Raw genomic sequence first — 115343 nt, 5'->3', positions numbered from 1 at the left:
TACGCGTAGTGGAAAACCGGGGATGGAGTGGCAACAGCGAACTTCTCAAGACCATGCTTACGCCTTGGTGGGCTTGGCGATGTACTACTACTTGACGCAAGATCCAAAGGTTGAACAAGCACTTATCGACCAGCAAGCGTTTATATTTAAACAATACCGACGAAGCGATGATCGCGGTCTGGCGTGGGTTTTGAAAGATGGTGATGGAGAAAGTGAGAAGCAGCAAGAGTTAGTCGCTCAACTTGACCAAATCAATGGCTACCTGTTGTTAACGGCGCCACTTTTACCAGAACCAGCGCAAGCCAAGTGGAAACAAGATCTGGAGTGGCTGACGCAAGTGATGCTGGATAACTACCACTCCGACAAAGAGCAGCGCTTTTATGGCGCGATACACCACAAAGCGGTAATGATGCCAGATGCGAAGCACAATGATTTTGGACACACCATCAAAGCGTATTGGATGACGTATCTCACTGGTCAGTTGTTGGAGAATTCCAATTGGACAGAGTTTGGTTTCAAAGGAATGAAACATACGCTTAAACAAGCGCAATACCAGCAAAACTTTGAGCAAGTCAAAGCGTTCTTCTCGCCAGAATGGCAGAGTAAATGGACGCAAGAGAGCATTCCTGCTTGGCAATCAAGACCGCACAAACACTATAGCTCGTCTTGGGAATGGGCAGAACTCGATCAAGCGGCGATGACGGTTTCTCTTGTCGATGGTTCGATGAAAGAAACGCTTCAATACACGTTACCCACCTTTATGGACGCGTGGGTGGATCATCAGTACGGAGGTGTTGGTCTGAATCCTAAATCAACCAAAACGTTCCATTGGGGAAATGGTTACCACCAGTTTGAACATGCGTTGGTCGGATATTTGTACTCGCAACAAATGGCAAAACAGCCCGCCAAGCTTTACTACGCGCGACCAGCCGATAGTAAAATGCCACTTAATCCATATTACTTTAACGCGGATATAAAAGCGCTTTCATCGCAAAGTGATGGAGTCACTACCGCAACGTTCACCAATATTCGACCATAACTTGGTCGATGGTGGTGTGGTGGTTAAAGTCTGCGTGCAAACTAACAAAACCCAATGGTAAACTGCGGGTCTGTTTTACATAGTATTTAAAGGTAATTTGATGAACCCGATTCTTGCGATGTTGAAAGAAAACAATATTAGCGACGAGCAAATCAACGAGCTATTTCAGGCGTTAACTCAAAACCCTCTGGCTGCAATGGCAACTATCAGCCAACTAGGTCTGCCACAAGATCAGCTTCAAGCGTTAATGGCGCAGGTAATGCAAAACCCTGTACTGATTAAAGAAGCAGTGGAAGAGCTGCGCCTAGACTTCTCCAAAGTAGTAGAAGCCAAAGCGAAGCTACAGCAGTAATCGAGTTTTCGATAAAAACAAAAGCCGCCAGAGCCAAATGGTTCTGGCGGCTTTTTTACATCAGATGAAAGGTACGCGACTCCAACGGGAAAGCGAATAGGTTGAGCTTAACTTGGTGCTTGCATAAAAAATTAAGTGCGATTCTAGTCACGTCGCATGAACTCACGGGTGCTATTGGAAATAAATGAATTGTTTCTAATACATAGAACGTATTAACATGGTTGCACTAGGCCCATATGAGTAAATTCATTGAATATACAATTTGAGAGAGGGTTTAGTTTTAAAAAATAATAGTTAGTTGGAATCTAGGTTAAATGAAAATAAATATATTTAAAAAGCTACAAGTTGTATTTCTTGTGGTGTCAGCATCTTTAATGGTGGGGTGTTCGTCTATAGATGCGCATGCTGGTGGCGGATACGGAAAGCCGTTTTCAGGCACAGCGTTATCAGTCGCACGACAACCTTGCTATTTAAGATCTGATATTACTTCCATCGCGTTATACCCACTTTCATTGATTGACATCCCTTTGTCGTTAGCAACGGACGTTGTGTTTCTTCCTGTTGATTTAGTCATGGTAGCTACACCCACAACGAGTTATGGCGGTGTTGTTTCTCTAGGTTGTCCAAGCGGCAGCATGATCTAACACGCTTATTTTATTCAAATAAATGGAAGGAAATGAAAGTGGAATCGAAAAATAATTACTCAACAGAAAACAACGCTCCCTCGGTGCTCTTTGTAACGTCGCTTTTGTGTTTAGCATCAGTTTGTTTGGCCATACTGCTATTTATTATTGAGTACATTTCTGGAATGGAAATGAACGGTGTCGGCTTTCTTGGGACGTTAATACCAGCGATGAGTGTAGGATATTATTTTGGCTATAAAACAGGGAATATAATGTCTTCGACAACGAGATGGTATTCAGTGCTGCTTTGGAATTTATCGAGCTTAGTGGTGTTTTCTCTCATCTTAATGTTTTTGGGCATCTCTATATTTGAACTGATAGCGGAACTAGGCTGGTTCAGTATTATTATCGTTGTATTAACGTTAATAACCGTTTGTCTCGGGTACTTTATTTTCAAGAGTGGTGAAAAAATGGCGATTAAGGTTTTGCTAAAAGCGCAAAAGAGTGCGTAACTCACAAATAACGAACGCTTAAAGATAGATACGTAAAAAAGACGCCAGCCATATCGTGCTGGCGTTATTGTTTTCTCTTTCTTTTTGCCTCTTTGGTCTCAAGCAAAATCGAATGTTTTAGACGAAACGGTCTTTCCACGAAAACTCAACATGTTTATGTCTGCCGAAACGTGTGTATAATTCGCCGGAAATTACGATTTACAGATAACGAAAGGTAAGTATGGCAGTCCTCGAAATTCTCTCCATTCCAGACCCAAGACTTAAAGTAAAAGCAGAAAAAGTCACTGATGTATCGACAGTACAAACGTTGATCGACGATATGCTAGAAACACTTTACGCAACGGGCAATGGCATCGGTTTAGCTTCAACCCAAGTTGGTAGAAAAGAGGCGGTTGTTGTCATCGATATCTCTGACGAACGCAATGATCCTTTAATCTTAGTCAACCCAGAAGTTGTGAGCGGAGAAAACAAAGCGCTTGGTCAAGAAGGGTGCCTATCTGTTCCCGAATACTACGCCGATGTAGAGCGTTACACATCAGTTGTTGTGTCTGCACTAGACCGTGATGGTAACCCGATGACAATCGAGAGCGATGAGTTCTTGGCGATTGTGATGCAGCACGAAATCGACCACTTATCTGGTAACTTGTTCATTGATTATCTTTCACCGTTAAAGCAAAAAATGGCGATGAAAAAAGTGAAGAAGTACGTAAAGGCGCAAGCTAAGTAATATGAGAGGAAGTAACTCACAACCGCGAGTTGCTTCCTTTTAAATCAAGAATAAGTAGAGTGTTTTATCTCGCTTTGTGGGGGACATAACGCTTTACGACCTTCATAAGCCTCTGAAATGAAGAACAGTCCATATGTGACTCATGAGGGCAGGAAGCAACATGGTTTAGGCTGTCTCGAACCGCTTTCAAACGTTTTATTTGCTCATCAATTTCAAGCGCCTTTTTCGCCAGTAAGTCACGATCAATGTATGGTTTTGAACCTTCTGAGTGATTCAACATTTCTGCCATTTCGTTAAGTGATATTCCAGCGATACGCCCTAAACTAATTAAGTTGAGTTTATTGAGTACCTCTGGCAAATATTGACGTCTCAATCCATTCCTTCCTATCGAGCGAATTAACCCCAATTGTTCGTAGTATCTGAGCGTTGAGGTCGGCAATCCTGATTTTTTAACCACTTCTGCAATATCCATATTATTCCTCATTGACTTCAAGTTGGCTTTAAGTTGTAGCATGCAACTAAGACCTTAACAAATCAAAAACTTGAGGAGCGAAAAATGCTGTTTTTAATAGGATTACAAGCGGCGCTAATAGGGATTGGTGCGACTTTGGTAATGGATTTATGGGCTTGGCTACAAAGGAGAGTGTTTGGTATTCCCTCACTAAACTATGCATTGGTTGCGCGCTGGGTTTTATATATGCCCAAAGGAAAGCTTATGCATGCGCCAATTATGGCAACAGACCCGATGTCGGGAGAAAAAGCACTCGGTTGGCTTTTGCACTATGCCATTGGCGTCGCTTTCGCTTTGGCTCACATTGCTGCTTTTGGGCATCATTGGTTGGTAGAGCCTAGTCTAGTGCCCGGCTTAGTCACTGGTGTGGTAACGTTGGTCTTCCCATTTTTTGTCATTCAACCTTGTTTAGGATTTGGTTTTGCTGCCAGTAAAACTCCAACACCTTGGAAAGCCCGGTTTCTTAGCACATTGGCGCATTTAGCTTATGGCTTGGGTTTATTCATAGCCGGGTTTGCAATCAAAGTGGCGAGCCAGTATTTTGCATAGGGAATATGAGCATCATGAAAACGAGTAGTTTTTGTTTTTATTTATGATGCTCAACTCTTGGTCGTTTTTGGCGCGTTGCTCATAGTGGGCCGATATGTTTGAGGTCTGTCGTATTTATCCAAGACGTAAAGTCGGCGAACATTTAACATTGCCTTAACGCCAGAATGGCAAGCGGTTTACCAAGAAAAATTAAAATTATCTGGTTTGACATAAAGAATATTAAGGGTTTCAGATGGCTTCAAAAGTGGCAGGGATATCAATACTGAGCTTATTGGCAGCGCCAGTTGCGATGGGAGAAACAGCCAGTGCTTATGATTTATGTTTGCTAGACAAAATTAAGCAAAGCAAAGGTGAGGAAACCATAAAGAGCATTCGCGCGCAGTGTGAGCTCGATGCAGTAACAAGTACAGTGCCCGCTGATCCAGAAATTGAAGAACCTGAGGAGCTTCAGGAAAGCTTGGTCGACAAGCGTTTGGAATCAGAACGAGAAAACGCCTTTGAACCATTTAGTTTGGTGGCGCATCGTGTTAACTACATCTTGCCGTTCACTTACAGTGATCGCGTAAATAAGCGTGCTTATGCGGACACTAAGTACGGGGATGAGTTGCGTAAGGAAGAAGCGGAGTTCCAAATTAGTTTTAAAGTGCCAATGAACTACGACGATTTGTTGTTTGATGGGGATGGTTTGTTCTTTGGTATGACGCTAAAGTCATTTTGGCAGGTGTACACAGGAGCAGCATCGCGTCCATTTCGTGAAACCAATTATCGTCCTGAGCTTTTTTATTATACCCCGACAGACTGGAAGCCACTTGATGGTTCGACTTGGTTAGGTTTTGGTATTGAACATGAGTCGAATGGGCAGAGACAAGAGTTATCGCGCAGTTGGAATCGTGTTTACGCCAACTTAACCTTTGCGAAAGACAATTTTGCGGTTTCTCTTCAACCGTGGTGGCGTATACCTGAGGATGAAAAAACATCTCCGAATGATCCTAAAGGTGATGATAACCCGGATATCGAAGATTACATGGGGCACTTTGAGCTATCGAGTGCGTACAAATGGAATGGTTATGAGTTTACCTTCTTAGGCCGCCAGAACTTCCAAACGCATAAAGGCTTTGCCGAATTAGGGGTGTCATTTCCGATCTGGGGCAAACTTCAGGGATACGCACAGTACTCGACGGGGTATGGTAAGAGCTTGATTGACTATGATCATAATCAGCAGCGTATTGGTGTTGGTATTGCGATCAACGGTGTTCTGTAGTTTTTCGGTAGCCCAATAGAAATAAACGCTGGCAATTGAGATTTCAGTATTTAGAATGCGTGGCTGAAATTGATTTCCAACCTAGAGTGATTTTATGCTTCGTGATTACACCTTCGATTGTCTTGTAACCATGCCTCGTCATGAACTGGAAGAGTTTAGTGCTCGCATGATCAGTAAAATGGTGCCTGAAGACGTGATGAATGAGCTATTTACTTTCGATCAAGAAGAAGTGGATAGCGAAGACCGTATGTTGTCTGCACGTCTTGATGCCATGTTACGCATGACAGCAATCGCACTGAGTGAAATTCAACAAGCGTTTGATGACTCAGACAATGCGAAGCAAAATAGCGAGCGAATGACGCGACTGGTTCTTTGGCATTTCTATGCGATTTCATTCCATTTGGAAGAGGCGATCACGTTAGAAACACACTGTGCACTAGTGGAAAAGCTACTCGAAAATACACCTTCGGATGTTTTTGATTGGGTAAAAACATTGACGGAACTTCTGCACACTTACGCTGAAATCAACGCGAAAGAAAACCCTCAAGACTAAGGTTTTTGTCGTTAATCCTTCAGTAAACAAGGCGAGCCATCCGGTTCGCCTTGTTTTATTTTTGCATCTGTAAAATCCGCAGTTTTGTACTTTTGACGTACACCACAAGCCTCGCTTTAGGTTCGCTTCTCACTAGCGAATAGGGCGATTCCTTCTTACACTAAAATCAAAGTGTTTGTTTTCGAACACTTTAATGCGTCATTAAGGTGTGTCTTCCAATCCACTTAAATACGGATAATTTATGTCGGAGAACGTTCTGGTTTTTAAATTTGAGCCTATTTTGAAGCGTATATGCCTTCTATCTCGGCTACACTTTCGTTGCGGGCGTAAATAATGGACCCGTTAACGCAAGGTTTACTTGGCGCTGCTTTGCCACAGTCTGCAAGTAACAAGCGGCACATTGTGGCTGCTGGCGTGTTAGGCGTGGTTTCAGGGATGGCACCGGATTTGGATGTACTTATCCGTTCATCAACTGACCCATTGCTGTTTTTGGAATATCACCGACACTTTACCCATTCATTGTTGTTTATCCCTTTTGGCAGCTTTCTCTGTGCTTTAGTGTTGTATCCGTTGTTAGCAAAAAAGCGAGGACTAAGCTTCCGGCAGAGTTGGTTTTATTGTGCCCTTGGTTATAGCACCCATGCGCTGTTAGATGCTTGCACCAGCTATGGGACTCAGCTTTTTTGGCCGATAAGCAACACACGCTATGCCTGGAATACGATCTCTGTTATCGATCCCGCTTTCTCACTTCCGATTTTGATCCTGCTTTTCTTTGCCGCACTGAAGCGAAATCGAAGCTACGCGCGTGTCGCATTTCTATGGTCTCTGGCTTATCTGACTCTTGGGGTTATTCAACGAGATAGAGCAGAAGGGGCCGGATGGAAAATTGTCCAAGAGCGACAGCACAGCGCTGTGCAGCTAAAAGCAAAACCAACCTTCGGCAATCTTTTGGTCTGGAAAGTGATTTATGAAACGGAAGATAACTACTATGTGGATGCGGTAAGAGTGGGGCGCTCAATAAAAATCTATCCTGGCGAATCCACACCAAAGCTCAATGTGAAAACACAATTTCCATGGCTCGACCCGCAATCGCAGCAAGCGAAAGATATTGAACGTTTCCGTTGGTTTTCAAATGGTTTTGTAGTGCAAGACCCGGATGACGAAATGCGAATTGTTGATGTGCGTTACTCCATCGTGCCAAACCAAATTAATGCGCTGTGGGGCATCAATCTATCACCCAACGCTAGCCCGAATGTGCACGTCGAATACACTGCTCATCGAGGTAGTACAACGGAAGACCGCCAAACTTTTCTCAATATGCTTACGGATTTTGAGTGATGGTTTTTACTTTGGGTACCGATACGGTGCCGTAATAACTATTACGCAGACTGAAAGTCCTTCACTAGGGTCGGCTTGCTAGCGAAGAAAATTTTGCCAAACAGAGACTTATACTTCCATCCAAGAGACAACAGTCGTTTTGCTAAGCTTTTGTTTTCAATGATAGCGACTTCAACGCCTTGGTAATGGTATGGATTGCTTTTAATGTAGTCGATAAATGCAGTAAGCACGCCTTGCCCGCGAACGGAGGGCGCAAAGTTGACTGCAACAATGGAAAAGCGCTGACTGCCAACAGGGCAACGGACAAAGCAGTGTCCAAGCGGATGAGTGATGGTCTCGGAAAACTCAGGAAACGCGCGAGACTCTAGTTCTTGAGAAAGCGAATCGTATTGCTGACATAAATGATAAAAAAGTTGTTTCGCTTCACTGTTCATCTCGGTGTTGCTTACTTATAACTTGGTTTAAAGGCTTTGATTTCAAAAACATTGTAACCATAGGCAGCAAGATAAAATGCGGTGAACTTTTACAGTGGTGATTTCCTATTTTTGAAAGCTAATTTGTTACAAATGAAGTTGATTGGTTTTATATGGTACGTGGGGATGAGTGTTTCTAGTTGAAGGGAGAGTACGCTGGTTACTGGATTCTTACCTGAGTTCCTGTATTAAAAGGAGAACCACTTGGTTTAATGCCGCTCGTTTAACTACGAGTGGCATCTTTTTATATTTCGTCATCTTGTACAGCGACGAAGGTGCGTGATATAGGATCTTCTATCCTAGCTCTTTATGGTCAAAATTGTCTCTTTAACCATTCAGCACGTTGCTATTAGATTCCTAGTCTCGCCAAGGCTCGCTTGAATGACACAAAAACATCGTTAAGCTGTTGGCATTAAGTCACTTGGTCCGTTTTTGCTTGTTCTTGAGGGCTTAACTAGGCATTACTCTAAGTGCTTAAATTGCAATGCCACAAGTCGCTGATACAACTCACAGCTTTGCATTAATGATTGGTGGTTACCAACATCGACTAACTCGCCATTGTCGAGCACCGCAATTTTATCCGCATGCTGGATAGTTGAAAGACGATGAGCAATGATCAGCGTTGTGCGTCCTTTCATCAGTGCTTCAAGTGCTTGCTGAACGTGATGTTCACTTTCGCTATCAAGGGCGCTGGTAGCTTCGTCTAGCAGTAAGATTTTTGGATCTTTTAGAATTGCACGAGCAATCGCAATACGCTGCTTTTGTCCGCCCGATAGCCTAACGCCGCGCTCGCCTAAAAAGCTGTGATAGCCTTCGGGAAGCTTCTCAATAAACTCATGGGCATGGGCTTTTTTCGCAGCCTCGACGACTTGTTCATCCGTGGCTTCTGGATTACCGTAGCGAATATTATGGAAAACATCATGGCTAAACAGCGCTGGCTGTTGTGGTACGAGTGCCATTTGGCGTCGAAGCTCGTTTGGATCGAACTGTCGAATATCTTCACCACCAAACAACACTTGCCCTTTTTGCGGATCATAAAAGCGTTGCAGCAGTTCGAATAGTGTTGTTTTACCTGCACCAGAAGGGCCGACCAACGCCAACACTTTTCCTTGTTCAGCGGTTAGATTTAACTCTTTGATAGCTGGTTGATTTGGGCGAGAAGGGTAGTTGAAACTCACCGATTTAAAGTTAACCTCAGCAGGCATGTCGGGACGGATAGGCAAATGGTTGCTTGGCGCTTTGATATCGCTGTCTACTTGAAGGATCTCAATCAGCCGTTCGGTAGCGCCTGCGGCTCTTTGCAGTTCACCCATCACTTCAGAAATGGTTGCAGTTGATGAGGCAACCATAATGGCATAAAACACAAACGCTGCTAGGTCTCCCGCAGACATCTTTCCGTGAATCACATCGCTGCCGCCAACCCAAAGCATGCCTGCAATCGCGCTGAACACAATCACAATAACGCCAGAGATTAGGATCGCGCGCTGTTTTACTCTCTGTCTGCCCACTTCATACGCTTTTTCCACCTCGACAGCGAAAGCCGCTCGTTCGTATGGTTCTGAGCTAAAACTTTGCACGGTTTTAATATGTTCTATCGCTTCACCTGCGTAGCTGCCGACATCGGCCATTGAGTCCTGACTTTGGCGAGAGAGCGCACGCACGCGTCGTCCATAAAACAAAATTGGAACCAGAACCAAAGGCACAGAAGCAAGTACGATCAACGTGAGCTTAACGTTGGTAGCGAATAACATAATGATGGCACCAAAGCACATCAAAGCGCTACGCATCGCCATCGAGAACGATGAACCAATAATGCTTTGCAGCAACGTGGTATCGGTAGTCAGGCGCGACATAATATCGCCGCTACTGTTGGTCTCAAAATAGCTCGGATGCAGCGTAATCACATGGTTAAACACCGCAAGGCGAATATCCGCACTGACGCGCTCACCTACGGAAGAGACAAGGTAGAAGCGAAAGAACGTCCCAATGGCAATACACAGTGTGACACCGACAATAAACTGAATCGCATTGGTAAGCTCTTGCAATGATTGTTGAGTAAAGCCTTGATCGATAAGAATACGTACTCCATAGCCAACGGATAACGTCAAACTTGCCGTTGCGACAAGGGCAACCAAAGCCGCCGCAACCCGCCATTTATAAGGTGCAATAAAGGTGTTGAGTTTAAGAAGAATACTGAGTTTTTTGTTATTTTTTCTGCTCATGAGTGACTCACAAAGCGTTTTAGGTAACTGGCATAGTAAGCCAGTTTTGTAGGGGAGACCAGCGAACTGCCGCTTTCGGAGTAGGAAGTTCACTGGGATGCACAATATCTTATGTATATCGAAACTTGCTTAAATGTCTAAGAGTCAAAAATGAACTTTGAGTGAGGAGGGAGTTAAGCACGGCTTTTGGCGAGTAGCAGGTCGACCTTTCCTTTTGCTGTTTTACTAACCGTTTGCATCAACTGAAAACTTGGCTTAACGATACCTGAGTTTTCTAATCCTTCGACCATTAAGAGCCAAAGCTTGGCCGTCATTTGCGCATCGGCTAGTGCGCGGTGAAAAACACCGTCGTTGTCGATATTTTTATAGCGAACAAGTTCTCCTAGTTTGTGCGATGGGGCATCTTGAATGAGCCGTCTTGCCACCAGTAAGGAGCAAGCAAACTCACCTGAATAAGCACAGTTGATTCGCTCAAGTTCTGCATCTAAAAATCGTTTATCGAATGAAGCGTTATGAGCGATAAGGTTCTCGCCAGCAATGAACTCACTAAATGACGCCATTACCTCTTCGCAGCTTGGTGCCGTTCGCAACATGTTATTGGTAATGCCGGTGTAGTTCTCAATGAAAGAACTCACTCTGAAACCGGGATTCATGAGTCGCTGAAAACTATCGACAACCTCGCCATCGACTAACTTTACTGCACCAATTTCTATTGCGCGATCACCTAAAGTAGGAGAGAGACCTGTGGTTTCAAAGTCGAGTACGACCACAGAGTTTGCTTGAGGCATAAAATTTTCCAGCTGAGTAATATTGCGCAAGAGTATTATCGAAAGCGACAGAAAAAGAAAGGCGAACGCAATGGTGAATATCTGTTTATCTTTACTCCACAAAGTCAGTGTTCGTCGTCCACTGTTTATGGACAGGTACGTTCTGGCTTACCCATCGTGGCTTGCGCGGTAGCCTTATATCTCAAATGTTTTTCGACCTTTTGATTCATTTCAATTAAGCATTAAATTTCGATATAAAATACTGATTATAAATTGATTTTATAAATCAACTTCGGCATCATTCACTGCTTGATTTTGAGGATGAACATCTTCACGGCGAAAAATTATAACAACTATAATACGAGGCTAGGGTACCAATGAAAAATCACTATTTAGATATACCTGAAGAAAGAAAATTGCGTATTTTTCGTGAAGAAGATGAAAATTTTTACAGCTTCTGGGAAAGAATGCTTGATGAAAATCAATCTTTTTATCAGCAACCTCTTAAAAGAATGAAAGGCGATGCTTGGGATTCGCTTGATGCATTCTTCACTGCTTCAAAATACGGACAACATCAGGCCTCGCCAGCTTATATAAAAAGAGCGCTTGAGTTACTGAATAACGTATACTTACTGGCCAATCATTCAGACCAAGTTGTTGAATTCTCCGTTGGGCACCGACACTTTTCGGAAGTAGGTAACCGTTCTGTTGCAGGAGGAACAATGGATGGATGGTTGGATGAAATCTGTTTAGCGATGGCCGCGAGAGATTGGCGCTGCGTAGAGCTGATGACCATCATGGATGAGTCGTTAGTGCGTTTAAAAGATCCTTTCGATGTTGCGCTGGTCGAGTTCGTTAGCGGTGTATTTAGCAATTCATCAGCGTTACCAGAGTTATTGCAAACTGTGATGGAGAAATCCTCCCCGCAATATTTAGAATCAACCAGGGTGCCATATGTACACTCTTTGTTTATTCCATTTGTGAATGTGTTTGTTGCCATTATAGATGGCGATGAGGCACATTATCAAGAAGCACTGAGAGATGCGTTAGAGGCGCATTACCAGTTCTACATGAATGAAGATGTTCGTTATTCGCCAAAAGGGAATGTTTCTCTAAAACTGACTGGTCTTGCTGCATTGGCATACGATAAGTATGGCTGGACAATTCCAGAAGCCGCATATTTGCCGAAGTGGCTCGTTTACGGTGAACATGATCTTTGTCCTAAATAAATCATTCGGAGTCTGCGCCCAAGCCCATTCGGATGTTCTGCACGGAAGCATACACAGAAAACATGCCGCGAAAAGGTTGTTTTTTAATCGACCACTCGGTAGTAAGGCATAAACTTATCAATATGCGAGCTTACTAACACGCCATACGTGACACTTCATGTATTCTTAGCCGAAGCGAAGAAGAGGATTTATCAATGTCAAAAAGCTCCAAGCTTCACAATGAAGACAAACTGGTCAAGAAGGCACTAGAGATTGGTGGGAAGATGGCGAAACTACAAGGTTTTGACCTTCCACAGTCACCACAACCTCTGAGAGTAAAAGCGATTTACCTATTCTTGGTCGATGCAAAACAGATAACGCCACTACCGGAAAGTAAGCTAGACGGCGCAAGCATCAAACACCGACTGGCAGTATGGATACACAGTGCATTGCCAGACAACGACCCTCTAAAGTAGAAAACTCAAGAAGTCACATAGGTTATTACTTAACACAGGCCATTAATTAACAAGGCGAGCCAAGTGGTTCGCCTTGTTTGATCTTGGCGAGTGCACCGAGGTCTTTTTGCGTGGCGGTATCATTGATTTACAAAACAGAATCAAAAGGACTAAAGATAAATCCCGAGAAGCGCTACAATGCAGGCGTTGCGAGAGTGCAACCAAGATTACTCATTTACAGAAGCCTTGAAGTAACCATACATGTCTAAAGATTTCGAATTCACTACAGAATACATACTCGACAAACCTTTCTTTGCTGAGTGTTATGACCAAACTAGCCAGCCAACGAAGTTCCCACAAGCGTACCTAAAAGGGATGCTGTTTCTTATCTTTGGTGTGGTTTTATTGGAGTTTGAACTGCTACCTAACGGTTATGTCGGTTGGTTCTTTATCGTATTGAGTGTGATTGAAGCGTGCAGCGTTTACTTCAAAAGAACTTGGTGGCTGTGGCGTCAAACCATCAGCTCAAGTCGCGGCAGTAAAGTGGCTTTTGAAGTGAATGCAGATGGCGTGCGCTACAAAAGTGGTAAAGTTGACCGCAGCCTCGCTTGGAATGATATCGACCAACTGGAACAAACTGATTTGGGCTTTATCCTTCACCTTGGTAAACAACGCCAATACATCAGCAAATCTTGCTTAAACGAAGAAGTGATCGCGTTTATGGTAGAGCAGCACGCGGCATCAAAAGCGAGCTAACAAATTCACATCAAGCTGGAGTGAGCGATCTAAAAAGTAGGTGATATATGATCGAACATCATAACAAGTGCTTGGTTGATTCTGAATCAACTGGGTTTGATGTACAAAACTAATAGGGTTTAGAGATTTCTCTTTCGGACAAACTGCTTCGGTGTCATGCGCGCAATCTGCTTACACTCTCTAGTCATGTGTGCTTGATCGGAAAAACCTTGCTCCAGCGCCAACTCCGATAAAGTAAGATCGGGTTGCGCTCGGAGTTGCTCTAAAGTGTGCTTCACTCGTTTAATGCGTTGGTAATGTTTAGGAGTAATCCCCAACCATTTCTGAAAATTGCGCTCTCTCTGGCGCTGACTGATGGTCCCTGTAGGTTGGTCAATAATGTGGCCGACGTACTGCGGTTCATATTCCTCAATCAGTGTTTGAACCCAGCGATATAACGTAGAAATCCTTGCAGATGACGAACGCGCTGTTTGCAGAGACTCAAATGTTGCTAGCGCAGAAGAAGCCAAAGGGTGGTCGTCTTGAATCCGCAATAGCTGTTCTAGACGTTTACCAAATAGTTGATAACCAACAGCAGGATGAAAGCGTACGCCAGTCATCACCGCGCCTGGCGGTAGGCAGACTTGATGTGCCAGAATGCTCACAGGTAGTAGGACAACCCCTGGCGTTTGCCACTCACCATCCATTTGTACTTCATTCTGTAAAATGAATACCACACCTGTACCAGCATCACTGAGTAATTGTTTACGTACGGTTTGCGTCGTATCAGGTTTGACGGATGCTGACCAAATGGCTTGAACATAGCCAGCTAAAGCCTTTTGAGGTTTTAAAATATCAAATTCTAAGTTCAAATGAATCATCCTATTTAACCTCAACTTAAATGAGAAAGTGATACACATGTACTTTTCATCATATTAAGTTGAGGAATAAGCAGTGACTTATAAGTAAAAACTGTCAGATAGAATTATCTAGGTTTATAGTCTCCAACCTTTGGCTTAAATGCCTTAATTATTCGGTTCCAACTATTGATCGCGTTGATCGCAATTGTTAGGTTGACCATAGCTTCTTCTCCGAAGGTATTCAAGGTCAGCTGATAGGTATCATCATCTACTGGTAGGCCAGCAGTTAGTAATTCAGCCCAGCCTAGCGCAACGTGTTCTGCATCGCTGTAGAATGGCATATCTTTCCACGCACTAAGCCCCCATATGCGCTCTGGCTTTTCACCTAACTTAAGCGCATCTTTACTATGCATGTCGATACAAAATGCACATTGGTTGATTTGCGATATGCGTAACTTTACCAGTTCCCATATGATCATGTTCATGGTTTCTGATTGGCTAAATTGTTCATGGAAGTAAGCTTCCTGAGCGTATAGGATTTCTATTGCCTTTGGCGCTACTTCAATATAGTTGAGTCGTTTTTTCATGGTCATTCTCCTCTGTTTTTCACATAATAAAAAACGCTCTTAGCAAAAGATTGAAGATTTTCGACATGCACTCAATAAAGTTAGATAAAGGAGTGAACGAAGAAAGCGAAAAAGGATGTCTATTTGATGCTATGCGTAAACATTCGTATTGTGTGCCTTACACTTTTGCAAGGCGTTATGTGCTTTCTAGAAAAGCCTCAAAATAGCGTACAATTAGCGTTTTGACACAGCGGAAATCATCATGTCGGTGGCTATTCAGGTGTTGGTGCGGCAGCCAAATCTCTTGCTGTGAGCTGAGTCCTAACAGCCGCTACTGGAGGACTCGGAATTCAGTCTATAAAGCATACAAGGAGGCTAAGGTTTCCAGTGGAGCTTAATCTGCTATTCAAGGTGTCAAACTAGAAAAACAATTAGTGTCTGAATCTCAGTTAACAGAGCTTACTGAGGGTGGATGCACAGTGATTAGTCAACCTGTTAAGCAAGCAAATCGTATTGCTGCACAACATAGCAAAGGTATTGCTAGGGCTGGAGTTACGATAGCTTTTGACTCAAAGGTTGAAATAGATCAACTTTTCTTCAAATGACATGTTTTGTATTTTATGTATAAATATTAATGTGTTAGTGTTAGTGTTAGTGTTAGTGTTAGTGTTAGTGTTAGTGTTAGTGTTAGTGTTAGTGTTAGTGTTAGTGTTAGTGTTAGTGTTAGATGATGAGGAATGTAGCGCGGTTGCTTTACATATCGAATACAAAAGGATTAACTTGCGAGAATCACTAAAAGGTTTAATTGAAAATACACTTATATACCGATATACGTTACCTAATAAAAAGTTAGATATCGATGGTATGGCGCTGAGTAATATTGAAGATGATTGCTTTAGCTGCGAATGTGAAACCGCATTAGCTGAAATAATTTATAACAGTGTAATTGAATATTCATTTAATCAATTTGATCTAACAGGCAAAGATTATCAAACTATGTATTCTAGAGCATTGCGCTCCAAAATACGTTTCAATCCTGAAGCATCAGACAAGACAAAAATTTCTTATGGTTTTTTTGGTGAAGTCTTACTCTATTGCTTTCTAGCACATTACTACTATGCCGACCCTATTATCGCTAGAGGATATTTCTACAGCCCTGTTGATAAAAAAGAAACTGCTGGATATGACTCTTACCATTTAGTTGATAGTGGTAATAGTATTCACCTTTTTTTTGGTGAAGTTAAATTCAGAGATTCTCTTTCTAGCTGTGTACATAGCGCTATAAAGGGGCTGGATAAAGTAATTTCTGATGATTATTTGTCATCTAATGTTATTAATCTAGAAGATCGTTTAGATCAGTTTAACCTTAAAGGTTCTAAACTTGAGGAAGTCATATTAGCTTGGCAAGATGACCCTGAAATTAATATTCTTAAAGAGCTTGCAAAATATAATATTTCATTGACATATCCAATATTGCTCGTGTATCCAGATAAAAAACCAAATTATGATGATGAAATTAAAAGAGCGGTAAAGTTTATCAACGACAGGTATTCTGCTCAAAAATTCAAGTTATCAATAAATTATGAATTATTTTTTATTTTGCTCCCATTAAGTGAAGTGAAAAAAGTAAAGCAGGATGTAATTTCATGGATAGAATCAAAGAAACCGCTAATTTAATTAAATCGCTCAATCATGTTCGCAGCGGTGACTTACCTGATTATGAGTTTATAAAGCTGGTATGTACTTACTTTGACTCAATCAAATCAGATGAGCTACAGTCAGCAGATTTTCAGTTTCTAAAATTTATTTCTAATGCTTCAGGCATTCCTCACTACTATGATCTACTTGTCGATAAATTTGCAAAAGAAGAAAAGCTTGAAGAAGTCGATTTAAAAACAATGGCATCAATGCTTTATGAAACATCACTTCATATTGATGATAAAACAAAAATTCACAAGTTTCAAAAGCAGATATTGGAACGTTTTCAAAAGTTTGAGCAAAACAGGTATTTCCTTTCGGCAACAACATCCTTTGGTAAAACGTTTTTAATTTACGAAATAATCAAAAAATTAGAGTACCAAAATGTTGCATTAATTTTCCCTACAATAGCTCTTCTATCAGAAAATTATGAGAGGCTATTCACCAATGATAGTTATCGTTTTTTTTATGATGAGTTTAACATCCACACGTTAAGTGATGTTGATGATCTTGATAATGATAGTAAAAATATCTTTATCTATACTCCTGAACGATACTTATCCTTTGTTGATAAATACCCCGACATAAAGATAGATTTTGTTTTTGTTGATGAGATATACAAAATTGATAATGAATATCTAATTGATACATCAAATAAGGAAAATGAGAGAGATACTGCTTACCGGGTTGCGTTACAAAATATTTTGTCAAAAACATCTGATATTTTACTTGTTGGGCCGTATATAGAGTTCCCTGATAAAAATAATAATACGGTTAATCAATCTTTTAATACTTTTCTTAATAGTAATGCTTTTAAGATAATTGACTACAACAATTATGAAATAGTGAATAAAAGCATTGATGTTCTTCATGGTCGAAACAATGAAATTGATAGTCAGTTATCAATCAATCTCTATGGATGGAGTAAAAACATTGGCTTAAAAATTAGCAAGGTTTACCAAGATATTCTTAGCATTAATGAGAATGCCATTGTTTATACCAGAGGTGCAGGTACTGCTGAAGGTTACGTTAAGAAATCTATCCTTGCACATGTTAATAATGATAATAGCAAATCAGATTTACTCGTAAACTTTATTAATCATTTAAAAACGGCATTTTCATTTAATGATTCATGGGTAATTATTGAAGCATTGGAAAACCGAGTTGGCATTCATCATGGCTTAGTTCCTAAATATATCCAAAAAGAAATAATTAATTTTTTTAATAAAGGTGATTTAGATTTATTAGTTTCTACAACAACAATTACTGAAGGTGTAAATACTTCAGCTAAAAACTTAATTGTGACTAACTCCCGTAAGGGGAACAAGCCACTTAAAACATTTGATGCTAAGAATATTGCCGGTAGAGCTGGTCGTTTTTTACATCATTTTAGTGGGAGAGTGATTGTTTTAGATAAAGAATTTAAGGATATTATAGACGGGAATGATGATGAGATTAAACATAAGAATTATGACGCTGAGGTTGAAAAAGACGAAATAGATTATTTTATTACTGATGAAGCGTTCCTAAGTAGAGAAGATATTGAGCGGAAACGAAATATTTTAATGGAGCAACATAAAAGAGCTATTCCAGATGAAATTATGGCTATGTACAAGGTTATTCCCCACAGCCATAAAATAGCGGTTTATGACAATATTATTAGTTCATCGGCGATGCATCACCAGAGAATACGTAAACTTATCAAGGCAATAAACAGTCAAATGTTTCTAGATTTTGAAGGCTTTCAGGTTGTACTTAATTTATTCAGACCTGTTGTGACAAGCGAGAAATTACAGCGATTGATTGATTATAAAGCTACAGTAACCAAAGGTAAAAATGCTGGTAGTCAGTATTCAGTTATAGTGTTTATGCTTAGTTCTTATCTAAAAAGTGGGTTTCATGGCTCTGTTCAATATATTGTGGAAAACAAGACTAAGCAGACTAAAAAAGGTGATCGCCCTTATACTATAGATGAAGCTATTAGAGAATCATCTGATTTCATTTTTAGTACTCTGAAATACCAGCTAGTTAAGTATCTTGGTGTATTCAACCTTATGTATAAATATGCCATTTCATCAAGTAATAATGTTGATATGGAAGAAGTGTCGGGGATAGATCGTCTATTACTCAAGCTTGAATACAATGCAACAACTGAAAAAGGACGACTAGCGAGTGATTATGGAGTTCCTTCTAAGTTACTGGACTATTACGAAGACGGTGAGAATGAGACTGATCTTAAAAATTTTGATCAATTTGAATTGAAAAAATTTAATCAAATCGAAGCAATATTTAACAAGTAGTTTACCGTTTAGTGAAATAGTCGTTTGCTGTCAAATTCAATTGGATGAACTGCTCAGGACTGAAGTCGGAGCGGTTCAGATTGATATTTCGGTGGGTAAATCGTTAGCGGAAGAATGGTAACGTTTCATCTGACATGTGGTAAGGGGTCGTAGGAATATACACCAACGATTAAAAGCCCCTGAATGGGCATATCCCATAGAAATATTTACCCGAAATTCACCTGACAGAGCAGGCGACGTAACGCATTTTTGTCCAAAGATGAGTTTTAATTATGACGCATTAGAGTTTGCTCTGTTTCATCGATGTCTTTCATTTTCAATTCGAGCTAAGAGAAAAAGCGAACCATCCGGTTCGCTTTTCTTTTGTAAAGTTTAAGTCACAAACTTAATTTCAGTCACAGACTTAATTAATCTAGTCACAAACTTTATTGTGATGTGACACTACCAAAAATTAATCTTCGTAGTTATCGATGCTTGGGCACGAGCAGATTAGGTTACGGTCGCCGTATACGTTATCTACGCGGTTTACTGTTGGCCAGTACTTCCAAGACTTGGTCGCTTTAGAAGGGAAGCAGCCAAGCTCTCGAGAGTAAGGACGGTCCCACTCTTCAGCAGAAAGGTCAACTTGCGTGTGTGGCGCATTAACGAGAGGGTTGTTCTCTAGTGGCCATTCACCGTTTTTCACTTTTTCCATTTCTTCGCGGATAGCGATCATCGCATCACAGAAGCGGTCTAGCTCTTCTAGATCCTCCGATTCCGTTGGCTCAACCATTAGCGTGCCCGCCACAGGGAACGACATAGTTGGTGCGTGGAAACCGTAGTCCATTAGACGCTTCGCAATGTCTTCTTCGCTTATGCCTGTTTCTTCTTTCAGTGGACGAATGTCGATAATACATTCGTGCGCTACACGACCATTTTTGCCACGGTAAAGAACAGGGTAGTGTTGGCGAAGTGTTTCCATCACGTAGTTTGCGTTCAGAATTGCTACTTTTGTTGCATCTGTTAGGCCTGCTTCGCCCATCATTGCGATGTAAGCCCAAGAGATAGGTAGGATAGAAGCGCTACCCATATCTGCTGCTGATACTGCAAAATCTTCGCCTTCTACGCCGTCTTCAATATGGCCAGGTAGGAAAGGCGCTAGGTGAGATTTCACACCGATAGGACCCATACCCGGACCGCCACCACCATGTGGGATACAGAAGGTTTTGTGTAGGTTTAGGTGAGAAACATCTGAACCAATAAAGCCTGGTGATGTTAGACCAACCTGCGCGTTCATATTAGCGCCGTCTAGGTAAACCTGACCGCCAGCGGCATGAACCATTTCACACACTTCTTTCACTTTCTCTTCGTAAACGCCGTGCGTAGAAGGGTAAGTGATCATAATGCTTGATAGGTTGTCTTTGTGCTTCTCGATTTTCGCTGCTAGGTCGTCGATGTCGATGTTGCCTTCTTCATCACACTTAACCACGACAACTTTCATTGACACCATAGATGCTGTCGCAGGGTTAGTACCGTGCGCAGAGCTCGGGATCAAACATACATTGCGATGACCTTCGCCACGGCTTTCGTGGTAGCGTTGAATCGCGATAAGACCTGCGTACTCACCCGATGCGCCAGAGTTTGGCTGAAGTGAGAATGCGTCGTAGCCTGTGATCTCACAAAGCTTTTCTTTAAGATCTTTTGCGAGTGCTGCGTAACCAGTTGCTTGTTCTGCTGGCGCGAATGGGTGGATAGAACCAAACTCAGGCCAAGTGATTGGGATCATCTCTGCTGCTGCGTTCAGCTTCATCGTACAGCTGCCTAGTGGGATCATGCCGTGCGTTAGCGAGAAGTCTTTGTTCTCTAGCTGTTTCAGGTAACGCATCATTTGCGTTTCGCTATGGTGCGTATTGAATACAGGGTGAGTCAGGTATTCTGTTGTGCGGCGTAGCGCTTCTGGAATTGCCGCAAACTCGTTGCCTGCGATTTCCGTCGATAGTGCTGCTACGTCTTCTTTTACACCAAAGACTGCAAATAGTGCTTCTACATCAGCGACCGTGGTTGTTTCGTCACAGCTAATACCTAGCTTGCCAGGTAGTAGACGTAGGTTGATGTCTGCTGAAAGTGCTTTTACGTAAAGCTCTTCTGTTTTTGAACCTGTGTTGATGGTGATGGTATCGAAGAAGCTGTTATGAGCAAGTTCAAAGCCGCCTTTGGTTAGGCCTGCGGCGATAATCGCAGTCATATGGTGTGTACGGCGAGCAATAGTGCGTAGACCTTCTGCGCCGTGGTAAACCGCGTAAAAAGACGCCATGTTCGCTAGCAATGCTTGAGCGGTACAGATGTTCGATGTCGCTTTTTCGCGGCGGATATGCTGCTCACGAGTTTGCATTGCCATGCGCAGTGCTTGGTTACCGTTAGTATCGATAGAAACACCGATCACACGTCCTGGCATGGTACGCTTGTGTTTGTCACGCGTTGCCATGAATGCCGCATGTGGACCGCCGTAACCCATAGGAACGCCAAAACGTTGTGCAGAACCGATTGCTACGTCTGCGCCCATTTCACCAGCAGGTTTCAATAGGGTAGAAGCAAGCAGGTCAGTCGCAACAGTGACAAGCGTTTTGTTTGCTTGCGCTTTTGCGATGATGTCCGTTAGGTCACGAACTTCACCTGTTGTGCTTGGGTATTGAACTAGTGCGCCGAACACGTCTTGCTCTGGTAGGGATTCTAGCGAACCAACCAGAACTTCAAAGCCGATGAATTTTGCACGAGTTTTTACTACTTCTAGCGTTTGTGGGTGAACATCGTCAGCCACAAAGAATACGTTGCTCTTGCTCTTACCTGCGCGCTTACACAGAGTCATTGCTTCTGCTGCCGCTGTTGCTTCGTCTAGCAATGAGGCGTTCGCGATTTCCATACCAGTTAGGTCGATGATCATTTGTTGGAAGTTTAAAAGGGCTTCCAAGCGACCTTGAGAAATTTCAGGTTGGTAAGGTGTGTAAGCGGTATACCAGCCAGGGTTTTCTAGCACGTTACGTAGAATGACGTTTGGAGTAAACGTGTTGTAGTAGCCCTGGCCAATGAATGTACGTTTAATTTGGTTTTGTTTAGCAAACTGCTTCATCGTCACTAGCATGTCTGCTTCGCTTTTCGCTTCTGCCAACGTCATTGGTTGCTCTAGGCGAATTTGTGCAGGCACGGTTTCTTCGATGAGGGCGTCAAGGCTTACCGCGTTGATGGCATCCAACATTTTTTGTTGGTCTGATTTGCTTGGTCCGTTGTGGCGTCCAACGAACTCATTTTGTGTGCTGAGGCTTTGAAGTAATTCAGTCATTGTCCTTTACCTACTCCTTGGCTCGGGTAACGGAAATGGTCGTTAGTGACACATTTAATTATACGCCCGAACCTAGAAAAAAAGCTGCTCTCTAAACAGGCTAGGGAACAGCTTTCGTCACATCCTAATTACTCTTCTTCGATAGAGTTTAGGTATTCTTCCGCGTCTTTTAAGTCATCCAACTCAGATGGGTTTGAAAGCTTCACTTTCACAATCCAACCACCTTCGTACGGTTCTTCGTTGATTAGCTCTGGGCTGTCTTCTAGTTCTTCGTTGATTTCTACGATTTCACCGGTAACAGGAGAGTAGATATCTGACGCTGCTTTTACAGACTCAACCAAAGAGAAGCTTTCACCTGCTTCTACTTCGTCTTCTACGTCTGGTAGGTCAACGAATACTACGTCACCCAACATTTCTTGCGCATGCTCAGAAATACCAAGTGTTACTGTGCCGTCACCGTTGTCACGTACCCACTCGTGGCTATCTGTAAACTTCAGTGTTTTGTCCATTGCTTAATCTCCAAATAACTTGTCAGGAATTATTGTGATTTTTAAAAAATCGTTTATTGGTAAAGAGGGAAGCGACTGCAAAGCTCTTTGACTTCTTTGCGAACGCGTTTTTCAACGTCTGCGTCACCTTCTGGGTTGTTCACCAAACCATCCAGTACGTCACCAATCCAATTACCGATGAGTTTGAATTCTTCAGCGCCAAAGCCGCGGCTTGTACCCGCAGGCGTTCCTAAACGGATGCCCGATGTAATCATAGGCTTCTCTGTATCGAATGGGATGCCATTTTTGTTACATGTGATCCCAGCACGTTCTAGAGCTTCTTCTGCTTTGTTGCCTTTCAAGCCCTTAGGGCGAAGGTCAACCAGCATTAGGTGCGTGTCTGTGCCACCAGTTACGATGTCGCAACCGCGAGTTTGCAATACTTCCGCTAGTACTTTTGCGTTATTGATCACCGAATCAATATAAGTTTTAAATTCAGGGCCAAGCGCTTCTCCAAATGCAACCGCTTTTGCTGCGATAACGTGCATCAGTGGGCCGCCTTGTAGGCCAGGGAATACGGCCGAGTTGATTTTCTTAATGATGTCTTCGTGGTTAGTCAGGATCATACCGCCGCGAGGGCCACGCAATGTTTTGTGTGTTGTGGTTGTCACAACATGCGCATGTGGCAATGGGCTAGGGTGTGCACCTGTTGCGATAAGGCCAGCAATGTGCGCCATATCGACCATAAGAATTGCGCCAACTTCGTCAGCGATTTCACGGAACTTAGCAAAATCGATAACGCGTGGAATAGCACTGCCACCCGCGATGATCATCTTTGGTTTGTGCTCTACTGCAAGTGCACGAACGTCGTCGTAGTTGATTTCTAGTGTTTCGCGATCAACGCCGTATTGAACTGCGTTAAACCATTTACCAGAAAGTGCTGGGCGTGCACCGTGTGTTAGGTGGCCACCAGCGTCCAAAGACATGCCAAGAATGGTGTCACCTGGTTGAAGAAGAGCCAGTTTCACCGCACCATTTGCTTGAGCGCCTGAGTGAGGTTGAACGTTTGCGTATTCGCAATTAAAAAGTTTTTTCGCGCGTTCGATAGCAATGGCTTCCACTGTATCTACGTGCTCACAACCACCGTAGTAACGACGACCTGGATAACCTTCAGCGTATTTGTTTGTTAGGCATGTGCCTTGAGCTTGCATTACCGCTTTAGAAACAATGTTCTCAGAAGCGATAAGTTCGATTTGTTCGTTTTGGCGAGCGGATTCCGCCTGAATTCCAGCAAAGACAGCATCATCTGTCGCAGAGAGGTTGGTAGAGAAAAAGTTTTCCAAGCTGTGGTTAGGGTAACTCTTATTCATGGTAGTTGACCTTCCAAATCTTAAAATGAACCCGCAATAGATGAATTATGATTTGCGGTTGTGGTTCATTTGTCCTCAAAACAGCTGAACTGCATAGCAGAACAGAGTGAACATCCGGCCCTAAATGTGGGCAAAAACTCCGTCGGATTGCGTGTTTCCTTTACCAATCTCTTACGGAAATATGCATCTCTACATCTAACAAGTTGGTAACATAGCGCCTGCGGCGGGAACAATCAACCAAAAATTTCCTATAGGAAACAAGATTTCAAAAATTGTTAACAAGAGCACGGTTTAATTCACTTGGTGGACTTTTATCCACTATGTGCTTCATGCACAATGCTAGTAGGATAAAATTAAGGATATCTATAGAGGGATTTATGGCAGAAAGTATTTACGATGAATACCCATCGATGACGTTAGCGAAAGAGCAAAATGAGCAAAATATCGAGCCATTAAAGCTGGGTCAGCGTATCAAGGATATCCGCTCAAAACTTGGTATTACACTAGAAGAAGCCAGTCAGCGAACAGGGCTTGCTCGTTCTACACTGAGTAAAATAGAAAATGAGCAGATTTCTCCGACATTTCAAGCAATGCAAAAATTGGCGCTTGGCTTACAAATTGATATGCCGCAACTCTTTGAGCCACCTAGAAAAAAGGTTGCGACAGGGCGTAGAGATGTTACCAAGAAGAATGAAGGCAAACCACACCCAACGCAAACCTATGAACATGAACTGCTCGCTACTCAACTTTCCAATAAGAAAATGATGCCGTTTAAGAGCCAAATTCGTGCTCGCAGTTTTGATGAATATAAAGACTGGGTTCGTCATGATGGTGAAGAATTTCTGCTTATCTTATCTGGTGAGGTCATGTTCTATTCTGAGTTCTACGAACCTGTCGTTCTAAGCGAGGGCGACAGCGTCTATTACGATGCGAACATGGGACATATGTTGACCAGTGTTAGCGAGGAAGATGCGCACATTTTGTGGGTGACAGCCAAATAGTAATAAATTATTGTAAATTTCCTATAGTGAAAGCAAACGATTGCTGTCGGTGGTCGTTATGATGAAAAGGCGCTTTTTTGATGAGAATACACTCATTAAAGCGCTTTTTTTGTACGATTTGTTGTGATTAAAATGTTAAGAGTCACACTTTTGCAAGTCGATCTACGTCTTGTTCGTGCAAAATAGAATGAGCCGTGTTTATTATTGGAAACACATCGAATGCCGATAGCATTCTCGGGTCTATCTAAATGGAGACGAAAATGACTCAAGAACTACTGAAAACACCACTACACGCACTTCACGTTGAAGTTGGTGCCAAAATGGTCCCGTTCGCGGGTTACGATATGCCTGTTCAGTATCCTCTAGGCGTAAAAAAGGAACACTTACACACTCGTGATGCCGCAGGTCTGTTTGATGTTTCTCATATGGGACAACTTCGCCTACTTGGTGACGGTGCAGCTGCGTTCCTAGAAACATTAGTGCCAGTAGATATTGTGGATCTTGAGTCTGGTAAACAGCGTTATGCGTTCTTCACTAATGAAGAGGGCGGCATCATGGATGACTTGATGGTAGCTAATCTAGGCGATCATCTTTTTGTGGTTGTGAACGCGGCATGCAAAGAACAAGACATTGCACACCTACAAGCGCATTTGCCATCTGGTGTTGAGCTAGACATTATCGAAGACCGTGCTCTGCTTGCGATCCAAGGCCCTAAAGCGGCAGCTGTATTGGCGCGCTTTGCCCCAGAAGTTTCTGACATGCTGTTCATGGATATTCGTAAAGTCGATATTTTAGGCGCCGAATGCATTGTTTCTCGTAGTGGCTACACTGGCGAAGATGGTTACGAGATCTCGGTTCCTGCTGACAAGGCAGAAGAACTCGCACGTAAACTGACCGCGGAAGAGGAAGTTGAATGGATTGGCCTTGGTGCTCGTGATTCACTTCGTCTTGAGTGTGGTCTTTGCCTATACGGTCATGACCTAGACACAACAACTACGCCTGTAGAAGCAAGCTTGTTATGGGGCATCCAAAAGGTTCGTCGTATCGGCGGTGAACGTGAAGGTGGTTTCCCAGGTGCGGATATTATTCTTAAGCAGATCGAGACCAAAGATGTGGCGCGCAAGCGTGTCGGTTTGGTTGGCCAAACTAAAGCACCAGTCCGTGAAGGCGCGGAATTGTTTGATGCTGATGGCGTTAAAATTGGCGTTGTCACCAGCGGCACTGCGGGTCCAAATGCAGGTAAGCCTGTCTCAATGGGTTATGTGCGTGCTGATCTTGCTGCGATTGGTACCGAATTGTTCGCTGAAGTACGCGGAAAAATGCTACCAATGACGGTTGAGAAAATGCCGTTTGTACCGCAACGTTACTACCGCGGTTAGGTTACTCATTATTGTCATTCTTCGCGTATTCGCGTATTCGCGAGGCAAGAAACAAGCAAAAATGCCGAGCTTTCTAGCTCGGCATTTTTATGTATATCGGCTTTATATATACGCTTGGAAGTTATCGTAGTTTCTGCAGCCTTATCCGACCGCTTTGTCTATTGTACAACACATGTCGATAACGATATCTTCAAGTTTTTCCGGATGAATCATGTCTTCTTTTGCAATCCCAAACTGAGACGCCATGATCGTATTGAACAGCTCCCAATGTTTGATCAGCATTTTTTCGCGATTATCAGCGATGTCAGGCCATGTCTCTTGCATCATCGGAGTAAGACTGATTGCACCATGTGCAAAAATCAACATCTGCCACTTTGATTCCCACTGATCAAATTGGGCGTTAGGGTTTTCACTGTTGTACTGCTCAAAAATTCCGGTAAATATCGCAGCAAACTCATCTTTTGACTTTAAGAAATACTGCAGCAGGGCACCATCATCGCCTTGGCGAATAGCATCAGCAATCATCTGTACTGGGTGAGGATTAACGAGCGCAAATGCCAGCATGCGAACCATAAACAGATAAATTTTTCTATTCGAAGGTGTGTTCTCAGGCATCTCATTGATTAACTCAGCCATATAGCACTGCATGAATTCATCCATCGCGTCGCTAACCGCTTGCCAAATCTTCTCTTTGCTGCCGAAGTGGTGACGGATCAAACTATGTGAAACACCAGCCTTTTCACTGATATTGCGCAGTGAGACACGCTCGTAACCAAGTTCACAAAACATATCTGCTGCCACCTTAAGGATCAGACACTTAGTTTGTTCTGCGGCTTCAGCACTTCTACGCCCCTGCTTTCTTTCATTCATAGTTCGAATTTTCCCGAATATTAATCAACGCGCTTACTTTTACCAGAAACCGGACGCTTTGACTAATTAATTTGCTTTCCACCTGGAAAGTATGTTGATCAATTTCAAATTCTGCATATACTGCACGACTGTGTAATATATAAAACCTACGGAGAAAGCGGGTGCGAAAACAATATTTAAAGCGCACTTTAGTTGGTGCTGTGGTGACATTAAGTCTCTCTGGCATGCTAACTGGGTGTAACAAAGCCATTTCCGAGCCGTCTGAACCTTTAATCAAACCTGTAAAATTACTGGCGGTGAAAGATCTAGAAGTTGAAGACTCGCATGCCTTTTTAGCGCGTATTGATGCGACACATCGCGCACAGCTTTCTTTTCAGGTGGGTGGTGAGGTCGATGAATTACTTGTTCGCATGGGCCAAGAGGTAAAAAAAGGTGAAGTGCTTGCAACGTTAGACCCTAAAGATCTTCAGCTTGCGTTAGACGCCTCTCAAGCACAGTTCGCGTTAGCAAAAACGCAATGGGAGCGCGCGAAAAACCTTTATGGAAAAAAGCTGATTAGTACAGATGAGTACGACCAGAAAGAAACTCAATATAAAGCGGCATTGGCAAACTACGAACAAGCCAAAACAGATTTGAGTTATACCAAGATTCACGCGCCTTTTGATGGCATCGTGTCATACACCTATGTCAACCCGTTTCAAGTGGTCGCAGAGAAGCAAGAGATCCTGAATCTTATCGATAACACGACCTTAGATGTGTCGTTCACACTGCCAGTCAGTTATGCGGAATCCGTATCACTTGAGTCACTGCAAAACTCCGATATGTGGGTGACGATGGATAGCGAGCCAGGAAAACGTATCCCTGGAAAATTTAAAGAAATTTCGACTCAGCCAAATGTCGATACCAACAGTTATGAGGCGATCGTAACCATTACTCGACCAGAAGATCGCAATTTGCTAACAGGTATGACAGGGCAGGTACACATAGCTAAACAACATCTATCGGACGCGATGACGTTGCCTCAATCCGCTTGGGTAAACAAAAAAGAGACGCAAGGCGAAGTGTGGGTAATGGACAGAAACACACAGCAAGTTAATAAAGTCACAGTGTCTCTTGATGCCGCTGGAGGTGTGAAAGCAGGGCTTGATAACAATGATTACGTTGTTGTTGCTGGCGTTGAGCGACTGGTCGAAGGACAAGTCGTGAAAGCTTGGGTTCGTGAGGGAGGCATTTAATGAAACGATCTCTATTTACGATCTCTGCAATTGCGCTTGCAGTTTTAACGGGTTGCAAAAATGAAAACCAAGCTGTCGTCGAGCAGCCGCTTTTTGTATCGACTATCTCTGTGGATGCGCCGGTACAAAGCCAATATCGAGCTTTTAAAGGAATAGTTGTACCAGCAGAGCAAACACCTATGGCATTTCGTCGCGCGGGAGAAATTCAACACGTGTTGGTGAAAGCGGGCGACGTTGTTAAGCAAGGCCAAATGATCGCAAAGCTGGATGACAGCAAAGAAAAGCAAGCCGTAAATGACGCAGAAGCGCAATATACACTGGCGATTCGTCAGCTCAAACGCGGCGAAGACCTACACGCTCGTCAGATGATCTCAAAAGCCGAGCTTGATGAGCTAACGGCTAATAAAGAGTTGGCAGAGGCTAATTTCTATAACGCCACCAATCAATTGAACTACACCCGTTTATTCGCCCCGTTTGCCGGTAAAGTGTCTGACGTTTTCAAAGAGCGTTTTGAACGTGTGGCAGTTGGGGAGCCGGTTTTGAACCTATACCAAAACGATTTGGTGTACGTGCGTATTGAGCTTTCCGACAATGTTCTCGCTATGGTGGACCCAAATTCAGACAACATGAGCTACAAACCTAGAGCAACTTTCTCCGGCATTAATGACACATTTGCTTTGGACTATTTAGAGCACACAAGTGAGCCTAATTCCGAAACTCAAACTTACGAAATGTATTTGACGATGCCACAGCCAAAAGCAGAGATTCTACCGGGAACCAGCGTCAGTGTTCTGGTCGATATGGTGAAAGCGGGGATTACCTCCATCGATGGTTACAGTATTCCAGTAACGGCGCTTCAAGCGGGCAGCGAAGAGAATGAGTTCTTTGTATGGAAAAAGGAGGGTGACGTTGTCACTCAGATGCCTGTGATGATTTCTCAAGTAAATGGCAACGGAGCCATTGTGTCGTCGGGAGTTAAGGAAGGCGACGTTCTGATTAATTCAAACCTACGTAAATTACGTGAAGGGAAACATGTGGATGTTGTGGAGAAGAAACAATAATGAACATTGCTGAGTACTCAATAAAAAATAAAGTCATCAGCTGGTTGTTCATTATTATCCTTGCTGTTGGTGGTCTAACGTCGTTTTTGGAGCTTGGGCGACTAGAAGACCCGGCATTTACGATTAAAGATGCCATGATCATTTCAACATACCCTGGCGCGACGTCGAAAGAGGTTGAAGAAGAGCTGACGTATCCTTTAGAAAAAGAGATTCGAAAGCTTCCTTATATAGACAAAATTACCTCTACGTCTTCTGATGGTATGTCTCAAATCACGGTCAGTATGGAAATGGACTATGGTCCTGATGAACTGCCGCAAATTTGGGATGAAATGCGCCGTAAAATTAATGACTTGCGACCAACTTTGCCTCAGGGCGTACAATCTTTGCAGATCATTGATGATTTCGGTGACGTTTATGGCGTGATGCTGATGCTCACTGGCGATGACTACGATTATGTCGAGCTAAAACGCTATGCTGATTACCTGACTCGTGAAATCGAGCTGGTTGATGGCGTAGGAAAGGTGGATATCACGGGCGATCAGCAAGAAATGCTATTCGTTGAGATCTCACTTGATCGCCTTGCCGCGCTGAACTTAGACATGAATGTGGTTGCGAGCTTGTTGAACCAACAAAATAATGTGGTTTCAGCAGGGGAAGTGATGGTCAATGGCGAAAGCCTTGTCATTCGTCCAAGTGGTACCTTAAACACCGTAGAAGCGCTAGAAAACTTGATCATTCATGGTCGTGACACTGGGAACCTAATTCGTCTAAAAGACGTAGCAACGATTTCTCGTGGTATCCAAGAGAAGCCAAGCAACGTCGTACTCTTTAACGGTCAAAAAGCGATTAATATCGGTATCTCGTTTGCGTCAGGTGTGAACGTGGTTGAGGTTGGCGAACGTTTGGATGCGGAGCTTGCGAGCCTTGAGTCTATCAAGCCTGCTGGCATCGATATGAACTACTTTTACAACCAAGCCAATGAAGTGGATGAGTCCGTTAAAGCGTTTGTGATTAGCCTAGCAGAGGCTGTGGCGATCGTTATCATCGTTCTGCTGTTTACGATGGGCTTACGCAGTGGTGTCATCATTGGCGTCGTGCTGTTATTAACGGTGTTCGGTACCTTCATCTTGATGAACTACAACAATATCGAGCTACACCGTATTTCTCTTGGCGCGTTAATTATTGCTCTGGGCATGCTGGTTGATAACGCGATTGTTGTCGTGGAAGGCATATTGGTTGGCCTAAAGAAAGGGCGTACCAAAGTTCAAGCGGCCGTCGATATTGTAAAGCAAACACAATGGCCTTTGCTTGGCGCAACCATCATTGCGATTACGGCTTTTGCACCTATCGGTTTGTCGCAAGATGCAACGGGTGAGTTCATGGGCTCTCTATTCTGGGTGCTGTGTTTCTCACTATTTTTGAGCTGGATTACCGCTATTACGCTGACGCCATTCCTCGCAGATCTATTGTTGAAAGAAGAGGACAAGGGCCAAGATACTAACGAAGAAGATCCCTACAAAGGTTGGCTGTTTGTTGTATTTGGCGCATCGCTGAAATTCGCACTGCGATTCCGTTGGCTAACGGTTGCTGGCATGGTCGCGCTATTAGTGGGTGCTGTCGTGGCATTTGGTATTGTAAAACAGCAGTTCTTCCCACCATCGAACACGCCGATGTTTTACGTTGATATGTGGATGCCAGAAGGTACGGACATCCGCGAAACGATCAAAAAAGCTGAAGAGGTCGAAAGCTACATTCGTCAGCAAGATGATATTGACTTTGTTTCTGCTTCAATTGGGCAGGGTTTGCAGCGTTTCGCTCTGACTTACCAGCCAGAGAAAAGCTACGAAGCGTACGCCCAGTTCCAAGTTCGCGCCACTGATCGTGAGAGCATGTTCGGTTTGTTGCACAAGTTAGATGTTAACCTTGCGAAGACGTTTGATGCACCGACATTTCAATTTAAATTGATGGAATTTGGCCCTTCACCTGCGTCTAAGATCGAAGCGCGTATTGCTGGTCCCGATCCACAAGTTTTACGTGATTTAGCGGTGCAAGTTGAAGACATCCTTCATACCGACCCTGGTGCCCGAAACATTCGTCACGATTGGCGAGAGCGTACTAAGGAGCTTGTGCCTGTTTTCAATGAGTCTAAAGCTCGCCGCTTAGGCATTTCGAAAGAAGATCTTTCAAGCACACTACAAATGGCGTTTGGTGGTAGCACGTTGGGTTACTTACGCGATGGTACACACACTTTGCCAATTATGACGCGCCTTCCTGAAGAAGAGCGCGTGGACTTTGAATCACTACAAAACGTGACCATTTGGAGCCCATCACTGCAAACGTATATTCCGGTCGACCAAGTGATTGATGGCGTTAAATTGGACTGGAGCGAGCCGCTAATTCAGCGTCGTGACCGCAAGCGCACGTTAACTGTACTCGCTGACCACGATGTGTTGAGCAACGACACGGCGGCAAGCTTGTTTGCACGTGTGCAGCCTAAAGTGATGGCACTGCATATTCCAGAAGGTTACGAAATCACATGGGGTGGTGAGTATGAATCATCGACAGATGCGCAAGAAGGTCTATTTGGTTCGTTGCCGATGGGTTACTTGTTAATGTTCATCATTACTATTTTGCTGTTTAACTCGATTAAAAAGCCGTTGGTCATTTGGTTCACCGTGCCGTTGGCGATCATTGGTGTTGCCTTTGGTTTGCTCACCACGAATATGCCGTTCAGCTTTACAGCATTCCTTGGTTTGCTGAGCCTAAGTGGGATGATTTTGAAAAACGGTATTGTGTTGCTTGATCAAATTAACCTTGAGTTGGAGTCAGGGAAAGAGCCTTACCTCGCGATTGTCGATAGTGCGATCAGTCGTGTTCGTCCGGTAAGTATGGCTGCTCTGACGACCATCTTGGGGATGATTCCACTCGTCTTCGATGCCTTCTTTGGATCGATGGCAATAACGATTATGGCAGGTCTTGGTTTTGCTACAGTACTGACACTGATTGTAGTGCCAGTGATGTTTGCGATTCTGTTTAGGGTAAAACCGACCACTGCATAGGGACTCCTGGCTATTTGCCAGCTTCCTGCCTAGCCCTGAAGGTTTTCTTCAGGGCTTTTTTGATCTTACTAATGTACACCAACCCATTCATTTACTTGATTCTAATGATTTTCTTACGAATGCAATGCAAATCATGCGTATACTGATGGAACGATACATCAAAGAGCGAGATAACATGAACAAGCGCGTATTACACGGACTCTTCTTCGTCGGTTCTTTCACCTTGGTCGGCTGTACTACGACAGACAGTATGACTACAGAAGAGGCTAAGCAAGCCGTTCCTAAAATCAACAGCGTTAGCACTGAAGTCATCTCCAACTGGATTGATAACAAGGTTTTAGCGCCTGAAGGGCTTTCACTCGAACAAGACAATCTACGTTATATATCGGGTAGCGCCGACTTAAACAGCGATGGCAATGCAGAACACATTGTATTGCTACAAGACCGTTATTTCTGTGGCAGCGGTGGTTGTGCAGCTTATATGTTTGATAATGAGGGGAACGTTATCAATCGAATGTCTGTCACTCGCACGCCTATTGTACTTGCCGATAGTTACAGCAATGGCTGGCAAGATTTCATCGTTTGGAGTAATGGCTCATATCGACTCATGAGTTACAACGGTGACTCTTACCCGAGTAACCCCTCTTTGGAGCCAAAGGTGGATCGTGACTCAAACCAGCAGGCGGCAATTGCGAATGTAATGGCGACAGAGCTTTATCAGCAAGATGGCTATGACATTATGCCCGCTGATTCGAAAGCTTTGTGGACGCCAGCCAATGTATACCACTTCACCTTTAAACATTACGGTGATCCGCATAGTACTTATAAAGCGACGGTGGATATGAACAGTGGGGAAGTAGACATTGTTGCCGTTCCGGCTGAGGAATAAAAAACACCTCCCTTAACCGTAATTAAAGGGAGGTGCTGAATGCCAAATTCGAGGGTGGCATTGTTAAGCGGAGTAATTCTGTTTATGCCGCGACTTCTTGTTTGGCTTCTGCTTTGCTTTTTAAGAAAGCGTAAGTAAAGCCAGTTACTGCTGTACCAGCTGCGATAGCCACTAAGTACATTAACACTGGTGAAATGGCGTTAGGGATTAACAGTACGAACAGACCGCCGTGTGGTGCCATTAATTTTGCACCGAACAGCATAGATAGGGCACCAGTAAGCGCGCCACCTGCCATACAAGATGGAATCACACGCATTGGATCTTTGGCGGCAAATGGAATTGCGCCTTCAGAGATGAAACACAGGCCCAATACAAAAGATGCTTTACCTGCCTCACGTTCATTTTGCTCAAATTTGTTCTTCGCAATGAAGGTCGCTAAACCCATACCTAGCGCAGGAACCATACCTGCTGCCATGATTGCTGCCATTGGCGCGTAAGTTTGCGAAGCCAATAGACCGACGCCAAATGCGTAAGCGGCTTTGTTTACTGGGCCACCTAGGTCGAAACACATCATCGCACCAAGAATAATACCTAGCAGAACTGCACTGTCAGATCCCATGTTGTTTAGGAAGTCAGTCAGGCCGTTCATGATGCCTGAAACTGGGCCACCTACGATGTAGATCATCACAAGGCCAGTGAACAGTGTTGCCACAAATGGAATGATCAGAATTGGTTTAAGCGCTTCCATCGATTGTGGGAGTTTTACTTTGTCCGCAAGGAGCTTCGCCGCGTAACCGGCAATGAAGCCAGCTGCGATACCTCCTAGGAAACCAGCACCCGTTGAACTTGCTAGCATACCGCCAACAAGACCAGGAGCCAGACCCGGACGGTCAGCAATCGAGAACGCGATGTAACCCGCAAGCACAGGAATCATCAATGCGAATGCAGAGCCACCACCAATGTTCATCAAGGCTGCTGCTAGCGTGCCTTCTTCTTTAAATGCTTCAATACCGAACACGAAAGATAGAGCGATGATCAAACCACCAGCGACAACCACAGGCAGCATGTGCGATACCCCTGTCATCAAGTGTTTGTAAGCGCCTTTCTTCTCATCCGCTGCCGAAGCAGAATTTGCAGAACCTGAGTGTTGGTAAATCGTGGTTTGCTCGAATGCTTTATCCATCTCTTCGGCTGTTTTCTTCAGAGCTGGGCCTGTTTTCGTGCGGTACATCTTTTTGCCGTTGAAGCGATCAAGTGGCACTTCGATATCTGCAGCAATGATCACTAGATCAGCGTCTGCGATGTCTTGATCTGTCAGTTGGTTTTTCGTACCAACTGAACCACGAGTTTCCACCTTGATTTGATGGCCACGGCGTTTGCCTTCTTCTTCTAGCGCTTCTGCTGCCATAAAGGTATGCGCAACGCCAGTAGGACAAGCGGTGATTGCGACAATTTTCTTCGCTGCTGATGTTGCTTCAGCAGTGCTAGGGGCTGCAAGTGTGGTTGCTTTTTCAAGTAAAGTGGCGTTTTCAACCGCTTGCTGGAGAAACGTAGTTGCGTCTTTTGCTACTTCGCTGATTTCCGCTTGGTAAACCTTTTTCCCTACGAAACGAGAAGTATCCACGCTAGTATTTGCCGCAATGATAATGACTTCTGCTTTTTCAACGTCAGCTTCCGTCAGCAGTGTAGGTTCAACCACACTTGATTGACATTCGATTTTTGCATTCCAGGTTAATTTTGCGGCTGCTTGTTCTAGTAACCCTGCCGCAAGGATGCTATTTGCAACACCGCTCGGACAGGCAGTAATAATGGCAATATTCATACGATAACCTTCTGTTCCTTAGTTTTGTTCTAAGTTTGTAATAGGGTAAAGCTCGCTAACTTCAGTTTGCTGCTTGATGTTCTCCAGTTCTTCCTGACTGGTTAGCCCTACGCCGACTTGACTAACTGCCAAGGCAGAAAGTGCTGTAGCGAAGCGCAATAAATCGTTTTTCGGCATCAGTTGCATGTGGCCCCAACACAAGCCAGCAACTAGCGTATCGCCTGCGCCAACGGTGCTTACCACATTCATTCGAGGGGGTTGTGCACGAAGCCATTTGCCTTGGTTTAGCCACATCACACCGTCAGCGCCCATCGACACAACAATGTTCTCGATGCCTTTGTCACTCAGTGTTTGCGCGGCGGCTTGGCATTGTTCTGGTGTTTCTAGGTGTTCGCCAACAAAATCACCAAGTTCTTCATCATTAGGCTTAATCAACCATGGGTGAGCCTCAATACCTGATTTCAATGCGGTTTTACTGCTGTCGAACAACACCTTTTTGCCTTGTTGATGTAGTGCTTTTATCCACGCAGCACATTGTTCGGCGGTTACGCCTCCAGGTAAGCTACCTGCAAGCACAAAGTAATCGTGAGTCTTTGCGAGACGGAATAGCGTCTCCTCAAAGCGAGCAATTTCGTCAGCCGTTACTTGAACACCAGGGAAGTTAATGTCACTAACGTTGCCATTAGCCTCAACGAGCTTGACGTTGATACGAGTGGCACCTTGTACTTCTACAAACTCATTCTTGACGCCGATGTCATTGAAAAGCTGATGAAATAGCTCTGGGTTATCTTTACCGAGAAAGCCGGTAACCGTGACATCTGCGCCTAAATCGCTCAAAACTTTTGCTACGTTGACACCTTTACCTGCAGCATGGAGATTGCTTTGCTGCACTAGGCTCACGGAACCAACGTTTAGCTCATTTACTGAACCTGTTAAATCCAATGCCGGGTTGAGCGTAATAGTGACAACTTTACTTGTTTTGTTCGTCATATCGGCTCCTTAACCTTCACCAAGGCCAGAAGCGATAGCATTCCCGATAGACTCCAAGGCTTGCGGTGCATCAGGGCCTTCCGCAGTAAATTGAAGTTGATGACCGTGCTTAACGCCAAGCGCAATGACTTTCATTAGGCTCTTCGCGTTTACTGTTTTGCCATCACCGTCTAGGTTGGCAACGCGAATGGTGGATTCAAATTTTTTCGCTTCCGCCACTAACATTGCACCCGGACGAGCATGTAAACCATGAGAGTTTTTGATTTTAAATACAGCGGTATTGCCTTCTTCTGAAGATGCGGCTGTGACTTCTTCACCTTTAAACAAAGCAAGAATCTGTTCTACTGATGCATCTAAAAGCTTGCCGTGCTCATTGTTAAACACAATATGAGAAAGCGTTTTTAGGATAGGCTGGTGAGCATTGTTACATGCCGCAAACGCGACAAGTGCACGCACTTTTTGACCTTCATATTCGCAGTCGTTTGCCGTCGAGACAAATGACACGCCTGTGCGAGTTACATGTTTGTCACTGCCAATTAACCAAAGGCCATTACCTAAGTGAGTTGGTGTTTTGGTAACGAGATCTGCGACGAACTCGTTATCAGCACAGCCCGTGTTTTTCAAAAGACCACCAGCAACAGCACTCATTTGTAGCATATCGCTCGCAGGGAACATAAGTTGAATTAAAGAAGCGTCAAAGTCTGCTTCAAGCTGAACATCACCGTGGAGCAGGGCAATAATCTCGTCTTCATTTTTTGCATTACGTAGGCGTTCTTCTACGCCGTCAGCGCCTAGCACTTTCGTTAGCTGTTTAAGAATGCCAAGGTGCTCATCAGATTTAGCTGCAATGCCGATAGCGACGAATACCGTGTTACCATCACCCCAGTCGACACCTTGTGGAAAGTGGTGCACAGCAACACCCGTTGTTTTCACCATTGAGCGAGTGTCAGTCGTGCCGTGCGGGATGGCAATACCGTTCCCCAAAAACGTAGAGTTTTGGTTTTCACGGTTTAGCATGCCTTCCACATAACCTTGTTCAACAAAGCCTTTGTCTGTCAGGCTTTGCGCAATATTCTTGATTGCTGCAAACTTATCTGTCGCTGATTGCGAGAGGGTAATGTCGTTCTTATTTAGCTTAAGCATGGTGCTTCTCCAGCCTTAAGGTATCAATTTAAAAATGTATTCTGTGTGAGAAGTTGAACGCTGCTTCTGCTGAGCGCTTATCACTCCTCAAACCATTCTATTTTTCAAGCTAAATCGATTCAGCTTATTGGTAAATTTTTTAAAAGACTCAGAAAAACTATTTTAAAAACTGACGTTAACAAATGAGTCTTTGGCGCTGTCCTATAGCCTAGCCTACAAATTGGTTTGTTGTGTATTCAGGTGATTTACGTCAATTTTTAAGTTTTGCTGAATCCTTTCAGCTTTTATACTGAATCGGTTCAGCTTATAATTCAACTTATCGAAAGATCGCTGATGTATTAATATGATCGCGCGCACAGAATAAGGTTTAGAATATGACACTGGATGAAATAGCCAAATTAGCAGGCGTTTCTAAGACAACTGCAAGCTATGTGATTAACGGAAAAGCGCAGAAATACCGCATCAGCGAGAAGACTCAGAAGAAAGTGATGGCCGTTGTAGAAGAATACAATTATAAGCCAGATCATGCGGCGTCTTCTTTGCGAGCAGGTAATTCACGCTCATTTGGGCTTATCATCCCAGACTTAGAAAACACCAGTTATGCGCGTCTTGCAAAACTGATTGAACAAAACTCGCGTAAAGCAGGGTACCAAATTTTAATTGGCTGCTCTGATGATGATCCTGATACAGAGCAAAAGGTGGCGGAAGCGTTAGTCAGTCGTCGCATTGATGCGTTGTTTTTGGCAAGTGGTATGCCCACTGCAAACGAGTATTATCTTAAGTTGCAAAATTCTGGTACGCCAGTTATCGCGCTAGACCGCCCAATGGATGATGAGCACTTTTGTTGTGTCATCAGCGAAGATTTTGACGCCGCACTTGAACTCACTCAGTCAGTACTGTCCGAGGATATAAAGTCCATTGGCTTAATCGGCGCATTGCAAGATCTTCAAGTTTCAAAAGAGCGTGAGCTCGGTTTTCGATCCGCTTCTCAACAAGGTGGCAAAACGGCAACAGTGGGTTATGGGCAGCACTTCTCCCGAGAAGAAGGTAAGAAAGTCTTAGAGAGATGGCTAGCAGAGAACGAGCTGCCAGATGCCATTGTCACAACGTCATACACACTGTTAGAAGGTGTGTTGGATGTGATGCTCGAAAAGCCAGAACTCATGAGCAAAGTTCGCCTAGCGACGTTTGGTGATAATCGACTGCTGGACTTCTTGCCAGTGAAAATCAACTCTTTACCTCAACAATTTGAGTTGATCGCGGACAGCGCAATGGAGTTAGCGCTCAACGCTTCCGCCAAACGTTATAAACCGGGTGTTGAGTTGATTCCACGTAAAATTGTTAAACGTCACTAAACAGGTTACTCAAAGCTTTACTTCAGCCGTCAGCGCCACAAATGCGTGGTCGCTGGCGTTTTTATCTCTGTCATAAATCGGGTTGATCAGATGTTGGTTAGACACCTGATAATCAACAACCTCGGCAACCGATATATCTGATAAGGTGTCAAACTCTTGAGAGAGCAAGATATAGTCGAGCACATTCCCAGTGGAAAAATGATAATGCGTAGCGGGGCGTTCATCCTTCAGAGCGTCACTTTGTAATGACCATCCATCTTTGAGTTGCAACTCAGTGACGCTGTCACCAGTATTGGCTACCAATGCGCTATTAACACTGGTTGGAGTGATAGGTTGATTCATATCACCCATTAACACCGTTGGCATTGGCTCCTTTCTATACCTTTTTTGCATCGCGTCTCTTAACATCGCAGCTTCCCAACCTCTTTGCTGGGTGGATAACCAGCGCCCAATAATCGTGCTAGACGTTTCTGGTTGTTCTGAGTCGGCTGGGCGTTGAGATTTTAAGTGCGTTACGTAAACGGCGATATGGCCGAGTACAGGATGTATCACTTGCGCATAGATAGGTTTGCGACTGAACTCTGGAGCAACATTCACTCCAAAAGGCTCAAGCGTTGCTAAGTCAAATTCTACCGCTTGTACTTTTTCGATTGGAAATCGAGATGCGATTGCCACAACAGGGCTTGAGTAAATGTACTCATCCTCTACATGTGGGGTGTCAACGGTCGCAAAGTAGGGGTAGCCGAAGGTTGAAAAGAATGCGCGAGTTTGCTCAATACTGAACACCTCTTGTAAGCCAATCACGTCAGCTTCGAGTTTTTCAATTTGGCGTTGCGTCCAAGCAAGTTTGTCTTGCCATTGCTCTAACGAGTAGATGTTTTCGAAATCATAGTAGGCATCAGGAGGTGCGACAAAATTAAACAAGTTAGCCGTGACAAAGGTAATTCTGCTTGGTTGAGACAAAGTATTCGCTCTTTTCAACAATAACTTGAAGAGTATATACCTTCAGACTGCGTAATTGCAGCTTCGTTTGAGCCAAGCCTCGATATACAAGCTAACGAGCAGCAAGTTAAATGGGTTAAGAGGTGCTCAAATGCCAAGGCTAATCGGTGATTGAGCATCGGCAGAGGTTTCTATTTTTAAGCATTGCGTTTAAACTTCAGGGCATCAAATAGTAAGAGTAAGTAACATGACCCAAGATTACGACCACGAAGAGTATTTAGAAGGCGAAGAGATTGAGATCGAAGCGATTGGCATCGACGTTGATGCGCATCCGATCGAACTGTACAAGCTTTTTAAAATCGCGAACTTGGTCAGCGGTGGCGGCGAAGCAAAGCATATCATCGAAGAAGGTTACGTCGCGGTGAATGGTGAGCTAGAAACACGTAAGCGCCGCAAGATGTATGATGGCGACTTTTTTGAGTTTAACCAGGAATATTATGTTGTGGTTTGCGATGCGCCAGTAACCGAACCTGAAACGGCAGAGCAAAAAGCGGAAAAGAAAGCGAAGAAAGAAGCGCAATCTGCACGTAAAGAAAAATCTCGCCAAAGCAAGTCAGCTAAAGGCTCTGGACCTAAGTCAACAGGCCGAAAAGCAGCACATAAAGAGCGCAAAGTACAACAAAACGCGCTGTCGCAATCGGCGAAGAAAGGTAAGAAAGCTGAAAAGCCGCAAGCGACTCGTGATCCGAAGAGCGGACGTAACTCTATTGACTTTTTCTAAGCAGATGAATACCTAGCTAGGCAGATCATCGCCAAGCAAAACCAAAAAGCGCCGAGTATATATCGGCGCTTTTTTGGTTTTACTGTATCGTAAGGGGGCAGTGTCAATGCACTGTCGTCTCAATGTTTAGGCTATCGGTCCAGTGATGAATGGCGCAAGGCTTACCTAAGTAAAAGCCTTGGTAATAATCCAAATCAAGTTGATACATCGCTTGCAGCTGCACGTCTTCTTCTACCCCTTCTATGATCACTTTTGCTCCCATATGAGCCGCGAGCTCAACGGCGCTATGTATGGAAAAGGTTTCTCCGGCGCAGTAATCAAGTAGATAGGAGCGATCGATTTTTATGATGTCAGGGCAGAGCTGCTGAACACGTGCGATATCAGAATGTTGAGCGCCAAAATCATCGATAGCAAAGATAAAGCCATTCGCTCTCATTAACTGTACGGCTTTGATCAGTAAATCAGTATCACCGCATGACTCTTCGACTACTTCAAACACCACGTCTGATGGGCTCATACCAAGGTCGGAAAGGCGCTTGTAAAGCAGGCCGTTGTCTTTAAAGCCCATGTCTTTGGTTAGGGTGAGTAGGGTTTGAGGCATGACATTGAGAAACAGTTTGATAGGCGTTCCTGCGAAACAGCGTGCAAAATTTCGAATGTGCATTGCTCTGGATAAAAACTCAACACACAATCGAAAGTAGGGATCGAGGCCATTGTTGGCCAGAAATACATCAGGACGAATTAACGAACCATCAATGCCACGAATTCGCAGTAGAGCTTCCATTCCAATAATACGCTGGTGCTTATCAAAAATCGGCTGATAAACACTGTGAAAAGTGAATTGATTGAGAACTACGTAATATTCACCAAGATTATCTTGCTTAATGTATCGCTCGTAGTCCGATTGATTCTTTAACTCCATGAAAAACGCCGAAAATTTAGCATCTTTTCAATGTAACAGGATGCAATTCTGATTTGAAGATTCAAATGTGTCTAATTACATATACGGTTGAGTTAATTTGAAATGGATTCCGATTTTTCTTCAATGTAGCGAAAAATAAGTGACAACCCGAAACAAATCAAAAAGTAAGCAAGGCCGACAATCAGCCAAATTTCAAAGATATATCCTGATGAGTTTGCCATCTCTGTCCCAACGAAAGTCATTTCTTGTATAGAAATTAGCGAAACGATAGAGGTGTCTTTCACCAAAGAGATAGTTTGACCGGCAAGTGCAGGTGTTATTGCTTTAAGCACCTGTGGCGCGATAACGAATCGGTATTTCACCCACCGAGACAAGCCCAATGAATCTGCCGCTTCCCACTGTCCTTGGTCGATACTTTGTAAACCTGCACGCACCACTTCTGCAACGTAGGCAGAAGAGAGTAGGCCGACGCATAACACGCCAGAGGCAAGATTTTCCCAAAGGTTATAAGGCCCAAAAAGAAAGCTCTGTAGCGCATTTGGTTCGCCGTTATAGTTTCGTAGAATATCTTCTAAACCGAGTAACGGGATCAACTGGTTAGAAATGAAAAAGTAGAAAATAAAAACAAAAACCAACGGTGGGATGTTTCTTACCAACTGGATAAATGTGTTTGCAGGTGTGCGCAACCAAACGGAGCGAGAGAAGCGTGCTAAGCCTAGCAACGTGCCAAGCACTAACGCGAAGCTGATGCCCCAAATACTGAGCCTTAACGTCGAAATCAAACCTTGGAAGAAGTAGGGCAAACCACCATCGGCTCTGGGCGTAAAAAGTAGTTCAAACGCCTCTTTCCACTGCCACAAATAATGTACACCAACAGTGGAGCGATGGTACAGCCAAACGCCACCAATACCACAGATAATAAGCAGTACCCAATCTAGCGTGTTTAACCGCGATAGAAAGGAACCTGTGTTGGAATTAGTGGGTACTGTGCGAGTGGTGGTTTGTTCGCCCAAAAATTTGACTCCGATAGATGATGAAAAAGTAAAATGGATGATTGGAAAGTATAGGCTCGCGAAGACCACGAGCCATTTAGATTACTGGCCTCGCGCGACTTGATCTTGCCAGTCTAATGTCGAGAACCAGTATTCATAACGCTGTTTTAACCATCCATCTTGGGTTCTTTCTTCAATCCATTTATTGAAAAAGGCTTTTTTATCTTCTTCCCCCAAACGAACTGCAAAGGCTTCGTTACCTTTTGATAATCGCTCAGAGAATGGAAGGAATAGTTTGTCGCTGTGTTTCACTGTCTCATGCTCTGGTTTTGGGCTAGAAGCAATGACCGCATGGGCGTTACCATTCAGCACCTCTTGGAACGCTTGAGCGTCATCATCAAATTGCAGAATCTTCGCTTTCGGGAAGGTTTCTCTGGCGACTTGAACGGTGAATGCGCCGCGACGGGCCGCTATTTTTACGCGTCGTGAGTCAAAGTCCGAAAACTCGCTAAAACCAGAAGCCAGTTTTTTATTTGCTGCTACTTGAACACCTGAGTGTGAATAGGGTTCAGTAAACAACACGCTTTTGGAACGCTCGGGCGTGACCGACATGCCACCGATAATCACGTCGAACTTTTTCGCCAGTAGTGCGGGAATAATGCCATCCCATGCAGTCGGTACAAATTCCACTTTCAAACCTGAATCTTGTGCTAAGCGTTTGGCCACATCGATTTCAAAACCGATTAACTCACCTTGCTTGTTGCGCATTGCCCAAGGTACAAATGTTGACATACCAACGCGCAAAGTGCCTCGTTCTTTGATTTGATCTACATTGGGAGTGGCAACGTCTTCTTTCGCGATTGTAGGCATAGCGATGGCTAGCCCTAATAATGCAGTAATGGTCGCTTTGAATAACTTCATGTTATCTCCTTATAATTTGCGCCAACTGGCTCCGAGTTTGTGTTCTAGCCATGCAGACAAGCCAGAAAGTGATAGAGTGAGAGCAAGATAAATTGCTGCCACGGTAAACCAAATTTCAAACGGCATCGCCGTCTCAGAGACGATGTTGCGTGCCTGTGTTGTTAAATCAAAAATCGCCATCACACTTACAATGGAAGAGTTTTTGATCAAAGAAACCACTTCATTGGTCAATGGCGGTAATGTGCGCTGTAAAACCTGAGGCAAAATCACGTCTTTGTAAGTGTAAAACGTTGATAAACCGAGTGTTTGTGCTGCTTCGAATTGCCCTTTAGGAATACTGTTTAAACCTGCGCGGAATATTTCTGCAGTGTAAGCGCCTTGGAAAAGGGACAAAGCCAAAACGGCGGTGCTGAATCGGTCCAAACCAATCACGGGGCCAAACACGAAGTAGAGCAAATAGATTTGCACCAACAACGGCGTGTTACGTATTACCTCGACATAAGTGGTCCCAATAACATTGCCGACTTTCGAATCGCTAAGCCTTAGTAACGCGGTGACCAACCCCAACACTAAGGTGAAGAATAGACTAATGGCCGATATGTTAAGTGTGACCAATAGCCCATCGATAAGTTCTGCGGGCCACCATTCGCCATCTTCATAAAAAGCGATGTAATCAGGTACGCGTTCCCATTGCCATTGATAGCCCATAGCATCGGCACCAGAGTCCAACACCCACACAATCGCGATGAAGAGGAGCATCATTTGCAGTAAAGCTTGAAGGACGGGTTTGATTACGCGAACTATCATCAGTAACTTAAAATTTGGTTCAAAAATGCTTGGGTTCGTGGATGCTGTGGCGTCTCAAATAAGGCGATCGGTGAGTTCATTTCCAGGATTTGGCCTTCATCCATAAATACCACGCGGTTCGCTACTTTTTTGGCAAATCCCATTTCGTGCGTGACGCAAATCATCGTCATTCCGCTTTGTGCCAGCTCAACCATGACATCCAACACTTCATTGATCATTTCCGGATCAAGTGCTGAAGTTGGTTCGTCAAAGAGGAGTAAGTCCGGTTCCATACATAAGGAGCGGGCAATCGCGACGCGTTGCTGCTGACCGCCAGAAAGCTGGATAGGATACTTACTCGCTTGCTCTTCAATATTGACTCGCTTGAGGTAATGTCGTGCGCGTTTTTCAGCTTCTTGTTTTGACAATTTGAGTGTGCGAATCGGCGCTAAGGTGAGGTTTTCCAGTACAGTCAAATGAGGAAAAAGGTGGAAGTGCTGGAACACCATGCCGATTTTACCGGGCTTGAGAGATTTTGCGTGAGAAGGTTGGTCAAACACATGAAGTTGGCCTTCTTGAATCGATTCAAGATGGTTGATGCAACGAATGAGCGTTGATTTTCCTGAACCAGAAGGGCCACACACAACGACGATCTCGCCAGAATGCACGGAGAAGTTGATATCTTTTAGAGCGTGGTAATCGCCATACCACTTGTTTACGTTGCTAAATTCAACGACGGGAGTGTTCTCTTTCAAAGGGGCACGCTATAAAGGAAAAATATCCTTCTACAATAGCAAGTTGTGCGCATTATTTCATTAAGAACAAGCTTATATTCAGGTTCTAAGATTAAGAACCTGCTCACTTTAGTGCTTGATAAAGTAATGTTTTAAGAATTAGGCACAGAGGCTATTACTAATAATTCAGTTCAACTGAGATACGGATAACGAACAACGATGGCAACAACGGACATCACCATCAATGTTTGTGCGGAATAGTAGGTCACCATGACGACTTGTCGCGAAAATACGGATCGTCCCCCGAAGCGTTCAAAAGCTAAGACGGTACCAGAAACGATGAAGATAAAGCTTCCGAGCACTGCAAACGAGGACGATTGTGTTTTTCCACTCAAATAATACTCGATAGCAGCCCAACACATGGTCATCAATACCAATATGTAACTGGCAACCGGGAGCTTTTCTTGACCAAGGTCCGGTCGAAACAACCAATAGAAACATACACCGAGTCCAAATAAAGCAATAGGGAGCCAAGGCGTAAAATGCCAAGCGGACATGATGGTAAAACCGTAGCTATAGGAAAGATGGGCAGAGCAGAAGAGCACTAATCCGGTAATAAACTTATCTCTAGGGAGCATTAATAGTAGATCACCAAGCAACGAGAGCGATAAGCCAATCAAAATCCAATGCGTATATGGCATATGATAGGCAGGAGACTGGATTAAAATTCCTAACATACAGAGCACTGGTAATGGTTTGGATACGTAGAAGACCCACTTAGGACCTTTACGGATACTGATGATATGTATGAATGCTAATACGACAACAACTAGCCACATAAAATGGATTCTCGAACAGACAAGCTAATGTAGTGGATAACTACAACAAATAAAAGGTCCATTAAATGAGTAAGTTAGACCTTTGAATTCAATTTTATTTTTGTTTGTGTAAAGCTGGACAGTTGTCTCTTTACTGACCTACACGATCAATGAGTTTGTAGGGATTAATCGTTATTTTGAGGAGTTCCCGAACTTGAACGTGATGAAGCTTACAAAATAGCATAAAAAAACGGTATTGTGACCGTTAAGTCACAATACCGTTAAACCCTAGAAAGGGCAGTGAACTGTTTTTGCTGTTAGGCAACAGCGAGTTCTAAAATTTCACGACTACGTTCAAGAGTAATCGCCTGGTTTTCACCGAGAACGGTCATTCCGTGTTTATTGAGTTGTTCGATGATGGCATCGATCGCTTGTTCACGACTTTCACCATAGTTTTCTAGCTTAGTTGCGACATCAAGTTGATGATAAAACGCTTCGATCGCTTCGATGGTACGTTCAGCAAGATCGTCTCCAGCTTCAAGTCCAAATACGTTGCGACCCATTTGCTCTAGTTTAGGACGTTTAAATTGCATTTGGTTGCGAAGTAGCGATGGTTGGACGATTGCAAGAGAACGTGCATGATCGACGCCCCATAGAGCCGTAAATTCATGGCCGATCATATGTGTCGCCCAGTCTTGTGGAACGCCACTACCAATTAACCCGTTCAATGCTTGGTTAGCAGACCACATTAAGTTTGCGCGCCACATATCGTCGTCTCGCTCGGCAAACTGTTCTCCGAGTGTTTTTAAGGTTTTCAGCAGTGTTTCTGCATAGCCATCTTGAACCATTGCGCCGGTAGGAAGCGTCAAGTATTGCTCACATACGTGCACCCATGCGTCAACAATGCCGTTGATAAGCTGGCGTTCTGGAAGTGTTTTCATTACATCCGGGTCTAACACAGCAAATTTAGGCTGTACTGCTGGAGACATGAACGGAAGTTTGTCTTGAGTTTCTTTTTTAGTGATAACTGCGCCCATGTTTGACTCTGAGCCTGTTGCTGGCAGTGTCAAAATTGCAGCTAGAGGCGTCGCTTCAGTGACTTGGTGTTTACCAATCATGATATCCCAGCCATCACCATCATACTTAGATGCTGCTGCTACGTATTTAGAGCCATCAATGACTGAACCACCGCCAACAGCAAGAATAAAGTCAACACCATGTTCTTTTACCATTGCAACCGCTTTATCGAGCGTTTCTTTGGTTGGGTTTGGTTCAACACCAGAAAACTCTAGCCATTCATGTCCCTCTAGTGCTTCTGAGACTTGGTCGTACACGCCATTTTTTTTAATTGAGCCACCGCCGTATACCACTAAAACTTTTTGGTCGGATGGGATAGCTTGTTTGATTGCAGCGATTTGTTTTTGACCAAAGAAAATCTTGGTTGGGTTTACATAAGAAAAGTTCATTATTAGCCCTCTTGCTTCCAGTAAAGGAGATTGAATACGTGCATATTAGTCCTGATTAATGTTCGTTAACAGGTCGATTTCTGCAAATAATTTGCCTATTTCTACAAAATTAATGCTCTTATACTAGAAAGTTAAAGTTGAGAGGAAGTATAGTGCTCACAATAATAATAGAGACCAAACTCGTTAGTCATTGATGGAGCGCTCTAATGCACACTCTCGCAGATATCATGCAGCAATATGTTGAAAAGCAGGGACTGCATGACTTAGAAGGTATGAAGAAAACCGCAATAGATGGCGTATGGTTTTATCGCAGTAGCAAAGGAAATCATCGCCAGCCGTTTGTCTATCAGTCTGGAATTATTGTTTTAGGGCAAGGACATAAGAACATTCATATCGGTGATACACCTGTCCAATATGGGCCCGATGATTACCTTGTCGTAGGAGTTCCCATGCCCCTGGAGTGCGAAGCGTTTGCGACAAACAATGAGCCTTTACTTGGCATCTCGATAGATATTTCGCCAACGCTTCTTCATAAGCTCGTTAAAAAACTTGAGGCTGAGAAATTCAGTAATAAGTGCCTAGACACTACCCGTTGCGGCCTTAAATCGGTACACATGAGCGAAGGTATGCTGGATGCATGCAAGCGACTAATGAGCGCGTTGTGTAATGAGCTGGATGTTGTCATGCTCGGTGATCTACTTCTTGAGGAAATTGTTTATCGCACTTTGGTAAGCAAAGAAGGGTATGTTTTATTTGACTTAGCACACCAAGAAGGCTCTTACGCGAGGGTCGCTAAAGCACTGAATCGTGTTCATCAAGCGTACCATGAACAGTTGAGCGTACAAACATTGGCAGAAGAAGCCAATATGAGTGTGTCTGCTTTCCATCAAGCTTTTCGCAATGTCACGCTTGAATCTCCGTTGCAATACATTAAGAAAGTTCGACTTAATAAAGCGCGCGAGTTAATCCAGTTGGAGGGGCGACGTGTTAATGATGCCGCGAGACTGGTCGGGTACACGAGCCCATCACAGTTTAGTCGCGAGTACAAGCGACATTTTAATGAAACGCCAAGGTCAACAAAGGCTTAGTGATCTTTATTTCAAAATAACGACTTTTTTTGCCTTTTTTATTAATTTGCGAGTGACATATTTATTTGATTTATAAAATTAGTTACTGGTGCCAAATAATAGGTACGTTGTTGCAAGCATTTAGTGGATTGTTGCGAGGCGGTGTGGAAAACTCGTAAATAGATAGTGTGAAATCACCAACTTGTACTTAAGTTATTTTACGTCGAAATAAAAGTATAAGTGCGCTTTGTTTAGCGCATTTAGTATTGTTTTAACAATAACTTAAGGAAGAGCGATTATGCACCTTAAAAACGGCAACGCAGTGAAAAGCGTGTTCACACTAAGCACTCTCACCGCTTCTTGTCTTATGGCCTTCAATAGCTACGCAGCGGTTGACTGTGCCCCTCTAGAAACTTGGCAATCATCAAAAGTTTATAACGGTGGTGACCAAGTTCAACATGAAGGTAATGCTTACAAAGCACGTTACTGGACGCAAAACAGTAACCCAGCGCAATCTGGTGAGTGGGGCGAGTGGGAAACACTTGGCGCATGTGATGGCACTGGGCCGGTTGATCCACCTCAGAATGAAGTCCCGACTGTTACTCTGACATCGCCTTCTGCGTCGGCTTCTGTGACTGCGGGGGATGTTGTTAACCTAGCTGCAGATGCAGCTGATACCGATGGTACTGTTAGCAAAGTAGAATTCTTTGTTGATGGCGTATTAGTTGGTCAGGCAACGTCTGCGCCTTATGCTGCGTCATGGACAGCGACTGAAGGCCAGCACGAATTCTCTACTAAGGCGTATGATGATGCAGGTGCAGTGAGCACAGCAAGTGCTGTGACGTTAACTGTGGCACCAGCACAACCAGGTAACGAAGCGCCGACAGTGGATGTTGCGCTTTCTGCGACTTCTATTGACTTGGGTGGCTCCGTCACACTGACTGCGAATGCCGCAGATGCGGATGGCACCGTTGCTAAAGTTGATTTCTATGTGGCGGGCGTCCTTGCTGGCACCGCAACAACTGCACCATACACGCTTGATGTAATGCCTTCACAAGCTGGTTCGCTAAGTGTTTATGCGAGAGCAACCGATGATGCCGGAGCAACTGCAGATTCTGCACTTGCGACGTTAACGGTAAACGGTGGCGCGGTGACATCTAACTGTCGCCCTGATGGCTTGTATCAAACAACGGGTGTAGACGTCCCTTACTGTTCTATTTATGACGAAGAAGGTCGCGAGAAAATGGGCGCCGATCACCCACGTCGTGTGATTGGTTACTTTACTAGCTGGCGCGCAGGTGAGGACCCTCAATCTACTTACCTTGTTAAAGATATTCCTTGGGAGCAACTTACTCACATTAACTACGCGTTTGTGAGCATTGGTTCTGATGGTAAAGTAAACGTTGGTGACGTTAATGACCCTAACAACCCTGCTACGGGTAAAACTTGGCCTGGCGTTGAGGTAGATCCTGCTCTTGGCTTTAAAGGTCACTTTGGTGCGCTCGCGACTTACAAGCAAAAACATGATGTTAAAACGTTAATCTCTATCGGTGGTTGGGCTGAAACGGGCGGTCACTTCGATACGAACGGCAATCGTGTGGCTGATGGTGGCTTCTACACCATGACGACGAATGCGGACGGTTCTATTAACCATGCAGGCATCGAGAAGTTCGCAACTTCAGCCGTTGAAATGATGCGTCAGTACAAGTTCGATGGTCTGGATATCGACTATGAATACCCGACATCAATGGCTGGTGCTGGTAACCCTTACGACAAAGACTTCATGGAACCACGTCGTCAGTATCTATGGGCGTCTTACCAAGAGCTGATGAAAGTATTGCGTGAGAAACTTGATGCGGCATCCGCGCAAGATGGCATTCATTATATGCTGACTATCGCAGCACCATCTTCAGGTTACCTACTGCGTGGTATGGAAACCTTCGATGTAACTAAGTACCTAGACTACGTAAACATCATGTCTTACGACTTGCATGGGGCTTGGAATGATCACGTTGGTCACAACGCAGCATTATTCGATACAGGTAAAGACTCGGAGCTAGCCCAGTGGAACGTATACGGCACTGCTGCATACGGTGGTATCGGTTACTTGAACACAGACTGGGCTTACCACTATTTCCGTGGTTCTATGCCAGCAGGTCGTATCAACATCGGTGTTCCTTACTACACCCGTGGTTGGCAAGGTGTTACTGGTGGTGAAAATGGTCTGTGGGGCCGAGCAGCACTGCCGAACCAAGCTGAGTGTCAACCAGGTACCGGTGAAGGGGAGAAGAACAACTGTGGTCACGGCGCTATTGGTATCGACAACATGTGGCACGATACCGACCCTAAAGGCAACGAAATGGGCGCTGGCTCTAACCCAATGTGGCATGCGAAGAACCTAGAAAATGGTATTTGGGGCTCTTACGCAGCCGCGTACGGTCTTGATCCAGTTAACGATCCTTCGGATAAATTTGTTGGTACATATACTCGTCATTACGATAGCGTTGCTGTAGCGCCTTGGTTGTGGAACGCAGAGAAGAGCGTGTTCCTATCTACGGAAGATAAAGCTTCTATCGAAGTGAAAGCTGATTACGTTATCGATAAAGAAATCGGCGGTATTATGTTCTGGGAACTGGCAGGCGACTACAACTGTTACGTACTGGATGCAAATGGTAATCGTACGGCAGTAGATGCAACTGAACAAGCTTGTGCAGCTGGTAATGGTGAGTACCACATGGGTAACACTATGACCAAAGCTATCTACGACAAGTTTAAGTCTGCAACACCTTACGGTAATAAAGTTGCGACGGGTCCAACACCAACAGAAGCGGTAGACATTACAGTCAGCGTTGGCGGCTTTAAGGTTGGCGACCAAAACTACCCAATTAATCCGAAGATCACGTTTACGAACAACACTGGTCAAGCGATCCCTGGTGGTACTGAATTCCAGTTTGATATCCCAGTATCAGCTCCTGATAATGCGAAAGATCAATCTGGTGGCGGTTTGAAAGTCATTGCTTCTGGACATACTCGTGCAAACAACATCGGTGGCTTAGATGGCGTAATGCACCGCGTATCGTTCTCTCTACCTGCTTGGAAAGATTTACCAGCGGGCGGTACTTACGAGCTTGATATGGTTTACTACCTACCAATCTCTGGTCCGGCTAACTACTCAGTGATTTCTGGTGGTAAAGAGTTTGCGTTCAAGTTTGAACAGCCAGAACTGCCAATTGGTGACCTAAATGCAGGCTCGGGTGATGGTGGTACTACTGAACCAGGTACGTGTGATACGACAGGTTTAGTGACATACCCAGCGCTACCACAAACGGATTGGGCTGGTAACCCAAGCCATGCTAACCAAGGTGATAAGATCATCCACAACGGTGTGGTTTACCAAGCGAACTGGTGGACAGCGGCTGAGCCGGGCACAGATGGTAGCTGGTCAACGGTATGTAACATCTAATCGTTTTTGATTAACTGTTATAGCCTAACGTTAATAGGCATTTAAACAAAAGCGCACGATGATGATCGTGCGCTTTTTTGTTGCGATGGGTTGTCGTTTAATCGAATTGATAACTTTCGGGTATGACGACAATACCTTTGTCTGAGATTTTAAATCGCTTCGCATCTTCTAGTTTGTTGATGCCAATTTGAGTATGTGGCGGAATGCGAACATGTTTATCAACTATGCAGTTGACCAACTGACTTCCTTCACCGACCTCTACGTCATCAAAAATGATGGAATCGACAACCGTTGCACTGTCTTGAATACGTACGTTAGAGGAAATGATGGAATGCTGTACTGAGCCTCCGGAGTTGATGACACCGGTAGCAATGATGGAGTTAATAAAAATACCTTCATTGCCCGTAGCAGAAGAAACGGTACGAGCTGGTGGAAACTGCGGCTCGTAAGTACGAATCGCCCAATTGGATTGATATAGGTTCATTGGTGGTACTGGCTCTAGCAGATCCATATTCGCTTCATAGAAGGAATCAATGGTACCCACGTCGCGCCAGTAGCAATCCTTATCAACGCGCCCTTTACTGCCACAAAATTGATAAGCATAAACGGATTCCGTATCAATCAGCTTAGGTATGATGTCTTTTCCGAAGTCATGGCTTGATGAATCGAGTTTTGAGTCGTCTTCGAGTGCTTCTTTTAAAACATCCATGTCAAAGATATAAATCCCCATGGAAACGAGGCTTCTGGCTTTACTTCCTGGAAGGGTAGGTGGGCATTCTGGTTTTTCTATAAATGAAGTAACTAGCCCGTTTTCTGCGGTGCCCATTACCCCGAATGCTGAAGCATCCTCTACGGGAACATCCATACAGGCAACGGTGAGCTTAGCACCTTTCTCTTTATGCTCTTCAAGCATCGCGGCGTAGTCCATTCGATAGATATGATCGCCGGATAACACAACCACATACTTCGCGTCATTGCGCGATAGTAACCACATGTTGTGATAAATCGCATCAGCGGTTCCTTCATACCATGCACCACCTTTGCGCATTTGAGGTGGAACCGCAGTAATGTACTCGCCAAGCTCTGGATTGAATATTGACCAACCATCTCGCAAGTGTTTTTGAAGTGAATGAGATTTGTATTGGGTCAAAACAAGGATTTTACGTAAACCTGAGTGTAAACAGTTGGTTAGTGTGAAATCTATAATTCTATACTTTCCGCCAAAAGGTACTGCTGGCTTGGTTCTATCATCGGTGAGTGGGCTGAGCCTAGACCCCATCCCCCCAGCTAAAATTACGGCGAGTGCGTCTTCCATATTATTCCCTTTCCCTTTTTTGCATGCATCAAAACGGTGCTAACCAGGAGGAAGTGGTGTACAGCGCAGAGGTTTTGAAAGTGCATGTGCTGATGTGTTTACTACTGCAAACTTTAGTACAAGATTCGAGCCATAGAATATCTCTTTAAAAATCAAAGGGGTTAAAAATTCATCGCAAGGTAATTGCACCATATTAGTGAAGTGCTAAGTAGGCCGTGCATCAAATTGGCGCAAGATTATAGGGAAGGGGAGAAAATAAGTATGGATTTACAATGTAAAGTGAGGATAAAACAGTAAGATAAAGATAATCAAGCACGCCTCTTCGTCTGTTCAAAGTGAGTGGATATAGAAGTAAACCACTCACTCTTTAAACGTGCTTCCTTTATAGTCAACTATACGTTGACGTTACACTAAGAGAGACCGACGATATTTCCTTCATCATCAAGGTCTAAATTCATAAATGCAGGTTTATCAGGCAAACCTGGCATCGTCATCACCGTGCCTGATAACGCATACACAAACCCAGCGCCAGCACACAGACGTAACTCGTGGATAGGGACTGTAAAACCTGTCGGCGCGCCTTTGACAGCGGAATCTGTTGTTATCGATAGTGGGGTTTTCGCTATGCAAACCGCTAAGTTGTTAAAACCTAGATTTTCAAAATGGTTGAGCTGTTCAGTAGCAAGGGAACTCATTTCTATATTGGCGGCACCATAGCCAGCTTCACACACAGCCATAAGTTTTTCGTGTAACGATTGTTCTTTATTGTATAAAGGACGAAACTCTGTAGGCTGGGTACAAGCGTCAATAACATGTTGAGCTAACTGAGTTGTGCCTTGCCCGCCTTGCGCAAAAGCGGTGCTGATAGCGACTTTAACTTCCGGATTAAATTGCTGAACCAGCTCTTTAAGTATTTTAAGCTCTTTCTCACAATCTTGCGGGAACTGGTTAATAGCGACAACAGCTGGAATGCCATATTTATGAACGTTATTAATGTGCCATTTTAAGTTTTCAAATCCCGCTTCCAACGCTGCTTGGTCTGGATTAAAAATGGAATCTGGAATGACCATACCTGGTCGTAAATCGTAGTGTCCAGAATTTGCTTTGAGGCCGCGTAATGTCGCTACTATCACTACACAATCTGGCGCCTTGCTGGCGGCGGCAGCTTTAATGTTACACGCTTTCTCAAATCCCATATCTGAGCCAAACCCCGCCTCTGTTACAGTGTAACCTGATAGTTTTAGCGCGATATCGTCGGCAATAATAGATGAATTTCCATGGGCGATGTTTGCAAACGGGCCTGCGTGAATCAACGTAGGAACACCTTCCAGAGTTTGCATCAGTGTCGGTGCTATGGCCTCTTTTAATGTCACAGCCATTGCTCCTGCAACTTGCAGATCCTCCGTGGTTACCGGGTTTCGGTTCAAATCGTACGCTACGACAATTTTCCCAATACGCTGACGTAAATCTTTCAAATCTTTAGCCAGTGCAATGATAGCCATTAACTCAGACGCGGCAGAAATATCGAACCCTTCGTCGCGTTCGTATCCATTGATGACTTTTCCTGGCTCATTTAACCCAATTTTGACTTTACGTAGTGCACGATCATTATGGTCCATTACTCGTTTCCAAGTAATGCTTGCCGTATCGATTTTAAGTGCCTTTAATCCAGTACGTGCTTCAAAGGCATCATAGCCTTCGCGCTGTTCATGATACAAGCGAGCATCAAGCGCGGCTGAAGCTAGATTATGCGCCGCCGTCACCGCATGGATGTCACCAGTAAGGTGCAAGTTCAGTTCTTCCATTGGAGCAACTTGGGAATAACCACCGCCAGCAGCACCGCCTTTAATACCGAATACAGGCCCCATAGAAGGTTGTCTAATACATGCGATAACGGATTGTCTAAGCTTAGCTAAACCTTGCGCCAGTCCGACTGTTGTAACGGTTTTTCCTTCGCCAAGTGGGGTAGGAGTGATCGCAGTAACAAGCACAAGCTTACCGTTATCATTCTCTTTGAGCCGCTCCAAACATTTTGGATGGACTTTGGCTTTGTGCTTCCCGTGAGTGTCATATTCTTCGGGTAGTAACCCTACTTTTTCCGCAATAACATCAATAGAAGAAAGTGGTGTGTTTCGGCAAATTTCAATATCTGACTGCATGGATAATCCCTAAAGTGACTCGCAGGTAGTGTTGAAAAACAATCTGAGTTGGAGCAAGTATTATTGTTGGGCAAACGTTTGCTCGGTGATGGTACTGTTTCGATTCGGTATGTAAAGAGTTTACTGCTCTATACTGTGCTACATACTAACAAAATCTACTAATTACTGCGCCAGATCAAAACAAAAAGGCCACCAAATGGTGACCTTGATGTATTTTTAGCTTTAAAGCTGTGATCTTAACGATCCCAGTAAGTTTCTTCTAAGCTGTCTTCTCGTTCAGGAAGTGCTCGCGATAGGCGAGGAGAGTGTTGCGTCAACACTTCATAGCTTACTCGGTTTGCATATTTACAGATCTGAGAAAGTGATGAGTAAGTCAAACAGCGTACTTCGTGCTTTTCTGAGTTAGGCACTTCTTTTTGATGGAAAGAGTTTGCAGCCATATCGTGCAGTAAAGCAGAAAGCGCCGCATCACCTGCGCCGTTGGTGTTCTTAATCTCTAGTGGACCACCTAGGTAAGGACCAATGTAAGAGTATACCTTCATTGGCTTCTCACTATCTCCTTTACGCATCGCACGACTAAATTCGTATTGGTTAAAGGCTTCAATTGAGCCTTCAAGAATGTCGTGTGTGGTTTCTCGTTTTACTTTTTCGTCAGTGTAACCTGCCATGTATAGGCCATTTGGCCCAGCAGTACATAGAACAAGATCGACCCACTCAAGTGCTTTATCAGCAGCCGCTAGCGGTTCTGTCTCGCCTGTTAATGCGGCGCCTTCTTCTTCATTCATTGCAACAACAGATATGTTCTCGCGAATGTACTCTTGCCACCACTGCGCGTTACCTTCGATAACGTACTTTGTGCCTAAAGTCAGTACAACAGGGACATCGTGCTTCTTGGCAAAGTCGATCGCTTTTTGGACCGCTTTCGGCATTGGATCCTCTTCTTTACCGCGCATTAGGTAAGAAGAAACAACCAGAGCTGATGCTTTCTCAAAGATCTCTTCAGGAATGCTTTCCGGAAGTAGTTGGTTCATGTGACCTTCATTGATAGCAAATGTGCGTTCGCCATCTTGAGAAATCAGGGTATAACAACGACCAATAGGACCATCTACCGTTTGTAGGTGGTTGAGGTTCATGCGTGAAGACGTGCGGCAAAGGTAGCGGTAAGCAAAAGAACCGACTTGAATGTTCTTGGACATCACACCGAGCAAAACGGATTTGCTATCCGCCAATACTGAGTAATTGTGCAGAGTGTTGCCAATCGTGTCACCTGGGTATTGGTGTGTGATCAGGCCTTGCTCAACCAGTTCTTCGTAAAGTGCATCTGCTTTGCTTTCTTCAAGAACGAGTGAATGTCCTTTACTTAGGTTGTATTTTTCTAAAAACGCATCATCTACACGCGCTTCGATATCTACGATGGTTTGACCGACACCAACAATAGTTGGGCGATATAGCTTAGGCGCTTGTCGGATTTGGTTTACTAATGGATCTCGAGCGTGAGTTGGGAAGTAGTGTTTAGATTTACGCTGACCAGGAAACTTCATGCTTGTTCTTGAGTGAGAAAAAAAAGAGGCGGGATTGTATCACAAAAAAATGAAAATCGTGGCGTTTTATTACAAAGAAGTTTGCCCGCTGAAAAAATCAGCGAGCTGGAGAAATTGCGACCAAGATAGCCTAAATTACTGATGCTTATAGTACTGCAATTGGTCGCTTTTCAGATTGTTGAGCGGTTATTCTCTTTAACAACGAGCTTGGAGCTACCCAAAATTAGCCGCGTTACTTTTTAACTTCAGTTGGCTCAACGTAAGCCTTGGTGCCCCAAAGTGGAACCGTCGATAGGCTGTGCTTAAAGCTACCGTCTGTCTCTTTTGTTGTGTAAGACAGGTAGAGTAAGGTTTGGTTGTCTGCATCATAAATTCGGCGAACCTTCATTGTTTTGAAGAAAATACTTTTTGACTTCTTAAATACAATTTCGCCAGACTTGCTTTTATCTATTTTTGCAATCATTTCCGGTGTGATTTCGCCAGTCTGACGACATGATATTGAGCTGTCACTTGGATCCGCCAAGCTAAAATCGGCTTCGATAGAAGCGATGTGACACGTAACCCCCGTAACTACCTCGTCTTTTAATTCACCTACTTTGATGTCTTTCAAAGTAAACCAACCGAGTCCTACATCAGCAACATCGTTATCTGAACAGCCAACCAGCGTAGTAGCAAGCAATGCACTTAACAGCATCTTTTTCATTATTTTTGTCCTTAACTAGGAAAGATATTGATGAAATCTATCAGAGGTTTGCAACTAAAACAAAATTTAGCCAAGGAAAGGTCTACGTACGCTAGGTTTGTTGTGGGCTTCATGCTAATGTACTGCTCTAAACGAAATGATGAGTTAGAGTGACCATACTTTCTCCCAATATGACTTTATATCGCTTGTCGCTCTGTCTAAGCTTCACTCTATGTGAGAATGAAACACTTTGCACATTTCGTTTTGCAACTAAGGTATCAAAATGAATGAACAACAGTTAGCCAGTATCGAGCGTAAAAATACATGGCTGTATGATCTGGTTGAAGTTGAATTTCCAACACCAGAGAGTCTGAAAGGGCGTGATGTCTATTTCAAAGCACTAGAACAAGCAACCTATCAAGTGGTCGACAAAGACACGCTACTTGAAAGTAATTCTGAATTTAGCTCTGACGATATTTTTCTGGTCGATTTTCACCGACTTACTATCATGTTTTCTGTCCTGCAGTCTCAGCGTTGGGATCAACAGCACGATAAAGATATGATTGTAGAATATCTCACTCAGATAATTCTAACGCCAGATTTTGAATTATATGTTGGTTTTAAAGCTGGAGCTCCAATTGGTGCCGCTGTTATTAGCCACCTTGAAGGAAACACGCTTATCTCTGATGTCGCGGTTTCTGAATCAAAATACAAGAGTTCGTTTGTGGCGGATCTTGCTAAAAGACTAAGTACCGAACACAAGCTTTTAGATTCGGTGATTATTGAAAGCTAATTTGCGCACTCAAATGCATAAAAAGTAAAGCAAGATGACGATAGGTGATCTTGCTTAGAAAAACTGTAATTGCTCCCCTCTATTTCCATGAAATGCCAAGCTCGTCGTTTCAACAATCCCAAACTTAAATAAGATTAAGCCAACATTTTTAAAATCAGCTAGGGCATTAGCCTTTAAGATGTCTGGAGATGGCTATGGCAATTACCAATATTAAGTGCGTGATATTTGATTGTGATGGTACGTTGGTCGATAGTGAACGATTGTGTTGCCAAGCTCTCGTCAATGTATTTAACCTGCATGGCGCAGAATTAACGATGGAAGAGTGCGTTTCTCATTTTAAAGGAGGAAAGCTCGCTGACATCCTTTTAGATACTAAAGAGCTGAAAAATATCAAAGTCCCTATTGATGTCTTAGAGCCGCAATACCGTGAAGAAGTCCAGTCTCTTTTTGTTCGCCACTTACAGCCGATGGATGGCGCAAAGCGATTAATTCAGTTTTTAGATTCGCATAATATCGAATATTGTGTCGCGTCCAATGGGCCGAAAGATAAAATAGAATACGCATTGGAGTTAACAGGATTGCTCGATGCTTTCCAGGGGAAAGTGTTCTCTGCATTCGATGCGAATAGTTGGAAGCCTGAACCTGACTTAATTATGTACAGTGCAATGAGCATGGGCTTTTTACCGAGCGACTGTCTTTATATTGATGACACACCTAAAGGCGTAGAAGCGGGATTAAACGCTGGCATTAAAACCGTACAGCTATTTAATGGTGAGGCAATCAATCGTGTTGATGATGAACGCGTAATTCGCATTCAACATTTAGATGAATTAAAAGAGCAGCTATTTAGCTGCTCTGTTTAATCTCTTAATGGCACACCGTACTTAAGCTATGGATATGTTTAAGTTTGGACTGTAGGTAAGGGGTTTGATGTAGGCATTGGATGGATGAGAAGCTTTTTGTATGAAATCCGCAAGCAGCGCATGTGAATTTCTCTCCATCCGATGAAATGAGATATTCATCCCCCTGGCAGAGAGGGCAACTTAGGTTTTCGATGTCTTTTGTATCTTTGTAATTATTCATATTGTTTTCCAGCAGCAAATTGGAATTGGCAGGATTAAGCATAGCGGAACGCTCTGTTTATGAACATTATTTCATCAGGTACAGCGAGAACTTGAGATTCACTTCAAATATCCACTTGTGTGTAGTAGAAAATATCGACGATAACGGCTGAAAACGGTTTAAAGAAAAAGGCTCCTGAGGAGCCCTTGTTGATCATAAATGCTGCAAAGTTATGCTGTGCGGTAGCGTTGTAATACCTCACCAAGAGACACTGACGCCTGAGTGAGACTAGCTACCCCTACGGTAGATTGCTCTGCAACTTCTCTGATTGTGCTCGACTGGCTGCGAATTTCTGAAAGCTCAGATGCAATATCGTTGGCGACTGCGCTTTGTTCTTCTGCTGAGGTGGAAATTTGGATACTCATGTCCATCAATGAGCGTGCGGATTCAGCAATGGACGTCACATCATGACCAATTTCATCAATAAGCTGGCTACTGGTTTGCGCTTGTTGAACGGTTCGATCAGTGATTGAAGCAATGTTCTGGCTTTCGGCTTGTAGTTTCTCAATCATGGCTTGAATTTCTACTGTTGCCTGTTGAGTTCGGCTTGCCAATGTACGCACTTCATCAGCAACCACAGCAAATCCACGACCTTGCTCCCCGGCGCGTGCCGCTTCAATTGCCGCATTCAGAGCCAATAGGTTGGTTTGTTCTGAAATGGCATTGATCGTTGTGATAACGTCATTAATCTGCGTCGTGTTTTCATTTAAATTGGTTACTGATGTGGAAGCCTGTTCAATATAGCTGGATAACGTCTCAATTTCTCCAATCACATTTTGCACGCGATTTCTGCTTAGCTCGATCTTTTGAGCATCCTGATCGGATTGCATCGTCGCTTGTTGGGAAATGCTGGATACTTCTTTTGCAGAGGCTGTCATTTCTTCCATTGCTGTCGCGACGGAATCGAGTGTTTGATATTGATGAGATATCTGCGTTTCGCTCAACTGCATATCTTTTTCGAATGCAGAAGATGTCTCACTCAATGTAGCCGCATTATTTTTCACACTGTTAACCAGTTCACTTAAGGTGTCCATAGATTTATCTAACGCGCAACCAATGGTGCCAAACTCGTCTCGGCCAGGATGAAAACCAAGGCGAGAGGTTAAATCACCTTCACCAATTTTTTCGGTTGTCGTATATAAAACCCACAGGGCGCCTCCTATAAAGGTCGCAACCCAGTAAGAGAAAAGGGCAAAAGGAACAACCCATAAAAAGCTGAGTAACAGAGAGGTTAAGGCTGACGACTTTGCAGATTCGTATTGCGCGGATACGTTTTGAGTCAACTTAATCACTTCGCCAGAATGCAACTTTGCATAAGCGGTGACAGAGCCATCAACAAAAGAGCTCTCGCTTACGCGACTTGATTTCGATACGCCGTCAATTTGTGGAACATGACCTGGTTGAGCGTCAACAATACCAGAAAGTTTCGCTTCGCTAGCAGAAATCGCTTGTTGTTTAAATTGTTGTATTTCATTGAAGTAGCGGCTTCCAGCCACAGAAGTGAGGGCTACTAAAAACAGCAGGAATATAACCCACATTTTGTCGTTGATAGACATCTTGATAAACAGCCTGTCTATCGTTCTAAACTCAACTTCTCTCATTTAAAGCTCCATTAGAGATAAAAGATATTGACCAAATCTATTGCTATATCGAAACAAAATATGCGAAGTTAATCAGCAAAATATGTAACGAAAACTAAATTTAGTTTAAGAAATGAGATCTAAGGACGCCTATAACGGTATGTTATATCTTTAAATTGACATAAATATTGATAAAAGAGCTAGTTCTCTGAAGTGCTAAGTAGATATGAAATCTGGTTGCAAACGTTTACTTTTGATTCTGCTCATAGGTTTTTAAATCTTTACTTCTCGCTGTCATGAATGTGTCATATAAAGACTATAAAAAGGAGCTGTTGACGTGGAAATGGCAAGGCCAAGCCGTCAGCAAGTACAAGCAAGAGAGCTTAAAATAAAGGAGGTCACAATGAGCGACCAATACCAAAACGATGAGAGCCTAGAGCTGCTAGATGCGCTTGAAATTGGCATTATCTTGTCGGAATACGTTGGCTCAGACAACGAAGCCGAATAGCGGAACACTCTCATCTCGTCGTAATAGACGTTATACTAGGTTCATGTCACACCAAGCCTTAAAGGCCAAAACTGGCGTCGGATGAACTTTCTAGCCCACCTGCATATCGCAGACCACTGTAACAGCCATTTATTGGGAAACTTGCTTGGAGACTTCGTAAAAGGGGATCCAAGCAAGCTGTATGAACGTGATATCTCGAACGGCATCAAATTACATAGATTTGTTGACCGCATTACCGATCACCATCCTATTGTTAACGAATGCAAACCTCACTTCAAAGGTACTGCGCGGCGCTTTGCCCCTATCGCTCTCGATATGTTCTGGGACCATTGTCTTGCAAAACACTGGGACGACTTTTATGCCGTATCTCTCGAACACTTTGTCGACTCGGCATACGAGCGAGTAAACCGTGACGTTGATGAACATTTGCCGCCGCGTTTTTTGGTGCTCCACAGCCGGATGTGGCAAGGTCGATGGCTTCAGTCATACCAAGACCTGGATAGTATCGAATTTGCATTACATCGAATGTCGCAAAGAAGTCCGAGAATGGCTGACCTTACTACAACATTTAAAGTGATTGAGAGTGATTACACAGTATTGGAAGAGAAGTTCTCGACACTCTATCGAGACGTTTTACGTCAGTCGTATGATTTTCAGCAACAGCTTATTGATTCAGCCCAATGAGATAGAAAAGTAGTATGGCTATTGGGGCTCTGGTAAACTCTGCGCTCCAAAAATAATGAGGTTACACATGTCTGTTAATTTTGCTGACTTAGGCATTGAACAAAAGCTAATCGAGACGCTAAGCGATCTAAATATCGTGACGCCAACACCAGTGCAAGAAAAGTCTATTCCACATGTCCTTGAAGGAAAGAACTTACTTGCTGCTGCACAAACTGGTACGGGGAAAACAGCTGCGTTTGGTTTACCTATTATACAAACCGTTCAGCAAAAAAAACTCAACGGCACGCCTCAAGCATTGATTTTGGTTCCAACACGCGAGCTTGCGCAGCAGGTATTTGATAATTTGAATCAGTACTCTGCACAAACAGAACTTCGCATTGTGTGTGTTTATGGTGGTACAAGCATTGGCGTACAAAAGAGGAAGTTAGAAGAGGGCGCTGATATTTTGATTGCAACACCAGGCCGCCTTTTGGATCATCTGTTTAATGGCAACGTAAACATCTCCAAAACCAGTATGCTCGTTCTAGACGAAGCCGACCGTATGTTAGATATGGGATTCTGGCCTGACTTGCAACGCATCTTCCGACGTTTACCCGCCGAAAAACAGATCCTGTTATTCTCTGCGACATTTGAAAAGCGAATAAAAACTATTGCGTACAAACTCATGGAATCGCCGGTTGAAGTTGAAGTGTCACCAGCAAACACGACGGCTGAAACGGTAAAACAGATGGTTTATCCGGTAGACAAAAAGCGTAAACGTGAATTATTGGCGTACTTGATTGGCTCGCGCAATTGGCAGCAAGTGCTTGTATTTACAAAAACTAAGCAAGGTAGCGATGAGCTAGCAAAAGAGCTTAAGTTAGATGGCATAAAAGCGGTTTCAATTAACGGGGATAAGTCACAGGGTGCGCGTCAAAGAGCGTTGGATGAGTTCAAACAAGGTAAGGTGCGTGCGTTGATTGCGACAGATGTAGCAGCACGAGGGCTGGATATTCAAGAGTTAGAGCAAGTGGTTAACTTTGATATGCCATTTAAAGCCGAAGATTATGTCCACCGTATAGGCCGTACTGGCCGTGCAGGAAAGTCAGGTTTAGCTGTCTCTCTAATGAGTCGGGATGAAGAATATTTATTGCATGCTATCGAGAATTTGCTTGATCAACGCCTACCGCAAGAATGGTTGGCAGGCTTCGAGCCAAGCCTTATAGAAGAAGTCGAGCCTGAGAAAAATGGTAGTGGACGCCGTCGAAGCCGTTCATCAGAGAAGCGTAAGCTAAAAGCAAAATTAGCGATTCATAAGAACCGTGGTAAATCACGTAACTCTCGCTAAACCGCACAAACTTTTGTTCTTACATAGTCAGGCTGTTTTTGCCTCTTCATAAACGTCTAACGTTTGCGGGATAGCGAGTAGGTATCCTTGATACATATCGAAACCGAGTTTTTTCATTAAGTTAAGTTGATGCTCGGTTTCAATTCCTTCGATAACGGTTTTAGAACGCAACGTTCTTGCTAGTGATAATGCATCGACTAGAGCTTTCCAGTCACCATTTTCGTATCTCAGCATTAACGAGCGATCCATCTTTATTATGTCTGGACGAACGCCTTTCACTCGTTCAATTGTTGAAGCATTGACGCCATAATCGTCGATCGCCAATTTAAACCCGCCTTGGCTTAATTCACGAGCTGCTTGCGACAAAGAGGACTCGTCTTCTACGTTCAACTCAAGCAACTCCATGACGATTTGTTCATTTACTAAATGAGATTGATAAATGGTTTGTTTTAGCAGCCAATTGTACGTGATGTCTCTGGCTAGTATTTTTGCTGCTTCTGGTAATACATTAAGAAACAGTTGTTTATTGTGAAAGTGAGATTGGGCAAAGTTTTTGATATGAATTAGGCGACTTAAGCGTTCAACATTGAGTAGGTCTTGAGCGGCAATGGTTTTTGATTGGAAAAACTGATCTGGCCTGATCATGGCGCCATTAGCATTGGTAATTCTTACTAGTGCCTCAAGTCCAACGATAGAAATATCTTTTTTATATATAGGTTGAAAGACACTTCGAAGAGTGAGCTTTGCGTATTTCGCAATATATTGCCCGTCGGCTTGTTTGCGGATGCAACTAAGGAGTTGCGAGGTGCTCATCATTGTTACAACAACCTAAATCAATGCTTCTACATCAGCGCTATCGCGCTAATTTTTATTTCATTGGCAGTGAATCTAAGTGGGCTCATGAACTCAAGCAAGAATGATGGTAAAAGATGATTAGATTTGTCGAGTGATATCAAACAAATTGATGAAATGACTGACAATCTTCCTAATGCAATTTGATGTTACCATTGTAGTACTGCATACAGTTGTAAGTATTTTCTGACCAACTGTTGTTTGTTCGAGCGACGTAAAGGATGACCAAACTTAATGTAACAAGGACTAATGCCAAATCGAGTGTCTAACGATTGCGTGAGCTGTGATTCGCTGGTGTACAGCGTGATGCCTTGCTCCGTGTATTCGTTGATCTGATCGGGCAGTTCACCCATCCACCAATGAAGCAACTCTCGGCTCGTTTTACTGCGACTGATCCAATGATCACAAACTAAAAAGAGTAGATCATTCGGTTGCAGCGCATAACCATATTCGCTTTGCCATTCCGTAATTGATGAGAGTAAGTTTTCTCGACAAGATTTTCCCGCACTGACCATATGGTGGCTCAGGACCCAAACCGTGCCTATTTCAGATGAAATACGGTAGTGATGAGGAAGGTCCGGCGTATTTAAAACTTCAATTGGTTTTACCACGCTGTTGTATCCGAAGTGACGGAAAGTGTGTTCCATTCTTCTTGAAAACGCGAGACCAAGATGATGCTCACTCATGCCTTGGTTATGTACCGCAGGGTAATGCTTTTCACACAGCTTAAGACAGTCGTCTTGAAAATCATTAACACTTTGAATCACTAGGTCGAGTAGCAAAGAATATCCCTTAATAATTAACAAAACGAACTGCAAAAGGTTAGCATAGTCTTTTGAGAATAGACTAATTTACTTCGGCAACTTCTTGATCTAAACACCAAATTTCTCACAAATGATCGCGCCTACTCTTTAAGAGAGCAAGACGATAGAAGCACACATAGAACAAAATTCTGAAAAAGGGCAAAGATGATAAAGTTAGAACGTGCACAAAAAGAAACGCTGGCAACCGCCATTCAAGATTATATGCAGGACGAACTAGATGTTGAGATTGGCCAGTTCGATAGTGAATTTCTTATTGATTTCATTACAGAAAAACTAGGGCCAATTTATTACAACAAGGGGGTGGAAGATGCAAAATCACTGGTTGAACGTAGAATGTTAGAAGTGTCCGAAGAGCTGTATGAGATAGAACAAGAAGTTAAGCTGTAAGTTTCAGTTTTATAAACGATTTAAAGTTCCTTCAAAAAATTCGAACAACTTGATAGATACGGTGCCATTGGCTGGATGTAAATGATGGTAAATAATCTGTTTCATATGACGTAAATAGGTTAATGTAGTGTTTCTTGCTCAACATTAACTTAGGAATATATCTAGGAACTTGAGATGGATACACTGGTAAAGAATTACAACCTTACTGCACGCGTGATGCACTGGTTATCTGCGCTGTGCATTATTGGTCTATTTGCAGTGGGTTTGTGGATGGTCGACCTTAGCTATTACAGCGAATGGTATCGAACTGCACCACATTACCATCGCTCTGTCGGTATTTTACTCGCTATTTTAACTTTGGCACGCATTGTATGGAAACATGTTACGGCGTCACCAAAGGTAGAAGGCAAACCTTACGAAGTGCTTGCTGCTAAAGCGGCGCATGGTGTTATGTACCTACTATTGGTCACCATCTTTGTTTCAGGTTACCTCATTTCAACGTCTGATGGACGCGGTATCGAAGTGTTTAATTGGTTTACCGTGCCAGGAGCGGGAGAGTTATTCCCAGGACAATCAGACATAGCGGGTGAAATTCACTTCTACGCAGCTTGGGCCGTCATCCTGATAGCAGGTTTGCACGCTATTGCTGCGCTAAAACACCACTTTATCGATAAAGACAACACATTAAGAAAAATGTTAGGAGCTTCAAAATGAAAAAGTCACTCTTCGCTACAGGATTAGCTATCGCTATGGCACTACCATTTGGTGCGCAAGCTGCAGATTATGTCATCGATACCAAAGGTGCTCACGCTTCAATTAACTTTAAAGTTAGTCACTTGGGTTACAGCTTCATCAAAGGTCGTTTCAATACATTTTCTGGTGACTTTTCTTTTGATGAGAACAACATTGCTGATTCAAAAGTGAATGTTGTTGTTGATACAACTAGCTTAGACTCCAACCACGCTGAACGTGACAAGCACATTCGTAGTGGTGACTTCATTGATGCTGGTAAATACAGCGAAGCGACCTTTAAAAGCACAAAAGTGGTTGATAAAGGCAATGGCAAGCTAGATGTAACTGGTGATCTAACGCTACACGGTGTTACTAAGCCTATTACTATCGAAGCTGAATTTGTTGGCGCAGGTAGTGACCCATGGGGTGGTGAGCGCGCTGGCTTCGTTGGTAACACTCGCCTCGAGCTTGCTGACTTTGATATCCCAGTAATGGGTGCTTCAAGCTATGTTGATATGGAACTTCATATCGAAGGCGTTAAGAAGTAACGAACTTCTTTTAGATACAGTAAAAGCGCTCTTCAACGGAAGAGCGCTTTTTTATTACCTCAATCACAATCGACAACATTGGCAAGCCAGTCAGTGACAGCGATTGAAAGCCAACAGACGTTGCAAGCGTTTAATGAATTACGCTGTTTCTAACTCGTTTTTTTCTACTAGGTTTAAACGCTCACCAAAAATCGGGCGTAGTGCTTTTAATACTTCAGTACGAGTAACAACACCGACCATCTGGCCATTTTCAAGTACAGGAAGTACTTGTGGCTTGCTCACTTTGATGCTTTTTGCGCGTTCTTCTAAAGATAAAGACGTCATGCGAGTGGCGATGCCCATGCTGCTCGTTGGGTACAACTGCTCTTTATCGATACATAGGAACTCGACAACATCAACGAGACGGTCACCAGCATCAATTGCGACCACATCGCGGCTCATGATGTCGACGACTTTTTGGTCTTTCACCGGAATGTAGTCCTCACACCATAGTTCTACCATCACATCGTGAGCAGAGAAGAAGCCAACCAATCGATTTTGTACGTCTACAACAGGTGCGCTAGTTACGTTGTTATCAAGTAGCACATCCAGTGCGATTGCTATCGGGGTTTCTGCACTGATGGTAACTGGTTTTGGGTTCATAATGTCTTTAACAAAAGATGCGTTTTTCATGGTGAAATCCTTAACTGACGAGAGTGTTGTAGTCGTTGTGATAGAAGAGATATTCGCTGCTTTTAGTTCTGGTCGGCGAAAAATACACCAGTTTGCAAGACCAACTAAAACCGCTCCGCCGACGATGTTGCCAAGCGTGACAGGAATTAAGTTAGCGGTAATAAAGTGGCCAATATTTAAGTCTGCGTACTGTGAAGCGGGCACACCGACGGAGGCCCAAAAAGACTCAGGTGCAAAATTCGCGATAACAATGCCAAGTGGAACCATAAACATGTTCGCGACACAGTGTTCAAAGCCACTGCTGACAAACATGGCCACAGGCATGATTGTCATTGCTGCTTTTGTCATTGCATTTGCAGAGCTAAACGTTAACCAAATCGCGAGGCAGACCAATAGGTTACAAAGGATGCCGAGCGCAAACGCCTGAATGAGAGTGTGATGAAGCTTGTGCTGCGCGATGTTAAGCGCATTTAACCCCCATTGACCGCTATCCATTTGATAAAGACCAGCTGCAGTAACTAGCGCAAGTAGGAACATCGCACCAATGAAGTTGCCAACGTAAACCTTGCCCCAAATAGAAAGCATTTTTCCGAACGAGATTTGCTTATTGGCCCATGAGATACTGGAAAGAACTGAGCTGGTAAATAGTTCACCGCCGCAGATCACGATGAGGATCAAGCCCATACTAAATGCTAATCCGCCAGCAAGACGGCTTAAGCCCCAACCAGCGCCAGCGCTGCCAGTAGTCACCGTGATGTAAAACAAGAACGCCAATCCAATGAACGCGCCCGCCATGATGGCAAGACTCAGTGTCATACTGCTGGTTTTGTTTGCTTTACTTAACGCAAATTTTTCCGCTTCAGCCATCATTTCTTTTGGAGAAAAGTACTGGTGATTTTGAGAGCTGGTCACCGCCATATTGACTCCTTAATTTGTAATCGCATAAAAATTCCTTGGTTATTAACTCAAAAATGAAATTGTTGTTTTTATTTAGAAGCCTCAATGACTTCAGTCTCAAAGTCATTGAGGCTTGCGGTGTTCCCGAACCGCACAGTCAGAATAAGGAGAAGGGTTTGGTAGGTAAAATTGATAATATTTAGAAACCTCATCAAATTAATTGATAACTTTATGCGGCTAGGTAAAATGAACTCTATTGCTTATTGGGGCATGTTTTTAACGATTGTGAGGGTATGAAAAATACTCACCAATAATGGAGGACACTTTGCGCTACTCACTTAAGCAATTAGCGGTTTTTGACGCAGTTGCAGATACCGGCAGTGTAAGCCAGGCCGCAGAGAAACTGGCTTTGACACAATCAGCGACAAGTATGTCGCTTGCGCAATTAGAAAAAATGCTTGGCAGGCCTTTATTTGAGAGGCAGGGCAAGCAAATGGCGTTAACCCATTGGGGTATGTGGCTACGACCAAAAGCAAAACGCTTATTACAAGACGCACTGCAGATTGAAATGGGCTTTTATGAGCAACATTTGTTAAGCGGTGAGATTCGCATGGGCGCGAGTCAAACTCCGGCAGAGCATCTGGTTCCAGACCTTATCAGTATCATTGATAATGACTTTCCAGAAATGCGTATTTCCCTTGGTGTTCAGAGTACAAAAGGGGTTATTGATGGCGTATTAGATTATAAATATGATTTAGGGATCATCGAGGGGCGTTGTGACGATAACCGTTTGCACCAAGAAGTCTGGTGCCGAGACCATCTTACTGTTGTCGCTGCTTCTCATCATCCTTTTGCTCGCAATCAATCTGTAAGCCTCGCTCAGTTAGAACAAGCGAAGTGGGTGTTGAGAGAGCATGGCTCTGGCACACGAAAAACATTTGATAGCTCTATTCATCATCTTATTGAAGATTTGGATGTATGGCGAGAGTACGAGCACGTTCCGGTGTTACGCAGCTTAGTTGCTAACGGCCAGTACCTTACTTGTTTACCGTATTTAGATGTAGAGCGATATATAGAAGCGGGTCATCTTGTTGCGTTAAATGTGCCCGAGCTAAAAATGGAAAGGACACTTTCATTTATATGGCGAGCTGATATGGCAGAAAACCCACTAGTCGACTGCATTAAACGAGAAGGTCTGCGAATGATGAAAGGTAAGCCTTCGGTATTATAAGTTACTACTCAATACACGCAATAAACTCTAGAAGCACAGCAATGCCACTCGCTTAATTGGGAGTGGCATATTTCTATGTACAGTATACTGAACTTCGAAGAATAAGCGTGATTCAGGAGCTTTTATGCACTCACTTGGTGAACCATGATTCTGCACGCCGATATTAGCTTCCAGTCTCGTTAAAGCTTGCTGGAGTGACCTATTGGAACTGTCCTACACACATCCTTTTTTACCGAGTATTAGAAATACTCATTCCCTAAATCTGTTGATTTATCGGTTGCGTCAAACTTTTAGTGCAAGTCATGAAATTGTTATAACCTTATTGTGATCATTATCACCGATAAACAAGACTGATGTATCTAACATGTGTCCTTGATTTCAATGTATGAAGGCAGTTATTGAGCCATATGGGTACGATAATAGCCAAGCAGGTACGACTACCATGACGACACTTTTAGCTATCTCTATCACTACTGGAATTTTATCTGGCGTATGGGGTTGGATCGCCATTTCTTTAGGTTTGCTTTCTTGGGCTGGTTTTTTAGGTTGCACGAGCTACTTTGCTGCGCCAACTAGCGGATTGAAAGGACTTGGTATCAGCTTAATCACTAATATGACGGGTGTATTCTGGGCAATGGTAATTATCCACGGTTCAACTTACGTTGGTTTGGAAATTATCGGTTATGTGATTACCGCTATTGTGGCATTTTTCATGTGTATTCAAGCGAAACAGGCTTGGCTCGCGTACATTCCAGGCACTTTTATTGGTTCCTGCGCAACATTTGCCGCTGATGGAAACTGGCAACTTGTCATTCCATCTTTGCTGCTAGGTGGTGTGTTTGGTTATCTAATGAAAGCGACTGGACTTTGGTTGCATACGAAATCAAGCACTACTTCTTCTACGCTTGCTGAGCAAGCACAGTAGTGAACCCCCGATCTTATTTGTATCCACTGTGTATTGAGTTTTATCCCTCTCAATACCTTTAATCAAAATTAATGATGTTTGATACAAGCACACCAATTTGGTGTGCTTTTTTTGTATTACAAGACAAGGTGTGAGTGTGAAATACTCTAACTCATGTATTGCCGTTTGCCATGGTGACAACGCGCTTAAGTGTCCAACGCAGAAGTACAGGAATGCACTCCATACCTCTCTCTTCACAGTGAGATACAATGGCCAAAGCTAAGTCCGGTTTTGCATGCTTTTTCAAAACACGGTTTACGACTTTTTTAGCTGGGATAGGGTGATCATGAGGAACTTTGATGATGTCCTTAAAGAAAAGTTCAAACCCATGATTATATAGAAAATGTTCGATATCTCGATCAGGTAACTCTGTAAGTCTATGCCTTTCCTGATCATGATCGAGTTGCGCTCTCACGGCATGCGCGTACTTTTTACCTGCCGGGTCACCATCGGTAACAACATGCCAGTCGATACCGAACTCTTTTGCTACTTTGATCAGTGACTTCAGTCCTGACTGTGCAAATTCAACGATTTGAACTCCTTCCGCAGCTAAGTCATATCCACATTGACGAGCCAATTCATGAAATAACCAAACTTCAGTTTCGCCTTCTACGAGCAACCAACACCGTGCAAACAACGCCCCTGAGCGATGAAAACGAATGTGAAAACCAATTCGGCGTAACTCATCTCTACCAAACTTGGCAGAGTTTAAACTTTTGGCAATGGTTCGGTCTGACAAGCGAATCAAACGTCGGATTGAATAAAGTGGAACCGAGCCAAGTAACGTACCGCTGTTGGTAGTTAAAATCTTTTGCATTGGCAACAACTGCAATAATGACCACGCTCTAGCGAGATGAGTTGGGTGTAGTCGGCCTTCAGGGTCCTCGATAATCAGTATCGGTCTTGCGCAGCGTCTTAAATCGGTAGGGCCTTTTGCTTGAAGGTAAGCATTGAGAAGCCCCATTAAAAGCAAACGGCTTTGTTTATCATTTGTTTCCTTAAGGAATTGACTTAATCCTTTATCAGAGGAAGGGCTCGTATAAAAAAGACCATCACGAGGTTTTCGTGGGTTACCTTTGCTGACGCTGCGGAACGCAAAATAGTGTTCGACAAGTGTTTGCATTGAATCGAGACTACTGCGAATCTCACCCTTGTTTACGTGCCCAGGCATCGCCAATAGCCGTCGGCAGGTGTTGTTGATTCGTTTTTCAATCCGAGCATTTTTGCTGTCGCCGTTGACGTGGTTTAAATCTGGGAAGCGTCGGGAGTCTCGTAGGCGGATAACAGGGTGAAGAGTCATCAACTCTACAGCGAGTTTCTCAGAGTGGTGCAGTTTCTTCGGCTTGCCGTTATGATCCAAAAATGCGTATTCAGTTTTAATATCATACTCGTCGCGAGACGCACTAATTCGATAGTAAATGACCTGCTCACCATCCTCGTTTGTGCACCATGCAGGTTTTATCCGTCGATAACGCCCGGCTTTTACTTCGTTCTTGTCTTGTGCTTTAAAGCAAACAATGATCTGCAAGTGTTGGGTTTGTGGATGAGAAATTGAGTAATCAACGTGAAAATCTTTTAGTTCGAATTGATATAATGAGCCATTAGCAGGTAGCGCGATAGAAAGGGCATCGAGCAATGATGATTTGCCCCACGTATTCTCACCGATGAGCGTAGTGAGTTCGTCAAAAGAGAGTGAAAGGCGTTTGATGCCTCTAAACCCGGAGATTTCGATGCGTTCTAGTCTCATCTCAATCCTCCTTGCAATTATTTGAATTATAGAGAGTTATTTTGCTACTCCTAAGCATATATTAATTCGAAATATTGGAGTTAAGCTCAGTTCACAAAATTACGAGAGCCCCTTACTGAATAGAGACCGCAACAAGCGACGCTTACTTTCAAAAGTAGTGTAGATAGCATCGTGATCACTTAAACATGAAATCAAAAAATCACAGTTTCATAAAATTCATGATTCTGTCATGATTCACTTCTTATTATTATAAGGAATGAAAAGAGAGAAGATGAAGATGAATAACAATCATAAGCCAGTGAGAATCAAACTGGCACACATCAATGACACACATTCCTACTTTGAGCCAACGTCATTACAGTTAAAGCTTAAGATCAACAAAGAACTCACGTTAGAGCCATACGTGAGTGCAGGCGGGTTCTCTCGCATCGCAACCCGAGTAGAGCAGCTACGAGACGACGCGCAACGTCAAGGGCATGGGATGTTATTTCTCCATGCTGGAGACTGTTTCCAAGGCACACTTTATTTCTCATTATTTAAAGGTAAAGCCAACGCCGATTTGTTGAATGCGTTAAAGATTGATGCGATGGCGTTAGGCAACCATGAATTGGATATGGGTAATGAACCTGTTGCCTTATTCTGTCAACGCACTCAGTTTCCATTGCTTGCTGGTAACTGGGATCTATCAAATGAATCGCTTCAAAAGCCTCACCGAGTCAGCGATAGCAACAATGTGTATAGCTATCAAACGGAGACACAAAGCGCACAATACATCGTCAAAGAGTTTCATGGTGAGCAGGTTGCGATTTTCGGATTATCCATTGATAAAATGAGCGATATCGCGAACCCAGATGCAGATACGCCATTTAAGTCTGCAATTGAAACTGCTAAGGCGACCGTAAAACAAATTCACTACTCTGGTATTAAAAATATCATTCTTCTGAGCCACTTAGGTTATGAAGGCGATTTAGAGTTGGCTGAACAAGTTGAGGGGATTGGTATTATTGTTGGTGGACATAGCCACCGACTGCAAGGCGATTTCTCATCAATAGGTTTAGGGCAAGATGACCCTTATGGTGTCAAAGTAAAAGATACCTACGTTGTGCAAGCGGGCTTTCATGCTTTGACTATGGGGCACTGCGTCATTGAATTTGATGAAAACGGCAAAGCAACCATGCTGAGTGGTCAAAATGAACTGTTACTTGGCCGACGTATTTTTTGGGACTCGACACTAAATCAACAGCTTGACCAAGGCGTATTCGAAACCGCGTGTGACTTTATCCATGGTCAACCTAATGTGGTGGTCTGTAAGAAACACCCAGAGACTCAAGCGATCCTAAGTGATAAATACATCCCTCGGGTAAGGCAGTTACAGTCACAAGTCATTGCCAGTATTGACACCAAAAAGCGTCATGTGCGAATCCCAGATGAGTTTGGTGAGAGCGAGCTGGCTTCTTCTGTTGCTCGTTCATTTTTGTACAGCCTAAATAAACGCGGGCATGAGGTTCAATTTGCGATTCATAATGCGGGTGGCGTGCGAACATCATTGAATCCTGGCAACATCACAGTGGCAGATATTGCCGGACGGTTGTTGCCTTTTGCCGTTCCGATCGGCTTTTACGACGTAAAAGGCAGTGCTATTCGCCGAGCACTTGAAGGCGCCATAAACAATGCACTCAACAATGATGTGGAAGGTACTGGCTCTGGCAGTTATCCATACACTTACAATTTAAACTTTGAGTACCGAGCTGATGCCCCTAAAGGTGAAAGAATTCAGTCATTAGCAATTTTTGATGGTCAACAATGGGTCGACGTTCAAGACGACACCTGGTATCGAGGCACTTCCTCCGCTTATACCATGAAAGGGAAAGAAGGTTACGATGCGCTACTGGAGATGAAAGGCGAGGGGCGTGTAACCAACTTATCCATGGCAGACTGTTTTATTGAACTTCTGACCGATGAGCCAAACTGCTTGAATCAAAATCACAAACTTTATACACAGCAACACAGGTAGTAGATATTGGTATCGATTTTGCTGTCTTTCAATTGCTACATGCGATGATGAGGGTGGCAGTATGTGGAATAAAGATTGGACAGATACGGCAGTGGTGGTTGCTTGGGTCGCAATTTGGTCAACGTTAGTTTACTTTGTACCTTTGAGCGGCTTTTGAATTGCTAATAACACGGAAGTTAGGAAAGGAGCAGTTATGCTCCTTTTTTTGTGTCTATGTTCTCAGAGACATCGCTCCGACTCTTAAATGTATCACCTTGAGTCACTTGCTGATCTTTACATCTAACAAAAGTTCACGAGGTTGAACCAATTCCTTTGTTTTTATATTTCTTTCTGATTTTTAATAAGAATTTTATTTCGATTGGACAAAGCTTTTTTGTTGGAAAGCGTTACATTCGGCGTTATCATTGCGGCGTTTGGGGAGTAGTTAGCGCAAGTTTACTTATCGTCATCTCGTTAAGCATCAGCTTATCCGGTAAGTAAAGGTGTTGCGTGATTCATCCACGCCGACACTTCAACGAGACCAACGCATTCATTGACTGGCAGCACATGATTACTATGTGACTGCTTGTTGTTATTGTCTGCGGAAGGTCACCAAACTCATGCCCTTCCGCCATGGGAGGAAGCATGTCTCTTATCGAAAGTACCACCCAATTGAGCCAATCGGCACCACTTCAAGAGTCATTAGCGATGTATGGCGCTTTTGGTCTTTTTACGCTTGTTCTTGTTGCGCTTGATATCTATCAAACGCGTGGTGGCGTTATAACGATGAAAAAAGCCATCCTTTGGAGTGTTTTCTGGTTCTTACTTGCCTTTGTTTTTGCAGGTTCTATCTATTTATTCTGGGACTTTTACGCACCGCACAGCACTTATACGAACGATAAAGCAACGGTTTCATTCTTAACAGGCTACTTACTAGAGAAGTCGCTAAGCGTGGATAACTTGTTTGTGTTTGCCATCATCTTTGCACAATACAGTGTGCCGGAGCATTTGCGTCCGCGAGCGCTGCTTTGGGGCGTGATTGGTGCGTTAGTTCTACGGGCTATCATGATTGCGGTTGGTGCTCAGTTACTTGCGCAGTACCACTGGGTGTTGTACCTCTTTGCCGCATTCCTTATTTGGACAGGTATTAAGCTTGCTCGCGACAAAGGTGAAGCAGAAGAGGTTAACCCATATCCTGAGCAGTTTATACGCAAAATATTGCCAGTTACGGATGATTACCAAGGAAATCACTTAATCTTAAAGCAAGCTGGTAAGTGGGTGGCAACACCAATGCTGATCGTAGTCGGTGTAATTGCAGTGATGGATGTAATGTTTGCACTGGATTCTATACCTGCCATATTCGCGGTAACACGAGAGCCATTTTTAGTCTTAGCCGCGAACGTGTTTGCACTGTTGGGTTTGCGATCTTTGTACTTTGTTCTGCAAGCGATGTTAGACAAGTTTGTGTACTTAAAACCAGCATTATCGGTGATCATGATGTTTATCGGTGTAAAGATGTTATTGGTGGGAACAGAGTATGAGATTCCGACAACGTGGTCACTCACATTCTTAATCGTTGTGATGACATCAGCGGTTGTGGCATCGCTCCTCAAAAATAAGTCGAACAGTCGCTCTAGCGTTAAAATTACTAATCAAAAAATATAAGTAAAGCGCTAAAAATAAAATAAATAACGAAACTTAATGTTAAAAATATGTTGCAACTTGAGGTGTACTTATGCAGGTAACGTTAAGTTATTCAACATAATTAAACAGTTTCTGACTATTTATGCTGTTATTATTCATTTGTATTTTTGATGTTTGTAATGGACTTGTTTTATTAGATAATCTAATCCGAATGGGTAAAATTTGTCATTTCTTAAACAATAAGAAACTGACTAATATACAACCAACAAAACAGACTACTGCTTTAAAGAGAGGCAATCATGGCACAAGCAATGCAAATGACAAATGTAGCTTTACCAACCTCTATGGATAAGAAAACCTACGCGGTTAACTTCAAAGGACTGATTGCTCACTTACTAGACATTCTATTCGTAGATAATACTGCACCACGCAGTTACTATGCGGAAGATTTGTCAGCTCACATTCAAAAAGATATCGGTATGTACCGTTAATCTTGAAATAATGAATGAAAATACCGGCTTATAAGCCGGTATTTTTTTAGCTGCTCAAACGCGAATAACGGAGCTAGAACTCTATACAGAGTCAATACCGGAGTAGAGGAGCTTATTCCAAATTGGTGTTCATTAGAAATGAAAACGGGGCACTAATAGTGCCCCGTTTTGACTTGTAGAGTAATACGATATTACTTCTTACGGCAGTATTCTGCGATCACGTACATTGACTGACCGCCATTTGCCTTGCCCGAAACTAGTTTCGGATCATCACCAAGGCTGATACCACGGATCACTGTGCCTTGTTTGATTACTTGGTTAGTGCCTTTAACTGGTAGGTCTTTGATTACCGTTACATCGTCACCTTTCTTAAGTTCAGTGCCGTTGCAATCCAACGTTTTGTCATCATCAGACATACCCTTCATCGCCCAGTTCATTTGCTCTTCTTCCATGTACATCATGTCAAGAGCATCTTGAGCCCAGCTTTCAGAGTTTAGGCGAGTGAGTTGGCGCCATGCTGTCACTTGTACTGCAGGAACCTGGCTCCACATGCTTTCGTTTAGACAACGCCAGTGGTTAATGTCTTTTGGCTCATCGATCTCACCCAGACACTTATCACAAACCATGATAGCAGTATCAACGGTCACGTTACCGTGAGGTGGGACAGCGTATGCTGTTAGTTGAGATTCAGAAGAACACAGTTCACATTTTGACTCGCAGCGCGCAAGCAGAGTAGCTTCAATAGACATAAGGACTCACCTTAGTAATGTTATTTTGTGGCGGTATTATCCACTTTATCCTGAGAAATAAAAGGGTGTTAGCGAATTAAAGCCGAGATTTTACAATATTCCAACCTGATTAGGGTGAAGATGTAAAATATTCGCTAAACAAATAATACCTGTATATAAGAAAATGCATTGATTGTTTTGAATGATGAATTGGTTGCTTCATTTCTTGAGGAAGTTAGAGGTTCGTTGGGAGTATTAACTGCGCTCAGAAGTATGGGGAGAGCCCTCTAAATACATAGAGGGCATGTTGCTAGCGTTCAATAATCTGCACAATTTGATCTTTTGAAATGCTCATTTCTTTCCCATCCATGTCTTCATACTCGTACATACCCGTTTCTTCGTTAAGGTCTGGTTTACCGTAAGAAGTAATAATTTTTCCTTCATTTGTCGACATAAGATATTGGCTACTTCCGCATGCAGCAAGAAGTAAAGCAGTGGCCATTATAGTGAATATGCGCATAGAGTTTTCCTTTCAAACAAGTAAGTTAGGTACGACACCGATTTAACTATAGCAAAGGATATACGGGACGGTTTTTTATGATAGAGAACGAAAAAGCCCAGTCGAAACTGGGCTTTGGTAAGAGAGGTGATACGATTACTTCAGAACGGAAGTATTAGTCACACCCGTTAAAGTGTCATCCATTAAGAAGTCTGTGTTTTCCATTTGCATCTCAACGTGATGGTCAATATCAGAAAGTGTGCCATTTGGCGAAGCAAAAGTACTGTGCGATGCAGCAGCATTAAACTGTACAAAGCTCGCAGTTGCATTCACAGTAGTGTCCGTACTGTTCACAGTCTTCAATCCTAGCTTATTAGCAAGCGGTTCAGTACCCGCGAATGGTGCATTTGGAACGCTGTTTGGCACTGTGCTATCACCCTCGACCTCGGTCATCAAGAATGGTGTAGTTAGTGAACCAGAAGCGACCAAATCTGAGGCGTTTGTGAACGGGTCGACTGTATCTAGCGTTGTTTGTGCTGCATAGATAAATTGTGAGAAACCAGCTTCTAAAGCTGCGACTTGAGCTTCCGTTGCCGCAGCCTCAAATGCTTCGTAACATGTTTTATCTTCTAGATCCGCACATGATGCATCAGCGTAATTCGCATAGTCTTTTGATGCTGCATAAGCGAGGTTATGTTTGATCTGAGGACCGTAATTGTCTGAACCTAGTAACAAATTACCAATTTGTCCACCAGAGTTCTGTACTGATGCAGAGCTAAAGGTGTACAGCGCATCCGCAGTAGGGCTGCCCAATGTATTGTTTGCTGCTGCGACGGCAGATGTAGCTACAATACCACCAAGTGAATGACCTAGCATTTTGACTTTTGAACCCGTCATTGGGTTGAAGCCTTGCAGAGGACCTCCAGCTAAAAGACCGCCTTGCGCCGATACTACCAAGCTAGCGCGCAAACCTAACACATCCAGAACACTTTGACGTAGATTGTCACGCGCAACGGCTAAGTTGGAAAGATTTAGATAAGCCAGTACATTCGCATTTGCGGAACGTTGTTCATCTAAGCTGCGCGTACCGTGAATAGGTAAGTCAATAGCAATAACAGCCACACCTGCTTTTACCATATTGAACGCGAACGCGTACGCATTCTCTTTCGCTGAAGTGATGCCGTGTTGATAAATCACAACGTCTGTCGCGACACCAGATTTAGGTGTGAAGACAAGTACTTCGACATCTTCTACCGATTTAACGACTGGAACTGGGGAGTAGCGAGTCACAATACGTTCGCTGTCGAGTTGGGTACCATCGCTTAATGTGAGTTTAGCACCCACCAGTTTTAGCTGCTCTGTAGGATCGGTTGCAAGCTTTGTCACGTCAACAGGGTTATTTGCGAAAACGCCGGTTGATAGCTGCTGGACCATGTTCGCTTGCTCGTTCGGATCCGCCAGTGCTGCACTTAGCTTCGCTAGGCTTGGCATCGCAGATACCATTGGCTGCATGTTCCAGTTTGCCCCTTTTTCTAGATAATGAGGCAGTCTGACCACACCTTGAGTCACATTTACATCGGCACCTGACTTCGCATAAAGGCCTTTAATTGCCGTTTTTGCCGCGTCTAGGTCACTAACGTACTTACTAAAGTCATCGTCAGAGTCTAGCGCAGTGCTAAAGTCTTGGGTTGCACCAAGTGTCATCGTGTAGGCTGTTGATAAATCTACTGAACCTTCGTTCGCATCGTTTTTGTAAACGGCGTTTAGTGTATTTGCACCCGTTGAGAAACCGGTTGCAGTTACACCTTTAACCGCCGCCAAAGTGTCACCTACAGACTGAGTGCTGAACCAGGAGGAGTAAACGATGTCGTCAGGGTTAACTTGAGCTAGACCAAAAATGCCTTCCACCGCTTGTGTCACCGCTTGAATAGAAGCAAGAGCACCAGTTTCATAAACGATTTCTTTCGATTTACCTGTCGCGTAACTGGCTGATGTACCGATTGGCTCACCATTCACGTCAGTAACATCTTGTGTTACTGCAAAAATGTACTCGCTTGACTCATCAAGCGCATCCATGAACTGGATATATAGAGAGTTGCCTTTTGCTTGAACAACGTAGTCTTGGTTCTGAACGAGAACTTCTTCGATTGGGTTAGACTTACCATCCCACTCGGTCAAACGTTGATTAATCTTGATGACTTTAATACCAGACGTCAGCATACCCGTTGCAAAGCCATCGCCTTTAAAGTTCAGAACGATTGGCATAGACGTTGACCATCCATCCATCGTATTCATCGAGGCTCTAGGGTTGGTTAAGGCATCATCACCGTCAGTTGGCAGACCAAGCGTGCCATCTGTTGTGTCCATTAATAAGTAAGAGGGCGCAGGTACATCCGCATTCGCCCCTTGAAGCGTAAAGCTGATAGATGTTCCACGGTCGAGCAGTGCTTGGACTTCATCTTCAAATTGAACTTTGTCGGAAGTACCAGAGCTTGATGTATTATCACCACAACCAGCAAGAAGGATTGCAGAACAAAGCATTGATAATTTAAACGTGTGTTTCATTGGTTTACTCCGTAATCCCATTATTTGAAGGTGTAGTTCATCTGTACCGCGCTGATGTAAGCAGTACCTTCAGAGTCGAACTTGATCTCTTCATCCTGAGCATTTGTCTCGGTGAAAGAGCCTGATTTACTCTTAACAAGTGCAAAGCCTGCATCGAAAGTTAAATTCTCATTCATTGCGTAAGTCAGGCCCGCGCTGTACCAAAAACGGTCACTGTCAGGGATGCTCAATGTGGCTTCACCTGCTTGTTCGTCGTATGCAAAGCCCGCACGGAATGTCCAATCCGCATTGAGAGTGTAAGTGGCACCAATAGAATAACGATTGTTGTCTTCGTATTTCTCTGGTTTGTAGAAACATTGACCAGCAGTTCCATCATTACATTGAGGACTCGTCGCTTTCAGTTCTTTAAATGTGCTCCAATCGGTCTGTTGCCAGCCGTAATGTACTGCCCATTGTTCATTCAGTTGATGGAAAGCCGATAATTCGATAATTGAAGGGAGAGAGATTTTTAAACGGCCATCCACTTTTGGTGATGGAGCTCGGCCTGAGTCGTAACTACTAAACTCACCGTCGTCAAAATCTAGATCAACTTTAGAACGGTAACCAAAGCCAAAACGGTTGTTTTCATTTAGCTCGTACAAAGCGCCAATATTCCAACCCCAAGCAAAAGTTTCGCCTTCCATGCCGACAAGGTTATCGGACTTATTACCACCTAAAATACCGGCGAGTGCGCCTTTGTGACGAGTCAGCTCCGCTTCCGCGTACACTAGGTTGATACCGCCACCCACACTGAAAGACTCGTTAATACGGTAAGCGACATTGGGATTAATGTTTACTGAAAGTAGGGAAGTGTCACCCGCCATGTCACCCGCAGAAATATCATCTGGATAATCAGTAGCAACACCGTATGTTGTGAACATACCGATACCCCAAGCCCAGTTATCGTTGATAGGGCTGATGTAATAACCCGCTGGCACGACTTGTAAAGGGGCAACATCTTTCGCATGTTCTTTGTTAACTGTGTCATACACATCGACTTCAGGATCGATGATAGATAACGCGCCCGAGAATTGAGCTTCTTTGAAAAGCGTCATCGCTGCTGGGTTTCGTGCAAGAACGCTGGCATTGTCTGCGACCGCTCCTTCACCTGAAAATGCTCGACCAAGACCAGATGCTGAATGCTCAGCTACCTGGAAGCCCGCTGAATGGGCATTACACGCAAACAATATCGAAATTGTAAGCAGAGAGCAGTGCTTCTTGTTCATCCTTGACCCTCCTAGGGTGTCATAGTGTTGGACCGAAGTCCTTGTAATTGTTGTGTGATACTTACACCAGTTGTTAATACGTGAAATACAACTGTGATGTAAATGTAATGTTAATTGTATGTTTAATAACTTGTCAAAGTTTGAGCGTATTTTGCGTTTTAAATATGATGCATAGGTCAAACGGTGATTCGTAAGGGCATGTATTATCGTTATATTTCTTAAGAGAATGGTACGACCAGAATTGTTTTACGGGCTTTATGATTAAATGGCATTCAAACCAAGAGATAGCGGGCTTTGCCGTTTCTGTACTTAGCAGGCATAATTCGCGCCTCGCTTTGTTGTTATTCAATAGACGCAATAGGAATCGTGTTGGAATTACTGAATGTTGAATTTTTAGGTCGTTCGTTAAGGCTCGAAGGATCGATGGCTGGTTGGCAGCAGTTATATTGGGATAACACCTTGGTGTCCCAAATAGATGCCAGTGATAATGTTGCAGACACTTGTCTTCACCAGTTTAGACTCTCTGCAGGGGAGGAAGTCTTGGTATGCCATTTGGAGTGTTCATTAACATGGCAACCGTTTGAATTGAGTTACAAGGCCACAATTAACAATGAGCTTATTAGCGAAGGTTGCCGAAATGAAAAAGACATCGAACGCCAAGTACCAGAAGTTGAGCCGCCAACGGAAAAGCGTTTAAGTGTGATAGGGCTAGTATCGCTTGGAATGAAAGCACTCAAGAGTGCGAAAGTAATCAAAGTGGCGCTAGCATCTGCAAGTCTTGCTGCATATTCTTGGCTATTTTCTATCGAGTTCGCGTTAGCTTTGATCGCCTGTTTAGTTTTCCATGAGTATGGCCATATTAGGGCGATGAAGTACTTTGGAATGAAGACCAAGGGCATCTATTTGATTCCATTTCTTGGCGGTTTAGCGCTGAGTGATGAAAAGATCAACACACGCTGGCAAGATGTGGTTATCTCGATTATGGGACCATTTTTTGGTTTAGTTCTTAGCATCGCGTTTACTTTGCTTTATTGGATGACTGGAGAGGTGCTCTTCGCTGGCCTAGCAGTGTTTAACGCGTTACTAAACCTGTTTAATCTGTTGCCTATTCTGCCACTAGATGGTGGTCATGTACTCAAAAGCATTACCTTCTCGATGAACACTTGGGTTGGATTAGTCGGCAGTATAGCTGCTGCCTTGTTGGGTATTTTTATCAGCTATTCTTTCGGGCTGACGTTGCTAGGGTTTTTATTGTTAATGGGGATGCTAGAAGTGGTCATGGAATGGAGAGGTCGACATCATAGTCATTTATTGCCGTTAACCCGTTACGGACAACTCTTCTCACTTGCTTGGTACTTGGTTTCTGTCGGTGGTTTTGTCGCTATCATTTGGTATTTTGCTACCCTTGGAGATAGCCTATTGAGCTTGCCACTACAGATACTGGGTACTTAAACTATTCCTTATACCCATTAAAAAAGCTCCCTAGGGAGCTTTTTTGCGAAAAATAGACACTGGTAGCAGAAGTTTAGCCACATTTTGGCGTTTTCGCCTTATACGCAGGCAACTTATTTATGGTTGCTTGTAAATCTTTAATACGCGTACTGTGCGATGGGTGAGTTGAGAAGAATTCAGGAGGTTGAGAGCCACCGGATGCAGCACTCATATTTTTCCATAAATCGACACTTTGACGTGGGTCGAAGCCTGCTTTTGCCATAAACTCAAGCCCGACAATATCAGCCTCGGATTCCTGTGTACGACCGTATGGCAAAATAACACCGTATTGGACACCGACACCAAGTGCCGCCATCGTCATTTGCTGATACTGTTTGTACTCGGAAGCTCCAATGGCAACGTTTGCTAGAGACAACCCTGCATTTGCTAACTGACTTTGTGAGAGACGTTCATTACTGTGGTCAGCGAGGACGTGAGCGACTTCGTGACCAATGACTGTTGCCAACTGATCTTGGTTTTTCGCGACATCTAAAAGCCCGGTATACACGCCGATCTTCCCACCTGGTAGAGCAAACGCATTGACTTGTTCACTATCAAAAACAACGACTTCCCAGTCTTTAAATCCAGATTGAGCGGGAATGGTGTCAGTGATGTGTTTGGCAACGCATTGAACGTAGGCATTCGTTTTGCGATCTTTGCTGATTGGGATATCTTTCTTCATTTGTTCGAAAGATTTAGCGCCAAGCGATGACATTTCCTGATCTGAAAACATCAGGATCTGGTTGCGACCCGTCGGTGATGCGCTACACGCTGTTAAACCCGCGATAGTTAAAAGAGCAGAGGCTTTCATCCATACCTTCATAATAGGCTCCATCTAAATTATTTTTGTTTTGAAGCAATAGTATATACCCAAATAGTAACACGATGCATGGATCAAATTATTCATCAACTGGCAAGGAGGCCAAGATGTTACACCTTGAAGTTAGACCTAAGTAAAGTCTATGCTAGCTCTCTAATAAATCGTTACAATCCGACAAACCAATTTGTGAAATTAAGAGTAAAACAATGAGTATATGGAAAAAGCCCGTTAGCATAGAGATTCTGAATGCGACATCAAAAAATACCCTGATCGAGCACCTACAAATTGAATACACAGATTTCACGGATGACTCCCTTACAGCAACCATGCCTGTATGTAGTTTTACTCATCAACCTTTAGGAATGCTTCATGGTGGCGCTTCTGTTGTGCTCGCAGAAACATTAGGCTCTTTAGCTGCAAATTTCTCTGTCGATGAGGGGAGTTACTGTGTCGGTTTGGATATCAACGCGAACCATGTACGTGCAATGCGAAGTGGTCATGTGATTGGTACGGCAAAACCCGTACACCTTGGCGTTTCAACACAAGTGTGGCAAATCGACATAACTGATGAACGAGGCCGATTAGTGTGTACCAGTCGCTTAACTATCGCAGTGAAGCAACATAAAACGAAGTCGGTATAAAGCAAGATGGTGATTGAGTTTTCATTAGGAAAAATCATTGCTACCCAGCGTGAAATCGTGATTAAGCTCTCCGGCAGTGCAATGGTGACCTTACAAGCGCAAACCGATTCTATCCAGTTACTGGGTAGAGGAGCGAACGTTGTTTTATCTCATGGTGCAGAGTGTAAATGGTCTATCAAGCTGGATAATGAGGAACAACTTGCCGATCTTGCACGAGAAATTGGCATCGATATTCAATAATTTACTGCGTGACGTTTGCACTTTTTAATAAAAATGAGGAAACTTAGCTTATCAACAATAAGATAAGAATTTCCTCTTTATGAGTAGCCCTCGTTTACGTGTTCAGTTCGAAACACTGTTTGAAAAATTTTCCGGTCACGATACGGACGTTCAGCTTGAAGACATCACCGAAGCGCTGTTTTGTACACGTCGTAATGCTCGTATTGTTCTAAATAAACTTGAAGAAGAGGGCTGGATTGAATGGCATCCAGCAGCGGGTCGAGGAAAACTCTCAAAACTCGTTTTCAAACGTAACCGTAGCGATGTCAGTGAAAACCTCGCCAGACGTTATCTCGACGAAGGGAAAATTGGCCAGGCTCTAGATGCGCTTGATAACGACGCGGCTCGATTAACGCAGGTTATTCAGGGTTATTTAGGGCTTCAGCATCGGCAGGGCGAACAGGTGGTACGTTTGCCATATTATCGACCATTGGCGATGTTAAACCCACAGAAACCGATGCGGCGTTCAGAACAGCACATCGCCAGACAAATTTTTAGCGGGCTAACTCGCCTTGATGAAAATGAACAACTTCAGCCAGATTTAGCCCACACATGGGAAGCCATTTCTGATACGCACTGGCGTTTTTATCTTCGTCGTGGGGTGCGTTTTCATAATGGTGAACCCTTATCAACCAGTTGTGTACTTGAAAGTGTGCTTGCACTAAGTAGCCTGAACCTGTTTTCTCATATAAAAAAGGTATCTTCACCACAGGAATGGACCGTCGATATTGAACTCGTCCGTCCTGATCGCTACCTGCCTTTGGCGCTGAGTGAGTCGCAAGCAAAAATTTTGCTACCAAGCGCTTTGCGTTCAGAAAACTTCGATAGACAACCGATTGGGACAGGGCCGTTCCAAGTTAAAATGAATGATGATAAGCGTCTCATTTTGACTGCTTTTGATGGCTACTTTGGCTTTCGTCCCTTGCTGGACCAAGTAGAGGTGTGGGTAATTGATGAAGCGTACTCTTCAATGGTCTATCCAAGCTTGTCTAAGCCAAAGATGGATAAACAAGGTTCATCTGATGAAGTCGAGCTTGATCCTGGCTGTACATTCCTATTACTAAACAAAAACACCGGGATTGCAAAAGATCCACGCTGGGCAGAATTCCTATCACAAACTCTCAACAGTCACCAGATTTACGCGCATGTTCCTCAAGATAAAGTGATGGAATTGGGTGTATTGCAAGCCTTTGGCCTTAAGCCAGGTTGGATTGACCTTAGGCCTGCAGAGGCGGGCAGCGTACCGCAGGCTGATAAGGTGATTTCCGTAGCGTATCAGAAAAAGCATCCGATGTTTCCAGTAGTTGCCAAGGCCATCAAGACACTCTTAAAACCGCATGGTATAGAGGTCGAGTTTATTCGTTATGATTCTCAACCGCCCGCACCTGAGGAAGTGGATATTTGGGTGAAAGCCATGGGCATTGCAACGAACCGAAATGACGCGTTAGCGGGCTGGCTTCTGGATTACAGTGATATTGAGAAATTCAGTTCTGGTTACGATTTTAGCGAATGGGCTAAGCTCGTTGATCAGTGGCGTGCTGGTGTTTATCCAGACTTCCCTGCACGTGAGTTAGGACGTCAGTTGGTAAAAAGTTGTCAGGTGATTCCGATGTTTCACTGCTGGTTGGGTGTCAATAAAGATCACAGCGGTGCCTTACAAAATGCAAAGTGTAATGCCTTAGGTTGGTTTGACTTTAATAACGTATGGGTAAAACCTGATATAGAAAATAATCATGGCGAAACCGAATAAGAAACAGCCGACGAAAACCGTCGATATCTATTGCTCAAAGTGTAAAACTCAACTATTCAAGTACCGTAAAGGCGGAAAAGGCGCACTGGTCAAATGCTTCAAAGAGCGCATTGTTGACGATTTCACACAAACCCCATGCATCTGTCCCAGTTGCGGGCAAGAGTTTGCAAGAGATACCCTAGTGAGAGGAACGCCCGCTTACAAAATGATTGGCGGCAAAGTGACAATGAAATAATGAAGGGCTAGAAAATGAGTATAAAACATGACTACTGCATGGTGTTAAGCACAACCAGCAACGAAAAAAATCGAGATCAGATCATTAAAGGTTTGCTAGATGCCCAATTAGCCGCGTGTATTCAAACGATGCCTATTGAAAGTCACTATGTGTGGAAAGGGGAGATTTGTACTGACAACGAATGGTTGCTGGTGATCAAAACTCGCCGAGAGCTCTATGAATTGGTGGAAGAGAAAATAGAAAACCTGCACGAATATGAAGTAGCACAGATCGTACAGGTTCCAATTGTTGATGGGTTTAACCCTTATTTAGAGTGGCTGAGAGAATCGACGCTGAGCCGACATTAAAAATAGCGACAACGCTGCACCAACGGTGTCGCACAACATATCTTTCTGGGCGTCCCATATGTCACCTTGCGAGCCCAGAAAGGCGATTCCTTCATCGCCGCCAGCCAATTCTGCATACCACCATTCGATAATCTCATAGCCTGCTGCAAGCGACATGATCGCAAACAAAGCAAACCAGCAAGAGAACGTTTTGTTGAACTTGTTCTTGTGTATCAAGTATTCAGCTATCGGATACGCATAAAGGCCAATCGAAAAGTGCGCAACGCGATCAAAGTTGTTTCTATCTGAACCAATCATGTCGTTAAACCAGTCAAATGGTACTTCGGAAAACGTATATTTCGCTCCGATAGTGTGCAAACAGAGCCAGATGAACATTAAAAAGTAAGCCGTATTACTGAATTGATAGCGAATCGAGATTGCCCAAATAGCAACAAGAATACCAATTGCTGGGATAATCTCCGCAAACCAAACGGCACGTGAGTTAGGTTCTAACGCAGAAAATAAAAACACGATGGCATAAAAAATCGTCAATCCTAAGAGTGTCGAGGTGCTTTTCATAGAGTTACTTGATCCTTCAATTTATCTTACAGTGGGACTCCATAGACTTGGGTAATGATTACACTTAATTGAACGGTGTGCAATTGTTATTTTGATGGTGTTTTTGATCACTGAAAATGTTGATTTATTGCCAAACTGCTCAACATTAAAACGTTTGCGCGTGCACTTTTCATTAAAGTTTGATTTACAACATGCCCATCCATAGAATCCGTGATTCAGTCTAATAAAAAAGAAGTAAAGCCATGAAACTGGAAACTGTCGATTATCTTGCTGACGATGCTGCTCAACAGTTCGTTACCTCTCTGCGCGAAACTGGGTTCGGTGTGTTGAAAAACCACCCGATTCCACAAGAGCTTGTAGAGTCAATTTACAAAAACTGGCATGAGTTTTTCTGTTCAGATCAAAAGAATGATTTTCACTTTAACGTAGACACCCAAGATGGCTACTTCCCACCTTCTGTGTCTGAAGTAGCGAAAGGGCACAAAGTGAAAGACATCAAAGAGTACTTTCATGTTTACCCTTGGGGCCAGATCCCAGAGCAACTTAAAGCTGAAATCTTAGAGTACTATGAGCGGGCGAATGCATTTGCTCAGGAGCTATTAGGCTGGGTTGAAGCGTACGCACCTAAGGACGTTCAAGAGAAGTTTTCTATCGCGTTGTCAGAAATGATCAATAACAGCGACAAAACATTACTACGCGTTCTTCACTACCCGCCAATGACAGGGGAAGAGGAGCCAGGCGCTATCCGTGCTGCCGCGCATGAAGACATTAACCTGCTAACGGTTCTGCCAGCCGCTAATGAGCCTGGACTGCAAGTAAAGAGCAAAGAAGGTGATTGGATAGATGTACCATGTGACTTCGGAAACTTAATCATCAACATTGGTGATATGCTTCAAGAAGCGTCGGGCGGTTACTTTCCTTCAACGACTCACCGTGTAATCAACCCAACGGGTGGCCGTCAAGAAAAGTCGCGGATTTCATTGCCGTTGTTCTTGCATCCAAAGCCAGAAGTGGTTTTGTCAGAGCGCTACACCGCACATAGCTACCTTATGGAACGTTTACGTGAACTAGGGGTTATTTAACCTTTACGTGATCTCCTTACAAAGGCCGATGGTTGATGACTATCGGCCTTTTGTTGTTTATGGTACAAAATGATACCCACGCTTCATTCGGTGCCACAGAAATTAGGCCTGAAATACGCGTCAGCAAGCATTTTTACCAGTACAGATGAGCAGCCTTCTCTGAGATTAGTGTGATGCTTCAATATTAAAAACAGAGAGGATGAATGGAAGGACAACGCACGGTCAGTAGTATTGAGACTCATGCAATAGAAAACCCGTTGCTTTGGCCAATGCTAGAAATTCTTAGAAAGCAGCCTTCCGATTGGAAAGTTCACACCTTAGCAAGCAAGTTGAGTGAACAAGGCTACATTTCGAAATTGGATGATTCTCCTGATAAGGATTTATTCAAACGAAATTTCTTAATCATGAACGCGCTATACCAACTGCAAGAAACGCTTTACCCAGATGCCTGGCTGCAAGTTGAAGCGATGAATATCCAGCTGATGTCTTCGTTAGAAGCTTCGAGGCATATCGTTGATATTAACGACCCTTTGCGTGAATATTATCTGGATTGGCGCAACTACGAAGCGGACGAAGATGAAGTGCGTCGATTGTTGAATGAATTTTGGACCACTTATCAAAAATTCATTGGTGGTTCGTCTACAGTCAGTGTGGATAAAACAAAAGCACTCTCACTGTTTGAGCTTACCCCTGATGCAACACCCGCAGAAATTAGAAAGCAGTGGCGAAAACTCGCGCTTCGTTGGCACCCAGATAGAGAGGATGGTGATGCAGAAAGGTTTAGAATTCTTTGTGAAGCGTGGAATGTACTGAGAAACGAATGATTCGGTATGAATAAAGATAAAGGAAGGCAGCTAACTATTAGCTGCCTTTTTTCATTGGATTATCTCAATCAGCGTATCAAAACTAGCATGAAGGCTTAAACTGAGATTTTCTCATGCGATTAAGCGCAGCCATTACGTCTAGTGTGCGTGGTTTGGCTAAGTCCCCTTGCTTAGGAAGCGATGCATGCCACTCACCAGACAGCATTTCTTCAATTTCCTTCGCTGGATGATTACACCAGCCTGGAAGCTGAGCGATTTGGAACCATAACCAGCCAATCGTGTTGACTTCATCAGCGGACTCAATCTGTTCCAAAGCGCTAAGGTCAGTAAACTCTTTGCCAAATCGAAGTGACTCTTTGCCTTTCGCATTCACACGGAACTTACCGTCAGTGAGAATATTCATCAAAGCAACGCGATTCAGGGCGCGAGGCGGGAAGGTTTGTATACGTTCTTCCGATTCGTTATGACGTTGAGTAGGGTGCTGAGCGATCACTTCTTTCGCTTTTTCTGTCACATCAACCGCTTGGTAGTCGTGCATCTGAATGACTGTGTCGGCAACGTCTAAGTAGTCGCCTGAACCACCCATAACGATAATGGTAGAGATATCGAGATCATCTCGCAATTGACCAATGCGGTCGACAAGAGGGGTGATTGGTTCATCACCTTTTGCCACCAATGCCTGCATACGTTCATCTCGAATCATGAAGTTCGTCGCAGAGGTGTCTTCATCAATCAATAACGTGCTCGCACCCGCTTCAATAGACTCTTGAAGCCAAGCGGCTTGTGATGTTGAGCCTGATGCATCTTGAGTCGAAAAGTCCGCTGTATCTTTACCCATTGGCAAATGGTTGATGTAATTCGACAGGTTCAAATGATGCACACATCGACCATCTTCGGCGCGGATCTTCATTGCTTTGTCATCAGCTACGATGTATTCACGACCATCTCCTGGAATATGATCGTAAATCGAACGCTCAATCGCATTCAGTAAGGTAGATTTACCGTGGAAACCGCCACCAACGATTAGCGTAATGCCCTTTGGAATCCCTAATCCCGTGACATGGCCTTTGTTTGGTGCATGTAAAGTCACTTGCAGCGATTCAGGGGCCTTGAACTCAACCGCCTCTTTCATTGGGAGATCACAGTTGCCAGCAATTCGAGGAAGAATGCTGCCATTTGCGACAAACGCAACTAGGTTATTGGCTTCCAACTGTGCACGCAGGGCATCTTGGTCTTCAACAACTTGGCAATGCTCAATCAATGCTGCTTTGTCGAGTTCACGTTCTAAGGTCGCTCGACGGATAAACTTAGGCAAATGGAAAGTCAGTATGTTGTTGGCTTTTTTCCCCAACACTGAACGACCTTCAGCAGGCAAGTTAACTCGAAAACGCAGTTCAATACCTTCCTCGGTAAACAATACTGCGGTGCTATCCAACACAGTTTGGCCATTCAATGAAATGGATACGGAGTTTTCTTGTTTAGCAAACTGCTCAAAACTGCGCGCAATAAAATCACGTGCTGCTCGTTGAAAAGCAGGGGACTCGTCTTTTAACCATTCCAGACCAGTCAAGGACCAGGCGCGAGTTGCACGAAAACGTGACGCGGAAGCATACGGATCTCCTTGTACGTGATCGACGAACAAAGTGAAATCAGTGAAGTCGTATTGACCTTTGATTTGTTGATAAGCGCGGTAGTTCTGCTTTTCAATTTTCTTAAGCGTGGCAGTCAACTGATCCATGAAGATATTGGCCTTTTAATAGAAGCGGGCGGCGATTATAGAAACCACCGCCACCTTAGTAAAGAGAATGCTTAGGAAGAGTAGGCGTATTGTCCGCCTGAAAGACGCTGATTAAACAAACTTTGCTCAAATTCATTACAAGGCATCGGTTTACCATAGAGAAAGCCTTGCCCAATATCACAACCCTCACCAATAAGAAACTGCTCTTGTTGGGGTGATTCAATGCCCTCAATAACCACTTGGAGGTCCAGTTTTTTAGCTATGTGTATGATAGAGCAAATGATCGCACGATCATCGTCCGACTTTTCCATTTGCTGGACAAAGCTCTTATCAATCTTGATGGCATCAAATGGGTATTTCTTCAAATAGCTGAAAGAGGCGTACCCAGTACCAAAGTCATCCAGTGACAACGTCACGCCTAGTTCGTGCAATTTGTTTAGCGTTGTGCGTGCTACGATTTCATCGGCAATTAAAGCGCTCTCCGTCACCTCGAGTTCGAGAAAATGTGCTGGTAAATGGAAGGATTCGAGTAGGTGTTGCACTTGCTCCGCAAAGTTCACGTTTTGTAATTGAATTGGAGAGACGTTAACGGCAATTTTGAAATTATCAATTAACTCCGACCACTGTTTAGCTTTGTCTATCGCGGTACGAAGAACAAAAGAGCCAACTTCAAAAATAAGCCCATTTTGTTCGGCCATATGTATTAATGCTTCGTTAGAGACGTCGCCCAGTATTGGGTGTCTCCAGCGCAGCAATGCTTCTGCGCCAATCCATTTGTGAGTATGGGGATGAACTTTGGGCTGAAAGTATAGCATTAGGTCGTCATTTCTCACCGCTTGCAACAAGTAGCTTTCCAATTGATTGTGGTTGTTTAGCTCATTCGAATGACTTTCACAAAAATAACTATACGCTTCGCCAGACTCTTTACACAGCAGCATGGCATAGCATGCATTTTGAAGAAGTTGTTTGGCATTGCTGGTTTGGTGGGCTTGTACAACACCAATATAAGAGTTGAGGTGAACCTCTGTGTCTTTTATATAAAAGCTTCCCAAGCCAATATTGGTGATATCATCCAGTAGCTTACGCAATTTCATATCAATATCGTTGCCCCAAATGAGTAATACAAGGTCATTCGAGCTCGGCCTCCCGGTAACAAAATAACTCGATTCTCGTTTACCAAGGCGATACCGAAATTCTTTTAATATCTCGTCAAAGGCCTCAAAGCCATAACGGGTTTGGATACTGCGAGCATTACTAAAGCCAATGTTTATCACGAGCAGTGATTGCTGGCTATGATCCAACGTTCCGAGCGTTTCTCCGACAACACTTTCCAGTGCTGCGCGGTTTAAGAATCCGGTTCCCTGATCGTGTGTTTTTTGGTAGCTCACTTGTTTTTCTGCGGCCTTACGACGATCAATCTCTTTTGTTAGGGAGTAACTCAACTGCGCTAAGTCCGTAGTACGGTTCTCAACTCGATTTTTGAGTTCATTATTAAGACGCTGGAGCTTGTGTTGCTGATACACGACGGAGAGCTGCGCTTCGATTGAGTCTTTGAAAGTTCCGAGCAATTGGCGGTAAGTGTCGCTGTATTCATTCTTCTTGGAATCAAGCATGCAGATGGTTCCAAACGTCTCTCCGTTTGGCCAGAATAACGGTAAACCACAATAAGATATCATGCCTAGTTTGATGTCAGGGTTGTTGCACCATTCTTCATCCTCGAGCGCATTAGGAACTATGAGTTCGCTCTTATGCTCAATGACATGCTCACAATACAAACCGTTCCCGAGTAGTTCAGCATCGCCGGTACGATAGGGGTTACCTTGAGTTTCACTGGATGTGTTGACTTCAATACGATCTGGATGGATACGCATGATTAATGTGGTGGGTACGTGCGTTATTTGAGCCAGTAAGTTGACGATTTCCTGCCAACTTTTTTGCATAGACTCAGGGATTTCATAATCTAATGTTTGCAATCTCCCCATATAGGTCATCCTTTACGTGGTTTCACTTCCTGTGAATTTAAAATGTAGACTGCTCTATCTTGTTCTCGGTTTTTAATTAAGTATAGGGTGACTGGGGCTTGAAACAAAAAAAAGTCCTGAAAAGTGTTCAGGACTAGGAATAGTTATCACATATCTCATACTTGAAACAGATAACAAGCATTAAGGTTTAAGCGATTTTAGCGACTCAATAGAAATGTCTTGCGAATAGTCGACGTCTTCAAAGTTAAAGCCATTTAGCTTCATAAACTCATCTTTAAAGCCTTGGTAATCACCAACCTCTTTAAAGTTATTCGCGTTCATTTGCTCTAAAAGAGCATGGACTTCTTGTTGTACTTGCGGGTCAAGCTCTAATTCGTCTATTCGGATTAAGCGTTCGCCGTCAACAGGCACTTTATCTTGATCGTACAATTTAGTCGTAAACAGTCGCTGCATTTGTTCAATACAACGTTCGTGAGTACCTTTTTCCTTCATCACTCGATACAGTGCTAAAAGGTAGGGACTTAGCGCAGGAATGAACACACTGGCTTTCGTCACCAACGCCTTACACACTGTTGCGTAAGCACCGCCGTCAAAGTTGGCAAGTTTTAGATTCAACGAGTGACTTGTTTGGTGTAAGTCGATTTTCGCTCGACCTAACGTACCATCGAGATAGATAGGGTGCGTAACGTCTGGTCCCATGTAAGAAAACGCGATGGTTTTGCAGCCTTGTGCAATCGAGTCATTATTAATCAGTGTATCAATCCAGCTTTCCCAGTCTTCACCGCCCATCACTTTGATAGTGGCTTCGGCCTCTTCCTCTGTTGCTGGAGTTAAAGTGGTTTCTACCCACTGATCGTTCTCCAGCATAATTGAAGCGCCAGTGACAGGCTCACCAATAGGCTTAATGACGCTGCGCCAAAACTCATCAGACTCTGGTTTAGGTCGAACACCCGTCGCTAAGCTATAGATGACTAAATCAACTTCACCTTCAAAGTACGTTTCAATGGCTTCAATCACTTGATTGCGGACAGAGTCAGTGAATGCGTCACCAACAATATTGATGGCGGTACGCCCCGCGTGATTTGCTTCTTGTTTAAAAAAAATGTTGTTATACCAACCCGCACTTCCAACGCCTTTATCTGAAGGCCCGCGCTCGAAGGAGACACCAATGGTATCAGCTTTAGCACCTCCGAAGGTGAGGGCAATACGAGCCGCTAACCCGAAACCAGAGGAAGCACCAATAATCAAAACCCGTTTTGGACCGCTTTTGATCTGCGGGGCGTGTTTTACGTATTCAATTTGCTCTTTAATGGATGCATGACACCCGTATGGGTGAGCAGAGCGAGCAACAACACCTTGAATTAAAGGGTCTATTCGCATGTTGTTATCTATCCTCGATGAGTGGAATTGAAAATAGATTAACGTAAAGTTAAGTAAAACTTATTGAGCTAGACCATTAAAATTAGAGATGTTTAATTAATTCTTGAGCAACAAAGTCAGCAATCCAAGGCTGTGCATCAGGCTTTGGGTGAAGGCCATCATCCATCATCCACTCGGGTTTGATGACAACATGCTCCAAGAAGAATGGCATCAAGGTAACTTGTTGATGTTGTGCGAGCTTAGGGTAGATATCGTAAAACATATCGCTATAGCGCTTACCATAATTAGGTGGCACTCGAATTTGCATCATGACAACGTCCGCACCTGAATCTTTTATCATGGTAATCATTTTTGAGAGATTCGACGTAATAAGTTTAGGAGGGAAACCCCTCAGGCCATCGTTGGCACCTAACTCAATAAGTACCATATCAGGGCTGTGTTGGGTTAGCAGCTGTGGTAATCGAGCTAAGCCGTTGCCTGTGGTATCGCCAGAAATGCTGGCATTAATAACTGTTACATCTTGACCATGTTCTGACAAGGCATCAGGGAGTAAGCTAGGCCAACTCTTTTCGATCGGCATCTGATAGCCCGCGCTCAGGCTATCACCTAAGACAAGTAGCTTTTCGCTCGCATGTGCAGTAGCGGAAAAACAAAAAAATAGAACTAAGGAAAGTATACGAATCATGCAAACACCTGTACTTAATGCACCTATTGTTCAAGCCAATTTGGTTTCTAAACAAGTCTCTACTAATCAAGAGCAATTAACAATCCTCAAAGATGTAAATGTTGACATCAGGAAAGGAGAAAAAATCGCCATCGTCGGTACTTCCGGTGCGGGTAAGTCAACGTTGATGACGTTGTTAGCTGGCCTTGATACACCAACATCAGGTGAAATTACCTTGTTAGGTCATGAGTTATCAAAACTTGACGATGAAGCTCGCGCAAAAATTCGAGCTGACTCTCTAGGTTTTGTTTTCCAAAGTTTCTTATTAATCCCGAGCTTGAGTGCATTACGCAATGTCACGCTTCCTTGTCTTTTACGTGGTGAAGCCGAAGACGAAGCAAGAGCCGCCGAATTATTAACCGCTGTTGGATTGGAAAAACGTGTCGATCATCTTCCAAGTCAATTATCTGGTGGTGAACAACAACGTGTCGCGCTAGCACGTGCCTTTATGACACAGCCTGAACTGTTGTTCGCAGACGAGCCTACCGGCAATCTTGACCATCAAACCGCAGACAAAGTGATTGAGCTGCTATTCGATCTTAATGAGCAGCATGGAACAACGCTGATATTAGTTACACACGATGGTCATCTAGCAAGTCGATGTGACCGTATTTATCGTATGGAGGCAGGTGAGCTTAAGGAGGAGGTGTAATGTCTGCAGTATCATCAAGCGAAGCAACATCGACAGAAAGAAGCAGTGCAATAAAACACTCGTCAAACAAAAGCCTAATACGTTGGAGTTTCGGCGAAATAAGACAGGGGAACCTTTGGCCTATTAGCGTTGCTCTTATTCTTGTGATTGCGAGCATCTTTGCGCTTTCTGCATTAGCGGAGCGAATGGAGCAGGTGATCGTCAAACAGGGGAAGGATGCATTGACAGCGGATGCGGTGTTTGTGTCTGCTAATCCTATACCTGACACGTTGTTATCCTCGACTGAAAACCTAGAACGTTCGACGATGACACGATTTGCCACGATGGCATTTAGCGACAATGGTATGCAGTTGATTTCCGTAAGGGCAGTGGACGACAATTACCCTTTAATGGGAGAACTGGTACTAGACAACAACCCATCCGGTCGCGTTAAAGAGAACCAACTCTGGCTTGATGAGCGGATTATGGCTCAACTAGACGTCAAGTCGGGTGACAGCGTCACTATAGGCGATGCCGATTTTACGGTTTCAGGTGCAGTGCTGATGGAACCTGGGTTAAGCTTTAACCCATTTCAGCAAATGCCTTCTGCATACATCCATCAAAAAGACGTTGAGAAAACAGGAGCAATTCAAGTCGGGAGTCGAGTTCAATACCGTCTGTTTCTACAAGCCGATGATAAAACGCTAAAAGGCCTGCAAGAAGATACTGTTCTTTCTCCTAGTGATCGCTGGCGCACGCAAGATACTGCCAGTCGTAGCAATGAGGTCTTTGAACGAACGACGCAGTATTTGTCTCTAACGGTTGCGATTGTCATCATTATGGCAGCGACAACATTGGTTCTTACTTGCCAAAACTATGTGAATAGTCGAACACAAACCATTGCGATGCTAAAAAGCCTTGGCGCAAGTCGACGATGGATTGAAAAATGGCTGTTTATTCAAGTCACAATCCTGCTCATTAGCGCCAGTGTCGTTGGGTTATTGTTGGGGAGTGGGCTGGAGTACTTATTGCGCATTCCACTTAAAGACTTATTACCAGAGCTACTACCTAGTTACGGCGTCACTCCTTATCTAGTGTCGTTTATCTCAGCAGTCCTGATCACCGTTCCTGCCCTTGGCATACCATTGCTAGGTTTGATTAAAACTCCAGCCTTAGAAGTGCTACAGCAGGGCAAAGCTCAACGTTCTTGGAAGCGAATGTTGCTTGTTCTAGTTCCCGTCGTCCCATTACTTTTGCTTTATGCTGATAATACCTTAGTTTGGATTGTTCTTATTGGTATTGCAGTACTTTTTGTAGTGCTTGCTGCAGTGAGCGTCGCACTCACAAAATTGTTTGCGCGTATTTCAACACAACCTGCCATGAAGCTTGCGTTGAGTCGTATCAACCGCACGCCAGTAACCAGTGGCCTGCAGTTTGGTGCTTTGGCGTTGTCTTTGATGCTGCTATCTATTATCTGGCTTGTGCGCAGCGATATTCTCGCGGATTGGGAGAGAACCTTACCTGCAGACGCGCCAAATGTCTTCGCATTAAATATTGGTGATTACGAACTCGATAGCTACCTAGAAACCTTAGATAAAAATGGGGTTACACGGTCACAAGCTTATCCAATTATTCGTGGTCGATTGACAGAGATTAATGGTCAAAACGTCAAAGAGATTGAATATGAAGGAGAAGGCTCTGACGCAATACGTCGTGAATTGAACCTTACGTGGGGAAACAGCCTGCCAGAGTATAATGATGTGCTTGCGGGTGAATGGACAAATAAAGGGAGTGTCTCCGTAGAAGCCGATGTAGCAAATGACTTGGGCATCGAACTTGGTGACAAACTGCGCTTTGTTATTAATAGCCAGAACTACGATGCGGTAGTAGATACCATTCGTTATGTTGAATGGCGTGATATGAAGCCTAACTTTTACTTTATTTTCTCATCCGACGTTATGGCTAATCTACCGGGTTCTTACCTCATCAGTTATAGAATTGATGAAGGGAACGAAGCACTATTAACGTCTATGTCTCGATCTCACCCAACGGTCTCTGTTTTAGATATTCGTACCATGGGCGAAAAAATCCAGGATTTGATTCAACAAATCGTATCGGCAATCACTATTCTTGCTCTTTTAGGCGTGGTGGCGGGATTGCTACTTATCTTCACGCTATTGAGATTAAGCTTATCCCAACGTCAGCAGGAGATTCGTTTGTATCGCACATTAGGCTCAAGTAAAAAACGGATCAATACGACTCTGTGGGCCGAATACGGCATTATGGCGTTGATAGCTAGCGGTGTTGCGGTATTCGCTGCGGAAGTTTGTGTGGCCGCGGTAATGACATATGGCTTCGATCTGAACGCACAAATTCACCCCGAATTGTGGATAGCTTTACCACTGGCAACATTTGTTACGTTGGCACTTGTCGTAATGAGTTTGTTGAAAAGATTGTTAACGCCAGTAAACACTTAATCACTGCAAATGTTATTAAATGCGGAACACTCCATGACACTTTTATTTTAGTTATCCACAAAAACAGTGGATAACTTTTGGGATAACTAAATGGGGTAAAAAGTGAGGTGTTTCTGCAGGCTTTGCGCCATGGGTCTTACAGTGAAATTGTTATTCACATAGGCACAAAAAAGTGTCTTCCTAACCATGTCGTCAAGTACTTTTTTTGCAATTTTTTTCTACTTTAACGCACCATAAAGGCGCAGTTGGATATTTCGCAAACCCATGAACTTTTTGTGATTTTAATCAAGCCCAAACACGAGTAGAATCCACCGTTAGTAAAGAATTTTCCTTATAAAATTTTTAGTGAAGCAATGAAGTCTGAGTTTCCAAATTACAAAGATAAGCACATCGCTGTTGTTGGTGGCGGTGTCGCAGGTGCAACAGCAGCAATTCATTTTGCGGAGCTGGGTTTTAAAGTTTCCGTAATAGAGAAGGGCGTATCACTGGTAAATGGTCCGCCCATTTGCCATTTACATGCAGGTGGCAACTTATATCGAGAGATTTCTGAGCAACAATGTTTAGATTTGTTAGCACAATCCATTGATACCGTTCGCCTATATCCGCTTTCACTGAATATTCGCCCGACGATCATTGCAGTTCCTTATTCTGATGGTGGAGACCCATCCGCACTTATTCCTCGACTAGAGGTGGTGAAAAATGCGTATCAAACGCTCGTTGATAAAGATCAAAGCAACAAAGTGCTCGGCGAGCCAAGCGAATACTACAAATTGTATTCAAAAGAGGATCTAGAAGCACTCGCACAATGTACTCAACCAAGTCACCCTGCAACCTTTGATGAGTGGTGTATTCCTTTTGCTCAACATACTGATCTAGAAGCGCTAAAGTACCCAGTTGTGGCGGTTCAGGAATATGGCTGGAGTGTTTTTCGCCTTGCCGCAATTGCCAACTTAACGTTGAACGCTCTGCCAAACGCCTCAGTATGCACACAAGCAACGCTCAAACAAGCGGACTGGATGGGTAATCACTGGCAACTTGGTTACGAACGAGATGGCATTGATTATCTTATGACATGTGACTACTTGGTCAATGCATGTGGTTTTGAAACAGGATCCATTGACAATACCATCGGTGCCAAGCGTGATAGGTTAGTTGAGTTTAAAGCCGCTTACGTAACCAAGTGGGCAGACTGTCAACAACTGTGGCCAGAAGTTATTTTCCATGGACCGCGTGGAACTGATAAAGGAATGGCTCAACTGACCCCCTATGGTGATGGTTATTTTCAGCTTCACGGCATGACGAAAGGTATTACGCTATTTGAAGATGGCTTAGTTGAGAGTACGCCGTCCTCAGCTCAGCCCGAACTGCCTGTTCCTTTACTCTCAAAGATACGTAACGGTTGGCGAGAAGAAGTCTTAGAAGAACGAACCAATAACGCTATCAATCACATGGCGCAGTTCATTCCCTACTATCACTCTGCTATCAAAGGGGGAAAAGCCCTGTTTGGTGCCCAGCAAATTCCTGGAACGGATCCGGTACTCAGGGCAGCCGACGTGACCTTTGAAGACAGCCATTACGCACGAATAGAAGTGGTAAAAGCGTCATCAACACTACTCGCAGCGCAAAAAATGCTTCAGTTCTGGTTTGATATTGAACCTAATCAAAATGTGGAATCCCAACATCCTGTCGCTGTGCATTGGTCTGAACAAGAAATTGAACAGTACGCGATTAAACTCACGCAAGAGCGAGATTATCCGCAAGCGTTAGCAGAGCGTTATGGGATGCCTGCATAACAGTTACGTATGGGCTCAGAGGTTGTATTAATATCCAAAAAACTGAGCCCATTGGCACCATACTTCTTGCAAGCCTTGTCTATCTCCTTTCACAAAATTGACTTTTTGCCCGGGTTTCGCCTGTGCCAGCCTTGGCAGGTCAATACGTGCTACACAGCCAAACTTAGGATAGCCACCGATGGTTTGATGGTCGTTGAGCAACACAATGGGATTACCATCGTTAGGAACTTGAATCGATCCTAGCGCAATTCCTTCCGACAGTACGCCTTCGTAAGGCGGTTTGATTTTGTTCCCCTCAAGACGATAGCCCATACGATTTGAATCAGGGGATATGGTGAATGCGTAGCTATAAAAGGCTTGGCGAGCGTCTTCATCAAAGTCCTCATTTTGATAGCCTTCAATCACTCTCAGCTTGATAGGTAAGTTGTAATCCGGCTTAAAGCGAAACGTCATCAGCCTTGGTTTGTGTTTCGGTAAGTTATGAGGAAAAAAGGGAAGAATATCGCCTGCTTTTAAAGCGCCACCATTTGAGTCATAACCACCAAGAGATTCTCTCGTGACGGTAGAGGCACTTCCTAAGTGCTGAGCAATATCGAATCCACCTTTAACCGCAAGATAGGATCGAAGTCCATTTTTTGCGACTCCGAACTGCAGCTTCTGCCCCTTCTTCAACGTAAAGTCAGACCAATTTGAGATAGGCTCACCATCTACTTTTGCATTCAAATCACCACCACATATTGCAAGATGGCAGTTATGTAGTGCGACAAAGCAAGCGTTACCCAAAGTAATTTCAATCGCTGCACAATTGACTACGTTACCAAGTAAATGGTTTGCCCAACTGTAGGCGTAATCATCTACGGGGCCACCTTGAGTCACGCCAATATGCGCTAAGCCAAAACGACCAAAGTCTTGAATCAAAGAAAGTGGCCCTGACTTTTCCACCAGCAATCCAGCGTAACTCATAGAACACCTCCTAACTCGATAAACTTTTGTTTGGAAATGGCATTAAACGTGACTTTGTCACCTACTTCAAACGGTATAAAAGGTGGCGTATCAGAGAAAAGGGGAAGTGGGCTTCTACCGATGATGTTCCATCCGCCAGGACTATCTGATGGATAGACGGCCGTTTTAGAGTCTGCGATTCCCACGCTTCCGGCTGGTACTCGCGTTCTCGGTGTAGCTAACCTTGGCATATGTAATTGAGTATCGACATCGGAGAGGAATGCAAAACCTGGAGCAAAACCAATCGCTGAAACCGCATACTCGGCCTGGGTATGCAAGGAAATGAGCGCGTCTAATGATAGTCCACGATCTTGAAAGCGGGGCAAATCTAGCGCGGTTTCTTCGGAGTAGTATACGGGAATCGCGATGTGGTTAGGTTGAACAAGGCTGAGCGATTGAGTATCAAACTGACTGATCATTTGATGCAGTTTATGCACTAAATCTTTTTCATTGATTCGAAAAGGCAAGTAATCAATGAGGATGGTTTGATAGGAGGGGACCACGTTCATAATGATTGACGCTAGAGTATCTTTGATGTTTCGAGCAAGTTCTCCGACCGCATTTTCAGAGATATTCTCGTCAAACTTAATGAAAATACTGCACTCAGAGATCAAAGAGATACTAAATTTCTCTTTATGCATTAATTTCCTCCTGCGTATAGGCTTTGACGGATCTTCTGGATCAGCGCGATCGACTCTTCATTGTCACCATGAACACAAATCGTATCGGCTTCCAGTAAAATGTAGCCGCCAGAAGCGGTTTTGACACGCCCAGAGTCTGCTAACGTACGGACTTGCTCAAGTATCGCATGCTCATTCTTTAACACGGCATTAGGCTGTGTCCTAGGTGTAAGTAATCCGTCATCTTGATACAAACGGTCTGCAAATGCTTCAAACAGCAAGGGAACGTCATAGTCATCTGCGATTTCTAAGTATTTTTCGTTTTCCTGTGACGCTAAAATCATTAACGGCACTTTGAATAAAGCTGCCGCCTTTACGACTGCTCTAAATATCGCATCACTTTTCATCATGTCGTTGTATAACGCGCCATGAGGCTTTATATAGCTGATATCTGTGTATTGAGCCCGACAAAGTGCCTGTAAAGCGCCTACTTGGTATATAACCATGTTAGTAATTTCATCACCCGTCATGTTTATACTGCGCCTGCCGAAGCCTTGGAGGTCGGCGTAGCCCGGGTGTGCTCCAATATCAACATCGTTGTCGTTGGCGAGAGTGATAGTGTCGTGCATGACATTAGGATCGGAAGCATGAAAACCGCACGCGATGTTTGCCATATCAACATGAGGCATAACATCTTCGTCTGCCCCCATAATCCAAGAGCCAAAGCTCTCACCCATGTCACAGTTCAATGTAAGTTGCTGTTTATTCAATGTCATACGTTTTATTTCTACACAAGAAATGGGTTCACGATGCAGGAAAATGCATCTAGGTTCAGTGACTCACTTCATTCTTCTATCATGAAAGCGAGGTTTATGATCTGATGGCTGACGAAAAAGATCACTTTAGTCCATAAAGATGTTGCCGTTATTTGAGTTGATCCGAATTTTAAGGTATTTCGTTCCTTTTCCATCCAATTTTTGAGAATTTAAGGTTATTTTGCATTGTCATCGTGTTAATCTTGTCGCCCTTAATGGGTAATAGATTGCATAACAACGCTTCTGTCATTTTTAGTGGTTGTCTGCGACAGGAATACATATGTCATTACGAGCAAAGCTTATTTGGCCAATTTTGGTCTTTATAACGGCTATCTTTGTTATCTCAAAAGGTTATACCTCGTATACTGCATACCAATCGTCTAAGCATGAGTTGGTCGAACAAACGAGAAAGTTGATTAACAATGTTTCTTTCTCAATTAAAGATGCGCTAACGACAAAGAACAAGCAAAAAGCTCAAACTACTCTCATCAACTTTTTAAACCAGCCGAATGTTACGCGGGTTAAACTTTACGACCAAGATGATCAGCCTTTCGTTGTTCTTGAAGGAAGTGGGGTATCAGCTCCCGTCCCTAATCAAACTGAAAGAAGCAAGTTACACGCGCTAGGTTATGCCTTATCAGCCAAATTTCTTTATGTTCTAGAGCCAATTATTCACGATGGTCGTGTCATTGGCAGTATGAGGGTTACGCTTTCCCATCGTCCAATCATAGAAGCCCAACAATCTTTACTTCGAGATGGTGCTGTACTTCTTCTGTTGCTGTTCGCTGGTGGCACTATCTTTTACATAAGTATCGATAGGCTTGTTCTCAAACCTGTTATAGAACTGAGTCATACGATAGAGAGTGTGACACACGGACAAAATACGGATACTCAAGTTCGCTATTACTCCAAGGATGAAATTGGAGAACTCGCACATTCCTTCAATCAAATGATGAACAAGTTAACAACACGCGAGAAACAGCGGCAACATTCATTAGAAATGTTAGAACAAAAGCGGGCGTTTTCAGAAGAAGTCATTGAATCTATTCAACATGCATTAGTTATTACCGACAACTTCGGGCGTGTTATTTACTGTAATACTGCGACTCGGCAGATATTTCAAAAAAAGTCAGAGGAACTTGAGCATGCCAATATCCGTGATCTAATTAAAACGAAAACACCGAATGAGCTGAGCCAAATCCTAAGTAGGGGGTTAGAATGCGATGATATTCACCTCAAAAATGCAGACAACGAACAGCAATTGAGTTTAACCAGTCGTCGTTTGTCCACACATGGATACTTATTGTTCTCGATTCAAGATATCACCGAAATTGAAGAGGCCATGAGCAGGCAGCGTGTTGCAGGGCGTGTTTTTGAGAGCAGCCAAGATGGCCTCATCGTTCTTAATCATCGAGGTGTTATCACAATGGCTAACCCTGCGGTCACTAAGTTAGTTGGACTAGAGATGGATCAGCTTATTGGGAAGTCATTTATCCAAACACTTAAGTGGCGCAAGTTGCAGGAAATGATGCCTAGCATCATTGAATCGATAGAAAACTACGGGGTATGGCAAGGGGAAGTTATTGAGCAGAACCATCTTGGCCAGTTTGTGCCGATGTTTGCAAGGGTTAATCGTATCGTTAAATGTGAAGACCATGGGTTCTACGACCTAGTCATTGTTCTTACCGATCTTTCTGGTGCAAAAGAGATGGAACGACTTGAGTACTTAGCTCATCACGATGCATTAACGGGGTTAGCGAATCGCTCTAAGTTCCATTTAGAGTTGGAAGAATTAGTACAACGGTCGGGATACTTACGTGACGAATTTGCGGTGCTTTACCTCGATCTCGATGGTTTTAAAGAGGTTAATGATACCTATGGCCATGACGCAGGTGATGAAGTTCTGAAAAAAGTAGCCGAGCGTCTAACATCTGCGACTCGACATAGTGATTTAATCGCAAGACTTTCGGGTGATGAATTTGTCATGTTGGTTAATCCTGCCAACCAAAAAGTCGTCACCCGAATTGCAGAACAACTGCTCGAAAGCGTATGCACACCAATCGAGTACAAAGGTAACTCGCTCAAGGTTGGCGTTAGCATCGGCGTAAAATTGGTCGGTGTTAATGAGCGAGATGCCACTCGAGTGTTAAAAAGTGCAGATACTGCAATGTATCAAGCTAAAAAAGCCGGAAAAGGCCAAGCAATATTAATGGGATGCGAATTGCAGGAGACAGTTTAAATCGTAACGTCAAAGCTTTAAACTAAACCCATTCGCGTCAGAAGGAATGATAAAATGAAAGTACTTGTTACGGGTGGTATGGGCTATATTGGTAGCCATACATGTATTCAAATGATCGAAGCTGGTATGACGCCAGTGATTCTAGATAACCTGTACAACAGTAAGTCTACGGTCTTAGATCGCATTGAAAAGGTATGTGGCGTAAAGCCAACCTTCATTCAAGCCGATATCAGAGATAAATCGACAATGGTAGAGGTTCTAAAATCGCACGATATCGAAGCGGTTATCCATTTTGCAGGTTTAAAGGCCGTCGGTGAGTCCGTAGCAAAACCCCTAGAGTATTATGACAACAATGTGAATGGCACTTTGGTATTGGTTGATGCAATGCGCGAAGCTGGAGTTAAATCGTTGGTATTTAGCTCCTCAGCAACTGTCTATGGCGATCCTGCATCTGTTCCAATCACAGAAGACTTTCCAACTAGCGCAACTAACCCTTATGGACGCAGTAAATTAATGGTGGAAGAATGTTTAACGGACTTCCAAAAAGCGAATCCAGATTGGAGCATCACACTTCTTCGTTACTTTAACCCTGTAGGTTCACATCCAACTGGTGAGTTAGGTGAAGATCCTCAAGGTATTCCAAATAACCTAATGCCGTTTGTTTCTCAAGTTGCAGTGGGCCGCCGAGAGTTCCTCTCTGTATTCGGTAGCGACTACCCAACGAAAGATGGCACCGGCGTGCGTGACTACATTCATGTGATGGACTTATCCGATGGTCACGTCGCTGCTTTGGAAAAAGTAGGCAACAAAGCTGGCCTTCATGTCTATAACCTTGGCACTGGCAATGGCTACAGTGTGCTTGAAATGGTGAAAGCATTTGAAGCCGCAAGTGGTAAAGATGTTCCATACCAACTTGTTGAACGTCGTCCAGGCGATATTGCGGAGTGTTGGGCTGATCCATCAAAAGCAATGAATGAGTTAGGTTGGAAAGCGTCTCGCACTCTAGAAGAAATGACTGGTGATACATGGCGTTGGCAATCTAACAACCCTCAAGGTTATCCAGACGCCTAATTTTGATTTACACAATAATAACAAAAAGACGCATAATTGCGTCTTTTTTGATCCAAATCGGAAAAAATCGTAAATTACTGGTTAAAAGGTAGCAAGTCTATATAGAGCTGTTAAACTATGTCCGACTCTTAATTTGGGTTATAAATTTTCTCATAGCTATTGGGGTAGTTCATGGAACTCGGTCTGATCATCACTTTTATCATTGCAGCAGCAGTAATGGTGAAAAAAGAGATGGCAAAACAGTAAACTTTCATTTTTCATACTTTTCTTTACATTTTTGAAATGAAAGCCATAAAAAAAAGCCAGCATTAAGCTGGCTTTTGTGTTTTCGGAGGCTTTAGAACTCGTATTTAGCTGTAATTGACCAGTTCCGCCCAGCTTGAGTCAGATCTTTGTTTTCTGTCTGAAGGTCACGCACATCATTCCAATTGTAGTACTCTTCATCTGTCACGTTGAACAGACCTGCTCGCAACGTAAGGTCTTTAATAGGTTTGTAGTACGCGGTGACATCTACGACCGTAGCTGCGGAGATAGGCAATACTTTATCGTCATTTATGTCGCTTTTATCTTTAGATGCGGTGTAGTTAATGGTTAACGTGGTTCCCCAGTTTTGTTCTGAATCGTAATTAAAGCCAGCGACAAGGTTCCAAGGGTTAACACTGTTTAGTGGATTATTGTTTCCATCTTCACCTTCCGTATACGCCGCTGCTAAACGAGAGCTAAAGCCTTCTATTGGCATGAACTTGTTCCACGAAAGTTGGTTTGAAAACTCAATACCTTTAATTGTCGCTTTGCCAATATTTACGTACTGCAGAATCGCAGGGTCAGTCACAGGAGTCCAAGTGCCAGAGACGGTTTTACTTTCGATGAAGTTGTCGTAATCGCTGTAGAAAACTGACACTTCACTGCTAGAAATGTCATTATTATGTCGCCAACCAAATTCGTACGAAATGCTGTCTTCTGCTTTTAAATCAGGATTTGGCTTAAAAATATAGCCATGCATTGGGTTGCCGAAGGAGTAGTACAACTCTTGGAAATCTGGAGCACGGAAACCTTGGCTGATTTGCGCGAATAAACGATGTTGTTCATTAAGCTTATAAACAGAACCTAAGCGGCCTGTAAATGCAGAATCAGAAAACTTTTTGTAGTCGCTAGCCGCGTTACCACTTGGGTTGCTGCTTGTGTCACCTGGATCGGTTTCAAATGCATCCCACCGTACGCCCGGGGTAATCGTAAAGTTACCTACCGTAATTTCGTCTTGTAAAAAGAGCCCGTAACGACGCTCGCTCGCAGAAGGGATATAGAAAATTTCTTTGTTTCCGCTTGCACTGTTGTACTCTTTGTTAACGTTCTTAATGTCTTTATCACTGAAGGATGCACCGTACACAAAGTAATGCTCTGTACTACCAAGCATGAGATATTTGTCGAACTGAGAATCAAACTGGTAGCCTTCATCCTCGTAGATGTAGTCTTTACGTTGGTTATTCTGACCTTTAACACGATCAGTAATGCCGTTTTCTTCTTTGCTAAGCCAATCTAGTTGCCAGGTAAGGGAGTCCGCTACGGCCGTTTGCATCTCCCAAATATGTTTTATACCAACTTGATATTGTTCTGTTACATCTTCACTTGTTGCATTAGTATAACCGTTGTAAGACTGCTTTCCGTTGCCTTTGTTGCGAATATAATTCCCATTGAACTCAACACGATGTGCATCATTGAGTTGGTACTGAAGCTTAACCAGTAAGTTGTTCGCTTCTGTATCTGCATCTGCTAGATCTCCAAAGTTATCCAGTTCATTGCCGTCGCGACGCGTATAAGCAAGTAAAGATTCCAAGTCGCCAGTTTTGTGCGCTAATGCCACAGATTCACTGAATGTATTGTCTTCGGAAGAGTAGTTGAACTTCGCATGGCCACCAAAGTTACGACCCTTAAGGAAATCAGCCGGATCTTTAGTTTCAAATGCAACAATGCCACCAATTGCGTCAGAACCATGTAGAGACGATGCTGCACCTTTTACAATTTCAACCGCTTTTATTAGGTCGGTATCCACGTTAACGCGAGCAGAGTTAATGAACGTATTCCCTGATTCAAACTGGTTACCTTGAGATACGCCGTCCACAAGAACTTTAATTCGATTGCCTTCGATACCACGGATATTGATACTCTGGACACCTTGGCGAGAGTTTGTCTTAACCGTGACTCCTGGCGTGTACTCAAAGAGGTCATCTAAGCCAGTGACCATGCTTTCTTCGATGTTCTTATCAGTAACGACCGCAACAGAAGCAGCAGTGTCTTCGATTTGGCTATTAGTACGAGTCGCAGTCACGACCACTTCATTGAAGGTTGAATGATCTTCAGCGTAGGCACCTTGGGATAGTGCAATCAGAATAGAGGCTGACAAAATGGTTTTTTTATACATTGGCTTCAATACCTTAGATCCATAATAGGTAACAACAAACGGGATATTAATAGATCTAAATAATAATTACTATCATTACCATTGTTATTTGTGGTTTTATCTTGAGTAGAACTCTTAGGTTATGAGCATTTCTAGTCTTTAGTTATCAGTGTGTTATATTGTTTAACGTTAGTTCTTGATAAGATCATCCAAATACAATCAATGTGACAAAAATCACATTAAGAGAGGCCATGTGCAGAGTCCAATTACGTTAGAAGCGCTCCATATTCTGGATGCCATTGACCGAAGAGGGAGTTTTGCAGCTGCTGCGAATGAGTTAGATAGAGCCCCGTCATCACTGAGTTATCAGATCCAGAAACTCGAGCAAGACTTAGACATCATTATCTTCGATCGCTCTGGTCACAAAGCCCATTTTACTGAAGCAGGAAAGCTCATCCTTGAAAGAGGACGAGCCATTTTACAAGCCAGTGAAAAGTTAGTGAATGATGCAACGTTATTGGCGAATGGCTGGGAATTGGATATTACCATTGCCTTTGATGGCATTATTCCTATATCCAATTTCTTCCCTATGGTTGATGCATTGGCTGAAGTAAGCTCAACACGAGTCAGACTGCAAGAAGAGATCTTGGCTGGTAGCTGGGAATCGCTGAATACAGGTAGAGCGGATTTACTGATTTGCCCATCACTGGATACACTTCCTCAAGAAGTCAAATCAGAAAAAATTGGTAAAATGAGCATGTTTTGGGTAGCGGCAGCTGATCACTATGTTCACAAGCGTAGTGGTAAGTTTGATGAGGCGGCGCGAGAAAAGTACCGAATCATTGCCATTGCAGACACTGCACGCGAACAACCCGCGCTCTCAATTAATATCATTCAAAAACAGCCTCGCTTGACCGTCACCAACTTTACGGCAAAAGTAGATGCGCTCACTGCAGGTTTAGGCATTGGTACGTTACCAAGCCAAATTGCACAACCTTTGATTGATAGTGGCGTATTGAAGCGAATCGAAGGTACAGAAGAGCAGCCGATGGATATTATCTTAGCATGGCGCCGAAATACCATGGGTGAGGCGAAATCCTGGTGTATTCAATACTTGAAAAAGAATTGGAAACTAAAGTAACAACGTAACTTTTACTTCTTAGGTTCCCATTGCTTATCGAATCTAAGAAGTAAAGTTATCGCTAATGCTTTATTTTTCAATTTAAAGGAAGCACCATATCTGCCGTACCATCGGCAAACTGAACATCGACTTCAAATCCCAGGTTTTGAGCTAACATCAACATCCCTCTGTTTGTAGGCATGGTCATTCCAGACATTTGCTTTGTGCCTTTAATCTTGCAATAGCTGATAATTTTCTGCATCAGCACTTTACCTAAGCCTTTTCCTTTCAAATCTGAACGAACCAAAATAGCAAACTCAGCATCACTATTATCTGGAGTAATCAATGCGCGGGCTACGCCTATGATAGACGGTCCGTCGGTATTAAACGCTACCGCAACAAACGCCATTTCGCGGTCGTAGTCGATTTGAGTGAAGTTTGCCAAAGCCTCATGGTTGAACTCACCAACCTCAGAAAAGAAACGCTTATAGAGATCTTCTTTCGATACGCTATTAATGAATTGAGCATGCAGCGGCTCATCTTCAGGCAGGATAGGGCGAAGCAGGATAGGTTGGCCATCTCGAAGCGTTACAGTTTCGACAAATTCTGCCGGGAAAGGACGAATCGCCAGACGTTTTTGCGCATCTCCCTCGTATTTACACAGTGTGATGTCCGCATCGAGGATAGTTAAATCGCTTCCCGACACCAATACTGGATGGATATCCAGTCTTTGTATTTCTGGCAACTCAACCGCCATTTGGGAGATACGAACTAAGAATTTCGACAACTCACTAATATCGAGCGCATCTTTGTGTTTCTGCAGGCGAATCTTTCCAGACTTTAAAGCCACAACGACAAGGTAGCGCGCAAGCGTCATGTTCAAAGGAGGAAGTGCAGCGACGGCATCTTGGGCGATATTCCACTCCGAGCCGCCTTGACCAAGCAAGATCACAGGTCCAAAGACCTTATCTACTGCAATACTAATCCGTAGCTCTTCAGCGCTGCCGAGCTTTGCCATACCTTGCACCAACAGACCGTGTACATTGGCAAAAGGGTAACTTAGCTTTACGGTATCTAGAATGGATAGCGCTGCGTTGGAAACTTCTCGACTGTTTCTTAAATTCAGGGCGACACCGTGTACATCCGATTTATGAGGAATGTCTGGAGATCGCAACTTAACCGCAACAGGGTATCCGATATTTTCTGCCATATGCACGGCTTCAATTTCGTCAGATGCAATCCATGTTGGCAGAACATTAAACCCGAACAGCTTAAATAATGGGCTGGTTTGATGCGTATCCAAGGTGACTGTGTTTTTATCCAGTAGTCGTTCATTTACCCATTCTTTTGCAGAACTCACACTTCCAGAGTGCAATGGCTCAGCCGTCGTTGGCGTTTCCATTAATTGCTTCTGGTTTCGGCGATACTCAACCAAGTGCATGTATGCAACAACCGCACTTTCCGGCGTTCGATAGGTTGGAATGCCAGCTTGAGTAAATGCCAGTCGTGCCTCTCTCGACGTTTGTTCTCCTGACCAGTTGGTCAAGATATTAAAATGCTTATGCCGAGGGTGAGCCTTGATCGCCTCAATAACAGCTTGAGCAGTTTCAAGAGGGTCGGAAACCGCAGAAGGACTATGCATAATCAAGATTGCATCTGCACAGTCGTTATTCATCAGTGCGTTAATGGTATCAATGTAGCGTTTTTTTGTTGCGTCACCAGACAGATCAATCGGATTTCGAGCGCGCCAGTTGGACGGGAGTACAGTTTGTAATTGCGCAATAGAGGCGTCATCAAGTGTTGCGAGCTGGCCACCACGTTCAATCAAAGTATCAACGGACATAACTGCAGGGCCGCCGCCATTGGTGATGATCGCTAAACGCTCCCCACGAAGTGGCACAGAATGCGTGAGTGTTTCTACCGCAGCGAATAACTCATGCGTATTGCTGACTCGTAACATACCAGTTCGACGGATGGCAGAATCGTAAATTACATCAAGCGTATCACCATCTTGCTGTTCGAAAGTATTCATCTCTTTAGAGCGGCCCGCTTTTAATACCAATATACGGCGGTTCCGTGAAGCAGCTCGCGCAGCAGACATAAATCGCCGAGCATCCTGGATATTATCCACATAAAGCAGAATAGCTTCCGTATTCCCATCCATACTTAAGTAATCAAGCAAATCTGCAAAATCGATATCCTGTCCGCGTCCAATCGAAATGAACGAAGAAAAGCCAATATTCTTATCATTTGCCCAGTCTAAAACTGTGGTACAAACCGCCGCAGATTGTGAGATGAACGCAATTTTTCCGGGCTTAGCCGCAACAGGAGAAAACGTGCAGTTAAATTTGTGCCAAGGCAAGATAATACCTAAGCTGTTCGCTCCTAAAACTCGAATATTCAATGATGAAATATTTAAAGGCTGAGCGTCATCAGAGATAACAATCGCAAACGGCGTGCCTCTCTCATCTAACTCTTTAAGCAGTTGCTCATTACGTGAAACGTTCGTACATAAAATCGCAATATCTGGCGTATAGGGTAGGGAAGCCACATCCGGGTAGGCTATAACTCCGGATACCGCTTTGTATCGCGGCGTTACTGGCATAATCGCGCCACCAAATCCACTTTGTAGAAGGTTACGCATAACGACATGCCCTGCTCGCAATGCTTTTTGAGATGCACCAATAACGGCCACAGAGTTGGGTTTAAAGAGTTTATGTAGTTTATTCATGCTGACTCCTAGCCGTTTGCAAGTAACGTTTGCCTATCGGTTTCATATCAATCATAAACGAATAATTTATTGATAAAACGCCTTCAGACCAGACATTGCATAAAATGTGGGCGATGCTTATGGAGTTTGTGTTATTCATCACATCAAAATCACAGATTATTGTATTTGATGCTTGATAAACGGCCCTGCTATCGGCATGATTTATCGTAATATTTATCCAGAGCATTTGTTACTTCATGAAAAAAATCGCAATCATCGGCTTGTCAGTCCTGCTTTCTGCTTGTGCATCTGAAACTTACATTACAGACGTAACTTCTGAAAGTTATCGAGAGGACTACAAATCAGATCGTATCTCTAAGCCAATTATGGCGTCTGAAAACGCTGTAGTAGAAAAAGACGTACAACCAACTGTTGTGAAAATGACGGCAAAGCCTGAAGAGAAGAAAGTAGTCAAGCTAACGCCAAAAGAGCAGGCGAAGCCAGTTAAGATCGTACCACCGAGTAAAAAGCAAGCTGGCATTCAACGATTCGGCTATACCATTCAAGTCGCGGCTGTGGGTAGCCAAGCGAAAGTCGATCAGTTTGCAAATAAGCTGCCACAGAACGGACAGCCAATTTGGGAAAACTACAAAGTCGTCAACGGTACTAAGTGGTTCTCAGTTTTATACGGAGACTACGCAACAAGCGCGGAAGCCAAGCAAGCGATTTCGACTTTGCCTGCTCAATTTCAGCAGTTAAGACCATTTGTTAAAAGCATTGACGCCATTAAAAACTCAGCTTACCCAACGCTTAACAAATTAAACTAACACATCAAATAAGGGAGCGAATAGCTCCCTTATTTATTTGTTCAAATCCTACTCGAACAAAATTCCTCACACTAAAATTACTGTACGTCACACTTCAAAGGTTTATCATAATAAATAGTATCTTTTGTAGGTCACGGAAAGATTGATTCATGATTAAAAATATTCTTCTACTATGCGGCGGCGGCTCTTCTGAGCACGAGATTTCATTATTGTCTGCAAACTTTGTCGAACAACAATTAAATCTTATTGAAGACGTTCACGTTACACGCGTAGAAATAAAAAACGAAGGTTGGATGACCAACCAAGGTGAGTTGGTTTACTTAGATCTCAATACCAAGCAGTTGTGCTCAAGTGAATCTAATCAAACCATCGATTTCATTGTGCCTTGTATACATGGTTTTCCAGGCGAGACAGGTGATATTCAATCTCTGTTTGAAATCGCAGGCATTCCTTACCTTGGTTGCGGGCCAGAAGCCAGTAGCAATAGCTTCAATAAAATCACATCTAAGCTTTGGTACGACGCTATCGGCATTCCCAATACGCCATACTTATTCTTAACGCGCAACGATGAAGAAGCTCATACTCAAGCTCATAAAGCATTTGAAAAATGGGGAAAAGTCTTTGTCAAAGCCGCTCGTCAAGGGTCATCCGTTGGATGTTACAGTGTCACAGAAAAAGATAAACTTTCCAATGCAGTAAATGATGCGTTTGGGTTTTCTGACCAAGTGTTGGTTGAAAAATCAGTAAAACCACGAGAACTTGAAGTTGCTGCATATGAGATGAATGGCCAGCTGCACATAACGAAGCCAGGCGAGGTTATTGCACCTGACGGTGCTTTTTACTCGTACGATGAAAAGTACAGCAGTTCAAGTCACTCGCTCACCGAAGTTGAAGCGAAGAATCTAACCCAAGCACAATTAGATGCAATTCAGCACGCATCTGAAAGGGTATTTAAGCAAATGAATCTTCGCCATTTGTCTCGTATCGACTTTTTCTTAACGGAAGATGATGAGATTTACTTAAACGAAGTAAACACATTCCCAGGTATGACTCCTATCTCGATGTTCCCTAAAATGCTTCAAAATAACGGGCACAAATTCCATGAGTTCTTGGAAGATTGTATAAACAGTGCAAAGTGATTAACGTTATCGAGGCGCGTTTTATGATAGAAATTGTTTTCTAGAGCAAGGTTTATTCAAGCCGTATTTGAATATTGCTCAGTAGCAATTATGATTATATCAACGCATTAAACAGATGACTCAGTGGTATGGCGATTTCAAACTATAGAGGTTTTAACCTGCAGTCAGGCGGACCAGATGGCAGTATTTGGAAGGTTAAAATCAAGAACCACGTCTTACAAGGTAGTTTGACGGCGGTAAAGAAAAGCATTGATTGGTGGTGCGATACCGCATCAATTATTGATCCCAAAGAGTTTGCTGCGCTTGGACAAAGAGCGCAGCAAGTTGGTGGTGCAAAATCAGAAGTCTTTAACGGTTATACGATTCAAAATGATACAGGTCAGCCCAACTCTTGGTACTGTATGTTTAATGGTAAACTGATTAAGGGTAGTAAAACTGCTATTCAACGTCATATCGAAGCTTATTTAGTTGCAAAGCAAAAAGCGATGCAAGCTCAACAACAAAAGAAACAATAGAATGACTCTGGTATATTCAACAGAAACCGGTCGAATTAAGCCGGAAGAAGAGAAAACATCTCGCCCCAAAGGCGACGGTATTGTACGAATTCAGCGCCAAACGAAAGGACGTAAAGGTAAAGGTGTATGCATCGTTACAGGTTTAGACTTGGATGATGCACCTTTAAAATTATTAGCTGCAGAACTAAAAAAAGTCTGCGGCTGTGGTGGCTCGGTAAAAGGTGGCAATATCGAAATTCAAGGTGATGCTAGAGACAAGATCAAAGCGCATCTTGAAAAGAAAGGCATGACAGTCAAATTAGCCGGTGGCTAATTTACATTCAGGGAAACTCAGAATGGCGTCTAAAAATAGACGCCATTTTTATTTTAGTAAGTAATACGCTAATTGAAGAACAAGCAATCGCAGATTGATAGATCGATATTAGCTATTTTATGGTAAATCAGAATACTGTTAAATATGCATACTCTTATGAACCTAACAAAAAACCTAGAAACACCAACACATGAAGTTAGCGTAGACCTATAACTCACAATAGGCAAGTGATTGGAAATCAGGGTAAGTGATTGAAATAGATCTACTTATGAACTTAACTAAAAACCCGATTTATTTAACATAACACATATAATGCGCACTGTAATTGTAGGCGCAAAGTTGTAATGTCACTTTTTAGCAAAGTTAAAATGTCTCTTTATTTAGGTTCAGCAGCTAGCCTCATTCTTATGTGAACTTATTTAAGGGACATTGGGATGTTGGTAACTATGAGTG

General features: G+C 43.6%; 99 protein-coding genes (1 of these 99 running past the window's edge). 54 read left to right on the top strand and 45 right to left on the bottom strand.

Annotation, left to right across the window (positions count from 1 at the left end; translation table 11 throughout):
- The 5 genes from FKN16_RS00495 to def form a co-directional block, all read left to right on the top strand.
- A protein-coding gene (locus tag FKN16_RS00495; protein ID WP_170901730.1) for an N-acylglucosamine 2-epimerase crosses the window boundary here: on the top strand, window positions 1-1039 show its 3' portion. Its footprint begins 407 nt before the window's first position; the window shows 1039 of its 1446 coding nt (coding positions 408-1446); the start codon falls outside the window, past its left edge; its stop codon occupies window positions 1037-1039.
- Window positions 1040-1139: 100 nt separating this feature from the next.
- The gene (locus tag FKN16_RS00490; RefSeq protein WP_170901729.1) at window positions 1140-1391 is read left to right on the top strand and encodes a DUF2999 family protein; all 252 of its coding nucleotides are present in this window, start codon (window positions 1140-1142) and stop codon (window positions 1389-1391) included.
- A gap of 314 nt (window positions 1392-1705) precedes the next feature.
- The gene (locus FKN16_RS00485) at window positions 1706-2035 is read left to right on the top strand and encodes a YceK/YidQ family lipoprotein (protein WP_080253353.1); all 330 of its coding nucleotides are present in this window, start codon (window positions 1706-1708) and stop codon (window positions 2033-2035) included.
- 32 nt (window positions 2036-2067) lie between these two features.
- A complete protein-coding gene (locus tag FKN16_RS00480; RefSeq protein WP_170901728.1) occupies window positions 2068-2526 on the top strand; it encodes an ABZJ_00895 family protein in 459 nt (152 codons plus the stop codon).
- 220 nt (window positions 2527-2746) lie between these two features.
- Window positions 2747-3253: a peptide deformylase gene (def, locus tag FKN16_RS00475; RefSeq protein WP_006742287.1), complete on the top strand. Its 507-nt coding sequence runs from the start codon at window positions 2747-2749 to the stop codon at window positions 3251-3253.
- Window positions 3254-3317: 64 nt separating this feature from the next.
- Here def and FKN16_RS00470 read toward each other — a convergent pair whose 3' ends face one another.
- A complete protein-coding gene (locus FKN16_RS00470; protein WP_031828249.1) occupies window positions 3318-3725 on the bottom strand; it encodes a helix-turn-helix domain-containing protein in 408 nt (135 codons plus the stop codon).
- Between the two features lie 84 nt (window positions 3726-3809).
- On the opposite strand from FKN16_RS00470, the gene FKN16_RS00465 reads away from it, so the two are divergent.
- From FKN16_RS00465 to FKN16_RS00450, 4 genes are all read left to right on the top strand, one after another.
- Entirely contained in the window at window positions 3810-4313 is a 504-nt protein-coding gene (locus FKN16_RS00465; protein ID WP_170901727.1) for a DUF2938 domain-containing protein, read from the top strand.
- A 232-nt stretch (window positions 4314-4545) separates the two neighbouring features.
- Complete coding sequence (locus FKN16_RS00460) at window positions 4546-5574, top strand: phospholipase A (RefSeq protein WP_006742284.1); 1029 nt, start codon at window positions 4546-4548, stop codon at window positions 5572-5574.
- 94 nt (window positions 5575-5668) lie between these two features.
- A complete protein-coding gene (locus FKN16_RS00455) occupies window positions 5669-6127 on the top strand; it encodes a hypothetical protein (RefSeq protein WP_005395188.1) in 459 nt (152 codons plus the stop codon).
- A gap of 333 nt (window positions 6128-6460) precedes the next feature.
- A complete protein-coding gene (locus FKN16_RS00450; RefSeq protein WP_170901726.1) occupies window positions 6461-7465 on the top strand; it encodes a metal-dependent hydrolase in 1005 nt (334 codons plus the stop codon).
- 41 nt (window positions 7466-7506) lie between these two features.
- Here FKN16_RS00450 and FKN16_RS00445 read toward each other — a convergent pair whose 3' ends face one another.
- From FKN16_RS00445 to FKN16_RS00435, 3 genes are all read right to left on the bottom strand, one after another.
- A complete protein-coding gene (locus FKN16_RS00445; RefSeq protein ID WP_170901725.1) occupies window positions 7507-7899 on the bottom strand; it encodes a hypothetical protein in 393 nt (130 codons plus the stop codon).
- Window positions 7900-8399: 500 nt separating this feature from the next.
- The gene (locus tag FKN16_RS00440) at window positions 8400-10160 is read right to left on the bottom strand and encodes an ABC transporter ATP-binding protein/permease (RefSeq protein ID WP_170901724.1); all 1761 of its coding nucleotides are present in this window, start codon (window positions 10158-10160) and stop codon (window positions 8400-8402) included.
- 173 nt (window positions 10161-10333) lie between these two features.
- Entirely contained in the window at window positions 10334-10948 is a 615-nt protein-coding gene (locus tag FKN16_RS00435; RefSeq protein ID WP_170901723.1) for a 3'-5' exonuclease, read from the bottom strand.
- Window positions 10949-11304: 356 nt separating this feature from the next.
- On the opposite strand from FKN16_RS00435, the gene FKN16_RS00430 reads away from it, so the two are divergent.
- From FKN16_RS00430 to FKN16_RS00420, 3 genes are all read left to right on the top strand, one after another.
- Entirely contained in the window at window positions 11305-12156 is an 852-nt protein-coding gene (locus FKN16_RS00430) for an immunity 49 family protein (RefSeq protein WP_170901722.1), read from the top strand.
- Between the two features lie 194 nt (window positions 12157-12350).
- The gene (locus FKN16_RS00425; protein ID WP_005376453.1) at window positions 12351-12611 is read left to right on the top strand and encodes a DUF5062 family protein; all 261 of its coding nucleotides are present in this window, start codon (window positions 12351-12353) and stop codon (window positions 12609-12611) included.
- A 240-nt stretch (window positions 12612-12851) separates the two neighbouring features.
- The gene (locus FKN16_RS00420) at window positions 12852-13346 is read left to right on the top strand and encodes a YcxB family protein (RefSeq protein ID WP_109169926.1); all 495 of its coding nucleotides are present in this window, start codon (window positions 12852-12854) and stop codon (window positions 13344-13346) included.
- 119 nt (window positions 13347-13465) lie between these two features.
- Here the strand turns inward: FKN16_RS00420 and FKN16_RS00415 are convergent, their stop codons facing one another.
- Both FKN16_RS00415 and FKN16_RS00410 read right to left on the bottom strand, forming a co-directional pair.
- A complete protein-coding gene (locus FKN16_RS00415) occupies window positions 13466-14206 on the bottom strand; it encodes a helix-turn-helix domain-containing protein (RefSeq protein ID WP_170901721.1) in 741 nt (246 codons plus the stop codon).
- 104 nt (window positions 14207-14310) lie between these two features.
- Complete coding sequence (locus FKN16_RS00410) at window positions 14311-14772, bottom strand: carboxymuconolactone decarboxylase family protein (protein WP_170901720.1); 462 nt, start codon at window positions 14770-14772, stop codon at window positions 14311-14313.
- 693 nt (window positions 14773-15465) lie between these two features.
- On the opposite strand from FKN16_RS00410, the gene FKN16_RS00405 reads away from it, so the two are divergent.
- Both FKN16_RS00405 and FKN16_RS00400 read left to right on the top strand, forming a co-directional pair.
- Window positions 15466-16428, top strand: coding sequence for a Hachiman antiphage defense system protein HamA (locus FKN16_RS00405; RefSeq protein WP_170901719.1), 963 nt, complete (start codon window positions 15466-15468; stop codon window positions 16426-16428).
- Entirely contained in the window at window positions 16398-18749 is a 2352-nt protein-coding gene (locus FKN16_RS00400; RefSeq protein ID WP_170901718.1) for a helicase-related protein, read from the top strand. Before FKN16_RS00405 ends, FKN16_RS00400 begins: the two co-directional genes overlap by 31 nt.
- Before the next feature lie 451 nt (window positions 18750-19200).
- Here FKN16_RS00400 and gcvP read toward each other — a convergent pair whose 3' ends face one another.
- The 3 genes from gcvP to FKN16_RS00385 all read right to left on the bottom strand — a co-directional run bounded on the left by gcvP (window position 19201) and on the right by FKN16_RS00385 (window position 23923).
- Entirely contained in the window at window positions 19201-22065 is a 2865-nt protein-coding gene (gcvP, locus tag FKN16_RS00395) for an aminomethyl-transferring glycine dehydrogenase (protein WP_170901717.1), read from the bottom strand.
- Between the two features lie 128 nt (window positions 22066-22193).
- Window positions 22194-22574, bottom strand: a complete 381-nt coding sequence (gene gcvH / locus FKN16_RS00390; protein WP_046876056.1) for a glycine cleavage system protein GcvH — start codon at window positions 22572-22574, stop codon at window positions 22194-22196.
- Window positions 22575-22627: 53 nt separating this feature from the next.
- On the bottom strand, window positions 22628-23923 hold the full coding sequence (locus tag FKN16_RS00385) for a serine hydroxymethyltransferase (RefSeq protein WP_005395177.1): 1296 nt from the start codon (window positions 23921-23923) through the stop codon (window positions 22628-22630).
- Window positions 23924-24300: 377 nt separating this feature from the next.
- Between FKN16_RS00385 and FKN16_RS00380 the strand changes: the two genes are divergently transcribed.
- Together FKN16_RS00380 and gcvT are read left to right on the top strand one after the other, a co-directional pair.
- On the top strand, window positions 24301-24924 hold the full coding sequence (locus tag FKN16_RS00380) for an XRE family transcriptional regulator (protein WP_164665596.1): 624 nt from the start codon (window positions 24301-24303) through the stop codon (window positions 24922-24924).
- Window positions 24925-25184: 260 nt separating this feature from the next.
- The gene (gene gcvT, locus FKN16_RS00375; protein ID WP_005395175.1) at window positions 25185-26303 is read left to right on the top strand and encodes a glycine cleavage system aminomethyltransferase GcvT; all 1119 of its coding nucleotides are present in this window, start codon (window positions 25185-25187) and stop codon (window positions 26301-26303) included.
- Window positions 26304-26444: 141 nt separating this feature from the next.
- On the opposite strand, the gene vdeR is transcribed toward gcvT, so the two are convergent.
- Window positions 26445-27173, bottom strand: coding sequence for an efflux transporter transcriptional repressor VdeR (gene vdeR / locus FKN16_RS00370; protein ID WP_006742273.1), 729 nt, complete (start codon window positions 27171-27173; stop codon window positions 26445-26447).
- A 161-nt stretch (window positions 27174-27334) separates the two neighbouring features.
- On the opposite strand from vdeR, the gene FKN16_RS00365 reads away from it, so the two are divergent.
- The 4 genes from FKN16_RS00365 to FKN16_RS00350 all read left to right on the top strand — a co-directional run bounded on the left by FKN16_RS00365 (window position 27335) and on the right by FKN16_RS00350 (window position 33417).
- The gene (locus tag FKN16_RS00365) at window positions 27335-28408 is read left to right on the top strand and encodes an efflux RND transporter periplasmic adaptor subunit (RefSeq protein ID WP_104970664.1); all 1074 of its coding nucleotides are present in this window, start codon (window positions 27335-27337) and stop codon (window positions 28406-28408) included.
- The gene (locus tag FKN16_RS00360) at window positions 28408-29469 is read left to right on the top strand and encodes an efflux RND transporter periplasmic adaptor subunit (protein WP_170901716.1); all 1062 of its coding nucleotides are present in this window, start codon (window positions 28408-28410) and stop codon (window positions 29467-29469) included. The genes FKN16_RS00365 and FKN16_RS00360 overlap by 1 nt, the downstream gene beginning before the upstream one ends.
- Window positions 29469-32528 (top strand): efflux RND transporter permease subunit, encoded by a 3060-nt coding sequence (locus tag FKN16_RS00355; protein WP_170901715.1) that lies wholly within the window; start codon window positions 29469-29471, stop codon window positions 32526-32528. Before FKN16_RS00360 ends, FKN16_RS00355 begins: the two co-directional genes overlap by 1 nt.
- Window positions 32529-32703: 175 nt before the next feature.
- Entirely contained in the window at window positions 32704-33417 is a 714-nt protein-coding gene (locus FKN16_RS00350) for a hypothetical protein (RefSeq protein ID WP_104973009.1), read from the top strand.
- 82 nt (window positions 33418-33499) lie between these two features.
- On the opposite strand, the gene fruA is transcribed toward FKN16_RS00350, so the two are convergent.
- Genes fruA through fruB form a run of 3 tightly spaced genes read right to left on the bottom strand, consistent with a single transcriptional unit; the run spans window position 33500 to window position 37372 of the window.
- Window positions 33500-35239, bottom strand: a complete 1740-nt coding sequence (fruA, locus tag FKN16_RS00345; protein WP_170901714.1) for a PTS fructose transporter subunit IIBC — start codon at window positions 35237-35239, stop codon at window positions 33500-33502.
- Between the two features lie 18 nt (window positions 35240-35257).
- Window positions 35258-36229 carry a 1-phosphofructokinase gene (gene pfkB, locus FKN16_RS00340; RefSeq protein WP_170901713.1) on the bottom strand — a complete coding sequence of 324 codons (972 nt, stop codon included), beginning with the start codon at window positions 36227-36229 and terminating at the stop codon, window positions 35258-35260.
- 9 nt (window positions 36230-36238) lie between these two features.
- Complete coding sequence (gene fruB / locus FKN16_RS00335; RefSeq protein ID WP_170901712.1) at window positions 36239-37372, bottom strand: fused PTS fructose transporter subunit IIA/HPr protein; 1134 nt, start codon at window positions 37370-37372, stop codon at window positions 36239-36241.
- Window positions 37373-37746: 374 nt separating this feature from the next.
- On the opposite strand from fruB, the gene cra reads away from it, so the two are divergent.
- Window positions 37747-38727, top strand: coding sequence for a catabolite repressor/activator (gene cra, locus FKN16_RS00330; protein ID WP_170901711.1), 981 nt, complete (start codon window positions 37747-37749; stop codon window positions 38725-38727).
- Window positions 38728-38736: 9 nt separating this feature from the next.
- Here the strand turns inward: cra and FKN16_RS00325 are convergent, their stop codons facing one another.
- Window positions 38737-39690 (bottom strand): endonuclease/exonuclease/phosphatase family protein, encoded by a 954-nt coding sequence (locus FKN16_RS00325; RefSeq protein ID WP_170901710.1) that lies wholly within the window; start codon window positions 39688-39690, stop codon window positions 38737-38739.
- A 226-nt stretch (window positions 39691-39916) separates the two neighbouring features.
- Here FKN16_RS00325 and FKN16_RS00320 point away from each other — a divergent pair, with 226 nt between their 5' ends.
- Window positions 39917-40450: an RNA-binding S4 domain-containing protein gene (locus tag FKN16_RS00320; RefSeq protein WP_170901709.1), complete on the top strand. Its 534-nt coding sequence runs from the start codon at window positions 39917-39919 to the stop codon at window positions 40448-40450.
- Window positions 40451-40553: 103 nt separating this feature from the next.
- Here the strand turns inward: FKN16_RS00320 and FKN16_RS00315 are convergent, their stop codons facing one another.
- From FKN16_RS00315 to FKN16_RS00285, 7 genes are all read right to left on the bottom strand, one after another.
- A complete protein-coding gene (locus tag FKN16_RS00315) occupies window positions 40554-41372 on the bottom strand; it encodes an EAL domain-containing protein (RefSeq protein WP_005397994.1) in 819 nt (272 codons plus the stop codon).
- A gap of 92 nt (window positions 41373-41464) precedes the next feature.
- A complete protein-coding gene (locus FKN16_RS00310) occupies window positions 41465-42385 on the bottom strand; it encodes an amino acid ABC transporter permease (RefSeq protein ID WP_170901708.1) in 921 nt (306 codons plus the stop codon).
- A gap of 81 nt (window positions 42386-42466) precedes the next feature.
- A complete protein-coding gene (locus tag FKN16_RS00305) occupies window positions 42467-43285 on the bottom strand; it encodes a transporter substrate-binding domain-containing protein (protein ID WP_170901707.1) in 819 nt (272 codons plus the stop codon).
- Between the two features lie 9 nt (window positions 43286-43294).
- Window positions 43295-44092: an amino acid ABC transporter permease gene (locus FKN16_RS00300; RefSeq protein ID WP_025621657.1), complete on the bottom strand. Its 798-nt coding sequence runs from the start codon at window positions 44090-44092 to the stop codon at window positions 43295-43297.
- Entirely contained in the window at window positions 44092-44826 is a 735-nt protein-coding gene (locus FKN16_RS00295; RefSeq protein WP_025791161.1) for an amino acid ABC transporter ATP-binding protein, read from the bottom strand. The genes FKN16_RS00300 and FKN16_RS00295 overlap by 1 nt, the downstream gene beginning before the upstream one ends.
- A 170-nt stretch (window positions 44827-44996) precedes the next feature.
- Window positions 44997-45644 carry a lysoplasmalogenase gene (locus FKN16_RS00290; protein ID WP_048625012.1) on the bottom strand — a complete coding sequence of 216 codons (648 nt, stop codon included), beginning with the start codon at window positions 45642-45644 and terminating at the stop codon, window positions 44997-44999.
- A 296-nt stretch (window positions 45645-45940) separates the two neighbouring features.
- Window positions 45941-47089 carry an iron-containing alcohol dehydrogenase gene (locus FKN16_RS00285; RefSeq protein WP_170901706.1) on the bottom strand — a complete coding sequence of 383 codons (1149 nt, stop codon included), beginning with the start codon at window positions 47087-47089 and terminating at the stop codon, window positions 45941-45943.
- Between the two features lie 206 nt (window positions 47090-47295).
- Between FKN16_RS00285 and FKN16_RS00280 the strand changes: the two genes are divergently transcribed.
- Window positions 47296-48177, top strand: a complete 882-nt coding sequence (locus FKN16_RS00280) for an AraC family transcriptional regulator (RefSeq protein ID WP_164665609.1) — start codon at window positions 47296-47298, stop codon at window positions 48175-48177.
- Between the two features lie 277 nt (window positions 48178-48454).
- Window positions 48455-51619, top strand: coding sequence for a glycosyl hydrolase family 18 protein (locus FKN16_RS00275; RefSeq protein WP_065646272.1), 3165 nt, complete (start codon window positions 48455-48457; stop codon window positions 51617-51619).
- Between the two features lie 97 nt (window positions 51620-51716).
- On the opposite strand, the gene glgC is transcribed toward FKN16_RS00275, so the two are convergent.
- The 4 genes from glgC to FKN16_RS00255 form a co-directional block, all read right to left on the bottom strand.
- Window positions 51717-52934: a glucose-1-phosphate adenylyltransferase gene (gene glgC, locus FKN16_RS00270; protein ID WP_170901705.1), complete on the bottom strand. Its 1218-nt coding sequence runs from the start codon at window positions 52932-52934 to the stop codon at window positions 51717-51719.
- 410 nt (window positions 52935-53344) lie between these two features.
- Complete coding sequence (locus tag FKN16_RS00265) at window positions 53345-55093, bottom strand: formate--tetrahydrofolate ligase (protein ID WP_170901704.1); 1749 nt, start codon at window positions 55091-55093, stop codon at window positions 53345-53347.
- 236 nt (window positions 55094-55329) lie between these two features.
- Window positions 55330-56634, bottom strand: a complete 1305-nt coding sequence (locus FKN16_RS00260) for an inosine/guanosine kinase (protein ID WP_170901703.1) — start codon at window positions 56632-56634, stop codon at window positions 55330-55332.
- Between the two features lie 232 nt (window positions 56635-56866).
- Window positions 56867-57337 (bottom strand): CreA family protein, encoded by a 471-nt coding sequence (locus tag FKN16_RS00255; protein WP_005397614.1) that lies wholly within the window; start codon window positions 57335-57337, stop codon window positions 56867-56869.
- A gap of 262 nt (window positions 57338-57599) precedes the next feature.
- On the opposite strand from FKN16_RS00255, the gene FKN16_RS00250 reads away from it, so the two are divergent.
- Both FKN16_RS00250 and FKN16_RS00245 read left to right on the top strand, forming a co-directional pair.
- Window positions 57600-58109 (top strand): flavodoxin, encoded by a 510-nt coding sequence (locus FKN16_RS00250; RefSeq protein WP_170901702.1) that lies wholly within the window; start codon window positions 57600-57602, stop codon window positions 58107-58109.
- 194 nt (window positions 58110-58303) lie between these two features.
- Window positions 58304-58972: an HAD-IA family hydrolase gene (locus tag FKN16_RS00245; RefSeq protein WP_170901701.1), complete on the top strand. Its 669-nt coding sequence runs from the start codon at window positions 58304-58306 to the stop codon at window positions 58970-58972.
- A gap of 429 nt (window positions 58973-59401) precedes the next feature.
- Here the strand turns inward: FKN16_RS00245 and FKN16_RS00240 are convergent, their stop codons facing one another.
- Window positions 59402-60832 (bottom strand): methyl-accepting chemotaxis protein, encoded by a 1431-nt coding sequence (locus tag FKN16_RS00240; protein WP_145535020.1) that lies wholly within the window; start codon window positions 60830-60832, stop codon window positions 59402-59404.
- A 568-nt stretch (window positions 60833-61400) separates the two neighbouring features.
- Between FKN16_RS00240 and FKN16_RS00235 the strand changes: the two genes are divergently transcribed.
- Window positions 61401-62003 (top strand): ACP phosphodiesterase, encoded by a 603-nt coding sequence (locus tag FKN16_RS00235; RefSeq protein WP_170901700.1) that lies wholly within the window; start codon window positions 61401-61403, stop codon window positions 62001-62003.
- 67 nt (window positions 62004-62070) lie between these two features.
- A complete protein-coding gene (locus tag FKN16_RS00230; RefSeq protein ID WP_170901699.1) occupies window positions 62071-63330 on the top strand; it encodes a DEAD/DEAH box helicase in 1260 nt (419 codons plus the stop codon).
- 27 nt (window positions 63331-63357) lie between these two features.
- On the opposite strand, the gene FKN16_RS00225 is transcribed toward FKN16_RS00230, so the two are convergent.
- Both FKN16_RS00225 and FKN16_RS00220 read right to left on the bottom strand, forming a co-directional pair.
- The gene (locus FKN16_RS00225) at window positions 63358-64146 is read right to left on the bottom strand and encodes an EAL domain-containing protein (protein WP_152814655.1); all 789 of its coding nucleotides are present in this window, start codon (window positions 64144-64146) and stop codon (window positions 63358-63360) included.
- A 185-nt stretch (window positions 64147-64331) separates the two neighbouring features.
- Window positions 64332-64964 (bottom strand): hypothetical protein, encoded by a 633-nt coding sequence (locus FKN16_RS00220; protein WP_005395531.1) that lies wholly within the window; start codon window positions 64962-64964, stop codon window positions 64332-64334.
- Window positions 64965-65150: 186 nt separating this feature from the next.
- Here FKN16_RS00220 and FKN16_RS00215 point away from each other — a divergent pair, with 186 nt between their 5' ends.
- The 3 genes from FKN16_RS00215 (at window position 65151) to FKN16_RS00205 (ending at window position 66673) form a co-directional block, all read left to right on the top strand.
- A complete protein-coding gene (locus FKN16_RS00215; protein WP_005395529.1) occupies window positions 65151-65393 on the top strand; it encodes a DUF2164 domain-containing protein in 243 nt (80 codons plus the stop codon).
- A 174-nt stretch (window positions 65394-65567) separates the two neighbouring features.
- Complete coding sequence (locus FKN16_RS00210; protein WP_012842319.1) at window positions 65568-66107, top strand: cytochrome b; 540 nt, start codon at window positions 65568-65570, stop codon at window positions 66105-66107.
- Entirely contained in the window at window positions 66104-66673 is a 570-nt protein-coding gene (locus tag FKN16_RS00205; protein WP_005395526.1) for a YceI family protein, read from the top strand. Before FKN16_RS00210 ends, FKN16_RS00205 begins: the two co-directional genes overlap by 4 nt.
- A 138-nt stretch (window positions 66674-66811) precedes the next feature.
- Here the strand turns inward: FKN16_RS00205 and focA are convergent, their stop codons facing one another.
- Complete coding sequence (gene focA, locus FKN16_RS00200; RefSeq protein ID WP_012842317.1) at window positions 66812-68263, bottom strand: formate transporter FocA; 1452 nt, start codon at window positions 68261-68263, stop codon at window positions 66812-66814.
- Window positions 68264-68567: 304 nt separating this feature from the next.
- Here focA and FKN16_RS00195 point away from each other — a divergent pair, with 304 nt between their 5' ends.
- Together FKN16_RS00195 and FKN16_RS00190 are read left to right on the top strand one after the other, a co-directional pair.
- Window positions 68568-69473, top strand: coding sequence for a LysR substrate-binding domain-containing protein (locus tag FKN16_RS00195; protein WP_005395522.1), 906 nt, complete (start codon window positions 68568-68570; stop codon window positions 69471-69473).
- A 442-nt stretch (window positions 69474-69915) separates the two neighbouring features.
- Entirely contained in the window at window positions 69916-70398 is a 483-nt protein-coding gene (locus FKN16_RS00190) for a DUF1097 domain-containing protein (protein WP_005395520.1), read from the top strand.
- Between the two features lie 151 nt (window positions 70399-70549).
- Here the strand turns inward: FKN16_RS00190 and FKN16_RS00185 are convergent, their stop codons facing one another.
- Entirely contained in the window at window positions 70550-72184 is a 1635-nt protein-coding gene (locus FKN16_RS00185) for an ATP-dependent endonuclease (protein WP_012842315.1), read from the bottom strand.
- A gap of 271 nt (window positions 72185-72455) precedes the next feature.
- Here FKN16_RS00185 and FKN16_RS00180 point away from each other — a divergent pair, with 271 nt between their 5' ends.
- The 3 genes from FKN16_RS00180 (at window position 72456) to FKN16_RS00170 (ending at window position 76312) form a co-directional block, all read left to right on the top strand.
- Window positions 72456-74198: a bifunctional UDP-sugar hydrolase/5'-nucleotidase gene (locus FKN16_RS00180; protein WP_170901698.1), complete on the top strand. Its 1743-nt coding sequence runs from the start codon at window positions 72456-72458 to the stop codon at window positions 74196-74198.
- Between the two features lie 624 nt (window positions 74199-74822).
- Window positions 74823-75842: a TerC/Alx family metal homeostasis membrane protein gene (locus tag FKN16_RS00175; RefSeq protein ID WP_145535040.1), complete on the top strand. Its 1020-nt coding sequence runs from the start codon at window positions 74823-74825 to the stop codon at window positions 75840-75842.
- A gap of 278 nt (window positions 75843-76120) precedes the next feature.
- A complete protein-coding gene (locus FKN16_RS00170) occupies window positions 76121-76312 on the top strand; it encodes a hypothetical protein (protein WP_005376351.1) in 192 nt (63 codons plus the stop codon).
- Window positions 76313-76503: 191 nt separating this feature from the next.
- Here FKN16_RS00170 and FKN16_RS00165 read toward each other — a convergent pair whose 3' ends face one another.
- The 4 genes from FKN16_RS00165 to FKN16_RS00150 form a co-directional block, all read right to left on the bottom strand.
- Window positions 76504-77061 (bottom strand): alkylphosphonate utilization protein, encoded by a 558-nt coding sequence (locus FKN16_RS00165; protein ID WP_005395511.1) that lies wholly within the window; start codon window positions 77059-77061, stop codon window positions 76504-76506.
- Window positions 77062-77350: 289 nt separating this feature from the next.
- Window positions 77351-77560: a YgdI/YgdR family lipoprotein gene (locus tag FKN16_RS00160; protein ID WP_041853072.1), complete on the bottom strand. Its 210-nt coding sequence runs from the start codon at window positions 77558-77560 to the stop codon at window positions 77351-77353.
- Between the two features lie 135 nt (window positions 77561-77695).
- On the bottom strand, window positions 77696-80104 hold the full coding sequence (locus tag FKN16_RS00155) for a VolA/Pla-1 family phospholipase (RefSeq protein ID WP_170901697.1): 2409 nt from the start codon (window positions 80102-80104) through the stop codon (window positions 77696-77698).
- A 20-nt stretch (window positions 80105-80124) separates the two neighbouring features.
- Window positions 80125-81369, bottom strand: coding sequence for an outer membrane protein transport protein (locus tag FKN16_RS00150; RefSeq protein ID WP_005395507.1), 1245 nt, complete (start codon window positions 81367-81369; stop codon window positions 80125-80127).
- Window positions 81370-81792: 423 nt separating this feature from the next.
- Here FKN16_RS00150 and FKN16_RS00145 point away from each other — a divergent pair, with 423 nt between their 5' ends.
- On the top strand, window positions 81793-82821 hold the full coding sequence (locus FKN16_RS00145; RefSeq protein WP_249370502.1) for a site-2 protease family protein: 1029 nt from the start codon (window positions 81793-81795) through the stop codon (window positions 82819-82821).
- Between the two features lie 73 nt (window positions 82822-82894).
- Here the strand turns inward: FKN16_RS00145 and FKN16_RS00140 are convergent, their stop codons facing one another.
- A complete protein-coding gene (locus FKN16_RS00140; RefSeq protein WP_170901695.1) occupies window positions 82895-83683 on the bottom strand; it encodes a M48 family metallopeptidase in 789 nt (262 codons plus the stop codon).
- Between the two features lie 203 nt (window positions 83684-83886).
- Here FKN16_RS00140 and FKN16_RS00135 point away from each other — a divergent pair, with 203 nt between their 5' ends.
- From FKN16_RS00135 to cutA, 5 genes are all read left to right on the top strand, one after another.
- On the top strand, window positions 83887-84321 hold the full coding sequence (locus FKN16_RS00135; protein ID WP_012842307.1) for a hotdog fold thioesterase: 435 nt from the start codon (window positions 83887-83889) through the stop codon (window positions 84319-84321).
- A gap of 6 nt (window positions 84322-84327) precedes the next feature.
- The gene (locus FKN16_RS00130; protein ID WP_005395503.1) at window positions 84328-84561 is read left to right on the top strand and encodes a DUF3389 domain-containing protein; all 234 of its coding nucleotides are present in this window, start codon (window positions 84328-84330) and stop codon (window positions 84559-84561) included.
- Window positions 84562-84640: 79 nt separating this feature from the next.
- Complete coding sequence (locus tag FKN16_RS00125; RefSeq protein ID WP_104970693.1) at window positions 84641-86350, top strand: SgrR family transcriptional regulator; 1710 nt, start codon at window positions 84641-84643, stop codon at window positions 86348-86350.
- Window positions 86334-86585 carry a hypothetical protein gene (locus tag FKN16_RS00120; RefSeq protein ID WP_053349877.1) on the top strand — a complete coding sequence of 84 codons (252 nt, stop codon included), beginning with the start codon at window positions 86334-86336 and terminating at the stop codon, window positions 86583-86585. The genes FKN16_RS00125 and FKN16_RS00120 overlap by 17 nt, the downstream gene beginning before the upstream one ends.
- A 14-nt stretch (window positions 86586-86599) precedes the next feature.
- Entirely contained in the window at window positions 86600-86932 is a 333-nt protein-coding gene (cutA, locus tag FKN16_RS00115; protein WP_031780471.1) for a divalent-cation tolerance protein CutA, read from the top strand.
- On the opposite strand, the gene FKN16_RS00110 is transcribed toward cutA, so the two are convergent.
- Window positions 86894-87490 (bottom strand): DUF2238 domain-containing protein, encoded by a 597-nt coding sequence (locus FKN16_RS00110; RefSeq protein ID WP_005395495.1) that lies wholly within the window; start codon window positions 87488-87490, stop codon window positions 86894-86896. The genes cutA and FKN16_RS00110 overlap by 39 nt on opposite strands.
- A 242-nt stretch (window positions 87491-87732) precedes the next feature.
- Here FKN16_RS00110 and FKN16_RS00105 point away from each other — a divergent pair, with 242 nt between their 5' ends.
- On the top strand, window positions 87733-88572 hold the full coding sequence (locus FKN16_RS00105; RefSeq protein WP_005376329.1) for a 2OG-Fe(II) oxygenase family protein: 840 nt from the start codon (window positions 87733-87735) through the stop codon (window positions 88570-88572).
- A gap of 203 nt (window positions 88573-88775) precedes the next feature.
- Window positions 88776-89396 (top strand): DNA-J related domain-containing protein, encoded by a 621-nt coding sequence (locus FKN16_RS00100; protein ID WP_170901694.1) that lies wholly within the window; start codon window positions 88776-88778, stop codon window positions 89394-89396.
- An 82-nt stretch (window positions 89397-89478) separates the two neighbouring features.
- Here the strand turns inward: FKN16_RS00100 and FKN16_RS00095 are convergent, their stop codons facing one another.
- From FKN16_RS00095 to tesA, 4 genes are all read right to left on the bottom strand, one after another.
- Window positions 89479-91134: an ABC-ATPase domain-containing protein gene (locus FKN16_RS00095; RefSeq protein ID WP_170901693.1), complete on the bottom strand. Its 1656-nt coding sequence runs from the start codon at window positions 91132-91134 to the stop codon at window positions 89479-89481.
- Between the two features lie 71 nt (window positions 91135-91205).
- Window positions 91206-93116, bottom strand: a complete 1911-nt coding sequence (locus FKN16_RS00090; RefSeq protein ID WP_134645659.1) for an EAL domain-containing protein — start codon at window positions 93114-93116, stop codon at window positions 91206-91208.
- Window positions 93117-93296: 180 nt separating this feature from the next.
- A complete protein-coding gene (gene fabV / locus FKN16_RS00085) occupies window positions 93297-94496 on the bottom strand; it encodes an enoyl-ACP reductase FabV (protein ID WP_170901692.1) in 1200 nt (399 codons plus the stop codon).
- A gap of 82 nt (window positions 94497-94578) precedes the next feature.
- Complete coding sequence (tesA, locus tag FKN16_RS00080; RefSeq protein WP_005395483.1) at window positions 94579-95181, bottom strand: multifunctional acyl-CoA thioesterase I/protease I/lysophospholipase L1; 603 nt, start codon at window positions 95179-95181, stop codon at window positions 94579-94581.
- Here tesA and FKN16_RS00075 point away from each other — a divergent pair.
- The 3 genes from FKN16_RS00075 (at window position 95180) to FKN16_RS00065 (ending at window position 100121) form a co-directional block, all read left to right on the top strand.
- Window positions 95180-95872: an ABC transporter ATP-binding protein gene (locus FKN16_RS00075; RefSeq protein WP_005395482.1), complete on the top strand. Its 693-nt coding sequence runs from the start codon at window positions 95180-95182 to the stop codon at window positions 95870-95872. The two genes, tesA and FKN16_RS00075, sit on opposite strands and share 2 nt — an antisense overlap.
- Entirely contained in the window at window positions 95872-98328 is a 2457-nt protein-coding gene (locus tag FKN16_RS00070) for an FtsX-like permease family protein (RefSeq protein WP_170901691.1), read from the top strand. The genes FKN16_RS00075 and FKN16_RS00070 overlap by 1 nt, the downstream gene beginning before the upstream one ends.
- A gap of 353 nt (window positions 98329-98681) precedes the next feature.
- Window positions 98682-100121, top strand: a complete 1440-nt coding sequence (locus FKN16_RS00065; protein ID WP_170901690.1) for an FAD-dependent oxidoreductase — start codon at window positions 98682-98684, stop codon at window positions 100119-100121.
- A gap of 27 nt (window positions 100122-100148) precedes the next feature.
- Here FKN16_RS00065 and FKN16_RS00060 read toward each other — a convergent pair whose 3' ends face one another.
- From FKN16_RS00060 to FKN16_RS00050, 3 genes are read right to left on the bottom strand one after another with little or no spacing between them, the layout of a single operon-like run.
- Window positions 100149-101084, bottom strand: coding sequence for a biotin-dependent carboxyltransferase family protein (locus FKN16_RS00060; RefSeq protein WP_150916605.1), 936 nt, complete (start codon window positions 101082-101084; stop codon window positions 100149-100151).
- On the bottom strand, window positions 101081-101764 hold the full coding sequence (locus tag FKN16_RS00055; RefSeq protein ID WP_104972587.1) for an allophanate hydrolase subunit 1: 684 nt from the start codon (window positions 101762-101764) through the stop codon (window positions 101081-101083). Before FKN16_RS00055 ends, FKN16_RS00060 begins: the two co-directional genes overlap by 4 nt.
- On the bottom strand, window positions 101764-102519 hold the full coding sequence (locus tag FKN16_RS00050; protein ID WP_170901689.1) for a 5-oxoprolinase subunit PxpA: 756 nt from the start codon (window positions 102517-102519) through the stop codon (window positions 101764-101766). The genes FKN16_RS00055 and FKN16_RS00050 overlap by 1 nt, the downstream gene beginning before the upstream one ends.
- A 319-nt stretch (window positions 102520-102838) precedes the next feature.
- Between FKN16_RS00050 and FKN16_RS00045 the strand changes: the two genes are divergently transcribed.
- The gene (locus tag FKN16_RS00045) at window positions 102839-104797 is read left to right on the top strand and encodes a diguanylate cyclase (protein WP_046876113.1); all 1959 of its coding nucleotides are present in this window, start codon (window positions 102839-102841) and stop codon (window positions 104795-104797) included.
- A gap of 54 nt (window positions 104798-104851) precedes the next feature.
- Window positions 104852-105868 (top strand): UDP-glucose 4-epimerase GalE, encoded by a 1017-nt coding sequence (galE, locus tag FKN16_RS00040; protein WP_170901688.1) that lies wholly within the window; start codon window positions 104852-104854, stop codon window positions 105866-105868.
- A 337-nt stretch (window positions 105869-106205) separates the two neighbouring features.
- Here the strand turns inward: galE and FKN16_RS00035 are convergent, their stop codons facing one another.
- Entirely contained in the window at window positions 106206-108287 is a 2082-nt protein-coding gene (locus tag FKN16_RS00035) for a TonB-dependent hemoglobin/transferrin/lactoferrin family receptor (protein WP_170901687.1), read from the bottom strand.
- Between the two features lie 232 nt (window positions 108288-108519).
- Here FKN16_RS00035 and FKN16_RS00030 point away from each other — a divergent pair, with 232 nt between their 5' ends.
- Window positions 108520-109407 (top strand): LysR family transcriptional regulator, encoded by an 888-nt coding sequence (locus tag FKN16_RS00030; RefSeq protein ID WP_005395465.1) that lies wholly within the window; start codon window positions 108520-108522, stop codon window positions 109405-109407.
- Window positions 109408-109483: 76 nt separating this feature from the next.
- On the opposite strand, the gene FKN16_RS00025 is transcribed toward FKN16_RS00030, so the two are convergent.
- Entirely contained in the window at window positions 109484-112117 is a 2634-nt protein-coding gene (locus tag FKN16_RS00025) for a bifunctional acetate--CoA ligase family protein/GNAT family N-acetyltransferase (RefSeq protein ID WP_170901686.1), read from the bottom strand.
- Window positions 112118-112353: 236 nt separating this feature from the next.
- Between FKN16_RS00025 and FKN16_RS00020 the strand changes: the two genes are divergently transcribed.
- The 4 genes from FKN16_RS00020 (at window position 112354) to yciH (ending at window position 114890) form a co-directional block, all read left to right on the top strand.
- Complete coding sequence (locus tag FKN16_RS00020; RefSeq protein WP_005390018.1) at window positions 112354-112923, top strand: SPOR domain-containing protein; 570 nt, start codon at window positions 112354-112356, stop codon at window positions 112921-112923.
- Window positions 112924-113072: 149 nt separating this feature from the next.
- On the top strand, window positions 113073-114062 hold the full coding sequence (locus FKN16_RS00015; RefSeq protein ID WP_012842287.1) for a D-alanine--D-alanine ligase: 990 nt from the start codon (window positions 113073-113075) through the stop codon (window positions 114060-114062).
- A 128-nt stretch (window positions 114063-114190) separates the two neighbouring features.
- On the top strand, window positions 114191-114577 hold the full coding sequence (locus tag FKN16_RS00010; RefSeq protein ID WP_005395460.1) for a DUF3319 domain-containing protein: 387 nt from the start codon (window positions 114191-114193) through the stop codon (window positions 114575-114577).
- 1 nt (window position 114578) lies between these two features.
- Entirely contained in the window at window positions 114579-114890 is a 312-nt protein-coding gene (gene yciH, locus FKN16_RS00005; protein WP_170901685.1) for a stress response translation initiation inhibitor YciH, read from the top strand.
- Window positions 114891-115343: the final 453 nt, after the last annotated feature.

This window comes from Vibrio sp. 11-4(1), from assembly GCF_013048625.1.
Lineage (GTDB): Bacteria > Pseudomonadota > Gammaproteobacteria > Enterobacterales > Vibrionaceae > Vibrio > Vibrio diabolicus.
Note: the sequence above shows the minus strand (reverse complement) of the source record. Positions and strands in the feature narration are given on the sequence as shown.

Bases quoted from the DNA above. Each gene is read 5' to 3' on its own strand.
- FKN16_RS00015 (WP_012842287.1), top strand. From the start codon at position 113,073: ATGATTAAAAATATTCTTCTACTATGCGGCGGCGGCTCTTCTGAGCAC.
- FKN16_RS00300 (WP_025621657.1), bottom strand. From the start codon at position 44,092: ATGATAGTTCGCGTAATCAAACCCGTCCTTCAAGCTTTACTGCAAATG.
- FKN16_RS00055 (WP_104972587.1), bottom strand. From the start codon at position 101,764: ATGCATAAAGAGAAATTTAGTATCTCTTTGATCTCTGAGTGCAGTATT.
- FKN16_RS00020 (WP_005390018.1), top strand. From the start codon at position 112,354: ATGAAAAAAATCGCAATCATCGGCTTGTCAGTCCTGCTTTCTGCTTGT.
- FKN16_RS00110 (WP_005395495.1), bottom strand. From the start codon at position 87,490: ATGAAAAGCACCTCGACACTCTTAGGATTGACGATTTTTTATGCCATC.
- FKN16_RS00445 (WP_170901725.1), bottom strand. From the start codon at position 7,899: ATGAACAGTGAAGCGAAACAACTTTTTTATCATTTATGTCAGCAATAC.
- FKN16_RS00070 (WP_170901691.1), top strand. From the start codon at position 95,872: ATGTCTGCAGTATCATCAAGCGAAGCAACATCGACAGAAAGAAGCAGT.
- def (WP_006742287.1), top strand. From the start codon at position 2,747: ATGGCAGTCCTCGAAATTCTCTCCATTCCAGACCCAAGACTTAAAGTA.
- FKN16_RS00350 (WP_104973009.1), top strand. From the start codon at position 32,704: ATGAACAAGCGCGTATTACACGGACTCTTCTTCGTCGGTTCTTTCACC.
- FKN16_RS00260 (WP_170901703.1), bottom strand. From the start codon at position 56,634: ATGAAGTTTCCTGGTCAGCGTAAATCTAAACACTACTTCCCAACTCAC.
- FKN16_RS00250 (WP_170901702.1), top strand. From the start codon at position 57,600: ATGAATGAACAACAGTTAGCCAGTATCGAGCGTAAAAATACATGGCTG.
- FKN16_RS00465 (WP_170901727.1), top strand. From the start codon at position 3,810: ATGCTGTTTTTAATAGGATTACAAGCGGCGCTAATAGGGATTGGTGCG.
- FKN16_RS00435 (WP_170901723.1), bottom strand. From the start codon at position 10,948: ATGCCTCAAGCAAACTCTGTGGTCGTACTCGACTTTGAAACCACAGGT.
- FKN16_RS00210 (WP_012842319.1), top strand. From the start codon at position 65,568: ATGGATACACTGGTAAAGAATTACAACCTTACTGCACGCGTGATGCAC.
- focA (WP_012842317.1), bottom strand. From the start codon at position 68,263: ATGGCGGTGACCAGCTCTCAAAATCACCAGTACTTTTCTCCAAAAGAA.
- FKN16_RS00400 (WP_170901718.1), top strand. From the start codon at position 16,398: ATGGATAGAATCAAAGAAACCGCTAATTTAATTAAATCGCTCAATCAT.
- FKN16_RS00035 (WP_170901687.1), bottom strand. From the start codon at position 108,287: ATGTATAAAAAAACCATTTTGTCAGCCTCTATTCTGATTGCACTATCC.
- FKN16_RS00380 (WP_164665596.1), top strand. From the start codon at position 24,301: ATGGCAGAAAGTATTTACGATGAATACCCATCGATGACGTTAGCGAAA.
- vdeR (WP_006742273.1), bottom strand. From the start codon at position 27,173: ATGAATGAAAGAAAGCAGGGGCGTAGAAGTGCTGAAGCCGCAGAACAA.
- FKN16_RS00480 (WP_170901728.1), top strand. From the start codon at position 2,068: ATGAAAGTGGAATCGAAAAATAATTACTCAACAGAAAACAACGCTCCC.
- FKN16_RS00385 (WP_005395177.1), bottom strand. From the start codon at position 23,923: ATGAATAAGAGTTACCCTAACCACAGCTTGGAAAACTTTTTCTCTACC.
- FKN16_RS00425 (WP_005376453.1), top strand. From the start codon at position 12,351: ATGTCAAAAAGCTCCAAGCTTCACAATGAAGACAAACTGGTCAAGAAG.
- FKN16_RS00090 (WP_134645659.1), bottom strand. From the start codon at position 93,116: ATGGGGAGATTGCAAACATTAGATTATGAAATCCCTGAGTCTATGCAA.
- FKN16_RS00095 (WP_170901693.1), bottom strand. From the start codon at position 91,134: ATGGATCAGTTGACTGCCACGCTTAAGAAAATTGAAAAGCAGAACTAC.
- fabV (WP_170901692.1), bottom strand. From the start codon at position 94,496: ATGCGAATAGACCCTTTAATTCAAGGTGTTGTTGCTCGCTCTGCTCAC.
- FKN16_RS00150 (WP_005395507.1), bottom strand. From the start codon at position 81,369: ATGAACAAGAAGCACTGCTCTCTGCTTACAATTTCGATATTGTTTGCG.
- FKN16_RS00360 (WP_170901716.1), top strand. From the start codon at position 28,408: ATGAAACGATCTCTATTTACGATCTCTGCAATTGCGCTTGCAGTTTTA.
- gcvP (WP_170901717.1), bottom strand. From the start codon at position 22,065: ATGACTGAATTACTTCAAAGCCTCAGCACACAAAATGAGTTCGTTGGA.
- FKN16_RS00235 (WP_170901700.1), top strand. From the start codon at position 61,401: ATGAACTTTCTAGCCCACCTGCATATCGCAGACCACTGTAACAGCCAT.
- fruB (WP_170901712.1), bottom strand. From the start codon at position 37,372: ATGCTTAAGCTAAATAAGAACGACATTACCCTCTCGCAATCAGCGACA.
- FKN16_RS00460 (WP_006742284.1), top strand. From the start codon at position 4,546: ATGGCTTCAAAAGTGGCAGGGATATCAATACTGAGCTTATTGGCAGCG.
- FKN16_RS00280 (WP_164665609.1), top strand. From the start codon at position 47,296: ATGCACACTCTCGCAGATATCATGCAGCAATATGTTGAAAAGCAGGGA.
- FKN16_RS00190 (WP_005395520.1), top strand. From the start codon at position 69,916: ATGACGACACTTTTAGCTATCTCTATCACTACTGGAATTTTATCTGGC.
- FKN16_RS00315 (WP_005397994.1), bottom strand. From the start codon at position 41,372: ATGGAGTTAAAGAATCAATCGGACTACGAGCGATACATTAAGCAAGAT.
- FKN16_RS00105 (WP_005376329.1), top strand. From the start codon at position 87,733: ATGAAACTGGAAACTGTCGATTATCTTGCTGACGATGCTGCTCAACAG.
- FKN16_RS00045 (WP_046876113.1), top strand. From the start codon at position 102,839: ATGTCATTACGAGCAAAGCTTATTTGGCCAATTTTGGTCTTTATAACG.
- FKN16_RS00355 (WP_170901715.1), top strand. From the start codon at position 29,469: ATGAACATTGCTGAGTACTCAATAAAAAATAAAGTCATCAGCTGGTTG.
- pfkB (WP_170901713.1), bottom strand. From the start codon at position 36,229: ATGACGAACAAAACAAGTAAAGTTGTCACTATTACGCTCAACCCGGCA.
- FKN16_RS00490 (WP_170901729.1), top strand. From the start codon at position 1,140: ATGAACCCGATTCTTGCGATGTTGAAAGAAAACAATATTAGCGACGAG.
- FKN16_RS00265 (WP_170901704.1), bottom strand. From the start codon at position 55,093: ATGCAGTCAGATATTGAAATTTGCCGAAACACACCACTTTCTTCTATT.
- galE (WP_170901688.1), top strand. From the start codon at position 104,852: ATGAAAGTACTTGTTACGGGTGGTATGGGCTATATTGGTAGCCATACA.
- FKN16_RS00205 (WP_005395526.1), top strand. From the start codon at position 66,104: ATGAAAAAGTCACTCTTCGCTACAGGATTAGCTATCGCTATGGCACTA.
- FKN16_RS00290 (WP_048625012.1), bottom strand. From the start codon at position 45,644: ATGTGGCTAGTTGTTGTCGTATTAGCATTCATACATATCATCAGTATC.
- FKN16_RS00175 (WP_145535040.1), top strand. From the start codon at position 74,823: ATGTCTCTTATCGAAAGTACCACCCAATTGAGCCAATCGGCACCACTT.
- FKN16_RS00185 (WP_012842315.1), bottom strand. From the start codon at position 72,184: ATGAGACTAGAACGCATCGAAATCTCCGGGTTTAGAGGCATCAAACGC.
- fruA (WP_170901714.1), bottom strand. From the start codon at position 35,239: ATGAATATTGCCATTATTACTGCCTGTCCGAGCGGTGTTGCAAATAGC.
- FKN16_RS00415 (WP_170901721.1), bottom strand. From the start codon at position 14,206: ATGATTCATTTGAACTTAGAATTTGATATTTTAAAACCTCAAAAGGCT.
- FKN16_RS00170 (WP_005376351.1), top strand. From the start codon at position 76,121: ATGGCACAAGCAATGCAAATGACAAATGTAGCTTTACCAACCTCTATG.
- FKN16_RS00165 (WP_005395511.1), bottom strand. From the start codon at position 77,061: ATGTCTATTGAAGCTACTCTGCTTGCGCGCTGCGAGTCAAAATGTGAA.
- FKN16_RS00485 (WP_080253353.1), top strand. From the start codon at position 1,706: ATGAAAATAAATATATTTAAAAAGCTACAAGTTGTATTTCTTGTGGTG.
- cra (WP_170901711.1), top strand. From the start codon at position 37,747: ATGACACTGGATGAAATAGCCAAATTAGCAGGCGTTTCTAAGACAACT.
- FKN16_RS00140 (WP_170901695.1), bottom strand. From the start codon at position 83,683: ATGAAGGTATGGATGAAAGCCTCTGCTCTTTTAACTATCGCGGGTTTA.
- FKN16_RS00275 (WP_065646272.1), top strand. From the start codon at position 48,455: ATGCACCTTAAAAACGGCAACGCAGTGAAAAGCGTGTTCACACTAAGC.
- FKN16_RS00305 (WP_170901707.1), bottom strand. From the start codon at position 43,285: ATGAAGTTATTCAAAGCGACCATTACTGCATTATTAGGGCTAGCCATC.
- FKN16_RS00060 (WP_150916605.1), bottom strand. From the start codon at position 101,084: ATGAGTTACGCTGGATTGCTGGTGGAAAAGTCAGGGCCACTTTCTTTG.
- FKN16_RS00130 (WP_005395503.1), top strand. From the start codon at position 84,328: ATGGTGATTGAGTTTTCATTAGGAAAAATCATTGCTACCCAGCGTGAA.
- FKN16_RS00245 (WP_170901701.1), top strand. From the start codon at position 58,304: ATGGCAATTACCAATATTAAGTGCGTGATATTTGATTGTGATGGTACG.
- FKN16_RS00420 (WP_109169926.1), top strand. From the start codon at position 12,852: ATGTCTAAAGATTTCGAATTCACTACAGAATACATACTCGACAAACCT.
- FKN16_RS00120 (WP_053349877.1), top strand. From the start codon at position 86,334: ATGGCGAAACCGAATAAGAAACAGCCGACGAAAACCGTCGATATCTAT.
- FKN16_RS00100 (WP_170901694.1), top strand. From the start codon at position 88,776: ATGGAAGGACAACGCACGGTCAGTAGTATTGAGACTCATGCAATAGAA.
- FKN16_RS00145 (WP_249370502.1), top strand. From the start codon at position 81,793: ATGGCTGGTTGGCAGCAGTTATATTGGGATAACACCTTGGTGTCCCAA.
- FKN16_RS00255 (WP_005397614.1), bottom strand. From the start codon at position 57,337: ATGAAAAAGATGCTGTTAAGTGCATTGCTTGCTACTACGCTGGTTGGC.
- FKN16_RS00065 (WP_170901690.1), top strand. From the start codon at position 98,682: ATGAAGTCTGAGTTTCCAAATTACAAAGATAAGCACATCGCTGTTGTT.
- glgC (WP_170901705.1), bottom strand. From the start codon at position 52,934: ATGGAAGACGCACTCGCCGTAATTTTAGCTGGGGGGATGGGGTCTAGG.
- FKN16_RS00010 (WP_005395460.1), top strand. From the start codon at position 114,191: ATGGCGATTTCAAACTATAGAGGTTTTAACCTGCAGTCAGGCGGACCA.
- FKN16_RS00455 (WP_005395188.1), top strand. From the start codon at position 5,669: ATGCTTCGTGATTACACCTTCGATTGTCTTGTAACCATGCCTCGTCAT.
- cutA (WP_031780471.1), top strand. From the start codon at position 86,600: ATGAGTATAAAACATGACTACTGCATGGTGTTAAGCACAACCAGCAAC.
- FKN16_RS00180 (WP_170901698.1), top strand. From the start codon at position 72,456: ATGAAGATGAATAACAATCATAAGCCAGTGAGAATCAAACTGGCACAC.
- tesA (WP_005395483.1), bottom strand. From the start codon at position 95,181: ATGATTCGTATACTTTCCTTAGTTCTATTTTTTTGTTTTTCCGCTACT.
- FKN16_RS00160 (WP_041853072.1), bottom strand. From the start codon at position 77,560: ATGCGCATATTCACTATAATGGCCACTGCTTTACTTCTTGCTGCATGC.
- FKN16_RS00215 (WP_005395529.1), top strand. From the start codon at position 65,151: ATGATAAAGTTAGAACGTGCACAAAAAGAAACGCTGGCAACCGCCATT.
- yciH (WP_170901685.1), top strand. From the start codon at position 114,579: ATGACTCTGGTATATTCAACAGAAACCGGTCGAATTAAGCCGGAAGAA.
- FKN16_RS00450 (WP_170901726.1), top strand. From the start codon at position 6,461: ATGGACCCGTTAACGCAAGGTTTACTTGGCGCTGCTTTGCCACAGTCT.
- FKN16_RS00320 (WP_170901709.1), top strand. From the start codon at position 39,917: ATGACCCAAGATTACGACCACGAAGAGTATTTAGAAGGCGAAGAGATT.
- FKN16_RS00225 (WP_152814655.1), bottom strand. From the start codon at position 64,146: ATGATGAGCACCTCGCAACTCCTTAGTTGCATCCGCAAACAAGCCGAC.
- FKN16_RS00135 (WP_012842307.1), top strand. From the start codon at position 83,887: ATGAGTATATGGAAAAAGCCCGTTAGCATAGAGATTCTGAATGCGACA.
- FKN16_RS00050 (WP_170901689.1), bottom strand. From the start codon at position 102,519: ATGACATTGAATAAACAGCAACTTACATTGAACTGTGACATGGGTGAG.
- FKN16_RS00240 (WP_145535020.1), bottom strand. From the start codon at position 60,832: ATGAGAGAAGTTGAGTTTAGAACGATAGACAGGCTGTTTATCAAGATG.
- FKN16_RS00470 (WP_031828249.1), bottom strand. From the start codon at position 3,725: ATGGATATTGCAGAAGTGGTTAAAAAATCAGGATTGCCGACCTCAACG.
- FKN16_RS00430 (WP_170901722.1), top strand. From the start codon at position 11,305: ATGAAAAATCACTATTTAGATATACCTGAAGAAAGAAAATTGCGTATT.
- FKN16_RS00285 (WP_170901706.1), bottom strand. From the start codon at position 47,089: ATGAACTTTTCTTATGTAAACCCAACCAAGATTTTCTTTGGTCAAAAA.
- FKN16_RS00075 (WP_005395482.1), top strand. From the start codon at position 95,180: ATGCAAACACCTGTACTTAATGCACCTATTGTTCAAGCCAATTTGGTT.
- FKN16_RS00155 (WP_170901697.1), bottom strand. From the start codon at position 80,104: ATGAAACACACGTTTAAATTATCAATGCTTTGTTCTGCAATCCTTCTT.
- gcvT (WP_005395175.1), top strand. From the start codon at position 25,185: ATGACTCAAGAACTACTGAAAACACCACTACACGCACTTCACGTTGAA.
- FKN16_RS00440 (WP_170901724.1), bottom strand. From the start codon at position 10,160: ATGAGCAGAAAAAATAACAAAAAACTCAGTATTCTTCTTAAACTCAAC.
- gcvH (WP_046876056.1), bottom strand. From the start codon at position 22,574: ATGGACAAAACACTGAAGTTTACAGATAGCCACGAGTGGGTACGTGAC.
- FKN16_RS00125 (WP_104970693.1), top strand. From the start codon at position 84,641: ATGAGTAGCCCTCGTTTACGTGTTCAGTTCGAAACACTGTTTGAAAAA.
- FKN16_RS00025 (WP_170901686.1), bottom strand. From the start codon at position 112,117: ATGAATAAACTACATAAACTCTTTAAACCCAACTCTGTGGCCGTTATT.
- FKN16_RS00410 (WP_170901720.1), bottom strand. From the start codon at position 14,772: ATGAAAAAACGACTCAACTATATTGAAGTAGCGCCAAAGGCAATAGAA.
- FKN16_RS00230 (WP_170901699.1), top strand. From the start codon at position 62,071: ATGTCTGTTAATTTTGCTGACTTAGGCATTGAACAAAAGCTAATCGAG.